101 protein-coding genes, 3 tRNA genes and 1 pseudogene (1 of these 105 only partly in view) are annotated in these 113,241 nt (G+C 63.2%); 51 read left to right on the top strand and 54 right to left on the bottom strand.

The annotated features are described in order from the left end of the window. From LPA36_RS17470 to LPA36_RS17405, 14 genes are all read right to left on the bottom strand, one after another. A protein-coding gene (locus LPA36_RS17470; RefSeq protein WP_228879184.1) for a hypothetical protein crosses the window boundary here: on the bottom strand, positions 1 to 241 show its 5' portion. 122 nt of this gene lie to the left of the window's left edge; only the first 241 of its 363 coding nucleotides appear in the window; the start codon lies at positions 239 to 241; its stop codon lies off the left edge, out of view. 33 nt (positions 242 to 274) lie between these two features. Beyond that, entirely contained in the window at positions 275 to 1,333 is a 1,059-nt protein-coding gene (locus LPA36_RS17465) for a phage major capsid protein (protein ID WP_228879182.1), read from the bottom strand. A 128-nt stretch (positions 1,334 to 1,461) separates the two neighbouring features. Continuing rightward, positions 1,462 to 1,734: a hypothetical protein gene (locus LPA36_RS17460; protein ID WP_228879179.1), complete on the bottom strand. Its 273-nt coding sequence runs from the start codon at positions 1,732 to 1,734 to the stop codon at positions 1,462 to 1,464. Between the two features lie 15 nt (positions 1,735 to 1,749). Next, a complete protein-coding gene (locus tag LPA36_RS17455; protein WP_228879176.1) occupies positions 1,750 to 2,667 on the bottom strand; it encodes a hypothetical protein in 918 nt (305 codons plus the stop codon). Further along, positions 2,660 to 2,962 carry a hypothetical protein gene (locus LPA36_RS17450; RefSeq protein ID WP_228879173.1) on the bottom strand — a complete coding sequence of 101 codons (303 nt, stop codon included), beginning with the start codon at positions 2,960 to 2,962 and terminating at the stop codon, positions 2,660 to 2,662. Before LPA36_RS17450 ends, LPA36_RS17455 begins: the two co-directional genes overlap by 8 nt. A 22-nt stretch (positions 2,963 to 2,984) precedes the next feature. Then, positions 2,985 to 3,476, bottom strand: a complete 492-nt coding sequence (locus LPA36_RS17445) for a hypothetical protein (RefSeq protein WP_228879172.1) — start codon at positions 3,474 to 3,476, stop codon at positions 2,985 to 2,987. A 248-nt stretch (positions 3,477 to 3,724) separates the two neighbouring features. Beyond that, complete coding sequence (locus LPA36_RS17440) at positions 3,725 to 5,056, bottom strand: AAA family ATPase (protein WP_228879170.1); 1,332 nt, start codon at positions 5,054 to 5,056, stop codon at positions 3,725 to 3,727. 147 nt (positions 5,057 to 5,203) lie between these two features. Then, on the bottom strand, positions 5,204 to 5,503 hold the full coding sequence (locus LPA36_RS17435) for a hypothetical protein (RefSeq protein WP_228879167.1): 300 nt from the start codon (positions 5,501 to 5,503) through the stop codon (positions 5,204 to 5,206). Positions 5,504 to 5,622: 119 nt separating this feature from the next. Continuing rightward, the gene (locus tag LPA36_RS17430; RefSeq protein ID WP_228879166.1) at positions 5,623 to 6,159 is read right to left on the bottom strand and encodes a hypothetical protein; all 537 of its coding nucleotides are present in this window, start codon (positions 6,157 to 6,159) and stop codon (positions 5,623 to 5,625) included. Continuing rightward, the gene (locus LPA36_RS17425) at positions 6,141 to 7,037 is read right to left on the bottom strand and encodes a tyrosine-type recombinase/integrase (protein ID WP_228879164.1); all 897 of its coding nucleotides are present in this window, start codon (positions 7,035 to 7,037) and stop codon (positions 6,141 to 6,143) included. Before LPA36_RS17425 ends, LPA36_RS17430 begins: the two co-directional genes overlap by 19 nt. 95 nt (positions 7,038 to 7,132) lie before the next feature. Continuing rightward, a tRNA-Val gene (locus tag LPA36_RS17420) sits at positions 7,133 to 7,207 on the bottom strand. Positions 7,208 to 7,255: 48 nt separating this feature from the next. After that, complete coding sequence (gene dnaQ / locus LPA36_RS17415; protein ID WP_228879161.1) at positions 7,256 to 8,002, bottom strand: DNA polymerase III subunit epsilon; 747 nt, start codon at positions 8,000 to 8,002, stop codon at positions 7,256 to 7,258. 49 nt (positions 8,003 to 8,051) lie between these two features. Continuing rightward, complete coding sequence (gene rnhA / locus LPA36_RS17410) at positions 8,052 to 8,498, bottom strand: ribonuclease HI (protein WP_228879158.1); 447 nt, start codon at positions 8,496 to 8,498, stop codon at positions 8,052 to 8,054. Beyond that, positions 8,495 to 9,322 carry a class I SAM-dependent methyltransferase gene (locus LPA36_RS17405; protein ID WP_228879155.1) on the bottom strand — a complete coding sequence of 276 codons (828 nt, stop codon included), beginning with the start codon at positions 9,320 to 9,322 and terminating at the stop codon, positions 8,495 to 8,497. Before LPA36_RS17405 ends, rnhA begins: the two co-directional genes overlap by 4 nt. Before the next feature lie 19 nt (positions 9,323 to 9,341). Between LPA36_RS17405 and gloB the strand changes: the two genes are divergently transcribed. The 7 genes from gloB (at position 9,342) to LPA36_RS17370 (ending at position 19,585) form a co-directional block, all read left to right on the top strand. Continuing rightward, positions 9,342 to 10,139, top strand: a complete 798-nt coding sequence (gene gloB, locus LPA36_RS17400) for a hydroxyacylglutathione hydrolase (RefSeq protein WP_228879152.1) — start codon at positions 9,342 to 9,344, stop codon at positions 10,137 to 10,139. 154 nt (positions 10,140 to 10,293) lie between these two features. After that, positions 10,294 to 11,991, top strand: coding sequence for a transglycosylase SLT domain-containing protein (locus LPA36_RS17395; protein ID WP_228879149.1), 1,698 nt, complete (start codon positions 10,294 to 10,296; stop codon positions 11,989 to 11,991). A gap of 212 nt (positions 11,992 to 12,203) precedes the next feature. After that, entirely contained in the window at positions 12,204 to 13,445 is a 1,242-nt protein-coding gene (locus LPA36_RS17390) for an MFS transporter (RefSeq protein WP_228879147.1), read from the top strand. A 411-nt stretch (positions 13,446 to 13,856) separates the two neighbouring features. Further along, positions 13,857 to 15,020: a glutamine-hydrolyzing carbamoyl-phosphate synthase small subunit gene (carA, locus tag LPA36_RS17385; RefSeq protein ID WP_228879144.1), complete on the top strand. Its 1,164-nt coding sequence runs from the start codon at positions 13,857 to 13,859 to the stop codon at positions 15,018 to 15,020. Positions 15,021 to 15,176: 156 nt separating this feature from the next. Next, a complete protein-coding gene (gene carB, locus LPA36_RS17380; RefSeq protein WP_228879142.1) occupies positions 15,177 to 18,431 on the top strand; it encodes a carbamoyl-phosphate synthase large subunit in 3,255 nt (1,084 codons plus the stop codon). Between the two features lie 142 nt (positions 18,432 to 18,573). Beyond that, entirely contained in the window at positions 18,574 to 19,050 is a 477-nt protein-coding gene (gene greA, locus LPA36_RS17375; RefSeq protein ID WP_228879139.1) for a transcription elongation factor GreA, read from the top strand. Positions 19,051 to 19,072: 22 nt separating this feature from the next. Further along, entirely contained in the window at positions 19,073 to 19,585 is a 513-nt protein-coding gene (locus LPA36_RS17370) for a DUF4149 domain-containing protein (protein ID WP_228879733.1), read from the top strand. A 72-nt stretch (positions 19,586 to 19,657) separates the two neighbouring features. On the opposite strand, the gene LPA36_RS17365 is transcribed toward LPA36_RS17370, so the two are convergent. Next, the gene (locus LPA36_RS17365) at positions 19,658 to 20,188 is read right to left on the bottom strand and encodes a YhbY family RNA-binding protein (protein WP_228879137.1); all 531 of its coding nucleotides are present in this window, start codon (positions 20,186 to 20,188) and stop codon (positions 19,658 to 19,660) included. Positions 20,189 to 20,371: 183 nt separating this feature from the next. Here LPA36_RS17365 and LPA36_RS17360 point away from each other — a divergent pair, with 183 nt between their 5' ends. From LPA36_RS17360 to phoR, 11 genes are all read left to right on the top strand, one after another. After that, positions 20,372 to 21,034 carry an RlmE family RNA methyltransferase gene (locus LPA36_RS17360; protein ID WP_228879134.1) on the top strand — a complete coding sequence of 221 codons (663 nt, stop codon included), beginning with the start codon at positions 20,372 to 20,374 and terminating at the stop codon, positions 21,032 to 21,034. A gap of 190 nt (positions 21,035 to 21,224) precedes the next feature. After that, positions 21,225 to 23,108: an ATP-dependent zinc metalloprotease FtsH gene (gene ftsH / locus LPA36_RS17355; RefSeq protein ID WP_228879131.1), complete on the top strand. Its 1,884-nt coding sequence runs from the start codon at positions 21,225 to 21,227 to the stop codon at positions 23,106 to 23,108. A 106-nt stretch (positions 23,109 to 23,214) separates the two neighbouring features. Then, complete coding sequence (gene folP, locus LPA36_RS17350) at positions 23,215 to 24,081, top strand: dihydropteroate synthase (protein WP_407674298.1); 867 nt, start codon at positions 23,215 to 23,217, stop codon at positions 24,079 to 24,081. Positions 24,082 to 24,118: 37 nt separating this feature from the next. Further along, positions 24,119 to 25,477 carry a phosphoglucosamine mutase gene (glmM, locus tag LPA36_RS17345; protein WP_228879127.1) on the top strand — a complete coding sequence of 453 codons (1,359 nt, stop codon included), beginning with the start codon at positions 24,119 to 24,121 and terminating at the stop codon, positions 25,475 to 25,477. Between the two features lie 279 nt (positions 25,478 to 25,756). Next, positions 25,757 to 26,788, top strand: coding sequence for a phosphate ABC transporter substrate-binding protein PstS (gene pstS, locus LPA36_RS17340; RefSeq protein ID WP_228879124.1), 1,032 nt, complete (start codon positions 25,757 to 25,759; stop codon positions 26,786 to 26,788). 118 nt (positions 26,789 to 26,906) lie between these two features. Next, complete coding sequence (pstC, locus tag LPA36_RS17335; RefSeq protein WP_228879121.1) at positions 26,907 to 27,920, top strand: phosphate ABC transporter permease PstC; 1,014 nt, start codon at positions 26,907 to 26,909, stop codon at positions 27,918 to 27,920. Further along, positions 27,917 to 28,810, top strand: a complete 894-nt coding sequence (gene pstA, locus LPA36_RS17330; RefSeq protein WP_228879119.1) for a phosphate ABC transporter permease PstA — start codon at positions 27,917 to 27,919, stop codon at positions 28,808 to 28,810. Before pstC ends, pstA begins: the two co-directional genes overlap by 4 nt. A gap of 22 nt (positions 28,811 to 28,832) precedes the next feature. Further along, the gene (gene pstB / locus LPA36_RS17325; RefSeq protein WP_228879117.1) at positions 28,833 to 29,681 is read left to right on the top strand and encodes a phosphate ABC transporter ATP-binding protein PstB; all 849 of its coding nucleotides are present in this window, start codon (positions 28,833 to 28,835) and stop codon (positions 29,679 to 29,681) included. A gap of 68 nt (positions 29,682 to 29,749) precedes the next feature. Further along, positions 29,750 to 30,454, top strand: a complete 705-nt coding sequence (gene phoU / locus LPA36_RS17320) for a phosphate signaling complex protein PhoU (RefSeq protein ID WP_228879114.1) — start codon at positions 29,750 to 29,752, stop codon at positions 30,452 to 30,454. 27 nt (positions 30,455 to 30,481) lie between these two features. Further along, positions 30,482 to 31,183, top strand: a complete 702-nt coding sequence (gene phoB / locus LPA36_RS17315) for a phosphate regulon transcriptional regulator PhoB (RefSeq protein WP_228879101.1) — start codon at positions 30,482 to 30,484, stop codon at positions 31,181 to 31,183. Positions 31,184 to 31,286: 103 nt separating this feature from the next. Beyond that, positions 31,287 to 32,600, top strand: a complete 1,314-nt coding sequence (phoR, locus tag LPA36_RS17310) for a phosphate regulon sensor histidine kinase PhoR (protein ID WP_228879100.1) — start codon at positions 31,287 to 31,289, stop codon at positions 32,598 to 32,600. Between the two features lie 42 nt (positions 32,601 to 32,642). Here phoR and ppk1 read toward each other — a convergent pair whose 3' ends face one another. Continuing rightward, a complete protein-coding gene (gene ppk1, locus LPA36_RS17305) occupies positions 32,643 to 34,706 on the bottom strand; it encodes a polyphosphate kinase 1 (RefSeq protein WP_228879097.1) in 2,064 nt (687 codons plus the stop codon). A gap of 203 nt (positions 34,707 to 34,909) precedes the next feature. Here ppk1 and ppx point away from each other — a divergent pair, with 203 nt between their 5' ends. Then, complete coding sequence (gene ppx / locus LPA36_RS17300) at positions 34,910 to 36,490, top strand: exopolyphosphatase (RefSeq protein ID WP_228879094.1); 1,581 nt, start codon at positions 34,910 to 34,912, stop codon at positions 36,488 to 36,490. A 124-nt stretch (positions 36,491 to 36,614) separates the two neighbouring features. Here the strand turns inward: ppx and LPA36_RS17295 are convergent, their stop codons facing one another. Both LPA36_RS17295 and sixA read right to left on the bottom strand, forming a co-directional pair. Continuing rightward, positions 36,615 to 37,433, bottom strand: coding sequence for a GNAT family N-acetyltransferase (locus LPA36_RS17295; RefSeq protein ID WP_228879093.1), 819 nt, complete (start codon positions 37,431 to 37,433; stop codon positions 36,615 to 36,617). Between the two features lie 130 nt (positions 37,434 to 37,563). Beyond that, entirely contained in the window at positions 37,564 to 38,022 is a 459-nt protein-coding gene (gene sixA / locus LPA36_RS17290) for a phosphohistidine phosphatase SixA (protein ID WP_228879091.1), read from the bottom strand. Positions 38,023 to 38,231: 209 nt separating this feature from the next. Between sixA and LPA36_RS17285 the strand changes: the two genes are divergently transcribed. Beyond that, positions 38,232 to 38,308: transfer RNA gene (locus tag LPA36_RS17285), tRNA-Pro, on the top strand. A gap of 102 nt (positions 38,309 to 38,410) precedes the next feature. On the opposite strand, the gene LPA36_RS17280 is transcribed toward LPA36_RS17285, so the two are convergent. Beyond that, on the bottom strand, positions 38,411 to 38,569 hold the full coding sequence (locus tag LPA36_RS17280) for a DUF3309 family protein (RefSeq protein WP_228879088.1): 159 nt from the start codon (positions 38,567 to 38,569) through the stop codon (positions 38,411 to 38,413). A 529-nt stretch (positions 38,570 to 39,098) separates the two neighbouring features. Beyond that, positions 39,099 to 39,272 carry a hypothetical protein gene (locus LPA36_RS17275; RefSeq protein WP_228879086.1) on the bottom strand — a complete coding sequence of 58 codons (174 nt, stop codon included), beginning with the start codon at positions 39,270 to 39,272 and terminating at the stop codon, positions 39,099 to 39,101. A 179-nt stretch (positions 39,273 to 39,451) separates the two neighbouring features. Between LPA36_RS17275 and LPA36_RS17270 the strand changes: the two genes are divergently transcribed. Then, the gene (locus tag LPA36_RS17270; RefSeq protein WP_228879081.1) at positions 39,452 to 39,637 is read left to right on the top strand and encodes a hypothetical protein; all 186 of its coding nucleotides are present in this window, start codon (positions 39,452 to 39,454) and stop codon (positions 39,635 to 39,637) included. Between the two features lie 44 nt (positions 39,638 to 39,681). Here LPA36_RS17270 and LPA36_RS17265 read toward each other — a convergent pair whose 3' ends face one another. Together LPA36_RS17265 and LPA36_RS17260 are read right to left on the bottom strand one after the other, a co-directional pair. Continuing rightward, positions 39,682 to 41,049 (bottom strand): MATE family efflux transporter, encoded by a 1,368-nt coding sequence (locus tag LPA36_RS17265; RefSeq protein ID WP_407674303.1) that lies wholly within the window; start codon positions 41,047 to 41,049, stop codon positions 39,682 to 39,684. Between the two features lie 71 nt (positions 41,050 to 41,120). Continuing rightward, positions 41,121 to 41,429 (bottom strand): DUF2288 domain-containing protein, encoded by a 309-nt coding sequence (locus LPA36_RS17260; protein WP_228879076.1) that lies wholly within the window; start codon positions 41,427 to 41,429, stop codon positions 41,121 to 41,123. A gap of 194 nt (positions 41,430 to 41,623) precedes the next feature. On the opposite strand from LPA36_RS17260, the gene LPA36_RS17255 reads away from it, so the two are divergent. Beyond that, complete coding sequence (locus tag LPA36_RS17255) at positions 41,624 to 41,869, top strand: hypothetical protein (protein ID WP_228879073.1); 246 nt, start codon at positions 41,624 to 41,626, stop codon at positions 41,867 to 41,869. 210 nt (positions 41,870 to 42,079) lie between these two features. Here LPA36_RS17255 and LPA36_RS17250 read toward each other — a convergent pair whose 3' ends face one another. The 3 genes from LPA36_RS17250 to LPA36_RS17240 form a co-directional block, all read right to left on the bottom strand. Further along, positions 42,080 to 42,391, bottom strand: coding sequence for a hypothetical protein (locus tag LPA36_RS17250; RefSeq protein ID WP_228879071.1), 312 nt, complete (start codon positions 42,389 to 42,391; stop codon positions 42,080 to 42,082). Positions 42,392 to 42,602: 211 nt separating this feature from the next. Beyond that, entirely contained in the window at positions 42,603 to 43,277 is a 675-nt protein-coding gene (locus LPA36_RS17245; RefSeq protein WP_228879724.1) for a peptidoglycan DD-metalloendopeptidase family protein, read from the bottom strand. A gap of 158 nt (positions 43,278 to 43,435) precedes the next feature. Continuing rightward, positions 43,436 to 44,344: an aldose epimerase family protein gene (locus LPA36_RS17240; protein WP_228879722.1), complete on the bottom strand. Its 909-nt coding sequence runs from the start codon at positions 44,342 to 44,344 to the stop codon at positions 43,436 to 43,438. 544 nt (positions 44,345 to 44,888) lie between these two features. Between LPA36_RS17240 and LPA36_RS17235 the strand changes: the two genes are divergently transcribed. Both LPA36_RS17235 and LPA36_RS17230 read left to right on the top strand, forming a co-directional pair. Continuing rightward, positions 44,889 to 45,719 (top strand): undecaprenyl-diphosphate phosphatase, encoded by an 831-nt coding sequence (locus tag LPA36_RS17235; RefSeq protein WP_228879069.1) that lies wholly within the window; start codon positions 44,889 to 44,891, stop codon positions 45,717 to 45,719. A 131-nt stretch (positions 45,720 to 45,850) separates the two neighbouring features. Continuing rightward, positions 45,851 to 45,925: transfer RNA gene (locus LPA36_RS17230), tRNA-Arg, on the top strand. 343 nt (positions 45,926 to 46,268) lie between these two features. Here LPA36_RS17230 and LPA36_RS17225 read toward each other — a convergent pair. After that, positions 46,269 to 46,499 carry a hypothetical protein gene (locus tag LPA36_RS17225; protein ID WP_228879066.1) on the bottom strand — a complete coding sequence of 77 codons (231 nt, stop codon included), beginning with the start codon at positions 46,497 to 46,499 and terminating at the stop codon, positions 46,269 to 46,271. Between the two features lie 260 nt (positions 46,500 to 46,759). Here LPA36_RS17225 and LPA36_RS17220 point away from each other — a divergent pair, with 260 nt between their 5' ends. Both LPA36_RS17220 and LPA36_RS17215 read left to right on the top strand, forming a co-directional pair. Then, a complete protein-coding gene (locus LPA36_RS17220) occupies positions 46,760 to 47,146 on the top strand; it encodes a hypothetical protein (protein ID WP_228879063.1) in 387 nt (128 codons plus the stop codon). An 88-nt stretch (positions 47,147 to 47,234) separates the two neighbouring features. Next, positions 47,235 to 47,684, top strand: a complete 450-nt coding sequence (locus LPA36_RS17215) for an NUDIX hydrolase (protein ID WP_228879060.1) — start codon at positions 47,235 to 47,237, stop codon at positions 47,682 to 47,684. 27 nt (positions 47,685 to 47,711) lie between these two features. On the opposite strand, the gene LPA36_RS17210 is transcribed toward LPA36_RS17215, so the two are convergent. Together LPA36_RS17210 and LPA36_RS17205 are read right to left on the bottom strand one after the other, a co-directional pair. Then, complete coding sequence (locus LPA36_RS17210) at positions 47,712 to 48,611, bottom strand: transporter substrate-binding domain-containing protein (RefSeq protein ID WP_228879056.1); 900 nt, start codon at positions 48,609 to 48,611, stop codon at positions 47,712 to 47,714. Positions 48,612 to 48,760: 149 nt separating this feature from the next. Continuing rightward, entirely contained in the window at positions 48,761 to 50,470 is a 1,710-nt protein-coding gene (locus LPA36_RS17205) for a glutamine--tRNA ligase/YqeY domain fusion protein (RefSeq protein ID WP_228879054.1), read from the bottom strand. A gap of 228 nt (positions 50,471 to 50,698) precedes the next feature. Between LPA36_RS17205 and LPA36_RS17200 the strand changes: the two are divergent. The 3 genes and pseudogenes from LPA36_RS17200 to LPA36_RS17190 all read left to right on the top strand — a co-directional run bounded on the left by LPA36_RS17200 (position 50,699) and on the right by LPA36_RS17190 (position 53,579). After that, positions 50,699 to 50,919: pseudogene (locus LPA36_RS17200) on the top strand (ornithine carbamoyltransferase). A gap of 242 nt (positions 50,920 to 51,161) precedes the next feature. Continuing rightward, positions 51,162 to 52,922: a gamma-glutamyltransferase gene (gene ggt / locus LPA36_RS17195; RefSeq protein ID WP_228879051.1), complete on the top strand. Its 1,761-nt coding sequence runs from the start codon at positions 51,162 to 51,164 to the stop codon at positions 52,920 to 52,922. A gap of 33 nt (positions 52,923 to 52,955) precedes the next feature. Further along, positions 52,956 to 53,579, top strand: a complete 624-nt coding sequence (locus LPA36_RS17190) for an RBBP9/YdeN family alpha/beta hydrolase (RefSeq protein WP_228879050.1) — start codon at positions 52,956 to 52,958, stop codon at positions 53,577 to 53,579. Between the two features lie 79 nt (positions 53,580 to 53,658). Here LPA36_RS17190 and LPA36_RS17185 read toward each other — a convergent pair whose 3' ends face one another. Beyond that, positions 53,659 to 54,879 carry a CaiB/BaiF CoA transferase family protein gene (locus LPA36_RS17185; protein ID WP_228879048.1) on the bottom strand — a complete coding sequence of 407 codons (1,221 nt, stop codon included), beginning with the start codon at positions 54,877 to 54,879 and terminating at the stop codon, positions 53,659 to 53,661. A gap of 318 nt (positions 54,880 to 55,197) precedes the next feature. On the opposite strand from LPA36_RS17185, the gene alaS reads away from it, so the two are divergent. After that, on the top strand, positions 55,198 to 57,822 hold the full coding sequence (gene alaS / locus LPA36_RS17180; protein WP_228879046.1) for an alanine--tRNA ligase: 2,625 nt from the start codon (positions 55,198 to 55,200) through the stop codon (positions 57,820 to 57,822). A gap of 137 nt (positions 57,823 to 57,959) precedes the next feature. On the opposite strand, the gene LPA36_RS17175 is transcribed toward alaS, so the two are convergent. Next, positions 57,960 to 58,880 carry a LysR family transcriptional regulator gene (locus LPA36_RS17175; RefSeq protein WP_228879043.1) on the bottom strand — a complete coding sequence of 307 codons (921 nt, stop codon included), beginning with the start codon at positions 58,878 to 58,880 and terminating at the stop codon, positions 57,960 to 57,962. Positions 58,881 to 59,006: 126 nt separating this feature from the next. Between LPA36_RS17175 and LPA36_RS17170 the strand changes: the two genes are divergently transcribed. From LPA36_RS17170 to LPA36_RS17135, 8 genes are all read left to right on the top strand, one after another. Then, positions 59,007 to 60,335, top strand: a complete 1,329-nt coding sequence (locus tag LPA36_RS17170; RefSeq protein ID WP_407674297.1) for a YbfB/YjiJ family MFS transporter — start codon at positions 59,007 to 59,009, stop codon at positions 60,333 to 60,335. Positions 60,336 to 60,475: 140 nt separating this feature from the next. Beyond that, entirely contained in the window at positions 60,476 to 61,507 is a 1,032-nt protein-coding gene (locus LPA36_RS17165; RefSeq protein ID WP_228879038.1) for a threonine aldolase family protein, read from the top strand. 96 nt (positions 61,508 to 61,603) lie between these two features. Beyond that, positions 61,604 to 62,134 (top strand): NUDIX domain-containing protein, encoded by a 531-nt coding sequence (locus tag LPA36_RS17160; RefSeq protein ID WP_228879034.1) that lies wholly within the window; start codon positions 61,604 to 61,606, stop codon positions 62,132 to 62,134. Between the two features lie 204 nt (positions 62,135 to 62,338). Then, positions 62,339 to 63,487 (top strand): iron-containing alcohol dehydrogenase, encoded by a 1,149-nt coding sequence (locus LPA36_RS17155; protein ID WP_228879029.1) that lies wholly within the window; start codon positions 62,339 to 62,341, stop codon positions 63,485 to 63,487. A gap of 55 nt (positions 63,488 to 63,542) precedes the next feature. Then, the gene (locus LPA36_RS17150) at positions 63,543 to 63,986 is read left to right on the top strand and encodes an acyl-CoA thioesterase (RefSeq protein WP_228879025.1); all 444 of its coding nucleotides are present in this window, start codon (positions 63,543 to 63,545) and stop codon (positions 63,984 to 63,986) included. A gap of 3 nt (positions 63,987 to 63,989) precedes the next feature. Then, complete coding sequence (locus LPA36_RS17145) at positions 63,990 to 64,928, top strand: branched-chain amino acid ABC transporter permease (RefSeq protein ID WP_228879022.1); 939 nt, start codon at positions 63,990 to 63,992, stop codon at positions 64,926 to 64,928. Next, complete coding sequence (locus LPA36_RS17140; RefSeq protein WP_228879019.1) at positions 64,918 to 67,047, top strand: branched-chain amino acid ABC transporter ATP-binding protein/permease; 2,130 nt, start codon at positions 64,918 to 64,920, stop codon at positions 67,045 to 67,047. The genes LPA36_RS17145 and LPA36_RS17140 overlap by 11 nt, the downstream gene beginning before the upstream one ends. Further along, a complete protein-coding gene (locus tag LPA36_RS17135; protein ID WP_228879016.1) occupies positions 67,044 to 67,760 on the top strand; it encodes an ABC transporter ATP-binding protein in 717 nt (238 codons plus the stop codon). Before LPA36_RS17140 ends, LPA36_RS17135 begins: the two co-directional genes overlap by 4 nt. A gap of 143 nt (positions 67,761 to 67,903) precedes the next feature. Here LPA36_RS17135 and iolB read toward each other — a convergent pair whose 3' ends face one another. The 7 genes from iolB to LPA36_RS17100 form a co-directional block, all read right to left on the bottom strand. Further along, positions 67,904 to 68,710: a 5-deoxy-glucuronate isomerase gene (gene iolB / locus LPA36_RS17130; protein WP_228879012.1), complete on the bottom strand. Its 807-nt coding sequence runs from the start codon at positions 68,708 to 68,710 to the stop codon at positions 67,904 to 67,906. Then, positions 68,707 to 69,621 carry a myo-inosose-2 dehydratase gene (gene iolE / locus LPA36_RS17125; RefSeq protein ID WP_228879000.1) on the bottom strand — a complete coding sequence of 305 codons (915 nt, stop codon included), beginning with the start codon at positions 69,619 to 69,621 and terminating at the stop codon, positions 68,707 to 68,709. The genes iolB and iolE overlap by 4 nt, the downstream gene beginning before the upstream one ends. Positions 69,622 to 69,631: 10 nt before the next feature. Next, on the bottom strand, positions 69,632 to 71,590 hold the full coding sequence (gene iolD / locus LPA36_RS17120) for a 3D-(3,5/4)-trihydroxycyclohexane-1,2-dione acylhydrolase (decyclizing) (RefSeq protein ID WP_228878997.1): 1,959 nt from the start codon (positions 71,588 to 71,590) through the stop codon (positions 69,632 to 69,634). Beyond that, a complete protein-coding gene (locus LPA36_RS17115) occupies positions 71,587 to 73,614 on the bottom strand; it encodes a bifunctional 5-dehydro-2-deoxygluconokinase/5-dehydro-2-deoxyphosphogluconate aldolase (RefSeq protein ID WP_228878996.1) in 2,028 nt (675 codons plus the stop codon). The genes iolD and LPA36_RS17115 overlap by 4 nt, the downstream gene beginning before the upstream one ends. Before the next feature lie 47 nt (positions 73,615 to 73,661). Continuing rightward, positions 73,662 to 74,480 (bottom strand): ATP-binding cassette domain-containing protein, encoded by an 819-nt coding sequence (locus LPA36_RS17110; RefSeq protein ID WP_228878992.1) that lies wholly within the window; start codon positions 74,478 to 74,480, stop codon positions 73,662 to 73,664. Positions 74,481 to 74,492: 12 nt separating this feature from the next. Next, a complete protein-coding gene (locus LPA36_RS17105; protein ID WP_228878989.1) occupies positions 74,493 to 75,662 on the bottom strand; it encodes an ABC transporter permease in 1,170 nt (389 codons plus the stop codon). 219 nt (positions 75,663 to 75,881) lie between these two features. Further along, complete coding sequence (locus LPA36_RS17100) at positions 75,882 to 76,928, bottom strand: sugar ABC transporter substrate-binding protein (protein WP_228878988.1); 1,047 nt, start codon at positions 76,926 to 76,928, stop codon at positions 75,882 to 75,884. Positions 76,929 to 77,182: 254 nt separating this feature from the next. Between LPA36_RS17100 and LPA36_RS17095 the strand changes: the two genes are divergently transcribed. The 4 genes from LPA36_RS17095 to LPA36_RS17080 all read left to right on the top strand — a co-directional run bounded on the left by LPA36_RS17095 (position 77,183) and on the right by LPA36_RS17080 (position 80,516). Next, the gene (locus LPA36_RS17095; protein ID WP_228878985.1) at positions 77,183 to 78,064 is read left to right on the top strand and encodes a MurR/RpiR family transcriptional regulator; all 882 of its coding nucleotides are present in this window, start codon (positions 77,183 to 77,185) and stop codon (positions 78,062 to 78,064) included. Further along, positions 78,057 to 79,067, top strand: coding sequence for an inositol 2-dehydrogenase (gene iolG / locus LPA36_RS17090; RefSeq protein ID WP_228878983.1), 1,011 nt, complete (start codon positions 78,057 to 78,059; stop codon positions 79,065 to 79,067). The genes LPA36_RS17095 and iolG overlap by 8 nt, the downstream gene beginning before the upstream one ends. Before the next feature lie 57 nt (positions 79,068 to 79,124). Beyond that, the gene (locus LPA36_RS17085) at positions 79,125 to 80,153 is read left to right on the top strand and encodes a Gfo/Idh/MocA family oxidoreductase (protein WP_228878980.1); all 1,029 of its coding nucleotides are present in this window, start codon (positions 79,125 to 79,127) and stop codon (positions 80,151 to 80,153) included. Positions 80,154 to 80,288: 135 nt separating this feature from the next. Next, positions 80,289 to 80,516 carry a sulfurtransferase TusA family protein gene (locus LPA36_RS17080; protein WP_228879720.1) on the top strand — a complete coding sequence of 76 codons (228 nt, stop codon included), beginning with the start codon at positions 80,289 to 80,291 and terminating at the stop codon, positions 80,514 to 80,516. A 148-nt stretch (positions 80,517 to 80,664) separates the two neighbouring features. Here the strand turns inward: LPA36_RS17080 and galU are convergent, their stop codons facing one another. Together galU and LPA36_RS17070 are read right to left on the bottom strand one after the other, a co-directional pair. After that, positions 80,665 to 81,546 (bottom strand): UTP--glucose-1-phosphate uridylyltransferase GalU, encoded by an 882-nt coding sequence (gene galU, locus LPA36_RS17075; RefSeq protein WP_228878978.1) that lies wholly within the window; start codon positions 81,544 to 81,546, stop codon positions 80,665 to 80,667. Positions 81,547 to 81,683: 137 nt separating this feature from the next. Continuing rightward, positions 81,684 to 84,551, bottom strand: coding sequence for a valine--tRNA ligase (locus LPA36_RS17070; RefSeq protein WP_228878976.1), 2,868 nt, complete (start codon positions 84,549 to 84,551; stop codon positions 81,684 to 81,686). A 249-nt stretch (positions 84,552 to 84,800) separates the two neighbouring features. On the opposite strand from LPA36_RS17070, the gene LPA36_RS17065 reads away from it, so the two are divergent. Together LPA36_RS17065 and LPA36_RS17060 are read left to right on the top strand one after the other, a co-directional pair. Beyond that, positions 84,801 to 87,164: a UvrD-helicase domain-containing protein gene (locus LPA36_RS17065; RefSeq protein WP_228878975.1), complete on the top strand. Its 2,364-nt coding sequence runs from the start codon at positions 84,801 to 84,803 to the stop codon at positions 87,162 to 87,164. Beyond that, a complete protein-coding gene (locus LPA36_RS17060; RefSeq protein WP_228878974.1) occupies positions 87,161 to 87,949 on the top strand; it encodes a 5'-methylthioadenosine/adenosylhomocysteine nucleosidase in 789 nt (262 codons plus the stop codon). The genes LPA36_RS17065 and LPA36_RS17060 overlap by 4 nt, the downstream gene beginning before the upstream one ends. 40 nt (positions 87,950 to 87,989) lie before the next feature. Here the strand turns inward: LPA36_RS17060 and LPA36_RS17055 are convergent, their stop codons facing one another. Beyond that, a complete protein-coding gene (locus LPA36_RS17055; protein WP_228878967.1) occupies positions 87,990 to 89,891 on the bottom strand; it encodes a propionate--CoA ligase in 1,902 nt (633 codons plus the stop codon). Positions 89,892 to 90,150: 259 nt separating this feature from the next. Further along, entirely contained in the window at positions 90,151 to 91,383 is a 1,233-nt protein-coding gene (locus tag LPA36_RS17050) for an MFS transporter (protein ID WP_228878964.1), read from the bottom strand. Positions 91,384 to 91,815: 432 nt separating this feature from the next. Between LPA36_RS17050 and LPA36_RS17045 the strand changes: the two genes are divergently transcribed. After that, positions 91,816 to 93,483, top strand: coding sequence for a methyl-accepting chemotaxis protein (locus tag LPA36_RS17045; protein ID WP_228878961.1), 1,668 nt, complete (start codon positions 91,816 to 91,818; stop codon positions 93,481 to 93,483). Between the two features lie 823 nt (positions 93,484 to 94,306). Here LPA36_RS17045 and LPA36_RS17040 read toward each other — a convergent pair. The 4 genes from LPA36_RS17040 to LPA36_RS17025 are packed head-to-tail and all read right to left on the bottom strand — an operon-like array spanning position 94,307 to position 99,186. Further along, positions 94,307 to 95,167: an efflux RND transporter periplasmic adaptor subunit gene (locus tag LPA36_RS17040; protein WP_228879717.1), complete on the bottom strand. Its 861-nt coding sequence runs from the start codon at positions 95,165 to 95,167 to the stop codon at positions 94,307 to 94,309. 13 nt (positions 95,168 to 95,180) lie between these two features. After that, the gene (locus tag LPA36_RS17035) at positions 95,181 to 95,381 is read right to left on the bottom strand and encodes a DUF1656 domain-containing protein (RefSeq protein ID WP_228878952.1); all 201 of its coding nucleotides are present in this window, start codon (positions 95,379 to 95,381) and stop codon (positions 95,181 to 95,183) included. Continuing rightward, positions 95,371 to 97,578, bottom strand: coding sequence for an FUSC family protein (locus tag LPA36_RS17030; protein ID WP_228878950.1), 2,208 nt, complete (start codon positions 97,576 to 97,578; stop codon positions 95,371 to 95,373). Before LPA36_RS17030 ends, LPA36_RS17035 begins: the two co-directional genes overlap by 11 nt. Before the next feature lie 12 nt (positions 97,579 to 97,590). Further along, positions 97,591 to 99,186, bottom strand: coding sequence for an efflux transporter outer membrane subunit (locus tag LPA36_RS17025; RefSeq protein ID WP_228878948.1), 1,596 nt, complete (start codon positions 99,184 to 99,186; stop codon positions 97,591 to 97,593). Between the two features lie 154 nt (positions 99,187 to 99,340). On the opposite strand from LPA36_RS17025, the gene LPA36_RS17020 reads away from it, so the two are divergent. Beyond that, positions 99,341 to 100,279 carry a LysR family transcriptional regulator gene (locus LPA36_RS17020; protein WP_228878946.1) on the top strand — a complete coding sequence of 313 codons (939 nt, stop codon included), beginning with the start codon at positions 99,341 to 99,343 and terminating at the stop codon, positions 100,277 to 100,279. A 189-nt stretch (positions 100,280 to 100,468) separates the two neighbouring features. Next, positions 100,469 to 100,642: a hypothetical protein gene (locus LPA36_RS17015; RefSeq protein ID WP_228878944.1), complete on the top strand. Its 174-nt coding sequence runs from the start codon at positions 100,469 to 100,471 to the stop codon at positions 100,640 to 100,642. Between the two features lie 28 nt (positions 100,643 to 100,670). Here LPA36_RS17015 and LPA36_RS17010 read toward each other — a convergent pair whose 3' ends face one another. The 5 genes from LPA36_RS17010 to wrbA all read right to left on the bottom strand — a co-directional run bounded on the left by LPA36_RS17010 (position 100,671) and on the right by wrbA (position 104,885). After that, a complete protein-coding gene (locus tag LPA36_RS17010; RefSeq protein WP_228878942.1) occupies positions 100,671 to 101,393 on the bottom strand; it encodes an SOS response-associated peptidase in 723 nt (240 codons plus the stop codon). Between the two features lie 24 nt (positions 101,394 to 101,417). Continuing rightward, positions 101,418 to 102,254 (bottom strand): metallophosphoesterase, encoded by an 837-nt coding sequence (locus LPA36_RS17005; RefSeq protein ID WP_228878940.1) that lies wholly within the window; start codon positions 102,252 to 102,254, stop codon positions 101,418 to 101,420. Positions 102,255 to 102,291: 37 nt separating this feature from the next. Further along, entirely contained in the window at positions 102,292 to 103,731 is a 1,440-nt protein-coding gene (locus tag LPA36_RS17000) for an FAD-binding oxidoreductase (RefSeq protein ID WP_228878930.1), read from the bottom strand. Between the two features lie 123 nt (positions 103,732 to 103,854). Beyond that, a complete protein-coding gene (locus tag LPA36_RS16995) occupies positions 103,855 to 104,286 on the bottom strand; it encodes a DUF2069 domain-containing protein (RefSeq protein WP_228878928.1) in 432 nt (143 codons plus the stop codon). Continuing rightward, a complete protein-coding gene (wrbA, locus tag LPA36_RS16990; protein WP_228878925.1) occupies positions 104,283 to 104,885 on the bottom strand; it encodes an NAD(P)H:quinone oxidoreductase in 603 nt (200 codons plus the stop codon). Before wrbA ends, LPA36_RS16995 begins: the two co-directional genes overlap by 4 nt. A 99-nt stretch (positions 104,886 to 104,984) precedes the next feature. Here wrbA and LPA36_RS16985 point away from each other — a divergent pair, with 99 nt between their 5' ends. Next, positions 104,985 to 106,286 (top strand): YihY family inner membrane protein, encoded by a 1,302-nt coding sequence (locus LPA36_RS16985; RefSeq protein WP_228879715.1) that lies wholly within the window; start codon positions 104,985 to 104,987, stop codon positions 106,284 to 106,286. 54 nt (positions 106,287 to 106,340) lie between these two features. Here the strand turns inward: LPA36_RS16985 and LPA36_RS16980 are convergent, their stop codons facing one another. From LPA36_RS16980 to LPA36_RS16970, 3 genes are all read right to left on the bottom strand, one after another. Continuing rightward, positions 106,341 to 106,661: a DUF962 domain-containing protein gene (locus tag LPA36_RS16980; protein ID WP_228878923.1), complete on the bottom strand. Its 321-nt coding sequence runs from the start codon at positions 106,659 to 106,661 to the stop codon at positions 106,341 to 106,343. Positions 106,662 to 106,830: 169 nt separating this feature from the next. Next, positions 106,831 to 107,661, bottom strand: a complete 831-nt coding sequence (locus LPA36_RS16975) for an alpha/beta fold hydrolase (protein WP_228878919.1) — start codon at positions 107,659 to 107,661, stop codon at positions 106,831 to 106,833. Further along, positions 107,658 to 109,028 (bottom strand): O-acetylhomoserine aminocarboxypropyltransferase, encoded by a 1,371-nt coding sequence (locus LPA36_RS16970; RefSeq protein ID WP_228879712.1) that lies wholly within the window; start codon positions 109,026 to 109,028, stop codon positions 107,658 to 107,660. The genes LPA36_RS16975 and LPA36_RS16970 overlap by 4 nt, the downstream gene beginning before the upstream one ends. Positions 109,029 to 109,192: 164 nt before the next feature. Between LPA36_RS16970 and LPA36_RS16965 the strand changes: the two genes are divergently transcribed. From LPA36_RS16965 to aroC, 3 genes are all read left to right on the top strand, one after another. Further along, a complete protein-coding gene (locus LPA36_RS16965; protein ID WP_228878916.1) occupies positions 109,193 to 109,648 on the top strand; it encodes a CBS domain-containing protein in 456 nt (151 codons plus the stop codon). A 188-nt stretch (positions 109,649 to 109,836) separates the two neighbouring features. Beyond that, positions 109,837 to 111,774, top strand: a complete 1,938-nt coding sequence (locus LPA36_RS16960) for an MFS transporter (protein WP_228878910.1) — start codon at positions 109,837 to 109,839, stop codon at positions 111,772 to 111,774. A gap of 156 nt (positions 111,775 to 111,930) precedes the next feature. Further along, positions 111,931 to 113,031 carry a chorismate synthase gene (aroC, locus tag LPA36_RS16955; protein ID WP_228878907.1) on the top strand — a complete coding sequence of 367 codons (1,101 nt, stop codon included), beginning with the start codon at positions 111,931 to 111,933 and terminating at the stop codon, positions 113,029 to 113,031. 105 nt (positions 113,032 to 113,136) lie between these two features. Here aroC and LPA36_RS16950 read toward each other — a convergent pair. Beyond that, the coding region (locus LPA36_RS16950) for a 4Fe-4S dicluster domain-containing protein (RefSeq protein WP_141667388.1) at positions 113,137 to 113,241 on the bottom strand (105 nt) is incomplete at its 5' end.

The following is a 113,241-nucleotide window of genomic DNA, read 5'->3' as shown; positions in this document are numbered from 1 at the left end:
CGTCCGTGTTCAGACCGCGATTTGTCTCGGGCAGATTGAGCACGGCCGATGCAATCGCCGCGATATCAGGTGGCATGGCGGGCATATGACCGGATCGCACGGCGGCCAGTACGCTCGCCTCCATTGCGGACATGCGCCGGTAATACGAGCGCACCGAATACTCGGCGGCGATCCTCGCGTCGGCCTGCGTATCCGGGTCGCGTTCGCTGATATCGGCAAACGTTGCTTCGATCGTGCTCATGGTGATCTCCCGTTGCGTGCTGTAGCTCGTGCGTTATGTCGTGCCGCCGTCGCTGTCGGGCCATGCCATGCCGGTGAGCGCGACCACGCGACCTGGTGCGGCTTGCCAGTTGATCGAGCGGACGAACTTCGTCGCGTAAAGGTTTTCTTGCCACAAAGAATGGGTTTCGAGCACGGTGCCGTCGTCGTCGGTGACTGAAACTGTTCCTTCGGTTGCCACGTCGAAAACGGCCGGGTCGGACACGAGCACGACGCCTGACGGATCGACAAGGGTGATCGTTGACGGATCGACTCCGCGATTGACCACGACCGGCAGGCCGAGCCATGCGCCGCCGGCGATCGAGAGGTCAGCCGAGCCGATCGCGTTGCCGAGCATGGCGAGCCGCACGCACGTTTGCGGATTCATGACCCACGCGGACGCGCCCAGATTGCCGCTGAACTGTCCGAGCATGCTTCCCACGTCCGCCTGAATGCTTGCGGCGTCGGTGCCGGTGCTCGCAATCTGTGGTGCGCCATAGGTGAGGCTCTGCGGGGTCACGCCGTCGCTGCCGTCGCCGTCTGGATTGGTCAGGGCGTAGCTTTCGGCCGCGCCGATCGAGTCGGCAATTGAAGCCGATAGCGCACGCACGTTTTCATTGCCGAGAATGCGAACGGATTCGACCGTAAAAAGCAGGATTCCGCCAAGCGAGCGGATACCGATGCGGGCAATTTTGAATGAGGCGTTAGACACGACGATCAAACCGCCTTCGGGACGCCATTGCGCGTCAGGCGGAACGTCCGATATCAGAACCGGCTCGTTGGGGTTGGCCGTAACAAACGGACTGATTTTCTGTATTTGATCGAGCACGCCGGGAGACTTCGCGCTGTCGATCATCGCGTTATAGGCCGTGACCCATTGCGTCGCGTCGGCGTCGCCTGTCGAGATGCCGATGCTTGTCGACGAAATAAGCGCGTCTTTCAGGATGCGCGCCGCGCTGCCGGGTGTCTCGTCGCCCCACGTTGCGCGGGCGAGTGAGAGAGCAGCCGTTAAGTCACCTCGTGATCTCGCTACGCATGCAAGCGCTCGTGCCGCTTCGAGTCTTTCCGTCCGCATTGCCGTCTCCCGTAGAAGGTCGGCGGGCGCGATATGCGCCGCCGTTCTCTACAGATTCGGCAATGCGGACGGAAAACGCTTCACGACTTTTCTGGAATCGCGAGCGGTTTTGCGATTTATTTCCGGTCTCACGACGGGCCGAGCATATGGCGGGCGATATCGAACAGCGAAAACCAGCGATGTTTGTCGCCGTCGCGATGACAGGGTAGGCGCAATTTGCCGAGCAGTTCGCGCCGTGCCAGCGTGCCGGGTTTGCGGCCGAGCAGTTTCGCCGCGTCGCCCTCGCGGATCATCCAGTCGGCTCGCACGAACGAATGAAACTCGTGTTGAACGCGGGTGCGCAGCGCGATCACGAGCGCGATCACGGCTTGCTGATAGTTGAATTCGTAGGGCGCGGCCATGCTGTTCTCCGTTAGCTATTCGTCGTCGGTGTCGAGATCGTCGAACTGTTCGAGCAGCGCCGCACGTTGCGCCGCTTCGTCGTCGAGCACGTCGAGATAGACCTGCATGTTGAAGTGTGATTCGACGCCTTGGCGTAAAAGATCAGCGAGCACGTCAGGCGGCAGGCTTTCGGCCTGCACAGTTTGCCCTTCAAAGCGGCGGCGGTCGCTCGGTTTCGGCGGTGCGGTGACAAGTCCGAACTGAGGGATATGTCCGGGTAGCACGGCGAGCCGGTCGAATTCGACGCGCCCGCCGTAGCGCTTGCAAAACGCGCCAATATCTTCGGCCAGTGACATAAAAAGATGGATGCCGGACGGGTCGTGATCGCCGATGTGCAGCACGCGCACGGGCACGTCATACCCAGCAAACTCGCGGGCGATCGTGTGCTTGACCGATACCGAATCAAAGCCGCCAGAACTGAATACCGGCACGCCATACCGGTCCGCCACGCGTTCAAGCTGCGGGACCATGCCGGACGTTTCGCACCACACGACAAGCCGCTCACGCTGTCCGTCCTGACGATCGAGCCTGAAGTGCTTTTCAGCGGTATAGCGGCATGCCTTCATAAAATCGCCCGCGTCGCTGTAGGTGTCGCTACTGGCCCGCGTGAATCCGTCGTCACGAATCGCGTCCCACGGGATCACACCAGCGCGTCGGCCAGAAACGAGCATTTCGCAAAGCCGCTTGTAATCGCGGTTCGTCTTATCGAACCCGTGCGCGGCCACGAGCCGGTAGAAAATCTGTCGTGCGGTGAGCGGCAGGTGCTCGCGGTATTCAGCGAGCACAGCTTGCACATGCGCCACCAGAGCGAGCGTTTTTGCCTGCGGGTTCCAGGCGTCGAGAAAGCCACGGGCGCGGCCATGCTTGGCGCGGCAGTTGTCGAATTCAGCCATAGCGCGCTTTCTTCGCGTTCGCGGCATGGTGTGCGGCGTCGTATGCAAGGTGACACCGTTGACACCACGCCCTCAGATTGGACGGCTCACAGTTCGGCAGGGTGTGATCGAGGTGTGCCACGGTGAGCACGACAGGCGAGCCTGTAACCGGGTGCGGACGGCCGTTCTCGGCGCGGCAGTCAGGCCAGCGCGGCGAGCCTTCGCAGCGGTTGCCAGCGCGCGCCAGAATGGCGGGCCGCACTTCGCTTTTCCAGTTCGCCGGATAGAGCTTGCGGTTTTCACGTTTGATCGGCATGTCGTTCGCTCCGGTTGGCGGTCTAGTTCAACGTGCGCTTCGGAAATTCGGCGCGGCTGTCGCGGCCAAGCGCGCGGCGTGTGACGCCAAGCGCGACAGACACGAACGCCTCGGGATAGGTCAGCCCTTGCGCCATGCGCGGCCGGATATCGTCAAACTCCGGGCCGAATTTCGGATACAGCGCCTCGATGCCGTCGAGGTGTTCGAGCTTCGCGGCACGGCACAACAAAATCACCGTGCCAGGCAATTCGAAAATCTTGCCGGTGACGTACTTCGCGATCAGCCTCTCGCCTGCCTCGCGTTCGCGTGCGTCCATTGATTCGAGTTCGGCGCGGTAGTTAATCCCCTCGTCAGGTAATGGCGGGCGCGGCTTCCATGCGGCGATTTTCTTCGCCTCGCGTTTCAGTTTGCGCACGGTTTCGGCGTGAGTGAGTTCGGCGACCGGTTCCGTCCAGTGTTCATCGCAAAACCGCTTGCTTTCGGCGCATAACGCTTGCAGGTCAAATTCGATCATGTCGTTTTCTCCGTCAGGGTTGGTCGATCACTTCATGCGGTACAGCGGAAACACGCTAACGAGGTTTACGAGCTATACATGGCTAACACGGTTAACAAAGATAACGAGCCATACAAAGCTGTAAGACCCGTTAAGCTTGTTAAGTAGATAAAGCTTGTTAACCGTGTAAAGCATGTAAAGCATGTAAAGCGCTGCGGCGCATAAAAAGACTAAAGAAAGAGAGAAGACTCTCTCTCTTCTCTCTCTCTTTATCTCTCTGTTTCCTTCTTTTTATACGGACCGTCCGCCGTTGCTTCGACCATCTGACGGCCAAGCTGGGTAAGGCTCGGGATTCCGCCAGGCTTCGCGATATAGCCGTTTTCCTGCAAGCGCTTGAGCATTTGCCATACGGCCGGACGCGAAAGACCAAGCGTCTCTTCGAGTTCGCGCGGCAGGCGGTTGCCGCGATGGATTTCGCGCAGGTAGGTCATCTGTTCATCGCTTGCCATGTTGTCGCCCTCGCACACGTAGCTGAATCGCAGATCATCGCCAAGGCGCAATACGTGGCACGCGTCACCGCTATCGCGACTACGCTGATAGAGCTTTGTCAAATTGCCTTCGCGGCGCAGCAGGAACAGCGCGTCGGCGTTGCCCGTGACAGCCGGTGAACCCGATATCGCGCTGAACGGGTCGCCGTCGAGTGGCGGTGCTTTGACCGTATGCAGAACCAGCACGATCGAGATACGGCGTTCGTTCGCCTCATGGGCGAGCCATTGCAGTTCTTCGGTTTCGTAGTCGTATTGATCCATTCCGCGCGGTTGCGGCGCACAGAACTTTTTCCAGATATCCACGATCACCATTTGCAGGGTCGGGCGGGCGTCGAGTAGCTCGATGAAGGCCGCGCGGTTGCCGCGTCGCCATTCGAGAATCCAGCCCATATCCGGCGCGGTCGTGGCGTTCGGCCGCAATTTCAGGTAGCGGTCATAAATCCGGCGTCGCGAGTTTTCCAGGTCGATGTACAGCACGCCACCAGGCGTTACCTCGCGGCCCCATACGTCACTACCTGACGCCTTCGAGAGCGCCCAGTCGGCCACGAGCAGAGATTTGCCGCCCTTTGGCTTGCCCGCTATCACGATCAGTCCAGGTGGCAGGAATCCGGGCACGATGTAGCGGATCGGCTCGGGCGGCGCTGCGATCAGATCGGCGGCACTAATCACTTTGGGCGTCCATATCTCGATTTCCTTCGGCTTCGGTGCCCGTTTCCCGTTCGCCGCTTTCACGAGCGGCACGCGCTCGGTCCATCCGGCTACGGCTGCGGCAATCTGGTCGGCGTCGTCGGTGCGCGGATCACCTTGTCGTGCCCGCAACTCGATCCGCTGTACCTTCAGGTCCTCGAAACGCTCATCAATTTTCGAATGGACAAGAGCTTTATCTGCGGCGATTTCTTCGGGCGTGGGCATGGGTGTGCCGTTCGGCAGTAGCACGCGCGCCGGTTCGCTATCGCCGTGTCCGTTATGCCCGTTCGTCAGTGCGATAGAATTCTCGTCATCTGTCATGTTTTTCGGGCCGCCTTCCGTGCGGCCCTTTTCTTTGGCAGTCATGCCCGCTCCAGTTCGAATGCGAACGCTCGCCATGCGCAGCGAGTGCGCACGTCGAAAGTCTGGTTTTCGGTATCTGTCTGGTTCCCTGGCGCGGGAGGGCGGTCGATTTGCTATAGCCCGGTTGACCGCAGGGCTTGTAATGCGGGACTACGCGGCGGCGGCGGTCGTGGTTTCTGCGGGCAGTGCTCCGGTCGTCAACAAGGCGAACGCAACAACCTCAAAGCGGTCCGTATCGGCGATCATGCCGCGACGCGGGCCGCCCGGTTGACGGATCACGTCGATCTCCATCAGGCGTTGCCCGTAGCGGCGTTGGAAATGAACCCATGAATTGGCCGAGCCGGAATAGCCCAGTTCGGGGTGAGCCTGGGCGAACGCGCGCCACACTTCGGACGCGTATTTCCAGTTGGTGATAGTGGGGGTGATGGTGTGTGGGACGATTGCCTGCATGTTTGATTGACTCCTGTGTTTACCGGCTTCGGGGCAGGTGTAGGTGGTCAATCTAAACGCGGCAGTCAGGGAAGGGAACGGGCGCAGTTCTCACGAGCCGGTTCGTGAGAACGATTCTTTTACTTTTCGTCGTCGCCCTTCCACGGTTCGCCAGCTTCCCGGCTTTGCTGCCGGTATCGGCAAACGGTGCTGTATCCGACGTTGAATTTTTCCGTAACGCCGATATCACAGGCTTTTGTGTCGTTTCTTTCGGCGTGCAGTTGCTCCCACAACGTCCGGCACTCGGCCCGTTTGCGAGCCTCCTTTTTCCTGCGTACCTCGGCGCTTATCTTTGCGCCACGCACGCCCAATGCCCGCGAATGTGCCTGCACGACGCGCTCAACAGTTGCGCAGGCGTCCCTGATAGATTCGCTACACCCGTCCACCTTGACCAGTTCGGCAACGGCGGCCAGCGTCGGCCCTTTCGATTGGGCCAATGCCTGGCCGGTGCCGTCTTTCATGTGCGAAACCACACGGCACAGGTCCGAATTTCCGCTATTCGGTGCCGCACGTATGCCGAGCCGGGGCGCAAAGTACAGTTGCTCCGTTACCAGGGCATAGGCCAGATGCAGGCCGATTTCGTCATCGTCTGCGTCACTCATGCCGCGCTTTTCCATGAAGCCTCGGTCGCTTCGCGCAGAGTCTTGCTTTCCAGATGACCGTATCGGCGCGCCAAAATCAACGACGAATGCCCTAAAACTTGAGCAGCTACCCCAAGCGTGACGCCCGAGCGCAGCAGTTCGGCGGCGCGGTGGTGGCGAAGGTCGTGTTGGTGAAGGTCAGGGCGTCCGATAGCCTTCGTCAGCTTCGCCCACGACGCACGGTAGTTCACGGGTTGACCGGGAACCTTGCCCGCGAACAGCAGGGCGTCGGCGTCGCGCTTCGGCCATACGCGGCGCATGAGTGCGGCGGTTTCTTCGCTGAAAAAAATCTGACGGGGCTTGTCGGTCTTCGTCTCCATGACCGTAATCACGCGGGCGTCAAGGTCAACGTCCTTCCAGCGGCGTTCGCGCACTTCGCCGCGACGCCCGCCGCTTTCGAGCAGCAACCGGACATAGACGGCAAAGCGACGGTCAGGGAAGGCGTGCGCGCCCTTGAGCAGCGCGCGGATTTCGCGCTCGGCGATTTCGACGCGGCGGATTGCTTCCTCGAAACGCATCAGGCCAAGGGTCGGGGAGACAAAGCCAGCGGGCGCAAGGTGTCGGCGGATCGCCCACTTGAAAAGCGTGCCGATTTGCGAGGTGTCGCGATTGATGGTGCTCGCCTTGTAGATGCCGCTCTGAAGCATGGCTTCGGCGGCAAGGCTGATTTCACGGGTGGTGAGGGACCAGGCGGACAAAGCGCCAAAAGCCTCAGTCCACTTCCGTAGCCTGAGGTCCGCGCCGTCGAATTGAACCGCGCAGTAAGCGTCAGCCAGTTCCCTAAAGGTCATGTCGGCGGCTTGACGCTCGCCAAGCTGGCCCATAGCGGCCAGTAAATTGATTTTTGGTTTCACGAACAAAGGTTCCAGTGCACTGTGCAAAAAGAACCTGCCCGAAGCCGTGACCCAATCCTCAAAAGCCTTACTGGGTAAGGCTCTCCGGATAATTCTGGTGGGTGGTACAGGGATTGAACCTGTGACCCCTGCCGTGTGAAGGCAGTGCTCTACCGCTGAGCTAACCACCCGAAGAGAGCCGAATTATGTCAGACGGCTGAGAAGTCGTAAAGCACTTTTTAAGCAGACTGCGTATCGGCTGCTGCACCGGCTTCGGATGCCGGTTCCAGACGCCAGACGCTCGTGCCCTTGACCGCTTTGTCGAGACCATCCAGCACGGCCTGATGTTCGGCGAGCTCGTCGCTGCTCGCCGCCAGCACGACCAGTTCGAGTGCATCGAGCTTCACGCGGGGCGCATGTGCATCGCCGCCACCGGACGCTTCGCCCATCATGTCGATGACGAGGCTTTCCTGGCCGCGCGTCATCGCGAGGAAAACTTCCGCGAGCAGTTCCGAGTCGAGCAACGCGCCGTGCAGCGTGCGGTGCGCGTTGCTGATACCGAAACGGTCGCACAGCGCGTCTAGCGAGTTGCGCTTGCCCGGGAAAATCGACTTCGCCCGAACCAGCGTGTCGATCACCTCGCCGCATTGCTGACTGAACGGGGGCAGTCCAAGCAGCGCGAACTCCGCATCGAGAAAGCCGATGTCGAACGGCGCGTTATGAATGATCAGCTCCGCGTCCTGTACGAAATCGCGCAACGCATCGGCGATTTCGGCGAACTTCGGCTTGTCGCTCAGGAATTCAGTGGTCAGGCCGTGAACGGCGAGCGCGCCCGGATCGCTGTCGCGCCCCGGATTTACATAAAAGTGCAGGTTGTTGCCTGTCAGCCGACGGTTGACCAGTTCGACACAGCCGATTTCGATGATGCGATCGCCGGTGCGCGCATTAAGGCCTGTGGTTTCGGTGTCGAGAACAATTTGACGCATATCGGATCAGCTCGCGTTGAAAGTGGCGATAAAAAGCGGGGGCGGGAACTCAGGTTCCAGCGAGCGAGGCAACGCCGCGATTCGCAAGGGCATCGGCGCGTTCGTTTTCCGGGTGGCCGGCGTGGCCTTTCACCCAGCGCCATTCGATCTCATGCTGCTGAACCAGCGTGTCGAGCCGTTTCCAGAGATCGGCGTTTTTCACCGGCGTTTTCGCTGCCGTCATCCAGCCTTTCTTTTTCCAGCCGTGAATCCATTCGCTGATGCCTTTCTGTACATATTGCGAATCGGTGTGCACAACGGCCTTGCACGGGCGTTTCAGCGCTTCGAGCGCCGCGATTACGCCCATCAGTTCCATGCGGTTGTTGGTGGTGAGCGCTTCGCCGCCAAACAGCTCCTTTTCCTGCGCGCCAAAGCGCATGAGCGCGCCCCAGCCGCCAGGGCCTGGATTACCTTTACAGGCGCCGTCGGTGAAAATTTCGATGATGTCTTGAGTCATTTGCTGTGGTTACGGGTATTCGGGGTGGCGGCGGGCGCAAGCCCGGCGGCAAGAACGGGCTTTTTCACCTTCAACGGGCCGACGAGACGCATGCCGCGCACGCGCTTGATCGCCGTCACCATGTAGGACGCGCCGAAGATGGGCCACCAGCGGTCGCCGGCGGCTTCCATGAAGGCATAGCGCGCGAGCCACTGATCGCTGACGAGGGGCGGACGATAGCAGCCGAAGCGTCCGCGTTCAAGGTCGAAGCCTAACAGCTTGATCCAGTCCTTCAGGCGCGTGAACGCGATCAGGTCGTGCTGGGCGGGCACGAACGGCCGACCGGTGACCTTGCCGAGCGATTGTCGCGCACCCCACAGTGACAGCGAATTGAAGCCCAGAATGATCAGCTGGCCTTCCGGCATCAGTACGCGCTCGGCCTCGCGCAGCAGGCGGTGTGGATCGCTCGTGAATTCGAGCGTGTGCGGCATCACGATCAGATCGACGCTCTGCGCCTCGAACGGCAGATCGAGCAGGTCGCACCAGACAGTGCTGCGTCCCGCAGGCGCGTGACGTTCCGGAAGACTGTGGACAGGGCCAGGCATGGGCCCGCGCGGGAGCGAGTAGGGCGCGCTGCTGCCGCTGGCGGCGTCCAGCACAAGGCCGCGGCAGGGCATGCGGTTCTCGCGCAGTGTGTCGAGCTGAGGCAGGCCGAGCTGAAGCGCGTGATAGCCAAATACATCGGACACCACGCGGTCGAGCTGCGCCTGTTCCCATTCGAGCACGTATCGACCGGGCGGCGAATCGGTCCAGGCGGGCCAGTCTATAATCGATCGGTCAGACATGTCAGAGAATGCGTCGCCCATGAATTCGCTTGAACTTGAATACGTCCCGGTCCCCGCGTTTGAAGACAATTACATCTGGCTCGTGTCGGACGGCCGCCACGCAGTGGTTGTCGATCCGGGCGAGGCCGAACCCGTTCGCGCATATCTGGCAAAACGGGGCTGGCAACTGAGCGCTATTTTACTCACGCACCATCACCGCGACCACGTCGGCGGAGTGGCCGATCTGCTGAACGGCCAGGCCGTGCCCGTCTACGGCCCGGCCGGCGAAGCGATCGAGCATCTCACATTTCGGCTGAAACACGGTGATCGTGTCACGCTCGCCAAACCGGCGCTCGAATTCACCGTGCTCGACGTCCCGGGCCATACGAGCGGCCATATTGCCTATTTCCAGGCCGCCGACCCGCGCGGCACGCCGCACGTCCTCTGCGGCGACACGCTGTTTGCGTGCGGCTGCGGGCGGCTCTTCGAAGGCACGCCGGCGCAGATGCTCGATTCGCTCGATTCGCTCGCCGCGCTCCCCGGTACAACCGAAGTCCACTGCGCGCACGAATATACGCTCTCGAACATCCGGTTCGCGCTCGCCTGCGACCCGGACAACCGTGCGCTGCAGGACTGGCGCGACGAAGCGACGGCGTTGCGCGCTCGCAAGGTGCCGACGCTGCCCACGACGATCGCGCACGAAAGGGCGGTCAATCCGTTCCTGCGGGCCGACGATCAGGCCATCCAGACGACCCTCGCCGAACAGTTGCATGAATCGGTGCCCGACCGGCTGGCCGCGTTCACATTGATGCGCGAATGGAAAAACCGCTTCCGTTAACCCGGATCCAAGCACGGTTTTGCTCATCTCAAAAATAGAAAAAATTCGCCAAGTCTAGGATTTGCCAAGGTTTTCTTATATTTCTGATTGACGAAAACTGTGCGGTTTCGTACTATCGGCTCCAAATTCCAGTCCTATGGAAGCCGAGATCTACATGCGATTCATCCTAAGTGCGCTGTTGGTCCTGACGCTCGCCGCATGTGCGAGCTCGGGGCCGACAGCGAATAATCCGACCTCCGCAACGAACCCCGCCACGCAGCAGGCAGTAGCCGACGCCCTCCGCAAGACCGCCTCCGCCAAGGAAACAATCAACGTCGATCAAGGTTCCGTCAACCAGCTGACGAGTGCCGACGCCGATCTGTGGGGCCGTATCCGCCGTGGTTACCAGATGCCGGACCTGCAGACCGACCTCGTCGACATGCAGGTCAACTGGTACGCGCAGCGTCCCGACTACGTCCAGCGCATGACGGTCCGGTCGCAAAAATACCTGTATCACATCGTTGAAGAGCTCGAGGCGCGTCACATGCCGACCGAGCTTGCACTGCTGCCGTTCATCGAATCCGCGTACAGCCCGCAGGCGCTGTCGGTCGCGAAGGCTGCGGGCATGTGGCAGTTCATGCCCGGCACGGGCCGCACGTACAACCTGAAGCAGAACATGTGGCAGGACGAGCGCCGCGACGTGCTCGCCTCGACAAGTGCCGCGCTCGACTATCTGTCGCGCCTGCATGACATGTTCGGTGACTGGTATCTCGCGCTCGCCGCGTACAACTGGGGCGAGGGCAACGTGCAACGCGCGATCGCGCGCAACGAGGCGGCCGGGCTGCCCACGGATTACCAGAGCCTGCGCATGCCGAACGAGACGCGTAATTACGTGCCGAAGCTGCAGGCGGTGAAGAACATCGTCGCGAATCCGCAGATGTATGGCCTGACGTTGCCGAGCATTCCGAACCACCCGTACTTCGTGACCGTCACGACGTCGCATGATATCGACGTCGACACGGCGGCGAAGCTCGCGAACATGTCGACGGACGAATTCCGCTCGCTGAATCCGTCGTTCAGAAAGCCGGTGATTCTCGGCGCGACGCAACCGCAGATCCTGCTGCCGTTTGACAATGCAAGCGCATTCGAAACGAACCTGAAGTCATATAGCGGCTCGCTGTCATCGTGGACCACCTACACGGTCACCGAGCGCGCGGGTCCGGCTGCAATTGCGCAAAAGATCGGCGTCGACGCGGACACGCTGATGGAAGTGAACAAGATTCCGGCGGGCATGCGTCTGAAACCGGGCTCGACGATCGTCGTGCCGCGCGGCGACGATGACGACGAAGACATCAGCGCCGACGTCGCCGAAAGCGCCGTGCTTGCCATGGAGCCGGACGTTCCGGACACGCGCAAGATGCTGATTCGCGTGCGTCGCACGCAGTCGATGGCATCGCTTGCCGATCGTTACGGCGTTTCTGTCGGACAACTGAAGGCATGGAACCGTACACATCGCAATCAGGTCTCGCCGGGTCAGGTCATCGTGCTGCACGTGCCTGTGGGCAAGGCATTGCCGGCTGAACCGGGCCCCGTGCTGCGCGCGAGCGCATCGTCGGACGAGAGCGGCGGCGTCGAGAAGATCGGCACCCGGGTCGCAGACACGAAGCCCGATTCGCGCTACGATAAGAAGAAGGGTCGTAGCCAGGGCAAGATCGTCAAGGCTTCGGAACCGGTGAGCAAGGCCAGCGCATCGACAGGAGCCAGCAAGAGCAAAACGTCGAAGGTCGCGGTTTCATCGGGTACACCCAGCAAGGCGTCGAAGGCTGCGGGTAGCCGCCCGAAGACCACAGCCAACGCGCAGAAGGTCAAGTAAACAATAGCGGCACCTGCAGAGGTGACAACATGCGTTGCGGGGGCAGCGCATGATTTACGCTCCGATCACCTTTCGCCTTTAAAACGCCGTCGCGTGTCGCGATGGCGTTTTCATTTCTGCAGACCTTTCAGCGCGCGTGGGCTGTTTGCCGTATCGTTCAGGTTTCCTGCTTTCGCGGCCTGATCTCCCGTCCGATACTTATCCTGCGCGCCATGTCGTCGACCCAGTTTCGTGTTTTCCTGCTGTTCTCGCTCGGCTACTTCATTTCCTATCTGTTTCGTGGGGTCAATCTGGGCTTTGCGCCGCTGATCACGCACGAACTCGGACTGTCCGCTGCCGATCTCGGACTTCTGACGAGCCTTTATTTCCTCGGCTTCGCGGGCGCGCAGATTCCGGCCGGCGTGCTCCTCGATCATTTCGGTCCGCGACGCGTGACAGCCGGGCTGCTGCTGTTCGCGGCGGCGGGGATCTGGGTCTTTGGCGCGGCGCACAGCGTCGGCATGATGATGCTTGGACGGCTGCTGATCGGCGTCGGCGTTTCGGCATGTCTCGGCGCGGCGTTCAAGGCGCTCGCGCAACATTTCGTCGTGACGCGCCTGCCGCTGGTCAACGGGCTGGTGATGGCGGTCGGCGGGCTCGGCGGCGTTGCCGTGGGTTCGCCACTCACGTGGGTGCTGGGCTTCACGGGATGGCGCCTCGTATGTGTTGTGCTCGGGCTACTGACGATTGCCGTCTCGGCCGCGATCTGGACGATGGCCCCCGACGCGCGCGATACCCATCATCAGGCCGGTCTTGTCAGCCAGTTCAAGGGCACAGGGCACATCTTGAAGAGCCCCGCGTTCTGGAAGGTCGCATCGTTTTCGGTCATGACGCAGGGCGTCTTCTACGCGATGCAGTCGCTCTGGGTGGGCGCGTGGCTGCGCGACGTCGCCGGTCTGGCGGCGGGGCCCGCGGCGGCACTCGTGTCGCTGCTTGGTGTCGCGATGATGGCGGGCAGTGTGGGCTTCGGCGCGGCGGCGCGTTCGCTCGAAAAGCGTGGCGTGTCGCTGTACGCGTTCAGCGGTATCGGCATGGGGCTTTTTGTCATCGCGCAGGTCCTGATCATGCTGCGCGTGCCGCTGCCGGCCGGCCTTCTGTGGGGCGCATACGGCATTTTCGGCGGCACGGGCATCCTCAGTTACGCCGTGCTGGCGCGACATTTTCCGCCGCACATGACGGGCCGTTGCAACACGACGCTCACGCTGATCATCTTCCTGCTGATTTTCGGCTTCCAGATTGGCGTCGGCGCGGTGCTGTCGCGCTGGCCCGCAACCGATGGCCGCTATCCGCCCGCCGCGCACCTCACTGCATGGGGCATCCTCGTTGCGCTGGAGATTGCGAGCGCCATCTGGTACGTGTTCCCCGGGCGGGTTTTGACAAAGCCCGCGCATCTGCACGCGGAACACCAGTCGTAGCCGGCGGCGCGCTTTCCGTCCCGATTTTTGGTTCGCGACATCACGGTGAAAAGCCGCAAAGCCTTGTCCCACAAGGCTCGCACCGCGACTCGCACGCCCCCGGCCGGGGTTCCGGCCTATCCTGGATTTGAAGGAAAGGGTACTTTCGGGCTATAATTGCAAGGTTTGAGCTTATCAACCCGCACCCTAGCGCCTACCTCTCCCACACCGTTCATCCGCCGCGCGCCGCGAGCGTCCCGCATCCAGCCGATCCGTCCACACAATGGACCCATCGCGCCCGACGCGACGCGACGTGACGTCAGCCGCGATACGCGAGCGGGCCTGCGCGTGCATCCCGTCGATGCGCCTCGCCGCGGCCCGCACGGTCGGATAGACAGGTCGGCAACAGGGTGTTCCCCAAGGAGTCTCCCCGTGTTGCCGTCATTTTCTCCTGCTTTGCTCGCACTCGCCGACGGCACGGTCTTTCGTGGATACTCGATCGGCGCCGCCGGTCATACGACTGGTGAAGTTGTCTTCAATACGGCTATCACGGGCTATCAGGAAATCCTGACTGACCCGAGCTACGCCCGCCAGATCGTCACGCTGACGTATCCGCACATCGGCAATGTCGGCGTCAACGCCGAAGACGTCGAAGCCACGAAAGTCCATGCCGCCGGCCTGATCATCCGCGATCTGCCTGTTCTCGCGTCGAATTTCCGCATGGAGCGCACGCTCCCGCAATACCTGCAGGACGAGGGCGTCGTCGCTATCGCCGGCATCGATACGCGCAAGCTGACGCGCATTCTGCGCGACAAGGGCGCGCAGAACGGCGCGATCGTCGCCGGTTCCGACGACGAAGCGAAGGCCATTGAACTCGCGCGCTCGTTTCCGGGGCTCGCCGGCATGGACCTCGCGAAGGTCGTGTCGACGAAAGAGCCGTTCGAGTGGACGCAGCGCGAATGGTGTCTCGGTAGCGGCTACGGCACGCAGGATGCGCCGAAGTACCGCGTCGTCGCGTTCGATTACGGCGTGAAGTACAACATTCTGCGTATGCTGGCCGAGCGTGGCTGTCACGTCACCGTGCTGCCGGCGCAGGCCACTGCCGCGGAGGCGCTGGCGCTCAATCCGGACGGCGTGTTCCTGTCGAACGGCCCGGGCGACCCGGAACCGTGCGACTACGCGATTCGCGCCACGAAGGAATTCATCGAGCGCGGCATTCCGACGTTCGGCATCTGTCTGGGTCACCAGATCATGGGTCTCGCCGTCGGCGCGAAGACGATGAAGATGAAGACGGGCCACCACGGCGCGAATCACCCGGTGAAGGATCTCGACGATGGCCGCGTGATCATCACGTCGCAGAATCACGGCTTTGCTGTCGACGCGGCCACGCTGCCGTCGAACGCGAAGGTCACGCACGTGTCGCTCTTCGACGGCACGCTGCAAGGTTTCGCACTCACCGACAAGCCCGCGTTCTGCTTCCAGGGTCACCCGGAAGCGTCGCCTGGCCCGCACGACATCGCTTATCTGTTCGACCGTTTCACGGCATTGATGGACAAGCGCAAGGCGGCCAGCACGGCAGCAGCCGCGCTCGCGTAAGCGGGTCGCGCGTAAGTCGAAAGGGTACAGAGCGCGCGCGAGGCAAAGCAGCGAGTGAAAAGCGCGGGCGGCAACAACCCGCGCGGAGTAGCCGGACGCGAACGCCAGCACGCAGCGCGCCACGGCAAGAACACAGGAATATTTAGCGAGAGCGTTATGCCCAAGCGGACAGACATCAAGAGCATCCTCATCATCGGCGCGGGTCCGATCATCATCGGCCAGGCGTGCGAGTTCGATTACTCGGGCGCGCAGGCGTGCAAGGCGCTGCGTGAGGAAGGCTACAAGGTCATTCTCGTCAACAGCAATCCGGCGACGATCATGACCGACCCGAACACGGCCGACGTCACGTACATCGAGCCGATCACGTGGGAAGTGGTGGAGCGCATCATCGAGAAGGAGCGCCCCGACGCGATCCTGCCGACGATGGGCGGCCAGACCGCGCTCAACTGCGCGCTCGACCTGCATCACCACGGCGTGCTGGCGAAGTACAACGTCGAGCTGATCGGCGCGTCGCCGGAAGCGATCGACAAGGCGGAAGACCGCCAGAAGTTCAAGGACGCGATGACGAAGATCGGCCTCGGTTCGGCCAAGTCGGGCGTCGCGCATTCGATGGAAGAAGCGCTCACCGTACAGGCGCTGATCGCGTCGGAAACGGGTAGCGGCGGCTATCCGGTCGTGATCCGCCCGTCGTTCACGCTGGGCGGATCGGGCGGCGGCATCGCTTACAACCGTGACGAATTCGAAGAGATCTGCAAGCGCGGTCTCGATCTGTCGCCCACGCGCGAACTGCTGATCGAAGAGTCCCTGCTCGGCTGGAAAGAGTACGAGATGGAAGTGGTCCGCGACACGAAGGACAACTGCATCATCGTGTGCTCGATCGAAAACCTGGATCCGATGGGCATCCATACCGGCGACTCGATCACGGTCGCGCCGGCGCAGACACTCACCGACAAGGAATACCAGATCCTGCGTAACGCATCGCTCGCCGTGCTGCGCGAGATCGGCGTCGACACGGGCGGCTCGAACGTGCAGTTCTCGATCAATCCGAAAGATGGCCGGATGATCGTGATCGAAATGAATCCGCGCGTGTCGCGTTCGTCGGCACTGGCCTCGAAGGCCACGGGCTTCCCGATCGCCAAGGTCGCGGCGAAGCTCGCATGCGGCTACACGCTCGATGAACTGAAGAACGAAATCACCGGCGGCCAGACGCCGGCATCGTTCGAGCCGACGATCGACTACGTCGTCACGAAGATCCCGCGTTTCGCGTTCGAGAAATTCCGCGAAGCCGATCCGCGCCTGACCACGCAGATGAAGTCGGTCGGCGAAGTGATGGCGATCGGCCGCACGTTCCAGGAGTCGTTCCAGAAGGCGCTGCGCGGTCTCGAAGTGGGTGTCGACGGACTCGACGAAAAGACCACCAGCCGTGACGAAATCATCCGCGAGATCGGCGAAGCCGGTCCGGATCGTATCTGGTACGTCGGCGACGCGTTCCGTGTCGGCATGACGCAGCAGGAAATTTTCGACGAAACGTCGATCGACCCGTGGTTCCTCGCGCAGATCGAACAGATCATCCTGAAGGAAAAGGCGCTGGCCGGTCGTACGCTCGCGAGCCTCTCGAAGGAAGAGCTCAAGTATCTGAAGCAGAGCGGCTTTTCGGATCGTCGTCTCGCGAAGCTCCTCGGCGCAACGCAAACCGACGTGCGCCGTCGCCGTATCGAGTTGAACGTACGCCCGGTGTACAAGCGCGTCGACACGTGCGCGGCCGAGTTCGCGACGAAAACCGCGTACATGTACTCGACGTACGAAGAAGAGTGCGAAGCGAACCCGACGAACAACAAGAAGATCATGGTGCTGGGTGGCGGCCCGAACCGGATCGGCCAGGGCATCGAGTTCGACTACTGCTGCGTCCATGCCGCGCTCGCCATGCGCGAAGACGGCTACGAAACGATCATGGTCAACTGCAACCCTGAAACCGTCTCGACCGACTACGACACGTCCGATCGTCTGTACTTCGAATCGCTGACGCTCGAAGACGTGCTCGAAATCGTCGACAAGGAAAAGCCGGTCGGCGTGATCGTGCAATACGGCGGCCAGACGCCGCTGAAGCTCGCGCTCGACCTCGAAGCGAACGGCGTGCCGATCGTCGGCACGTCGCCGGACATGATCGACGCGGCCGAAGACCGCGAGCGTTTCCAGAAGCTGCTGCAGGACCTGGGCTTGCGCCAGCCGCCGAACCGCACCGCACGCGCCGAAGACGAAGCGCTCAAGCTCGCCGACGAAATCGGTTATCCGCTCGTCGTGCGCCCGTCGTACGTGCTGGGCGGCCGCGCGATGGAAATCGTCCACGAGCCGCGCGACCTCGAGCGCTACATGCGCGAGGCCGTGAAGGTGTCGCACGATTCGCCGGTGCTGCTCGACCGCTTCCTGAACGACGCGATCGAATGCGACGTGGATTGCATTTCCGATGGCGAGGCCGTGTTCATCGGCGGCGTGATGGAGCACATCGAACAGGCCGGCGTGCACTCGGGCGATTCGGCGTGCTCACTGCCACCGTACTCGCTGTCGAAGGAAACGATCGCTGAGCTGAAGCGCCAGACCGGCGCGATGGCGAAGGCGCTGAATGTGATCGGCCTGATGAACGTGCAGTTCGCGATCCAGCAGGTACCGCAGGCAGACGGTTCGAAAGAGGACGTGATCTACGTGCTCGAAGTGAATCCGCGTGCATCGCGCACGGTGCCGTACGTCTCGAAGGCGACGAGCCTGCCGCTCGCGAAGATCGCCGCGCGCGCGATGGTCGGCCAGACGTTGGCGCAGCAGGGCGTCACGAAGGAAGTCGATCCGCCGTATTTCAGCGTGAAGGAAGCGGTGTTCCCGTTCGTCAAGTTCCCGACCGTTGACCCGGTTCTCGGACCCGAAATGCGTTCGACCGGCGAAGTGATGGGCGTGGGCCAGACGTTCGGCGAAGCGCTCTTCAAGTCGCAACTGGCAGCGGGTTCGCGTCTGCCGGAAAGCGGCACGGTGCTGTTGACCGTGATGGACGCCGACAAGCCGAAGGCCGTCGAAGTGGCGCGCATGCTGCACGAACTCGGCTATCCGATCGTCGCGACGAAGGGCACGGCGGCTGCAATCCAGGCGGCCGGCGTGCCGGTCAAGGTGGTGAACAAGGTGAAGGACGGCCGTCCGCACATCGTCGACATGATCAAGAACGGCGAGATCGCACTCGTCTTCACGACGGTCGACGAAACGCGCGCCGCGATCGCCGATTCGCGCTCGATCCGCATGAGCGCGCAGGCCAACAAGGTCACGTACTACACGACGATGTCGGGTGCGCGTGCCGCGGTTGAAGGTTTGCGCTATCTCCGGGATCTGGAAGTCTATGATTTACAAGGACTCCACGCTCGCCTAAACTAAGGCTTCGATTTCGAGTCAAAGATGTAAGTGCCGCGGTTAAGCGGCGTCCCATAAGGCACTGGCCCCAGTTCCGGCCAGGTTCCTCCGGGATGCACTTAACCGCGGTGATTTTTTTACGGCTGTTTTTTGCATAGAGTTGTTTATGAGCACTGTTCCATTGACGAAGCGCGGCGCGGAAATGTTGCGCGATGAATTGCAGCGCCTGAAATCGGTTGAGCGTCCGGCGGTCATTAATTCGATCGCGGAAGCCCGTGCCCAGGGCGATCTGTCGGAAAACGCCGAGTACGACGCTGCAAAAGAAAAGCAGGGTTTTATCGAAGGCCGCATCGCGGAGATCGAGTCGAAACTCGCGGGCGCACAGGTGATCGATCCGGCTGCGGTCGAGGCGGAAGGGCGCGTGGTGTTTGGCGCCACCGTCGAACTCGAAGATCTGGATTCGGGCGCTGCCGTCACGTATCAGATCGTCGGTGACGACGAGGCTGACATCGACCATGGCCTCATCTCGATCAGCTCGCCTATCGCACGCGCGTTGATCGGCAAGTCGGAAGGCGACGTTGCATCGGTGCAGGCGCCGAGCGGCGTGCGCGAGTACGAAATCATCGTGGTTCGCTACGTTTGAAGAAGGGCGCGCCGTGTCGCTGATGCCTCATCGTGTGTTCCGGCTGCTGACTGTCGTATGGGTCGGCAGTCTGTTCACGATCGGCTACGCCGTTGCGCCTGTGCTGTTTGCATCACTCCCGCGTGTAACGGCTGGTGCGGTTGCGGCGCAGTTATTCCGCATCGAGGCGGTGTTGGGCGCGGTGTGCGGCGTGCTGCTGCTCGCGCTCGGCAACGTGCTCGTGCGACGCGGTGAGAACGCGTACCGTCGGCTTCGCTGGCTGACGGCCGCGATGCTGCTGTGCGTGCTGGTGGGTTATTTCGCGCTGCAGCCGTTCATGGACGCGTTGCGTATGGCCGCGTTGAATGCCGGCACGGATGTCGGTCATTCCGCATATGCGGCGCGCTTTGGCGTGCTGCACGGCGTGTCGAGCCTGTTCTATCTGGTCGAGAGCCTGCTGGGTGTTGCGCTTGTGTGGACGTTGCCGGTGAGCGCCGGTGTGCCCGCATCGCAGGCCGTGCGCCGCGATGCATCTGCGGGCAAGGTCGCGGGCTGAACTTCACGCCTCTTCCTGTGCGCCGTTCTTCCCGGCAATCGCTCGCCGTATGCGGCGAGCGAACCCGCCCGGTTACTTCGACGTCTGGTGTTGACGCTTCGCGCTGGTCTGGCGTTTCTTCGCGCGCTTGATATTGCCGCCTTGCGTGACGCGTTCGTTACCGCGCACTACAACCGCCTTCGCCTTCGGCTTGCGCATCGGGATTTCGGAAGGCTTCACGACTTTCACGACGCGCGGCGCGCGACCTTTGCCGGGTTTGGCCTCTTCAGCAGCAGCTTCGCGGGCACTCGGCAGCGCACCGCGTTTCGTCTTCGCGGCCGGCTGGGTCGATTCCGGCTTCCAGATCACCAGCAGCTTGCCGATGTGCTGGATGGGCGCGGCGTTCAGCTGGTCACAGATCTGTTCGTAGATTGCGAGCCGTTCTTCGCGTTCGTCGCCGAATACCCGGATCTTGATCAGCTGGTGCGCCTTCAGGTGAACCTTGATCTCGGTCAGGACAGCGTCGGTCAGCCCTTCGGCGCCGACGAGCACGACCGGTTTGAGCGCGTGAGCCTGGGAGCGCAGTTCGGCGCGTTGGTCGGAGGAGACTTTGAGGGCGGGCATGTGAAGTGGAAGACTCGACTAAAATGACGGCGCCCGCAGCTTGGATGCTTCGGCTTTTGCGCAGGCCGCGTCGTCAGGACAACATGGAAGCGCGGAACACTGCTCATTGAGCGGCAGCCGCGCGAATTAAACGCGTATTATCCGCTAAAAGCGCGGCATCACGCAGCAAGAGATCATCGATTAATGGCAAAAAACAAGTTCAACACGTCGTGGCTGCACGATCACATCAACGATCCGTACGTGAAAATGGCGCAGCGGGAGGGTTATCGCGCCCGCGCGGCCTACAAGCTGAAGGAAATCGACGAGCAGGACAAGCTGATCCGGCCGGGGCAGGTCATCGTCGATCTCGGCTCGGCGCCGGGCAGCTGGAGCCAGTACGCGCGTAACAAGCTCGCAAAGGGCGCAAAGCGCGACGACGAGCGGCAGGGCGGTATCGACGGCACGATCATCGCGCTCGACCTGCTGCCGATGGAGCCAGTGGCCGATGTCCACTTCATCCAGGGCGACTTTCGCGAGGACAGCGTGCTCGCCCAACTTGAGGAAATGGTGGGTGCGCGCCAGGTCGACCTTGTAATTTCGGATATGGCGCCCAACCTGTCGGGGGTGGCGCTGGCGGACGCCGCGCGGATCGAGCATGTGTGCGACCTCGCGCTGGAATTCTCCCAGAACCATCTGAAGCCGGATGGCGCCCTTTTAGTCAAGTGCTTTCACGGCAGTGGTTACAGTCAGATTGTTGAAAAGTTCAAGCAGCAGTTTAAAACTGTGGCTGCCCGCAAACCGAAGGCATCCCGTGATAAATCGTCCGAAACGTTTATTTTGGGCAAGCATCTGAAGCGTCCGAACTGACTGCCGGAAGGGGAGTAAAACGCGAAAGCGCAATATCTTCCGATCGCCGGAACCCGCCGCCAGCGTAGCGCGATGCGCTATTTTCGCGGTAGTGAATGGTTATGGCAGGGGTCTGCGGACTGGATTAGAATGCCTTAGTGGTGCCGCAAGGCAAATGTAGGCGCCCGTCTATGAGTGAAGGAGTGGTGCTTTGAACAACAATATGTTTTCGAAGGCAGCAGTGTGGCTGGTTATCGCACTGGTGCTGTTTACGGTGTTCAAGCAGTTCGACAAGCCCCGTGTCCAGGAAGGCGTTTCCTATTCGCAGTTCATGGACGACGCGAAGAACGGCAAGGTCAAGAACGTCATTGTCCAGGGGCGGAACCTCACGGTCACTCCAGCAGACGGCCAGAAATACCAGATCGTGTCGCCAGGCGACATCTGGATGGTCGGCGATCTGATGAAGTACGGCGTTCAGGTCAGCGGCAAGGCTGATGAAGAACCGAACGCGCTTGTCTCGGCGCTGTATTACCTCGGGCCCACGATTCTCATCATCGGGTTCTGGTTCTACATGATGCGACAGATGCAGGGGGGCGGGAAAGGCGGTGCGTTCTCGTTCGGCAAGTCCCGCGCGCGTCTGATCGACGAGAACAACAACGCCATCAATTTCACCGACGTCGCCGGTTGCGACGAAGCCAAGGAAGAAGTCTCCGAACTCGTCGATTTCCTGCGCGATCCGCAGAAATTCCAGAAGCTGGGCGGTCGCATTCCGCGCGGCGTGCTGCTTGTCGGCCCTCCGGGCACGGGTAAGACGCTGCTGGCGCGCGCCATTGCTGGCGAGGCGAAAGTGCCGTTCTTCAGTATTTCGGGTTCCGACTTCGTCGAAATGTTCGTCGGCGTGGGCGCGGCCCGCGTGCGCGACATGTTCGAGCAGGCGAAGAAGCACGCACCGTGCATCGTGTTCATCGACGAAATCGACGCAGTCGGTCGCCATCGTGGCGCCGGCATGGGCGGCGGCAACGACGAACGCGAGCAGACGCTGAACCAGATGCTCGTCGAGATGGACGGCTTCGAAGCGAACTCCGGCGTGATCGTGATCGCTGCAACGAACCGTTCGGACGTGCTCGACAAGGCGCTGCTGCGTCCGGGCCGTTTCGACCGTCAGGTGTATGTGGGTCTGCCGGACATTCGCGGTCGCGAGCACATCATGAAGGTTCACCTGCGCAAGGTGCCGATCTCGAACGACGTCGACGCAGCGGTTATCGCGCGCGGCACGCCGGGCTTCTCGGGTGCCGATCTCGCGAACCTCGTGAACGAAGCGGCGCTCTTTGCCGCGCGTCGCGGCAAGCGCATCGTCGAAATGAACGACTTCGAAGACGCGAAGGACAAGATCTTCATGGGCCCGGAGCGCAAGTCGGCCGTGATTCGCGAAGATGCGAAGCGCGCCACGGCGTACCACGAGTCGGGTCACGCGGTGATCGCCAAGCTGTTGCCGAAGGCCGATCCGGTGCACAAGGTCACGATCATCCCGCGCGGTCGCGCGCTGGGCGTTACGTGGCAATTGCCCGAGCACGACAACGAAACGTACTCGAAGGATTACCTGCTTGACCGTCTCGCGATCCTGTTCGGCGGCCGTGTTGCCGAGGAACTGTTCCTGAACCTGATCAGCACGGGCGCATCGGACGACTTCAACAAGGCAACCGCCACCGCGCGCGCCATGGTCGCCCGTTTCGGTATGACGGACGCGCTGGGGCCGATGGTCTATGTCGACGACGAAAACGACGCTTCACCGTTTGGTCGTGGTTTCACGCGCACCATTTCGGAAGCGACGCAGCAGAAGGTCGATGCTGAAATTCGCCGCGTGCTCGACGAGCAGTACAACCTCGCGAAGCGCCTGCTCGACGAAAACCGCGACAAGGTCGAAGCCATGACCGCCGCCCTGATGGAGTGGGAAACGATCGACGCCGATCAGATCAACGACATCATGGCCGGCCGTCCGCCGCGCTCGCCGAAGAGCTCGCCGCCCCCGGCAAGCGACGCGTCGGGTGGCAGCACCGGCACCGAAGTCAAGCCAGGCGCAACCGCACCGGCGTGATCGGAGCCGCAACACGCTACGGGCCGGTGTGATCTCACACCGGCCCGTTTTGCATTTTCTTCTCCTTCTTGAGCCGTTTCCTGCAGTGTCGAACGCTGATCTTCTGATGCATGCCGTACCCGAGCCGATGCAATGCGGCCGGTTCACGCTGTCCTTCGAACGCCCGCTTGTTATGGGCATTCTGAACGTCACGCCGGATTCATTTTCCGACGGCGGGCTCTTTGCCGCGCAGGCGGACGCGTTGCGCCAGGCAGAGCGGATGCTGCTCGACGGTGCGGACATCATCGATATCGGCGGCGAATCGACGCGACCGGGCGCGCCGCCCGTGCCGCTCGACGAGGAACTCGAACGGGTGATTCCGCTGATCGAGCAGCTGCGCGGCGCAAACGTGCCGCTGTCGGTCGACACGTACAAGCCGGAAGTCATGCGGCACGCATTGGCGGCCGGTGCGGACCTGATCAACGACATCTGGGGCTTTCGCATGCCGGGCGCAATCGACGCCGTCCGCGACAGCCAGTGCGGCCTGTGCGTGATGCACATGCTCGGCGAGCCGCAGACCATGCAGACCGGCGAGCCTGCCTACGACGACGTAGTGCGTGAGGTACGTGAGTTTCTCGAAGAGCGCGTCGGCGCGCTGACCGCAGCGGGCGTCGCGAAAGCGCGGATCAGCGTCGATCCTGGCTTTGGCTTCGGGAAAGCCGTGATCGAACACAACTACGCGCTGCTGGCGGCTTTGCGCGATACGGCGCCACGCAGTGACACGCCGTATCCCATACTCGCTGGCATGTCGCGCAAGTCGATGCTTGGCGCCGTCACCGGGCGCCCCGCGCCCGAGCGTGTCGCGGCGAGTGTCGCGGCGGCCGTCTGCGCGGCGGAGCGGGGCGCAGCGATCATCCGCGTGCACGACGTTGCCCAGACCGTTGACGCGCTGAAGGTCTGGTCGGCACTGCGCGACGCCGCACGTCGCAACTAACAACGCAACACATTTGTATTAAAGAGGGCATCAGGCAATGGCACGTCGCTTTTTTGGGACTGACGGAATTCGAGGCAAGGTCGGCGAAGCGCCGATCACGCCGGACTTTGTATTGCGCCTCGGCTATGCGGCCGGCAAGGTGCTGGCCGGCGCGGATCGCTGGGCAAAAACGGGCACGCGTCCCACCGTGCTGATCGGCAAGGACACACGCGTTTCGGGCTACATGCTCGAGGCCGCGCTGGAAGCGGGTTTTTCGGCGGCGGGTGTTGATGTGATGCTGGCCGGCCCGATGCCGACGCCCGGCATCGCGTATCTGACGCGGGCGCTGCGTCTGGCGGCGGGCGTCGTGATCAGCGCGTCGCACAATCCGTACTACGACAACGGCATCAAGTTTTTCTCCGCCGACGGCAACAAGCTGCCCGACGAAGTCGAATCGCAGATCGAAGAGCAACTCGACCAGCCGCTCGACTGCGCGGCGTCGGAGCGGCTCGGCAAGGCGCGCCGGCTCGATGACGCGGCGGGCCGCTACATCGAGTTCTGCAAGAGCACGTTCCCGGCGGCGTACGACCTGCGGGGCATGAAGCTCGTCATCGATTGCGCGCACGGCGCGGCCTATGACGTCGCGCCCCACGTTTTCCACGAACTCGGCGCGGACGTGATTCCGATCGGCGTCGCGCCGAACGGCTTCAACATCAACGACGGCGTCGGCGCGACCGCGCCTGACGCACTCGTGCGCGCGGTGCGGGCGAATCGCGCGGATCTCGGGATCGCGCTCGATGGCGACGCGGACCGCCTGCAGATCGTCGATTCGTCGGGCCGCCTCTACAACGGCGATGAGCTGCTGTACGTGCTCGTGCAGGACCGGATCGCGACCGACGGCAAGGTCGAAGGTGCAGTCGGAACGCTGATGACCAATCTGGCCGTCGAGGTCGCGCTCAAACAGACGGGCGTCAAGTTCGTGCGCGCGGCGGTCGGAGACCGTTATGTGCTTGAGCAGTTGCGCGAGCACGGCTGGCAGCTTGGCGCGGAAGGTTCAGGTCACATCCTCTCGCTGGACCGTCATTCGACCGGCGACGGCATCGTCTCGGCGCTGCTCGTGCTGGCCGCGATGCAACGCAGCGGCAAGTCGCTCGCCGAACTGCTCCACGGCGTGACGCTCTTCCCGCAGAAGCTGATCAACGTCCGGATGAAGCCCGACGCGGACTGGAAGAGCAATACAGCGATCCAGCAGGCCATCCAGGCGGCCGAAGGCGCGCTGGAGGGCAGTGGCCGCGTGCTGATCCGCGCCTCCGGCACGGAGCCGGTTCTACGCGTAATGGTCGAGGCACGACACGAGCGTGACGCGGTGCAACATGCTGAAGCGATCGCGGACGTCGTCAAGCAGGCCGCAACGTAAAACGTTCTCGTCAGGCCAGACAAAATCCGGCAAGGGGCCGCCCCCTTGCCGGACAGATTTTCAGTGATTCAACCCGGCTTCAACAGCCGGCCGCTGCGGATTCAGCATCACATCCGTGGCCCAAGCGCCGCCACGAACCCCCGCCACAGCCGCTGCCAGCCTTGCTTTCATCCCCGTAATCCCACTGTCACGTACGTTTCACGTAAAGTCACGTTACTGTCACAGAGAGACCCTATCCTTCGCGGTGTCGTGTAATCCGCTCACACCCTGGAGGTCTCAATGAAATTGATGCACACCGCGTTTGCTGGCATGGCTGGCGCGCTCTTCGCGATCGCAGCGCACGCCACCGATATCACCGGCGCGGGCAGCACGTTCGCAGCACCGATCTACACGAAGTGGGCTGACGCCTACGCGAAGACGGGCGGCGGCAAGGTCAATTATCAAGGTATCGGTTCGTCGGGTGGCGTGAAGCAGATCGTCGCGAAGACGGTCGATTTCGCCGGCTCGGACGCGCCGCTGAAGGACGACGAACTCGCGAAAGAAGGCCTGTTCCAGTTTCCGACGGTAGTCGGCGGTGTGGTGCCGGTTGTGAACATCCCGGGCGTGAAGCCGGCTGAACTGACGCTGTCGGGCGAAGTGCTCGGCGACATCTACCTCGGCAAGATCAAGAAGTGGAACGACCCGGCGATCGCTGCGCTGAACCCGAAGGCGAAGCTGCCGGATACCGACATCGCCGTGGTTCGCCGCGCCGATGGTTCGGGCACGAGCTTCATCTGGACGAACTACCTGTCGAAGGTCAACGCAGACTGGAAGGCGAAGGTCGGCGAAGGTTCGACGGTCAACTGGCCGACGGGTACGGGCGGCAAGGGCAACGACGGCGTCGCAGCCTTCGTGCAACGTCTGCCGGGCGCAATCGGCTACGTGGAATGGGCGTATGCGAAGCAAAACCACATGACGTACGTCGGCCTGAAGAACTCCGCTGGCACGGTGGTCGAGCCGCAAACGGAGACGTTCAAGGCCGCAGCGGCTGGCGCGGACTGGTCGAAGTCGTTCTACCAGATCCTGACGAACGAGCCGGGCAAGAATGCATGGCCGATCGTCGGCGCAACGTTCGTGCTGTTGCACACGACGCAGGACAAGGGGCCGCAAGGCACCGAAACGCTGAAGTTCTTCGACTGGGCGTTCAAGAACGGCTCGCAGGCTGCGAACGATCTGGACTACATCTCGCTGCCGGAATCGGTTGTGTCGGAAATCCGCACGCAGTGGAAGTCGAAGGTGAAGGACGCTTCGGGCAAGACGCTCGCGGAGTAAGCTGTATCGTCTGACGATGTGCCCGCCCGGCCTCGTGTGAGGCCGGGCGGTTTTGCAGTGATGGCTGTGGCGGCATCGTGCCGCGCAGCTTCAGGAATCACAGGCTCCCAAGGCTGACATGTCCGACCTTCCTCTCGCATCTGGCACGCCTCAGGCCAGCGCGCCCCGTTCGAATCCGCCTGGCAGCACAGCGCAGAAAGCGCCCAGTCGCGCCGGCGATGTCATTTTTGGCGGCCTCACCCGTGCCGCCGCTATCGTCACGTTATTGCTGCTCGGTGGCATTATCGTGTCGCTGATCGTGGCTTCGATGCCCACGATCCAGAAATTCGGCCTGAGCTTCCTCTGGACCTCCGACTGGGATCCACCCAGCGAGAAGTTCGGCGCGCTCGTTCCGATTTACGGCACGATCGCCACGTCGATCATTGCCCTGATCATCGCGGTGCCGGTGAGCTTTGGTATCGCACTGTTCCTGACTGAACTCTCGCCCGCATGGCTGCGCCGGCCGCTCGGCATCGCGATCGAACTGCTCGCCGCGATTCCGTCGATTGTGTACGGCATGTGGGGTCTGCTGATTTTCTCGCCGATCTTTGCCGAATACTTCGAAAAGCCGCTCGGCCATCTGCTAGGCGGTATTCCGTACGTCGGCGCGCTCTTCAGCGGCCCGCCGATCGGCATCGGCATCCTGTGTGCCGGCGTGATTCTCGCGATCATGATCATTCCGTACATCGCATCGGTGATGCGCGACGTGTTCGAAGTCACGCCCGTGCTGCTGAAGGAATCGGCGTACGGCATCGGCTGCACCACGTGGGAAGTGATGTGGAAGATCGTCCTGCCGTTCACGAAGAGCGGTGTGATCGGCGGCGTGATGCTCGGTCTCGGTCGCGCGCTCGGTGAAACGATGGCCGTCACGTTCGTGATCGGCAACACCAATCTGCTCGATAACGTGTCGCTCTTTTCGCCGGGCAACAGCATTACGTCCGCGCTTGCCAACGAGTTCGCCGAAGCGAGCCCGGGGCTGCATACGGCCGCGTTGATGGAACTCGGCCTGATTCTGTTCGTGATCACGTTTATCGTGCTGGCGATCTCGAAGCTCATGCTGCTTCGCCTCGAAAAAGCGGAGGGCGCGAAATGAGCCAGCCCCTGAATATGCCGGGTTCGACCGATGACGTCGCGCTCGAAGCGATGCGCAATCGCCTGCAGCGCCGCCGCCGCGGGACCAATGCGGTCGCGCTGACGCTCTCGCTGGGTGCAATGGCGTTCGGCCTGCTGTGGCTCATCTGGATTCTGTACACGACGCTGCGTCTCGGCATCGGCGGCCTGTCGGTGGAACTCTTCACGCAGTCGACACCGCCCCCGAATACCGATGGCGGCGGTCTCGCGAACGCGATCGTCGGCAGCCTGATGCTGGTGCTGCTCGCCACCTTCATCGGCACGCCGATCGGCATTCTGGCTGGCGTCTATCTCGCGGAATACGGTCAGAAGGGCTGGCTTGCGGGCATCACGCGCTTCATCAACGACATCCTGCTGTCGGCGCCTTCGATTGTTGTCGGCCTCTTCGTGTACGCGCTGATGGTCGCGAAACTCGGGCATTTCAGCGGCTGGGCCGGTGTGGTTGCGCTCGCGCTGCTGCAGATTCCGATCGTGATCCGCACAACCGAAAACATGCTGAAGCTGGTGCCGAACGCGTTGCGCGAAGCCGCCTTCGCACTCGGCACGCCGAAGTGGAAGATGGTGATGTCGATCACGCTGAAGGCGTCGATCGCGGGCATCGTGACGGGCGTGTTGCTGGGCGTCGCGCGGATTGCCGGTGAAACAGCGCCGCTGCTCTTCACAGCGCTGTCGAACCAGTTCTTTACGTGGAACATGAACCAGCCGGTTGCCAACCTGCCCGTCACGATCTTCAAGTTCGCGATGAGCCCGTTTGCGCAATGGCAATCGCTCGCATGGGCGGGTGTGTTCCTGATCACGCTCGGGGTGCTCGGTCTGAACATCCTCGCGCGTACGGTCTTCTCGAACAAGTAATGAGTTACGGCGGAGTCATCCGATGAATATGGCAGAAAGTCACATCAACACCGCCGCGCGTGCCGCGGCACCCGCCGGCTCCGGTCCCGTAGAGGGCGACGGTGCGCTCGCGCCGGCCGCGCCGAAGATCGAGGTCAACGACCTGAACTTCTTCTACGGCAAGTACCACGCGCTGAAGAACATCAACCTGCGCATTCCAGAAGGCAAGGTGACCGCGTTCATCGGCCCGTCGGGTTGCGGCAAGTCCACGCTGCTGCGCACGTTCAACAAGATGTATGCGCTGTATCCGGAGCAGCGCGCGGAAGGCGAAATCCTGATGGACGGCGAAAACCTGCTGACGTCAAAACGCGATATCTCGCTGCTGCGCGCACGTATCGGCATGGTGTTCCAGAAGCCGACGCCGTTCCCGATGTCGATCTACGACAACATCGCGTTTGGCGTGAAGATGTTCGAATCGCTGTCGCGTTCGGAAATGGACGACCGCGTGGAATGGGCGCTGACGAAAGCGGCGCTGTGGAACGAAGTGAAGGACAAGCTGGGCCAGAGCGGCTACGGTCTGTCGGGAGGCCAGCAGCAGCGTCTGTGTATCGCGCGCGGCATTGCGATCCGTCCGGAAGTGCTGCTGCTCGACGAGCCGTGCTCGGCGCTTGACCCGATCTCGACGGGCCGTATCGAAGAACTGATCGCGGAACTGAAGAGCGACTACACGGTGGTGATCGTCACCCACAACATGCAGCAGGCTGCGCGTTGTTCGGACTACACTGCCTATATGTACCTTGGCGAACTGATCGAATTCGGCGACACCGAAAAGATCTTCATCAAGCCGGTCCGCAAGGAAACGGAAGACTACATTACCGGTCGCTTCGGCTGATCCCGTAGCGTACGCCGCAGTCAAAGCGCAGCACAAGAGCGCGACGCAACGCGCACCAGGAGCAAGACATGTCCGACAAACACCTTTCCAGCCAGTTCGACGCCGATCTGAACCTCGTTTCATCGAAGGTGCTCGAAATGGGCGGCCTTGTTGAATCGCAGATCGTGAAGGCGATGGAAGCGCTGAACAACTTCGACCTCGATATCGCCGAGCAGGTGATCGCGGCCGAGGAGCGCCTGAACAAGATGGAAGTCGATATCGACGAAGAGTGCAGCAACATCATCGCGCGCCGTCAGCCGGCAGCACGTGACCTGCGTCTTCTGATCGCGATTTCGAAGACCATCACGAATCTCGAACGCGCCGGCGACGAAGCCGAAAAGATCGCGAAGCGCACGAAGCGTCTGATGGAAGACGGCGCATCGCGCACGATCAACATCGCCGAAATAAAGCTGTCGGGCGAAATGGCCGTCACCATCCTGCGCCGCGCGCTCGATGCGTTCGCGCGCCTCGACACGGTGGCCGCCGCGCAGATCGTGCGCGACGACAAGGCGATCGACGAGGAATTCCGCGCGTTCGTACGCAAGCTGATTTCATACATGACGGAAGATCCGCGCTCGATTTCGGTCGGCCTCGATTTTCTGTTCATCGCGAAGGCGATCGAGCGGATCGGCGACCACGCGAAGAACATCGCCGAATTCATCATTTACATCGTGAAGGGTACGGACGTGCGACACAAGTCGCGCGACGCGCTCGAACGCGAAGCGCTTAGCTAACCCCGTCACAAGGATACCGAGGTGCCGATGCCCAGCAGCATTCTCGTCATTGAAGACGAGCCCGCTATTTCCGAACTGATTTCGGTGAATCTCCAGCACGCGGGACATTGCCCGATCCGCGCTTACAACGCAGAGCAGGCGGCGAATCTGATCAGCGATGTGCTGCCCGATCTCGTCCTGCTCGACTGGATGTTGCCGGGCAAGTCGGGCATCGCCTTCGCACGCGACCTGCGCAACAACGAGCGCACGAAGCACATTCCGATCATCATGCTGACCGCCCGCGGCGATGAGCAGGACAAGGTGCTCGGCCTCGAAATCGGCGCCGACGACTACGTCACCAAGCCGTTCTCGCCGAAGGAACTGATGGCGCGGATCAAGGCCGTGCTGCGCCGTCGCGCGCCGCAGCTCACCGAAGATCTCGTCGCGATCAACGGTCTCAAGCTCGATCCGGCGACGCATCGCGTAGCCGCGCATGCCGAAGGCAGCGAGATCAAGCTTGACCTCGGTCCGACCGAATTCCGTCTGCTGCATTTCTTCATGACACATCCGGAGCGCGTGCATAGCCGTACGCAACTGCTCGATCAGGTGTGGGGCGATCATGTGTTCGTCGAAGAACGCACAGTCGATGTGCACATCAAGCGCCTGCGCGCGGCACTCAAGCCGGCAGGGTGCGATGCTATGATTGAAACGGTGCGCGGCAGCGGTTACCGGCTTGCGAAAAGCGCCTGACAGTCGCGCGTGACGGGTAGAATCCCGGGCACGCCGGCAGTCACGTGCAGCGCTGCGAGGGTTCCTTCGCGGCGCGCCTGAACCTCTCTTCGATCGGTAGAACATGAACGTCATCTGGGCGCGCTCCATCGTGTCGCTGGTGCTGCTCGCGATCGCATGTGCAGGCGTTGGCATGCTCGTGAACGTGAACGCGGCACTGATCCTCGCGGTTATCGTGCTTGGCGCGCAAACGTGCTTCAGCACGTTCCACAAGCAGCGTCTGTGGCGTCTGCTCGACGCGCCCGTATATGGCGAGGTGCCGAGCGCACCGGGCGTCTGGGGCGAAATCTATTACCGGCTGCACAAGCTCGCCAAGCGCTGGCATGCGCAGGTGCGTCAGGTCGAGCAGCAGCATTCGCGTTTTATCCAGGCCATTCAGGCGTCGCCAAACGGCGTCGCGATGCTCGACGATCACGATCAGATCGAGTGGTGCAACGCAATTTCCGAACTCCATTTCGGTCTCGACGCGAAGCGCGATCTGCGCCAGCACATCACACACCTCGTGCGTCAGCCGGAGTTCGTCAAATACCTGAACTCGCATCTCTATGACGAGATGCTGATCATGCGCGGCATGGGCGAGAAGCGGCAGAACGTGCTTTCCGTGCAGGTGTTTCCGTACGGCGAGAACCGCAAGCTCGTACTCTCACAGGACATTACCGAACTCGAACGGACCGACGCAATGCGGCGCGATTTCGTTGCGAACGTGTCGCACGAACTGAAAACGCCGCTTACCGTGCTCTCGGGCTTTCTCGAGACAATGCGCGAGTTGCCGCTCTCCGAGGCCGAGCGTTCGCGCTATCTGGAACTGATGGAGCAGCAGGCCTTGCGCATGCGGCATATCGTGAGCGACCTGCTGGTGCTCGCCACGCTTGAAGGCGATAACAAGCCGCCCAGCGAGCAGATGGTCGACATGCGTGCGGTGATCCGTCACATACAGGACGACGCGGAAAACCTGTCGGGCGATCGGCACATCATCACGTTCAATGTGGACGAAGGGCTCACAGTCACGGGCGTCGAAACGGAAATCCTGAGCGCGCTCGGCAATCTCGTGACGAACGCGATCCGCTACACGCCGGACGGCGGCAAGATTCACGTCGACTGGCGGCCGATGGGCGGCACTGCGGTGTTTTCCGTCACCGATAGCGGCCTGGGCATTCCCGCATCCGATATTCCGCGCCTGACGGAGCGGTTCTATCGTGTCGATCGCAGCCGCTCGCGCGATACGGGAGGCACGGGCCTTGGCCTTGCCATCGTCAAGCACGTGCTGCAACGGCACGATGCGCAACTGGAAGTGAAAAGCGAAGTGGGGCGCGGCAGTACGTTCACGGTGCGCTTTCCGGTGTCGCGCACGGCGCGGCGGCAGCCCGCGCCGGCCTGAAACGAAGGCAGCGTTGTCGCTCAGGCGCTGCCTTCACACATGCTACGAGCAGAAGCGCGTCAGCAGGCTCATCTGTGCATTGCGCGACGATTTCCCCGGCCGGCGCCGACGATAGTGACCGTCGCTTTGCATCAGCCATGCGGTCTGGTTATCGCCGAGAAACGCCGACAGACCTTCTGCAATCACACGCCGCTTCAGACGCCGGTTGTTGACCGGAAACGCCACTTCAACCCGACGGAAGAAGTTGCGATCCATCCAGTCGGCGCTCGACAGATAGACCTGTTCCTCGCCATTCGCATAGAAGTAGTAAATGCGATGATGTTCGAGGAACCGCCCGACAATCGAGCGCACCGTGATGTTCTCCGACAGCCCGGGCACGCCCGGCTGCAACGAACATACGCCGCGCACGATCAGATCGATTTTCACGCCCGCGCGCGACGCTTCGTACAGTTCCGCGATGACGGTCGGTTCCAGCAGCGCGTTCATCTTCGCGACGATGCGCGCCTTGCGGCCCGCGCGCGCGTGATCGGCTTCGGTGCGGATTGCTTCCACGAGCTTCGGATGCAGCGTGAACGGCGATTGCCATAGTTCATGCAGTTTCAGTTCGCCGCCGATACCTGTCAGTTGCTGGAAGACATGATGCACGTCTTCGCAGATTTTCTGGTCGGCGGTCATCAGGCCGAAGTCGGTATAAAGACGCGCCGTGCGCGGATGATAGTTGCCCGTGCCGAGGTGGGCATAGCGCTTGAGCGTCGACTTGCCGTTCATCGAGACGCGCCGCACGATCAGCATCATCTTCGCGTGACACTTGTGGCCGACCACGCCATACACGACGTGCGCGCCCACGGCTTCGAGCTGCGACGCCCAGTTGATGTTCGTCTCTTCGTCGAAGCGCGCGAGCAGTTCGACGACCACGGTCACTTCCTTGCCGTTGCGCGCGGCCTGCATGAGCGCGTCCATCAGCGGCGAATCGGTGCCGGTGCGATAGATCGTCTGCTTGATCGCGACCACGTTCGGGTCTTTCGCCGCCTGCAGCAGCAGTTCGAGCACCGGCTGGAAGCTCTCGTACGGATGATGCAGCAGCACGTCGCCCTGATCGATTACGTCGAAAAGGGTGGCACTGCTGGCAATCTGCTTCGGCGTGGCCGGAATATGCGGGACGAACTTGAGATCGGGACGGTCGACCATCTCGGGCAACTGCATCAGCCGCACAAGATTGACCGGGCCGTCGACGAAATAGCAGTCTTTCTCGGAGAGGTCGCTTTCGTCGAGCAGACGGCGCGCGATATGCGGCGGCGTTTCCGCTGACACTTCGAGTCGCACCGCATTGCCGAGATGCCGCGCGGGCAGTTCACCCTGCAGCGCGACACGCAAGTTGGTGATTTCGTCTTCGTCGACGAAGAGTTCGCTGTTGCGCGTGATGCGAAACTGATTGCAACTGCGCACGATGAGGTTCGGGAACAGTTCGTTCACGAAGCGTTGCAGGAGCGAGCTGAGCAGCACGAAGCCGTGCGGATAGCCGGACAGTTCCTGCGGCATGCGCACGAGCCGCGGCAGCGCACGCGGCGCCTGTACGATGCCCATCATCGCCTGGCGGCCGAACGCGTCCTTGCCTTCCAGCTCGACGACGAAGTTCAGGCTCTTGTTCAGCACGCGCGGGAACGGATGTGCGGGATCGAGGCCGATTGGCGTCAGCACCGGCAGCAGTTCGTCGAAGAAGTAGTTGCGCGCCCATTCGGTCTGCGCCTCGTTCCACGCTTCGGTGCCGTGGAAATAGATGCCTTCTTCCTCAAGGGCGGTGAGCACGGTGTCGTGCAGCATCGTGTACTGGCGGTGCACGAGCTTCTGCGCGCGCTCGACCACGAGGTCGTACACGTGCTGCAGCGACATGCCATCGGGCGAGGGCGCGCCTGGGTTGTCGCGCATCTGCTCGTGCAGACCGGCCATCCGGACCTCGAAAAATTCATCGAGGTTGCTACTGGTGATACAGATAAAGCGCAGGCGTTCCAGCAACGGCACGGCGGGGTCCGCGGCTTGCGCCAGAACTCGCTCGTTGAAACCTAGAATGCCCAGTTCGCGATTCAGAAGAGGGTAGCGGATGGACATCGGCAGCGAGAATGGATTGTCGGTTGGTGACTCGAAAGGACGCTCGGAAATTCTCACAGTATGATGACGTTCTTATGACATTCACGAATGTCATAAATTCTACGCCGTATCGGGTCTCTGTCGTGAATTCGACCCAGTGTATATGGGACCATAGCGCACCCACAACCGCGAAGGGTGACACCGTGAGGACCAGTACGCTTAAAATGGCGTCTTTGAACAGCGCCGCAGCCAGCAAGGCCGCTGCGCTTGCGCGCATGGAGTCTGCTCAATCGATGGTCAATACGCCGCAACTCCTCGCCGCCGTGGACATGGGCTCGAACAGCTTCCGTCTGATCGTGGGTCGCGTGGAAGAAACCGAAGCCGGTAGCCAGATCTATCAGGTCGACGCGTTGCGTGAAGCCGTGCGCCTCGCGGCCGGACTGTCGCGCGACAAGATGCTCGACCGCGCCTCGCAGGTGCGCGGCTGGGACGCGCTGAAGCGTTTCGGCGAACGCCTGCGCGATTTTCATCCTGACCACGTTCGTGCCGTCGCCACCAACACGCTTCGCATCGCGAAGAATGCGGGTGAATTTCTGGGCGAGGCCGAAGCCGCACTCGGGTTTCCCATCGAAGTGATCGCGGGGCGTGAGGAAGCGCGTCTCATCTATGCGGGCGCAGCACACTCCGTGCCAGCGAGCGCCGGGCAACGGCTCGTGGTGGACATCGGCGGTGGCTCGACGGAATTCATCATCGGCTCGCACTACACGCCGATCCGCATGGAAAGCCTGTATATCGGTTGCGTGAGCCATAGCCGCGCGTTTTTTCCCGCAGGCAATGTCGACGATTACACGATGCGTCAGGCCGAACTCGCCGCGCGCCGCGAAATCCAGATCATTTCGAGCGACTACAAGCAGACCGGCTGGGACCAGGCGATCGGTTCGTCGGGCACGGCCCGCGCGCTGGCCGAACTCGTCGAAGCCAACAATTTCAACGATCCGGGCGTCACGCATGGCATTTCGCGCGGCGGCCTCGAAAAGCTCAAACGTGCGCTGATCAAGGCGGAGAACGTCAACCGGCTGAAGCTCGTCGCGCTGAAGGCCGACCGTGTTCCGGTGCTGGCGGGCGGTCTGTCGATCATGATCGCCGTGTTCGACGAGCTCGGCATCGACTACGTCGATACGACCGACGGCGCATTGCGTCTCGGCGTGCTGTACGACCTGCTGGGGCGCTCGCAGCACGAAGACATGCGTACGGTCACGGCGGAAGGCTTCATGCGCCGCTATGGCGTCGATCGTGCGCAGGCGGGGCGGATTGGCGAGCTGGCGGTGCGTTTCTACGACCAGCTTCAGGAAGACGATGACGAGCGCCGTGCGGAAAACCGCATGTTCCTCGGCTGGGCTGCTTCGCTGCATGAAATCGGGCTATCGATTTCACATAGCGCGTATCACAAGCATTCCGCGTATATCGCGAGCAACGCGGACATGCCCGGCTTTTCGCGCACAGACCAGGCGCGGCTCGCCGCGCTCGTGCTGGGTCACGCCGGCAAACTCGGCAAGCTCTCGCAGACGCGCGAAGTGGAGTGGCCGTTGCTGTTCTGCCTGCGGCTTGCGTCGCTGCTGTGCCGCCGCCGCGCCGACGTCGGTTTGCCTGGCATTCTGGTCGCGCAGGCGAACGGCGGCTATGAGGTGCGTCTGCCGAGCGAGTGGGTCGCGAACAATCCGCTCACCGACTACAGCCTGATTCAGGAAGCCGCGGAGTGGGAAAAGGTTGGGATTCCGTATCGCGTCGTTTATACGGACGATTGATTCAGGTAACACGTGTTTTATCGCGCAGGCGCGTGCGAAGCTTCAATTGCGATTGCAAAAATGGCAGACCATCACCGGTCTGCCATTTTTTTTGCGTGCTTTGCCTGGCGCGTGACCGACGCGCTCAGCGCGACAGCATATCGCCGAGGAAGTGCTTCGCGTAACGCGCGTTGATGTCCGACAGACGGAAGAGTGTGAGGAAGTCGGCCGTGTTGAAGTCAGGATCCCATGCCGGCGCGCCGCAGATTTTCGCGCCGAGGCGCAGATACCCTTTGACGAGCGGCGGCGGTGCGACGTCGACGCCGGTCTGGAGTTCGTCGACCGGCAGCGGCGTATGCGGGAACGCGCGATACTCCGGCGCGGTGAGCGCGTTCTCGCGCAGCGTGACGTACAGATTCGACGCGTAGCGTCCGCCGTCCGTCATCGAAACGCTTGCGCAGCCGAGCATCGTCTCGTAGCCGTTCTGCATCATGTAGGCGGCGAGCCCACCCCACAGCGACATGATGACCGAGCCGCTGCGGTAGTCGGGATGCACGCACGAGCGGCCCACTTCAACCATCTTCGAGCGCAGATGCGTGAGGCGCGACACATCGAATTCGCTTTCCGCGTAGAGGCGACCGATGCGCGCTGCCTGGTGCGGCGGCAGCACGCGATAGGTGCCGACAACTTTCAGCGTGTCGAGGTCGCGGACGAGCAGATGGTCGCAATATGAATCGAACGCGTCGACGTCGAGGCCGGCGGGGCCACGCAGATGCGCGCCCATTTCGTCGGCGAATACGCGGTAGCGCAAACGCTGAGCCTCGCGCAGTTCTTCGTCGGTCCAGGCCCAGGTGACGCGCAGACGATGCTGTGCGGTGACTGTTTCTTCCGCGCGCGGCAGACGGCGGCGCGGTTCGGACAGGATCGAAGCGAAAGGCAGGGTAGGCGTCGGCAGTTCTCGCATGGGGCGTTCCTGGTGAAAAAAGGAGGAGTCCGTTTTTTCGCCAATGTAGTAACGCCCGGTGACGCTCGCATGGCAAAGCGATGACGATTCGATGACGCGTCGTAAGCGCGTCGCGTGGAGTTTGTAGGGATCAGAGCAGATCCGGGCTCATCACGGCCCGCAGGACGACCTGTTCGTCGCCGGCGCGTTCGCGGTTTGTGAGCCACCACAGGCCGGCTTTTTTCACCGGCCAGCTCGTTGCATTGCCGGATAACAACAGTGCTGCGACCTGGCCGAGCGTCGGTTGATGACCGACGATCACGACAGTCGGCGCGATGCCTTCGGGCCAGCCGGCAGCGGCAAGCACATCGTTCGCGCGCCCGCCAGGCGCGAGTTCGCGCACGACGCGGTACTGGTCCGTCAGCGGCTCGACGGTTTGCACCGTGCGCACGGCGGGGCTGACGAGAATGACCGCGTCGTCGTCGAGGCGCGTGCGCAGCCATTTCGCGATGCCTTGCGCCTGCTTGCGGCCGCGGACGGTGAGTTGCCGCGCGAGATCGCTCGAGGCGGCGTCTTCGGCTTCGGCGTGTCGCCAGAGAATGAGATTCATCGTCGTCTCCTGTCGCATGCAGCGTGTTGCAGTCTTGAAGTAATCCGGCTGCGTCTCACGTGTTGCATATGCACGCGCCGTTACGTCTTGTTGTGACCTGTCGCGACTGTCGCACGTTCGCGCTGCGTGCGGCAAGCCGAACCTTCCCTGCGTCCGGCTGGATTAAAGATTGACGGGGTGTCGGGACCCCTATATAGTCTCGGATTCGTCGGAGCGTAGCGCAGCCTGGTAGCGCATCTGATTTGGGATCAGAGGGTCGAAGGTTCGAATCCTTTCGCTCCGACCAACGAATAGCAGCAACATGCATCACAAGAAAACCCGCGTGGCCGTCAGGCTTCGCGGGTTTTAGCTTTTTGTGGTGTGGGCCTGATGGTCTGTTGAACCTCTCTCAGAGTCTCCCCATCAACAGCAACACGATTACCACGATCAGAACGATGCCAAGCAACCCGGTTGGCCGATAGCCCCATTCGCGGCTGTGCGGCCATGTGGGAAGTGCGCCGATCAGCAGCAGGATCAGCACGATCAGCAGGATGGTTCCGATGGTCATTTCACGTCTCCTTGATACTGGCCGGGGAACATCGCGCCGCCGCAGATCCCGTGCCCCAGGGCACGGTGGCGAGGCGATCGAATGGCGTTGCGGATGGCCGGGAAGCCACTCCATGCTCCAGCTAGCAATCGATGTGCCAAACATGTGAATGGCGTGCCAGAGCCGCAGCAATGGGCTGCGGGCGTGCTCATTCCCCATCGACGACCTGTCGGTGAATCGGAGCATCGGTGTCTGCAGATTGTCAGGCGACGGCACTTCCTGCATGAGCCGGGTAACAAGGATGCGCGCGTTAACCCTCATTGATCGGCGTGCGCGCCTGAAGACGGAGAAGGGGCGAAACAATACCGGCTAGCAGGAGCCAGACGAAGAAAGTCGGGCGCACAGGCCGGCAAGGGCTGACGGGAAGAGACGAACGCCACGCAGGCCGCGCAGCAGCAAACCCGCGCCAGACAATGATGCACGCGCGAAGCGGGTCAGAAGATAGAACCGGTGCGCGCGGAAGAGAGCCTTCCGCGCGATGAGCCGACGCTCAACGTCTGCGGTGCAGACGGTCCAGCACGTGATGTCCAGCGAGCCAGTGATGCAGCATGCCTTCACCGCTGTGTTCGCGCCGATAGGTTCGCGATTCGAAGACCGATAGCGCAACCAGCACGAGCAAGCCGATAGCGAGGCCAATCAGCCCCGCGATTGATTCAGCGTCCATGGCAGCCTCCTTTGACGATTGCAGCCATGCGTACATAGTAGTCCAGCCATCGCGAAGCGGGGAGCCATTGTGCACTGCACGCATTCCGTCGGCGAAAACACGTTACAGGTAGACTGTCGGACCGTTCAACGATGTGCCGTATCGGCGCGTCTCACGTTTTCCGCTGCTTCCGAGAGTCCATGAATCGCACGATCCTGATTGCCCTGCTGTTGTCCGCCCTGACCGGGTGCGCAAGCGCCACCAACGACCATCACAAGACACCGCCCAAGGATCCGCAGGATTACCACGGCGTGCCGACCGACGACCGTCCACCTTCAATGCTCGATACGCCGGCGCCGTCCAGCGCGCCCGCCGTACCGAAGTAGGCGCGCGTAACTGTTTTCGTTGAACGCGGCCCGCTGGAGCCGGGTTAAACGGCGCCAGCGGGTGCGATGCCTGCCGCCACGCGCGGCAGGTAGCGCAGCAAGGTCGCGCCGCGCGCGAACATGAAAATGAGCAGGGCGATCCACAGGCCGTGATTGCCGAGCGGGCCCATCAGCGCCCACGATGCGAGCACGAACACGGTCAGCGACACGGCCATCGCCTTCATCAGTTCATGCGTGCGCGTCGCGCCGATGAACACGCCATCGAGCAGGAAGCCCCAGACCGAAATCACCGGCGACAGTGCAGCCCACGGCAGATACGTTTCCGCCGCGAGGCGCACGGCTGGCTGATCGGTCAGGCGCTCGACGATCCACGCACCGCCCGTCCAGTACGCGACCGAAAAACCGAGTGCGCCGAGCGTCGACCACAGCATCGTCACCTTGACGGACTGGCGGAACGCGCTGCGCTCGCGCGCCCCGATTGCCGCGCCGACGAGCGCTTCGGCCGCGTGCGCGAAGCCGTCGAGCCCGTACGCCATGAACGTCTGGAAATTGAGCAGCAGTGCGTTGGCGGCGAGCGTCGCGTCGCCCTGGCGCGCGCCGAGGTGCGCGAACCAGCCGAACGCGCCAAGCAGACACAGCGTGCGTACGAAGATGTCGCGGTTGATCGCGACGAGCCGTTTGAGCGCCGCCGCGTCGAGGAGCGCCGCGCGATCGGGTGCGGGCAACCCGCGTGGCCGCAGATGCCACATGAGCGCCGCGCCGAGCACGAAGCCGAGCGCATCGGCGGCGGCCGTCGCCGCGCCGATCCCGGCGATACCCCAGCCGAATCCGTAGACAAAGAGCAGTACGGCGACGATGTTCACCGCGTTGATAAAGACCTGTGTGACGAGTGCGAGGCGCACGCGCTGCGTGCCGAGCAGCCAGCCGAGCACGACGTAGTTCGCGAGTGCAAAGGGCGCCGCCCAGATGCGCGCATGGCAATAGACGCGGGCATGCAGCTGCACCGCGTCGCTGCCGCCAATCGCGCGCAACGCGTAGCCGATGAGCGGCACCTGCAGTGCCAGCACCGTGGCGCCGATCAAGAACGCCAGCATGAGCGCGCGGATGATGTTCATCCTCAGGCCCGCTGCATCGTTCGCACCGAACGACTGCGCGACGAGCCCGGTCGTCCCCATCCGCAGGAAGCCGAAACCCCAGAACACGAAGCTGAAAAAGAGGCCGCCGAGCGCAACGCCGCCAAGATATGACGCACTCTCCAGATGACCGGCGACGGCCGTATCGACCGCGCCGAGAATCGGCTGCGTCAGATTCGCAAGGACGATAGGAAAAGCGAGCGTGAGAACGCGGCGATGCCAGCGCACGGGGACGGCTTCAGCCGGCGCGCCGGGTGCAATGGCGTCAGCGCCAGCGATTGTCTCCGGTGCCGTTGCCGCAACGACACCGGGCTGCGCCGGCGCCGCATCGTGCGTGTCGTCCCTGGTGCTCAACCGCGTTCCTGCACGCAGACCCACGGCGAGACGACGACCGCCCACAGGTCCGGGTCGCGGGCTGCGAAGTCAGCGGCGGTGTCGGCCTGCACGCGTTCCACGAGACCCGCTGAGAGCCACTGCGTGACCTGCGCGGTGTCGTCGCTGGCGATGGCTTCGGCGACGCTCACGAGGTCGAGGTCGCGCACTACACGCAGCAGAATACCGCGTGCAAAGAAACGTTCGAGTTCGGGCCAGCCGATCTTCGCGGTTTCGGCGAGGAGTTTCAGATAGAGCGGGCTGTGGGTTGCGTCAGGGGAAGTCATGGGATATCGGGAAACAGGACTGGCGGCCGACACTATAAACCATCGTCACGACGCCGCTTTCGCACCGTCGTCGGGCGCCGCGTTGCGAGCCCGATAATTAACGTCGTTCTTTTATCTGCCATTTAAACAAATGCGATGCCGCCGACATTTAATCTGATCAATACAAAATGCACGGAAAACCGTAGAGTGCGCGATTGCATTTAGCCATTAAATTGATCAAAGAGTGCGTTGGCGCACCAAGGTTCAAACAGGCAGGTTATCGCAAAATAAATGACCTGCGACGCTTTTTGCAGTTGATTTCACCGGCCGTTTCGCGTCTGCCGCTGGACGGCGTAGAAGCAAGCCTGGTGCGGCCGTCGAGGCATATTGGCATGGTCATGGAAGAGGGTGAAAACCCCGCTGCGACGCAGCATTGCGGATGCTTCGGCTTGCTAAATTGAACGTGCCATGTTTGGCCCGGCGTCACTCAGTGCGCCGAGTAACACTATTCGCATAATTAATCGATTGCGTCGGTATAGGCGCGTTGCTAGATTTCGTTTCGGCGCATGGTGAACCGGTCCTTTGCCGATATGCGCCGAACCCCCGTTAGCCCGGCCTCGTGCCGGGCTCTTTTTTATTGCGCGATCCGGTAACGATCACGCGTGCGGGCATCACTGCTTGCAACGGATGACCATCGAGCGGTTCTTCACGTTCGCGCCGAAAATGCCTCCGAGCGAGCCGCCCGAGGTGGCGCCGTTGTCGACGTCTTTCGAGATCACGTCGTAGCCGTATGCGCCGCATGCTTCGCCGGCCTTCTTGTAGCATTCGCCCCAGCTTTCGCTGGCATCGCTGCCGCTGCAGTTGATCGCGAAGCCGGTTTCGCCGCTCGGCAGATAGGTGAGCGTCGATGAGGTGGAGCAGCCCGCGAGGCCCGCGAGTGTCAGGACGGCCAGTCCGGCCGCCATGGCGAGTGCGCTTTTCATCGCAGATTTTCCTGTTATCGGACGCAGCCGGTTGCCGCGTCCCTTGAGAATGGATCGTTCAGATACGCGCGGGGTTCCCCGCACACATCGCGGAGCCAGTGCAAGGCCGTTCAGGCTGACCTTTCATACATCTTTCATCGGGCGCGGCGAACGGGTCGCTGCGATGCACCTGACGACGCCCATCGCAGCAAACCCGATGCCTGTGCCGGGGTCAACGCGGGGGCAGCGAGCGGGCCGGGTCGATCGAACGGCTCTGGTAGCGCAGTTCGAAATGCAGCATCACGTGATCGCTGTCCGTGTCGCCCATTTCGGCGATCTTCTGGCCTTGCGAAACCGACTGGCCTTCCTTCACGACGAGCGCGCGGTTATGCGCGTAGGCGGTCAGATAATCGCTGTTGTGCTTGATGATGACGAGGTTGCCATAACCGCGCAGACCGTCGCCCGCATACACCACGGAGCCGGCGGCCGCCGCGACGACCGGTGTGCCGGACGCGTTGACGATGTCGATGCCCTTCGAGTTCGCGCCGTCGAAGCGACGCGTGACGTTGCCCTGCGCCGGCCACACGAGTGCGATCGTCGAAGCGGGCGTCGCCGTCGGCGCGGGTGCAAGCGCGGTCGTGCCGCGCGACGCCGTCGTGCCGGACGAAGCCTGCGCGCTACCCGAGCCTGCAGCCGTGCCGGCAGTCGCGGAATTGGCGGGCGGCACCACGCGCAGCACCTGGCCGGTTTCGATGGCGTCGGGATTGGTCAATCCGTTCCACCGCACGATGTTCTGTACGGACGTCCGGTTGCTGCGCGCAATGCCGGACAGCGTGTCACCCCGCTCGACACGATAGAACCCTGGCCCCACCGGAGCCGCCCCACATGCAGCGAGCACCGCGATCATCGAAACGCAGGCGAGCCGTCTGATTTTTGTATGCAACCTGGACCTCACAAAACGCTGTCGCGCGCCGATCCCCGATCACGCGCGCCAGTGGCAAAACGTCCGATTCTAACGGTTTTGCATTGCAGCACCCCGAAACGCTGCGAACCGTTCCATCGCGCTCAGCGGATCGCGGCGACGCTGATCCGCAGCGCGGCGCTCTCCGTCGCGCCTGGCGCGAGCCAGCGCAGGCCGAAGCCGTTATGGATGGCGTCGGGCAGTCCAAGCCACGGTTCCACGCAGTAGAAGTCGGATTCCGGCGCGAGCGTCCACGTCGTCACGGCGTACCAGGGAATCGAGCCGGGCCGCGTCAGGTCGATCGTGATGGTGCGGTTCAGCCCGGGCGCGACGATGCGCACCGGCCGCTCCGGCGTGCCGTCGAGCAGATGGAAGCGGTCGATAATGCGTGCGTCGTCGAGCGTGTACTGCGCAGCGCCTGGCTCCGCCGCGCTGATCGACGCGTCGGCCTGCTGGCGGCGGCGCTGTGTCGGCGGCAGTTCGAGCGTGGTTTCGCCGCGCTGTGTGTGCGGCAGCGCGAAGTAGAAGTGGTGGCCGGCGTACCAGGGCAGCGCGGTGTCGCCGGTGTTGGTGGTGGTGAGGATCACGTCGAGCGTGCCGGCGTCGGCGAGCCGGTAGATTGCCTCGAAGCGAAAACCGAACGGATACGCGGTGCGCGTGGCGTCGCTGTCGGTGAGCGTCATTGTGACGCCTTTGCCGTTCGCATCCAGTTGCGCGGCGAACGGCAGGTCGCGCGCGAAACCGTGCATCGGCAGGTCGCGCACGACGCCGCTGGCGTCGCGCCACCGCCCGATCTTGCCGTCGACGTAATGACGCGCGAGGAACGGAAACAGCAACGGGTTGCCGCCACGCACGCGGGCCGGGTCGTTCCAGTCGGCGTCGTCCGGCCACAGGATCACCTGTTTGCCGTCGATCTCCCACGACAGCAGGCGTCCGCCCGCCTGCGGCGCGATGCGAAGGAGGGACGTGCCCTGCGTGATTTCGAGGATGTCCTGATTCTGGAATTTGGCCATGGTCGACTTGAAGACGCGATAGGTTGAGTGAACAGGAGGGCGGCGCGCGCGCAGCCGGTGGACGATTTTGCGCTGCTTTGCGCTACGGGGAAACCCTTTCTCGGGAAATTGCGGGCGTGACCGCACGGACAGGCTTAAAGATAATCTGTTACGCGCGCCGGCCGACAGTCCGGCGGACTCACAGTTCTGGACGGAGGACGCATGGATCTCGCGATGGCAATGGGCGTAGCACTGATCGGCATGTTCGCCGGCAGCACGATCTACTTTTTCTACAAGGTGGAGCGCTAGCACGCGCCATTCGCCGGCCGGAGCGACACCTGCGTCGCAGCCGGAACCCGGCATGAATTCCCCCGGGGCCCGCTTTTGCGGGCCTTTTTCTTTCATCGGCTTTACAGATGTTTCGGGTTGTGACGCAGTGCGGCAAAAAACACGGGTATGTACGGTAAACCCTTGGCGGTGGCCGGGTCGCCAGGCATAATCGGGCGGCTTCCCTGCGCGGCAGATGCCATTCCGCGCAATGCTTACCCCTTGAGAGGATCGCCGCGTGAACTTGTGGTTTCTGATTTTTCTGAGCGTGTTGCAGGGCGTCACGGAGCTGTTTCCGGTCAGCAGTCTCGGTCATACGCTCCTCGTCCCCGCGCTGTTCGGCATGCACATCGACAAGCATGCGCCGCAGCTGCTTCCGTTCCTCGTCGCGCTTCACCTCGGAACGGCCTTCGCGCTCCTCTGGTACTTTCGCAGGCAATGGGTTGCGCTCGTCAGCGGCTTCGTGGGCTCGCTGCGCGGCCGGCGTAATGACGACGGCCACATGATGTGGGCGCTCATCATCGGGACGATTCCCGCGGGCCTCGTGGGTCTCCTTCTCGAAAAGCCGCTCGAGCGCGTGTTTCATGACCTGCGTATCGTTGCGTTCGCGCTGGTTGTGAATGGCGTGCTGCTGTGGTTCGGCGACCGGCTGCAGCGCACCCGCGTGCACCATGCGCCGGAAAAGCTCACGTTCCGCCAGGCATTCCTCGTCGGTCTCGCGCAGATCGGCGCGCTGATTCCGGGTTTCTCGCGCAGCGGCCTGACGATGATCGCGGGCGGCGCGGCCGGGCTCACGGCGGAAAAAGCCGCGGAGTTCTCGTTCCTGCTCGGCACGCCGATTATTTTCGCGGCGGGCCTGCTCGAACTGCCGAAGCTCTTCCATGCACCCGACCAGCTCGCCGATGCCCTGCTTGGCGGCGTGCTCACAGCAATCGCGGCGTATCTCAGCGTTCGCTTCCTGATGCGCTACTTTGAAGGGCGCGGCCGGCTGGCATCGTTCGGCGTGTATTGCGTCATCGCGGGGGCGCTGTGTCTCGGGTGGTTCCTGGTGCACGCGCAACCGGCCTGAAGGCGTAACGGCCCGCGTCGCCCGTGGTTCGCGTTTCGTGCATGCGGGCGCGACGGGCGGCTGTCACCGATGCGGTATAATTTGAGGCTTGGTCGAAGTCCGTGACCAGGTGTGGCCCACGCGGTCATTGCCTCCCCATAGTTCAACGGATAGAACACGGGTCTTCTAAACCTGAAATCGAGGTTCGATTCCTCGTGGGGGGGCCACCCGAATTCCAGACGCCTCCAGCGTCTGCCAGACAAACCCCGCAAGCGCTCGCGCTGCGGGGTTTTTGTTTTTCGCGATGACATGCGTTCGCGCTTTTGCAGTGCCGTGACCGTCTCGTTCGACGCCGTGTTGTTCCGCCGTTGCGTGCAACGGGATATTGACCAGGACGAGTGATATCCGGCTGCAAAAGGGAAGAGTATGAAAGTTCGGCGAGCTGCCGATTGACCGCAAGCCGGTCGGTCGATGCGCAGGCGCGCAACGAAGTGGAGATGAGGGATGTGGCCGCGTTCCCGCTGGCGTTTGTGGACGGCTACGGGTCCGCAGCGACTTGAATGCGCGAGCTTACGATTGAAGCATGAACGCGCAAAACATCAGGAGCAACACGAACGACGCCAGCATGCAGAGAAAGCCTGCGCGCGTGAGGATGCCGGGCCATTGCGGACGCGGCAGCACCTGAATGCCGAGCATGCCGCTCGCGGGCGCCGGGTCGCGCCGCATGACGATGGGCACGAGGGCGATGCTGATGAGCGTGAGAATGATGACGAAAAAGCGAAGTGCGATTGAGTAGTCCATGGCGGCAGGGGCTCGAAGATGCGCGTGCGGACCGGTGAGAGATGTGAATCGCATGCGCGTGGCGGATTCTTCGATGCTATTGATTGGCCCGAACAGGGCCAATCGGACGCGTCCGAAATAGCCGGCGCGAACGCGTAAGCGCCGCACATTGGTGCCGGTTCTGACGCAGCGGCGGCACATCGCCTCGTGCTATGCTTTTGAGGGTCAGCTCACGCGCCAGATGCGCGAGCGTTCCAGTCAGCCTTCAAGGAGAACACTCAATGTCGATGCGAAACCGAGCCCTGTTGTGCTGGGCGGCTGGTGGGTTGCTGCTCGCGGCTGCGGGCGGCGCACAGGCAGCGAATCTGGGCTTCCTGAACGACACGCCGATCAGCTATATGAAGCCGCGCGACAACGAATCGATCAAGAAGGCCGTCTTTCAGGCGCTCAACGACACGCAGGACGGCCAGACCGCGAACTGGAACAACGAGGGCACCGGTAACAGCGTCAAGATCGACGCGACGATGACCCCCGACCGGACCACGAAGGAAGGCGATCGCACGTGCCGCGCAATGGCAGTCGTACTGTCGGCCAAAGGGCAATCGATGAATCTGCATCCGCTCTTTTGCCGGCAGGGCAGCGGTGCATGGCAACTGCAGAAGCGTTGAGCGCGTCGATTGAACGCAGCGCCGGCGCTATTGGCCCTGTCGCGATGGCTTCAAGTGTGATGGCGCCATTGCGCTGCGCAGTGGCGCAATGACCGCGCGCGTCATTTCCTGCGGCGTCGTGCTGCTCGACGCCGCGGGCCGCGTACTGCTCGCGCATGCCACCGAAACCTCGCACTGGGACATCCCGAAAGGGCACGGCGAAGCGGGTGAGGCACCGCATGTCACCGCGTTACGGGAAATGGTCGAGGAGACGGGCATCGCACTCGCGCCCGAGCGGCTGAAAGACCTCGGACTTTTCGTCTACCGGCGCGACAAGGATCTGCATCTGTTCGCCGCGCGCGTGCGCGACGGGGAAGTCGACATTGAAAAGTGCACGTGCACATCGATGTTCCCGCGTCGCTCGGATGGCACGATGATTCCCGAAATGGACGCGTATCGCTGGACCGAACCCGATGAAGTCGACCGCTATGCGAGTCGCAGCCTGACACGGCTTTTCCAGACCACGCTTTCGCTCGCCGAACTGCACCGCACGCTCTGAACGTGCGCGTGTCCGGGTGGCGATGGTCTAGTCGAGCGCCTTGTCGTTCGGGTGCGCGAAGAGCTCCCGCATTTCCGCCGAGAGCGGGAAATTCAGGTTCGTCCCGTGCGGCGGAATCGGCTGCGTGAACCAGACGTTGTAGAGGCGTTCAGCGTCGCCCGAAGTCTGCATCCGCGAAATCACACCGTTGACGACATCGCGCATCGGCAGGTCGCCCTTGCGGAACATGCAGGCGTACGCCTCGTAGCCGAGGGGTGTGCCGGTGATCACGTAGTCTTCAGGGTGCGCTTCCGCCGCTTTCAGGCCATGTAGCAGCGGCTCGTCCATCACGAACGCAACCGCGCGGTCGGAGCGCACGGCGGCGAACGCCTCGGGATGATCGCGGGTCGCCGTGATGCGCATGTTGAGCTGCTTCTCGCTGTTCAGCTGACGCAGCAGCCGCTCGTCCGACGTGCCCGCCGTCGTCACCACCGATTTGCCCGCCAGATCCGCGAAATCGGAGATGCCGGACTTCCTGCGCGCGATCATACGCACCGCGTACTGGAAGAAGCTGTCCGAAAACGCCACCTGCGATTCGCGCTCGACAGTGTGCGTCGTCGAGCCGCATTCGAGGTCAATCTGGTTGTTGAGCAGCATCGGAATGCGGTTCGCCGGGGTGACGACGATCTCCCGCACTTTCAGGTCACGCACGCCCAAGGCTTTCCTGATTTCATCGACGATGCGCAGCGCGATGGTGTACGAATAGCCGACCGTGTGGCCTCCATCGGAGTAGGCGAACGGAATCGACGCTTCGCGCACGCCGAGCGTGATGACGCCGTCGTCGTGAATCTTCTTCAGCGTACCGGTCAGTTCATCGGCATGGACGGCGCACGCGAACGTAGCCGCCGCGGCGCATGCGATCAGCCGGAAACGGGCTGCGAACTTCATTGCTCCTCCGGGAGGGCGCGCGCCTTTTTGAAAGCGCGCGGCGCCGCAACGTCCTGTCGATGTTATGGGACGCACCGGTGCACGTTTGCGGTGGAAATCCGTGCATCGGGTCCCGGGTTCACGCACCCGGCGCTCAGTGGGCGCCAGGGTTACGCTGGCTTGCCCCAGCTGTCCCGCAAAGTCACGATACGGTTGAAGACCGGCTTTTCCGGTTTCGAATCGTAGCGGTCGGCAACAAAATAACCGTGCCGTTCGAACTGGAAACGCTGCTCCGGCTGCACGTTCTCCAGACCCGGCTCGAGGTACGCGTTGACGACGCGCTTCGAATCCGGATTCAGCGCTTCGAGGAAATCGCGGCCGCCGGCATCGGGCTGCGGTTCACGAAACAGACGGTCGTAAATGCGAACTTCAGCCGGCAGCGCGTGCGCGGCGCTGACCCAGTGGATGTTGCCCTTCACCTTGTATGTGTTCGCGCCTTCCGTGCCCGACTTGCTGTCCGGGAAGTAATTGCAATGCACGGCGATAATGTTGCCGTCGGCATCTTTCTCAGCGCCCGTGCATTCCACGACGTAGCCGTAGCGCAGCCGCACCCTGTTACCCGGGAACAGGCGGAAGTAGCCCTTCGGCGGCGTTTCGACGAAGTCGTCACGCTCGATCCACAGCTCGCGCGAAATCGGGAACGTGCGCGTGCCCATTTCCGGATGATGCGGATGGACAGGCGCGCTGCATGCTTCGGTCGTGCCTTCCGGGAAGTTATCGATGATCAGCTTCAGCGGGTCGAGCACGGCGGCGGTACGCGGCGCCTTGTCGTCGAGATCGTCGCGCAGCGCGCCTTCGAACACGCTCATGTCGATCCACGAATCGACCTTCGTGATGCCGATGCGCTCACAGAACAGCTTGATCGCGCCCGGCGTGAAACCGCGCCGGCGTACGCCCACGATGGTCGGCATGCGCGGGTCGTCCCAGCCCTCGACGTGGCCTTCGGTCACGAGTTGCAGCAGCTTGCGCTTGCTGGTGATCGCGTACGTGAGGTTCAGGCGCGAGAACTCGATCTGTTGCGGCAACGGGCGCGTGAACACGCCGGCGTCCGCGAGTTCGTTCAGGATCCAGTCGTAGAGCGGACGATGATCTTCGAATTCGAGCGTGCACAGCGAATGCGTGATGTTTTCCAGTGCGTCCGAAATGCAGTGCGTGTAGTCGTACATCGGATACACGCACCATGTGTCGCCCGTGCGGTAGTGATGCGCGAAGCGGATGCGGTAGATGACCGGATCGCGCATGTTGAAGTTCGGCGATGCCATGTCGATCTTCGCGCGCAGCACGTGCTCGCCCTCCTTGAATTCGCCGGCTTTCATGCGGCGGAAGAGGTCGAGGTTTTCCTGCGTCGTGCGCTCGCGGAATGGCGACGGCGTGCCCGGCTCGGTGGCCGAGCCGCGGTTCGCGCGCATTTCTTCCGCCGACTGGCTGTCCACATAGGCCTTGCCGCGCTCGATCAGCAGTTCGGCGAACGCGTACAGCTTGTCGTAGTAATCGCTCGCGTAATAGAGCTGCTCTTTTTCGTCCTTCGTCCATTCGAAGCCGAGCCACGTGACGGCGTCGATAATTGAATCGACGTACTCGACGCTTTCCTTTTCCGGATTCGTATCGTCAAAACGCAGATGGCAGACACCGCCGTAGCTGCTCGCGATGCCGAAATTCAGGCAGATGCTCTTCGCGTGGCCGATGTGCAGATAGCCGTTCGGTTCGGGCGGGAAGCGTGTTTCCACGCGCTGGCCCCACTTTCCGGTGCGGTTGTCGTCATCGATGATGTTGCGGATGAAATTGGATGCCGCGGGCGCTTCGTTGCGTTCGGTATTCATGCGTGATGGTGAAAGTCGTTCGAGGACGCGCAATGCGCCCGCTTATCTGTCAATTCTACCTGACGAGGCAGGCAGAGGCAGGCTTCATGCGGCACGCGGCCCGGATGAAGAGTTCGCCCGGACGCTGTTACAGCGTGCAACAGGAGGTAAAACGCGTTGTCCGCACGAATGCCGCCCGGCCAGAATGCGACCGTCGCGGCACAGGCCGCCTCGCAGGACATACCCTATATGAAGACCATAACGACCGATTTCACGAGAAATGTACTGAAAATTGCTGCCATCGTCGGGATTGTCGCAGGCCTTGGCGCATGCAGTTCGATGTCGCGCGCCCAAAAGCACGCCGCGATCGGAGCGGGCGCGGCGGCGCGATCGGGTACGTGCTGACCGGCGGCCCGGTTGGGACAATCGTCGGGGCTGCGGCGGGTGGGTTGATCGGCGCCGGGCATTGAGCATGTTTCTCGCGCACCGGTGGGTGGCCCTGGTATTGTGAACCGGTTTGCGCACCATTCTGATGCTAAAAAAAACGGCCTGTCGATTCCTTTCGAAGGACCCGCAGCAACGACTTTCGCCCGTTGACGCGGTGATTTCACTTTTTCACGCAGATGGCGCGTCTGGCGTCGCCTGCTCTGCCGTCTTGCCCGAAGCCGCGCCGTTCGGCAACATGGCGCCTTCAGTTCCTGGAGTTTCACGGATGTCCGACCCCATGCAGGATGCGCGTTGCGCGCCTTTCGTCACGCTGCCCGTTACCCTGACCCGACGGCTGGGCGCGGCGATGCTGCTCGTCGCCCTCGCTGGCAGTTTCGTGCCCGTGGCCCCGGCGCTCGCCAAAACGGCCGCGCCGAAAGCGGTGCTCGATGCGTCGGCCGTGGCCGTGCCCGATCATTACAGCGCGGACACGGCGCAGCAGATTTTTGCGGCGGGCGGCAATGCGGTGGACGCGGCGGTCGCAATCGCGTTCACGCTCGCGGTGACCTACCCGGACGCGGGCAATATCGGTGGCGGCGGGTTCATGACGCTCTATGTCGACGGCAAGCCGTACTTCCTCGACTATCGGGAACGCGCGCCGCAGCAGGCGACCCGCGACATGTATCTGGACGACAAGGGCAATCCGGTGCCGGGCATGAGCCTCGTCGGGTTCCGGGCCGTGGCTGTGCCCGGCACTGTCGACGGCATGTGGGAAGCGCAGCGCCGCTTCGGCAAGCTGAAGTGGAAGCAGGTGCTCGCCCCGGCGATCAGGTACGCCACCGACGGCTTCGTCGTCGAGCCGTGGCTGCAGAAGCGCGCCGAATATGCGGCGAAGAATTTCGCGGGCAAGACCAATTTCAGCGTCTATTTCGCCGGGCTGAAGGCGGGCGCGACGTTCCGCCAGCCTGAACTGGCGCAGACGCTCTCGCGTATCGCGAGCGACGGCGGCCGCGAATTCTACGAAGGCAAAACTGCCGATCTGATCAGTTCGCAAATGTACGGGCACGGCATTCTGTCGAAGACGGATCTCGTGCAATACAAGGCCGTATGGCGCCAGCCGGCGACGGCCCAATGGAACGGCTACCAGATCGTCACCGCGCCGCCGCCGAGCTCGGGCGGCGTGGGGCTCATCCAGCTGCTGAAGATGAAGGCCGACCTGAAGCCGGCATTTACCGGGCTCGATTTGAACTCGCCGGGGTACATTCATCTCGTCGCGCAGATCGAGGACCGCGTGTTTGCTGACCGGCAGCAGTACATGGGCGACCCGGATTCGTTTCGCGTGCCCGTCGACAAGCTGATCGACGACGCCTACCTGGCACAGCGCGCCGGCGAAGTCTCGCCCGACGAAGTGCCGGGCGCCGCGCCGGTCAAGCCGGGCCTTGGCGACTCGATGCCGGAGCGCGCCGAGACGACGCATTTTTCGGTCGTCGACAAATGGGGCAATGCGGTGTCGAACACCTACACGCTGAACGGGCCGTTCGGATCAGGCGTCGTGGTGGACAATGCAGGCTTCGCGCTGAACGACGAAATGGACGACTTCGTCACAAAGGCCGGCACGCCGAACCAGTTCGGCGTCACGGGCGGCGACGTCAATACGATCGCGCCGGGCCGCCGACCACTTTCATCGATGACGCCGACGATTCTGCTGAAAGACGGCAAGGTCGCGCTCGTGATCGGCACGCCTGGCGGCTCGCGCATCTTCACATCGATCTTCCAGGTGATGACGAATCTTTACGATTTCAACATGCCGCCCGCCGACGCGCTGGCCGCGATGCGCTTTCATCATCAACTGCTGCCGCCGAAGACGATTTACTGGGAGCCTTATCATCCAGTGACGGGTGAACTGGCCGACCAGTTGAAGGGCCTCGGCTACACGCTGGAAGGGCAGGTGTTCAATGGCGACGTCCAGTTGATCCGCGTGGACGGCACGACGCCGGAGCCCGCCGCCGATCCGCGTGGCGCGGGCGTCGGACGGGTAATTCACTGAAAACGACAACAAACTGCAAATCGGGGATTCGCGATGACGAAGCACAAGGTTCTGGTTTTGCCGGGCTATCAGAATTCCGGCGAGGGTCACTGGCAGACGCGCTGGGAAGCGGCACATCCTGAATTTGCGCGCGTGCAGATGCCTGATTGGGATTATCCGGTGCGCGACGCGTGGTGCCGGACGCTGGACGCGGTGGTAGCCGCCGCCGATGCGCCAGTGGTATTCGCCGCGCACAGCCTCGGTTGCCTGACCGTTGCGGCCTGGGCCACGCAGTACGCGAACGCTGCACAGGTTGCGAAGGTGGCGGGCGCGTTGCTGGTCGCGGTGCCCGATCCGTCGGAGCCGCAATTTCCGGCGGATGCGTCCGGATTTGCGCCCGTGCCGATGCTCGCATTGCCGTTCCCGACGATCGTGGTGGCCAGCACCGACGATCCATACGGCAGCGTTGTGTATTCACGAGCTTGTGCGAAAGCGTGGCAAAGCACCTGGTTCGACATCGGTCCGCGCGGCCATATCAACGCTGAGAGCGGACTCGGCGACTGGCACGAGGGCATGTGCTGGCTGGAGTCGCTCGCCGGGGCGGTCCAGGCGGTTTCAGGGGGCGGTTTCACGGCGCTATCAGGGGCGATGATCAGGGGCGATGATCAGGGACGATGATCAGGGGCGATGATCAGGGGCGATGATCAGGGGCGATGATCAGGGGCGATTCAGGGCGGTTTCGAACCGCCATTTCCCGTCAGATAACCGAGCGCGACTTCAACTCCGCGATGCGGGCATCGTCGAGCCCGAGCACGGCGCGCAAAATCTCGTCCGTATGCTCGCCGAGTGTCGGCGGATGAGCGGCCGCTTCAGGCGGCGTCGCGCTCATGAGCACGGGATTGCGCACCAGCTTCACGGTGCCGCCGGACGGATGCGGCAGGTCGACCTGCATTCCGCGCGCGATCACCTGCTCGTTATCGAATACCTCGCCAAGATCGTTGATCGGCCCGCACGGCACACCTGACGCCTCCAGCTCAGCGATCCATTCCTGCTTGCTACGCTGGCGGACCATATCGGCGAGCAGCGGCACGAGCGTTTCGCGATTGCGTACCCGCGCCGGGTTAGTCGAGAAACGCTCGTCGTCGGCGAGTTCCGGCCGGTTGCCCGCTTCGACGAACTTGCGAAACTGCCCGTCATTGCCCACGGCGACGATGATCCAGCTGTCGCGCGTCTGGAACGTCTGATAGGGCACGATGTTCGGGTGCGCATTGCCCCAGCGAACCGGCGGGTTACCGCTTGCGAGGAAGTTGGAGTTCATGTTGGCGAGCATCGCCACCTGAACGTCCAGCAACGCCATGTCGATGTACTGGCCTTCGCCCGTGCGGTCGCGATGCGCGAGCGCCGTCAGCACGGCGATGGTCGAGTACATGCCGGTCATCAGGTCGGCGATGGCGACGCCCGCCTTTTGCGGACCGCCGCCCGGCAGCGCGTCGCGCTCGCCGGTAATGCTCATGAATCCGCCAATGCCCTGGATGATGAAATCGTAGCCCGCCCGCTGCGCGTAGGGGCCGGTCTGGCCGAAACCCGTGACGGAGCAGTAGACGATGTCCGGCTTCACCGCCTTCAGCGATACATAGTCGAGGCCGTATTTCTTCAGCTGGCCGACCTTGTAGTTCTCCAGCACGACGTCGCTCTGCGCGGCGAGATCGCGGATGATCTGCTGCCCTTCCGGCGTAGCGATGTCGACGGTCACCGAGCGCTTGTTGCGGTTCGCCGCAAGGTAATAGGCGGCCTCGCGTGTGTCTTCGCCGTCCGGTGTTTTCAGGTACGGAGGGCCCCAGTGGCGGGTATCGTCGCCCACTTCGGGGCGTTCGATCTTGATGACGTCAGCGCCGAAATCGGCAAGGGTCTGTGCGCACCAGGGACCGGCGAGCACGCGTGTGAGATCCAGCACGCGGATATGACTGAGGGCGCCCATATTCTGTTCGTGTCTCCTTGAAGCGTGGCTGCACGGCATGTGCGCGGTGGGTGCGCGACGCCGTAACGATGTCCAGAATCTTAAGCGATTCCCGTCAGCCGACCCATCGGCCGTATGGCATAGGACGGATCTGAGGCCGCGAAGCCCCGTCCCACGTGGCCGGACGGGAAAAACACGGCCAACTGGCTAACGTTGTGTCCGCGCCGCCTCAAGCCGCTCTCCGCGCTCGCCGATCCCGTATAATCAGCGGCTCAGGAAACAATCAGTTGGCGCATCTCCGGATGCAGCCGAAACAGTCAGGACCGTCCCCCGCACGCCATGAAAGCCTCCGAAATCCGCGAGAAGTTCCTCAAGTTCTTCGAATCGAAGGGCCATACGATTGTCCGCTCGTCGAGCCTCGTGCCCGGCAACGACCCGACACTGCTCTTCACCAATTCGGGCATGGTGCAGTTCAAGGACGTGTTCCTCGGCGCCGAATCGCGTCCGTACTCGCGTGCCACGACTGCGCAGCGCAGCGTGCGCGCGGGCGGCAAGCACAACGATCTGGAAAACGTCGGCTATACCGCGCGCCATCACACGTTTTTCGAAATGCTCGGCAATTTCTCGTTCGGCGACTATTTCAAGCGCGACGCGATCCACTACGCGTGGGAACTGCTGACGGGCGTCTACGGGCTGCCGAAAGACAAGCTGTGGGTCACCGTCTATCACGAAGACGACGAAGCGCACGACATCTGGGCGAAGGAAGTCGGCGTGCCGGTCGAGCGCATCATTCGCATTGGCGACAACAAGGGCGCGCGTTACGCGTCGGACAACTTCTGGCAGATGGCCGATACCGGCCCGTGCGGCCCGTGTTCGGAAATCTTCTACGACCACGGCCCGGACATCTGGGGCGGCCCGCCGGGATCGCCTGAAGAAGACGGCGACCGCTACATCGAGATCTGGAATCTCGTGTTCATGCAGTTCAATCGCGACGCGCAGGGCAACATGACGCCGCTGCCCAAGCAGTGCGTCGATACCGGCATGGGCCTTGAGCGTATCGCCGCCGTGCTCCAGCACGTGCACAGCAACTACGAGATCGACCTGTTCCAGGCGCTGATCACGGCAGCGGGCCGCGAAACCGGTGTTACCGATCTCACGAACAATTCGCTGAAGGTGATCGCCGATCACATCCGCGCGTGCTCGTTCCTGATCGTCGACGGCGTGATCCCCGGCAACGAAGGCCGCGGCTACGTGCTGCGCCGGATCGTGCGCCGCGCGATCCGTCACGGTTACAAGCTGGGCCGCAAGGGTTCGTTCTTCCACCGTCTGGTCGCGGATCTCGTCGCGCAGATGGGCGGCGCGTATCCGGAACTGAAGGAAGCGGAACAGCGCGTGACCGACGTTCTGCGCCAGGAAGAGGAACGTTTCTTCGAAACGATCGAGCATGGCATGTCGATCCTCGAAAGTGCGCTGGCCGATCTCGATACGAAGGGTGGCAAGACGCTCGATGGCGAGCTCGCATTCAAGCTGCATGACACGTACGGCTTTCCGCTGGATCTGACGGCGGACGTCTGCCGCGAGCGCGAAGTCACGGTCGACGAATCCGCGTTCGACGAGGCGATGGCCCGTCAACGCGAACAGGCGCGTGCGGCCGGCAAGTTCAAGATGGCACAGGGTCTCGAGTATTCGGGTGCGAAGACCACGTTCCACGGCTACGAAGAAATCGTCTTTGACGACGCGAAGGTGATTGCGCTGTACGTCGATGGCGCGTCCGTCAAGGAAGTGGCGAAGGGCCAGCAGGCTGTTGTCGTGCTCGACCACACCCCGTTCTATGCGGAATCGGGCGGCCAGGTCGGCGACCAGGGTCTGCTTGCCAACGCAAGCGTGCGTTTTGCCGTTGCGGATACGCTGAAGGTACAGGCCGACGTGGTCGGTCATCACGGTACGCTCGAACAGGGCACGCTGAAGGTGGGCGACGTGGTGAAGGCGGAGATCGATGCCGTGCGTCGTGCACGCACTGAGCGTAATCACTCGGCTACTCACCTGATGCACAAGGCGCTGCGCGAAGTGCTGGGCTCGCACGTGCAGCAGAAAGGCTCGCTCGTCGATGCTGAGAAAACCCGTTTCGACTTCGCGCACAACGCGCCGATGACCGACGAACAGATTCGCCGGGTCGAAGCCATTGTGAACGCCGAAGTACTGGCGAACGCGCCGGGTATCGTGCGCGTGATGCCGTTCGACGAAGCGGTGAAGGGCGGCGCAATGGCGCTCTTCGGCGAAAAGTACGGCGACGAAGTGCGTGTGCTCGATCTCGGCTTCTCGCGCGAACTGTGCGGCGGCACGCATGTGCGTCGGACCGGCGACATCGGCTTCTTCAAGATCGTGATGGAAGGCGGCGTGGCTGCGGGTATCCGTCGTGTGGAAGCCATTACCGGCGACAATGCGGTGCGTTTCGTTCAGGAACTCGACGCGCGTATCAACGCGGCCGCGGCCGCCTTGAAGGCGCAGCCGGCGGAACTCACGCAGCGTATCGCGCAGGTTCAGGATCAGGTCAAATCGCTGGAGAAGGAACTCGGCGCGCTGAAGTCGAAGCTTGCTTCGAGCCAGGGCGATGAGCTTGCCGGTCAGGCGATCGAAGTGGCGGGTGTGCACGTGCTGGCCGCCACGCTCGAAGGCGCGGATGTCAAGACGCTGCGCGAAACCGTCGACAAGCTGAAGGACAAGCTGAAGAGCGCTGCCATCGTGCTGGCTTCAGTCGAAGGCAGCAAGGTGAGTCTGATCGCAGGCGTGACGGCTGAAGCGAGCCGGAAGGTCAAGGCGGGCGAGCTCGTCAACTTCGTCGCGCAGCAGGTGGGTGGCAAGGGCGGCGGTCGTCCCGATATGGCTCAGGCCGGCGGCACCGAACCGGCGAACCTGCAGGCCGCGCTGGACGGCGTAAAGGGTTGGGTCGAAGCGCAGCTGTAGGCAGGGGCGCCCGGTGGGCGATACCGGTTTCGCTTGTCGAAAGGGTTGAGCCGGTCGCATCGCTTCAGGTCCAGCAGAAGGCATGAAAGCAAAAGCCGCGAGCTTCAAACTCGCGGCTTTTGTGTTTGGGTGTGGCTTTATGCCGTCGGCTGCATTGCACTGTCCGGCTGCGCGGAATGCGCGGTCAGATTGCTCTCGTCCAGCAACTGGTCGCGCAATGCGTTCAGCGCTGCCGAAAAGTGACCACGCCTCCAGACCAGCAGCGTGTCGATCGCAGCGAGTCCGCTGAGCGGATGGACGGCGATGTCGTCGACGTTCTGCTGCAATCCCAGCACCGAGCGCGGGGCGATCGCAACGCCTGCGCCGGCCGCGACGCACGCGACCATCGCGTGATACGAACCGAGTTCCAGCACGCGCGCGGGCCGCAGGTCGTACGCCTGATACCACTTCTCGATATAACTCCGATACGCGCATCCTCGCTCGAACGCGACGAGGGTCGACAGCGCCACGTCACGCGCGTTGCGGATCGGCGGGTGGCCGCGCGGCGTCAGCATCACGAGTTCTTCGCGGAACACCGGGACGAAATCGAAAACGTCGCGCAAGACGGCTGGGTCGCGCGGTGTCGCGACGAGTGCGGCGTCGACTTCGAAATCGCGTAGCCGCTCGATCAGGCGTGCCGTCGTGCCGGTTTCGAGTTCCAGCGCAACGTCGGGCCAACGCTGGTGATAGCGGGCGAGGAGCGCCGGCAGCCGGCTCGCCGCGACGCTTTCCATGGTGCCCAGTCGCAGGCGTCCGTTCGGGAGATTCTCGCGTACCGCGTGGCGTGCTTCATCGGCGAGCGCGAGCAGACGTTCGGCGTACGGCAGCAACGTCTCGCCAGCGGGCGTCAGCACGAGCCGGCGTCCATCGCGGATAAAAAGGTCGGTTCCCAGCTGCTCTTCAAGCTGTTTGATGCGCGTCGTCACGTTCGACTGCACCCGGTTCAGCTTCGCAGCGGCGCGGGTCACGCCGTTCTCGCGTACCACGGCGCGAAAAATGTTCAAGGCGGCCAGATCCATCGTTCTCGCTCAGAGATTGTTTGGATCATTATAATTCATTTTTTATGATGTGTTTCGCGGGCTAGTATCTGAAAGTGCGATGGCCGGCGTACGAGTGGCCGGTTTCCAGAATCCGTGAAGGCCCCCATGACACACCTCGCCACTTCCACCGTTGTTCCTTCCGTCCGCCCCCACGATGCAAGACGCGTCGCGCTTGGATGCATGGTGGCGTTAGCCGTGGCGCTGGGAGTGGGGCGCTTTGCGTTTACGCCGCTGCTGCCGTTGATGTTGCAAAACGGCTCGATCGATATTCGCCACGGTGGCTGGCTCGCATCGTTCAACTACGCGGGGTATTTCATCGGTGCGATCACCTGTGCGGCGCTGCGGATCGACCATGCCCGGATGGTGCGAGTCGGGCTGGCCGTCACGGTCGTGCTGACGCTCGTCATGGGCGTGACCAACTCGTTCTGGATATGGGCGCTGGTGCGCCTCGTGGGCGGATCGATCAGCGCATGGACTTTCGTGTTCGCGTCACAGTGGGGGCTGCGACGGCTCGCCGAACTCCGCGCGCACAACTGGAGCGGCGTGATCTACACGGGGCCGGGTGTTGGGATCGTCGGAACAGGGTTGCTCGTGAGCGCTGCGGGTGGCTTTGGCGCCAACGTGGGCTGGATCGGGTTCGGGCTCATCTCGGCCGTACTGGCGCTGCTCGTGTGGCGCGTATTCGAACCCACGCCGCATCGCATCGAACCGGTTTCGCCGGTAACGGGAGCCACACGAGGCGCGGCGCGCGCCGCCGCTGGCGCCCCCGTGCACGATCAAGCAGGCAGTCAGGTCGAGACATCCGCTCACGTCGTGCCACCGGCACACGCTTCCTCATCACGCCCTCTCGCACGTCCTGAGCAAACCACGCACCGCGCCGACGCGATCTGGCTCGTCGTGCTCTACGGCGTGCCCGGGTTTGGCTACATCATCACAGCGACATTCCTGCCAGTGATCGCGCGTGCCGCATTACCCGGCTCAGCCTGGCCTGACCTCTTCTGGCCGATGTTCGGCGTGGCCCTCATGATCGGCGCCTTGCTCGGCGCACGGCTGCCCCTTCACTGGGACAATCGCACGCTGCTCGCCGGCGCTTACGTGCTACAGGCAGCAGGGATCGCATCTGGCATCATCTGGCCGAACGCAGCCGGCTTTTCGATCGGCAGCATACTGATCGGGCTGCCGTTCACGGCAATCACGCTATTCGCCATGCGCGAAGCCCGTCGACTGCATGGCGAACATGCCGCTGGCCTGATGGGTTACGCCACGGCCGCCTATGGCATCGGACAGATTGCCGGACCGCTGGTGGCCGCGCCGGTCGCCGCCCACACGGGCTCGTTTTCGCCCGCGCTGTGGCTGGCCGCATTCGCGCTGATGCTCGGTGCCGTTGGCCTCGTTATCGTTACCCGCGCCTCGAAGAGACGCGCGCGCCGATAGTCGCCGTGTCCACCTCGGTACTTCCAACCCTACGATTACCCTCCAGCAAATTCGAACGACCGGACAATAATGAGACGGCGCACTAAAATGTCCGCTTCTTCTTACTTTCGCGCGCCCGCCGCCGGGTTGCGCCGCCCGCCATGCAACACTTTGCGTCGGACAATTACGCCGGCATCTGCCCCGAGGCGCTCGCCGCGCTTGTCGAAGCCAACAATAGCGGCCACGAGCCGGCTTACGGCGACGATTCCTGGACCGAGCGTGTATGCGACCGCCTGCGCGACCTGTTTCAGACCGACTGCGAAGCGTTCTTCGTCTTTAACGGCACGGCGGCGAACTCGCTGGCGCTGGCATCGCTGTGTCAGTCGTATCACTCGGTCATCTGTCACGACCTCGCGCACATCGAGACTGACGAATGCGGCGGCCCCGAATTTTTCTCCGGCGGCTCGAAGCTTCTGACCGCGCCCGGTGCCAACGGCAAGCTCACGCCCGATGCCATCGAAGCCGTCGTAACCCGCCGCGCCGACATCCACTATCCGAAGCCGAAGGTGGTGACGCTCACGCAGTCGACGGAAATCGGCAGTGTCTACACCGTCGAAGAAGTGCGCGCGATCGCCGCGATTGCCAAACGGCGTCATCTGAAGGTCCACATGGACGGCGCCCGCTTTGCCAATGCGGTCGCGACGCTGGGCGTGCATCCGTCGGAGATCACGTGGCGCGCAGGTGTCGACGTGCTGTGTTTTGGCGGCACGAAGAACGGCCTGCCGGTGGGCGAGGTAGTGGTGTTCTTCGATCGCGCGCTGGCCGACGATTTCGCCTATCGCCTCAAACAGGCGGGGCAGCTTGCCTCGAAGATGCGTTTCATCTCTGCGCCGTGGCTGGGTCTGCTCGACAATGACGTATGGCTGCGCAACGCGCGTCACGCGAATGCGATGGCGCAACTGATGAAGACACGTCTCGAAGCGATTCCCGGCGTGAGCATCATGTTTCCTGTCGAATCGAACGCCGTGTTCGCGCAATTGCCGGCGCACGTGGCGAAAGCGATGCGGGCGAAAGGCTGGAAGTTTTACGAGTTCATCGGCGCGGGCGGTTGTCGTCTGATGTGCGCGTGGGACACGCAGCCCGATACCGTCGAGCGATTTGCCGCCGAAGTGCGCGAACTGTGCGGGGCGTGAAGGCGCACACCGCCCGTGCGTATCGCGTTTCGCGGCGCGCAACCTGAAACGGTCCGTTGTTTTTCCCGACATTCATTCACCTCAATTCCAACGAGCATGTCCGACTACCAATACTGCCCCCGCTGCGCGACGCCGCTCACCGAACGCAGCGACGCCGCTCACGAAGGCGGCCGCGTGCGCCAGGTATGTCCCGATCCAGACTGCGGCTACGTGCACTGGAACAATCCGCTGCCGGTCGTCGCGGCCATCGTCGAATACGAAGGCAAGATCCTGCTCGCGCGCAACGCGGCGTGGCCCGAGGGCATGTTCGCGCTGATCACCGGCTTTCTCGAGAACGGCGAAACTCCTGAAGAAGGCATCGCGCGCGAAGTGTTCGAGGAAACCTCGCTGCATGCGGAATCGGTCGAACTGGTCGGCGTCTACGAATTTATCCGCAAGAACGAGCTGATCATCGCGTATCACGTGAAGGCGCACGGCACGATCACGCTTTCGCCCGAACTGCTCGAATACCGGCTGGTCGAACCGCCGAACCTGCGGCCGTGGCGGGCGGGCACCGGACAGGCGCTCGGCGAATGGATGCGCCGGCGCGGCCTTCCGTTCGAATTCGTCGAGCGGCCGGGACAATAAGCAACGTACTCGCGAGCATTCTCCAGAAGTCATTCGACCATGTTTTGAACGGGCCGGACACCTGGCCATCCGGCCGATAGTCAGCACATCGCGGGGTTGTTAAAGTGGTTGCATGACCCCGACACACGGCAGTAACGCATATGAGCGCGGGCGCACAGCAGCCCGCGCCACACTTGTCCAGCACAATCAGGAGACGGAATCGCCATGGCCTACATCTTCTATCTGACGCACATCCATCTGGGTTACGATGCGCTCGCGCAGCTGCCTGCCGAATGCGCGCGGGTCGGCATCAAGCGGCCGCTCGTCATCACCGACAAGGGCGTTGTCGCAGCGGGCGTTGCCCAGCGCGCGATCGACGCACTGAAGTTCGCGGACGCACCGGTATTCGACGACACGCCGTCCAATCCGACAGAAGCCATGGTGCTCGCCGCCGCGGCGCGTTATCGCGACGAAGGGTGCGACGGGCTGGTCGCGGTAGGCGGCGGATCGTCGATCGATCTGGCAAAGGGCGTGGCGATCGCGGCGACGCATCCAGGCGCACTGACCCAGTACGCAACGATCGAAGGCGGAAGCGGCAGGATCACAGAGGCCGCCGCGCCTCTTATCGCCATTCCCACTACCTCGGGCACCGGCAGCGAAGTCGCGCGCGGTGCGATCGTGATCCTGAACGACGGCCGCAAGCTCGGCTTCCATTCGTGGCATCTGCTACCGAAGTCGGCGATCTGCGATCCGGGTCTGACGCTCGGCCTGCCGGCAGGCCTGACGGCCGCGACGGGCATGGATGCGGTTGCCCACTGCATCGAAACGTTCCTTGCGCCTGCGTTCAATCCGCCGGCCGACGGCATTGCGCTCGACGGGCTCGAGCGCGCGTGGGCCAATATCGAACGCGCGACGCACGACGGCAGTGACCGCGATGCGCGTCTGAACATGATGAGCGCCTCGATGCAGGGCGCGATGGCGTTCCAGAAGGGCCTCGGTTGTGTGCACTCGCTGTCGCATCCGCTGGGTGGCATCGCGGTGAACGGTCGCACGTCGCTGCATCACGGCACGCTGAACGCCGTCGTGCTGCCTGCCGTGCTTCGCTTTAACGCGTCCGCTGAAACGGTGATGGCGAACAACCGCTATGCGCGCATGCGTCGGGTGATGAACCTGCCGGAAAACGCGGATCTGGCTCACGCACTTTTCGACATGACGGCGCGACTTGGGCTACCGACGGGACTGAAACAGATGGGCGTCGACGAAACCGTATTCGACAAGGTCATCAAAGGCGCGCAGGCCGATCACTGTCACAAGACAAATCCGCGTGAAGCCTCGGCCGAGGACTATCGCCGCATGCTGACCGAATCGCTCTGATTTCGCCGCCGCATAGCGACCTTCAAAGCGACCTTTAACGAAGCGAAAAAAAGCGATGAGCAAACCGACTCCGACGTCGCGCGAAACCTACCGCCACTTTCTGCCGATCTCGACGCGCTGGATGGACAATGACGTCTACGGCCACGTCAACAACACGGTCTATTACAGCTACTTCGACACGGTCGTGAACGAGTACCTGATCCGCGCCGGTGCGCTCGATTTCGAACGCGGCGCGACGATCGGGCTGGTTGTGGAAACGCACTGTAACTACTTCGAGCCGTTTGTGTTTCCGGAGCGGGTAGAAGCGGGTTTGCGGGTTGCGCGCCTCGGCTCGACAAGCGTGCGCTACGAAGTCGGTCTTTTCAGGGAAGGCGGCACGCATGCGGCGGCGCAGGGGCACTTCGTGCACGTGTACGTCGACCGTGTGACGCGTCGGCCGGTCACGTTGCCCGATGCCCTGCACGCGGCGCTCGCACCGCTTGTCGTGGCGGCGGACTAGCGCGTGCAGTCGCTCGTTATCAATCTGCTCAACGGCGTCAGCTATGGCTTGCTGCTGTTCCTGCTGTCGGCAGGGCTCACGCTGATTTTCAGCATGCTCGGCGTGCTGAACTTCGCGCACGCGAGTTTTTACATGCTGGGTGCGTACGTCGGCCTTGCGGTCGCGGCGCGGGCCGGGTTCTGGAGTGCGCTGGTGATTGCACCCGTGCTCGTCGGACTCATCGGCGCCGCGCTGGAGCGCTGGTTGCTGCGGCGTGTGCGGCCACATGGTCACCTTGCTGAACTGTTGCTCACGTTCGGTACGGCGTATCTGATCGGCGAAGCGGTCAAGCTCGTGTGGGGCCTGTCGGCGCTGTCGGCGCCGGTGCCGCACGCGCTCGACGGCACGCTCTTCACTGTATCTGGCGCGGGATTTTCGCGTTATCGCGCGTTCATGATGGCGGTTTCGGTCGCGATGCTCGCGGCGTTGTATCTGTTGCTGAGAACGTCGAAGACCGGTCTGATCGTACGCGCCGCGTTGACCCATGCAAGGGCCGTCGAGGCGCTCGGACACAACGTGCCACGCGTGTTCACGCTCGTGTTTGGAGCGGGCACGGCGCTCGCGGCGCTCGCCGGCGTGATCGGCGCGCCGCTCTTCGTGGTCGAGCCGGCAATGGCCGATTCCATTGGCTCGATCGTGTTCGTGGTTGTCGTGACGGGCGGCCTCGGGTCGCTCGGCGGCGCGCTCGTCGCATCGCTGGTAGTGGGGTGCGCGCAGACGTTCGCTGTTGCAAGCGAGATGTCGCTGGGCTCGCTCGCCGCTTTCGCGGGGCAGTCGTTGCCGGCTGAATGGGCGTCGCTCAGCGTCGCGCAGGTCGCGCCGATCGTGCCGTATCTGCTGCTTGTCGCGATGCTCGCGCTACGGCCGCGTGGTCTTTTCGGGCAGCGTGACGATGAGGCCTGACCTGCATCACGCGCGTTCCACGTTCGACAGCGCCGGTGCCGGATTGCACGCGTATCCGTCGGCGTGGCGAACCGGGTCGTCGTGGCTTGCACTGATCGCGTTGCTGGTCGTGCCGCCGTGCCTGTCGTCGCAAAGCTGGTTGCTCGCGTATCTGGCGCAAACCGCGTCGATGATCGTCTTCGCGCTTTCGTGGAACCTGCTGCTTGGCGAGACGGGGCTGCTCTCGTTCGGTCACGCCGCGTTTGCGGGACTCGGTGCGCTCGTCGCCGCATATCTCTTCAACCGTCATGGCATTGCGTTGCCGTGGCTGCCGTTTGCGGGCGGCATCGGCGGCGCGCTTGCGGGCGCAATAGCGGGTCTCGTCGCAACGCGTCGCGCAGGTACTGCGTTTGCGATGATCACGCTTGGCATCGGCGAGCTTGTCGCTGCAGCTGCGTGGTCGCTGCCCGACTGGTTCGGCGGCGAAGCGGGCGTAGCGATCGATCGCGCGAGCGGTCCGGCGTGGGGAACGTTCACGTTTGGCCCGGCGCGCGAAGCGTATGCGGTGATCGTTTGCTGGTGTCTGCTCGCTACGTTTGCGATGTGGACGCTCTCTCGCACACCGTTCGTGCGGCTCGCGAATGCGGTGCGCGACAATCCGGTGCGCGCGGCGTCGACGGGCTGCGATCCACGGCGCGTGCGTTATCGGATGTTCGTGCTGTCATCGTTCTTTGCGGGTGTCGCGGGCACGCTGGGGCTTGTCAATGTCGAACTGGTGTCCACCGAAAGCGTTGGCATGTTGCGCTCGGGCTCGGTGCTGATCGCAACAGTGATGGGGGGCAGTGGTGCGTTTTTTGGGCCGGTCGTGGGTGCGGTCGTCCTGGTGTTCTTCAGCGCCGCAATCGCGAGCGTGACGCATGCGTGGCTGTTTTACCTTGGACTGCTGTTCATTGTCATCGTCGTACGATCGCCGGATGGCATCGCCGGACTAGTGGCGCTTGTAGCTGCGCATTTGCGTCGCTATGGATGGCGTGCCTCGTCGCGAGGTGTGGTGTTCGATATATGTGCCGGTATGACATGGACGTTCGCCATTGTGCTCGCGGTGCAGTACGCGTATGCGTTGCAGTCGGCGGATGAAACGGGCGGACGCGTCTTGATGGCTGGCGCGCCTGCAATCGACACGACAGCACGGATTGCCACGACCTGTGTTGTCATCGTTGCGCTGGCACTCACCGGTTGGTGGATGAGTCGTCGCGCGCAACGTGAATGGGCGCATCTCGAAGCGCATCGCGGCGCTACCGCCGCCGCAAAAGCCGTAGCCGGCGCGAATATCAATTCTGAACCGCGCACGACGCCCATTGCCAGCATTACCTCGGGGATGAAAGCGGGCGCGCCGGCGATTGTCCTGCGAGGTGTCGAGAAAAGCGTCGACGGGACTGCGATCCTTCGTGGCGTCGACCTGACTATCGCGGCCGGCGAGCGGCATGCATTGATCGGCCCGAATGGCGCCGGCAAATCGACGCTCTTCAACCTGATCGCAGGCGCGGGCCGGGCGAGTGCAGGGCGCATCGAGATCAATGGCATCGATACAACGCGCTCGACACCATCCGCGATCAGCCGTGGCGGCGTCGCGCGCAGCTTCCAGACGACGAGTGTATTCGGCCGCCTGACGGTGTTCGACAACCTGCGCTGCGCCGTACTCGCGGCGAACGGCGAAGGCGTGCGCTGGTGGCATCGGTGGCTTCCTGCGCGCGCGGTCGACGTACGCGTGGAGCGCGTGCTCGAGGCAGTGGGTCTAGCGTCGCGCCGGCATGTCTTCGCGGGCACGCTCAGCTATGCGGAGCAGCGCGCGCTCGACCTTGGCATCGCGCTCGCGGGCGGCGCGCCCACGCTTCTCCTCGACGAGCCGACAGCCGGCATGAACCGCGCCGAAGCCGCGCGGGCCATCGAGCTGATCCGTGAAGCAACCCGTGGCCGTACGCTGCTCATGATCGAACACGATATGGACGCGGTCTTCGGCCTGGCTGACCGCGTCTCGGTGATCGTGCAGGGGTGCGTGATCGCTACAGGCACGCCGGAAGCCATTCGCGCCGACAGGAACGTCCGCGCGGCCTACCTCGGTGAGGATCCCGCGCGATGACCGCGTTGCTCGACATCGATGGGCTGTGTGCGTGGTACGGCGCGAGTCAGGCGCTGTTTGGCGTCGATCTGCGCATCGAGTCGGGTGAGGTTGTCGCGCTCGCGGGGCGCAACGGTTCGGGTCGCTCGACGCTCGCAAAAGCGGTGATGGGCCTCGTGCGCGCGGAGGGGCGCATGCAGTTTGCCGGCCAGTCGCTCGCGGGGCGGCGCACCTTCGAGATTGCGCGGTTCGGTATCGGTTACGTCCCGGAACATCGCGATGTGTTTCCCGCATTGACGGTGCATGAAAACCTCGAACTCGGCCTCGCACCGCGTCGGACGAAAGGCGCACAACCGCGCTTCACGTTCGACGACGCTTACGCACTCTTTCCGGTTCTGCACCAGCGACGGACGACGCGCGCCGGTGCACTTTCTGGCGGTGAGCAGCAGATGCTGTCGCTCGCACGCGCGCTGCTTGGGGCACCTGACCTGCTCATCATCGATGAGCCCGCAGAAGGTCTCGCCCCTCAGCTTGTCGCGCAGGTCAGCGGCTGTCTTGCGCAGCTTCGTGATCAAGGCATGGCGATGCTGCTGATCGAGCAGCGGCTCGTCATCGCGCACGATATCGCGAGCCGGATCGCCGTCATGGGCCACGGTGAGATCGTCTTTGACGGTACGTTCGATGCATTTCGCGAGCAGGATCACGTGATGCACGAATGGCTCGGCGTCGGGTAGAAGCGAAGCGCGTGCTCGCGTCGTGAGAATGGAGGAAGATGGAACCCTGACGGTGGATCTCGCCCACCGGCCACAGTGCGTGCGGCGCCCGCCGCGCATGCAGCGGCGGCCGGCCTCACACGCAACACATCCGTTGCCGCAGTTCAGGCCTTTGCGTCACGCTCCACGATCCATTCATGCGCCGGATCATTCTTGAAGTGCCATACGCGCTGTTTGCCGGCCATCACGTTCAGATAATACGAGTCGTAGCCATAAGGAACGACGACCGGGTGATAGCCGCGCGGCACCATGACGACGTCGTGATTCTCGACGGCGAGCGATTCGTCGATATCGCGCGAATCGGTGTACACGCGCTGGAACGCAAAGCCTTGCGGCGGATTCAGGCGGTGGTAGTACGTCTCTTCGAGCGAGCTTTCCTGCGGCACGTTGTCCGTGTCGTGCTTGTGCGGCGGATAGCTCGACGCATGGCCGCCCGGTGTGCGGACCTCGACCACCAGCAGCGACTCCGCGGGTTCGGTCTGCGGAAGAATGTCGCAGACGTAGCGCGTATTCTGGCCTTTGCCGCGCGTCGAGCGCTTCATCTGCGAAGGCTCGATCAGGCGCATCGGCAAGGTGCCGGTGGCCGGCGCGCTGGCGACGCCGATCTCCGCGTGTCGCGTCGCGCGAATCGTCGTGCGCACGCCAGGCGGAACGTAGACGGCGTACGGCGCGGCATCTTCGAAGACGCTATCGCGCGAGCCGAGACTCGTCCATTTCGTGTCGGCGGTTTCGATGTCGACCGCGCCCGTCAGCACGACGATGCACGATTCGCGCGCGGCTTCATGCACGTAGACGATTTCGTCCGCTTCCATCCGGTAGGCGACGAATCCGACGTAGCGCCATGCAGCGGACTGTGGTGTCACGCGCGCGATTGTCTGGCCTTCGCGCTGTGCCTTGACGAGCAGACTCATGCTGCCTCCCTGCTTGGGACGAGCGGTGCGTCGACGAGCGAGCGCAACGTCTGGTAACCCTTCTGTGCGTACTGGTACGAAGCCGCGATCACCGGATCCTGTTCGGCTTCGACGACCAGCCACCCGCGATATCCGTGCTGCTTCAGACAGCCGATGATCGACGCGAAATCGACCGTGCCGTCGCCGGGCACGGTGAACGCGCCGTTGACGACCGCGTCGAGAAAGCTCCAGTTGCGGTTGCGCGCGAGCTTGATGACGGCAGGCCGCACGTCCTTGCAATGAACGTGGCACACGCGCGCGATATGTTTGTCGAGCATCGCGACCGGATCGCCGCCCGCGAACGTGATGTGCCCGGCGTCGAACAGCAGGCCAACGGCATCGCTCGTGAGCGACATGAGCCGATCGACGTCCGCCGGCGTTTCGACGTATGCGCCCATGTGATGGTGGTACGCGACGCGCACACCGCGGCTTAGCGTATAGCGCGCGAATTCGTCGAGACGTGCGGCGTACTCTTCCCACTGCGCGTCGGAAAAAAAGCGTGGCCGTTGATAGAGCGGTTGCGGCGCGCCCTGGATCGAATCGGCGACTTCGCCATACACCATGACGGTCGCACCGTTCTTCGCCAGTAGCTCGAGATGCGGGCCCACGGATTCGATTTCTTCCGCGACACTGCGTTTCGCCAGACGTCCCGAATACCAGCCGGAAACGAGCGCGAGATCGTACTGTGCAAGCAGTGTCTTCAGTGCCTGCGGCTCGCGGGGAAACTTGTTGCCGAGTTCGAACCCGTCATAGCCGATCTCACGGCCTTCGGTCAGTGCGAGCTCAAGCGGCGTCTCGCCGCCAAGCGAGGGCAGGTCGTCGTTCATCCACGAGAGCGGGTTGATACCGATACGCACTTCAAAGTCAGTCATACGGATATCCTCAATCGTTGCTGTCGCCAGCGTCACGCAGGTCGCCACGTTCGCGTGCGGCCATCTGCGCCTCGTATTTCGCACGGGCTTCACGCACGGCAGGGCGGCTCGATACTTCGGGCACGGCCACTTCCCACCACCAGCCGCCGTCGTCGGTGGTGCGGGCCGCGTCGGTGTCGATGCTGATCACGTAGGTGCGGTCCGCCGCGCGGGCACGTTGCAGCGCGGCTTCGAGGTCGCCCACATTCGCGACGTGTTCCGCAAGCGCGCCGAGCGCGCGCGCATGCGCGGCGAAATCCACGTTCGGCGCGCCGAGCGGGCCTTGTGCGCAGTCGTCGAACATGTTGTTGAACGGCTCGCCGCCGCACGCCTGCTGCAGTCGGTTGATACAGCCGTAGCCGCGATTGTCGAGCACGACGACGATCAGTTTCGCACCCAGCATGACCGACGTCGCGATCTCGCTGTTGAGCATCAGATAGCTGCCGTCGCCGACCATCACGATCACGTCACGGTCGGGCCGCGCGAGCTTCGCGCCGAGACCGCCTGCGATCTCGTAGCCCATGCACGAGTAGCCATATTCGACGTGATAGCCACCCGGCCGGCCGGTGCGCCACAGTTTGTGCAGCTCCGCCGGCAGCGTGCCTGCCGCGCAGACGACGATGTCGTCGGTCGTCGAGCGCGCGCTGGAGCGCTGCACGGCGCCGATCACGTCGGCGTCGTAGGGCAGCACACCTTCGCGTTGCGGTGCATGTGTGAGCTTGCCGAGCGTTTCGCGCCACTGGCCGGCGAGCCGGTGTGCCCGTTCGGTCCAGACCGCATCCGCATGCCACGCGCCAAGACGTTCGGTGAGCGCTTCCAGTGCGAGACGCGCGTCCGCCTCGACCACCACGCCGCGATGCTTCATGCCGTCGAACGCGTTCGCATTGATGCCGATGACGTCGGCCTGCGCGAAGAGCGTGTTCGAGCCGGTCGTAAAGTCCTGCAGCCGCGTGCCGACAGCCAGCACGCAATCGGCGTGATGCGCGAGCTCGTTCGCGGCGGGCGAACCCGTCACACCGAGCGCGCCCGTGTTGAGCGGATTGTCCCACGCGAGCGAGCCCTTGCCGGCCTGCGTTTCCGCGACGGGAATGCCGTGCTGCGCGGCGAATGCCTTGAGCGCATCGGTTGCATGGCCGTACAGCACGCCGCCGCCCGCGACGATCATCGGATGTTTCGCATTGCGCAGGCGTTCGAGCGCCGCCTCGAGTTCATGCGCGACCGGAGCAGGCGAATGAAACTGCACGACGCGCGGTGCGAAGAAGTCCGCCGGGAAGTCAAACGCCGCGGCCTGCACGTCCTGCGGGAGGGCCAGCGTGACCGGGCCGCACAACGCGGCGTCGGTCAGCACGCGGATCGCGCGCGGCAACGCGTTGAGCAATTGCGCGGGATGCACGATACGGTCGAAATATCGCGAAACAGGCTTGAACGCGTCGTTCGCCGAAATGCCGCCGTCCTGGAAATCCTCGACCTGCTGCAACACCGGATCGGGCGCCCGCGAAATGAAGATGTCGCCGGGCAGCAGCAGGACCGGCAGACGGTTCACGTGCGCGAGCGCCGCCGCTGTCAGCAGGTTCGTCGCGCCCGGACCGATCGAGGTCGTGACGGCCATCATGCGCCGGCGGAAATGCGCTTTCGCGAAGGCGATCGCGCTGTGCGCCATCGCCTGCTCGTTGTGTGCGCGCAGTGTCGGCAGTTCGTGGCGATGCTGGTACAGCGCCTCGCCGAGGCCTGCGACATTGCCATGTCCAAAGATGGCGAACACGCCGCCAAAGAGCGGCTCGGTGCCGCTGCCGTCTTCGGTGACGACACGCTGCGCGGCCAGATAGCGCACGATCGCCTGCGCGCCGGTCAGGCGGATCGTGCCGCCTGCCTGCACCTGCGTCGCCTCGTTGGCCGGCGCCGTATCGTGATGCAACACACGCTGGTTCATGCCGCCTGCTCCTGGTGGACGTTGCGCGCGCCGCCTGTGGGCGACGCGGTTTCGCTGCGGGCCGCGCGCCACGACGCGATCAGCGTTTCGAACACGTTCCGCACGCGCGTGATGACTTCGGCGTCGTCGATCTGTCCGGCGAGCCATGCCTGGCTCGGCTCATGAAAGATCGTACGCCCGACCGTGAAACCGCGACACGTCGCCGAAGCGGCGGCGGCGCGGAAGCCTTCGTTCAGCTGCTCGACGCCCGCCGACAGACCCAGCAGCACGACGCCACGGCAATACGGATCGCGCTCCGCGATCAGCGCATCGATGGCCTGCCACTGGCTAGCTTCCATCGGTTCGAGCTTCCACCATTCCGGATAGATGCCGATGTTGTAGAGACGCTTGAGCGCGCGATACACGGTGTCGGATGCCATCGGCAGATTCGCGTTCTTCGGCGGAATCACTTCGAGCAGCAGTTCGTGACCGCTCGCCTGCGTCGCGTCGTAGAGCGCCTTCAGTTGCGCTTCCTGTTCGAGCCGCTGTTCGATCGGCTCATCAGGATGAAACTGTACGAGGCATTTCGCCACGTGATCGCGCGGCCAGTTCGTGAGCGTCGTGCCAATCGAGCGGCCGTGATCGAACACAAGTGGCACCGAACCGGGCAGTTCCACCGGACGGCCGATCCACCAGCCGCGTCCGGTGGCGGCGTTCAGCGCGTCCTGGCCATAGCGGTCGTCGATCAGCACGCCGATGCGGCCTTGCAACCCGAGCGCGGCTTCCGTCTGCGCGACTGCTTCGACGAATAGTCCCTTCAGTGTGTGTATGCGCGATTCGTCGGCGCCGGTTTGCTGCGCGAGGTCGAAGAACTGGTTGCGATGGTCGAACGCGAACCCGAGCACTTCGTTGCGTGCGGTGCGCGCGGGCGTGACACGATGCAGCCTCGCGAGCGTCGCGTCGCGATCCGGGCGGCGCATCCGCTGCGGGTCGGCTTTCGCTTCGCGCAGGAAATAGTCGAGCTCGGCCGGCGTCGGCATTGCCGGTGCGCAGCCGTGTCGCGATACCACGAGCGCGCCGCTCGCGTTCGCGGCGCGCGCGCACGCTTCGAGCGGCGCGTCGCGCAGCCAGCCCGAGAGGAAGCCGGACGCGAACGCGTCGCCAGCGCCCAGCACGTTCAGCACTTCGACCTGGACGCCGCCCTGTACGGGCACGTCGTCGAGCGAAGCGGGGACCGCGCCGTCGATGATCTGGCAACCCATCGGACCGCGTTTCACGACGAGCGTCGCGGGCGTGAGCGCGCGCACGGCGGCGAGCGCCTTGACGAGATCGGTGTCGCCGCCGGCGATGCTGAACTCCTCTTCAGTGCCGATGATGAGGTCAAAGAGCGGCAGGAAGCGCTGCAGATGGGCCGTCACGCCTTCGCTGGCGATAAAGCGTGTCTCGCCATCGGCCTTGCCCGTCAAACCCCAAAGCACTGGCCGGTAGTCGATATCGAGCACCGTGCGCACCTGGTTGCGGCGCGCGTAGTCGAGCGCGCGGCGGCTCGTGCGGTTCACCTGTTCGGTCGACAGGTGCGTGCCGGTAATCAGCAGCGCTTTCGACGATGCGATAAACGCCTCGTCGAAGTCGTTCTCGTCGACGGCCATATCCGCGCAGTTCTCGCGATAGAAGACGAGCGGGAACGTGTCGCGATCCTTCAGGCCGAGCAGCACGAGGGCCGTCAGACGCTCCTGATCGATACGCACGTGGCTCACGTCGCAGCCTTCGTTCGCGAGCGTCTCGGTGAGAAAGCGCCCCATGTGATCGTTGCCGACGCGCGCGAGCATCGCCGATTCAAGGCCGAGCCGCGCGCAGCCGAACGCGATGTTCGCCGACGAGCCGCCTAGATACTTCGCGAACGTCGACACGTCTTCGAGCCGCGCGCCGACCTGCTGTGCGTACAGATCGACCGCGAGGCGACCGAGGCAGATCACGTCGCGGCTGCGGCCGGGTGCGAAGCGGCTGGTTGCAGCCGCCGCGCCTGATTTACTGGATATAGCCATGAGAATTCCTGATTGTCGAAGCACGGGATGCGCGCGGGGCCGGTCGTTCAGATCGTCGCGCCTTCGAGTTCGCCGATCATCTTCTGCATCTCGGCGCCGCCGGCCATCATGTCCAGCACTTCATCCTTGCTGATCGTTTCCTTGGTGTACGTGCCAAGCGACTTGCCGCGGTTGAGCAGCGTGAACGAGTCGCCGATCGGATAGGCGTGGTGCACGTTGTGCGTGATGAAGATCACCGAAATGCCTTTTGCGCGGGCGGTGTGAATCAGGCGCAGCACGTTGAAACTCTGCTTTACGCCGAGCGCGGCGGTCGGCTCGTCGAGAATCAGCACGCGCGCGCCGAAGTGGATCGCGCGGGCGATCGCCAGGCACTGCTTTTCGCCGCCGGACATCGTGCCGATCGGCTGATGCGGGTCGCGCACGTTGATGCCCATTTCCGCGAGCTTGCCGCGCGCAGTCGTCGCGCTCGTTTCGAGGTCCATCACGTTGAAGAGGCCGAAGAGCTTCTTCTGCGGCTCGCGTCCCATGAAGAAGTTGCGCGCCACCGAAAGTAGCGGCACGAGCGCGAGATCCTGATACACGGTGGCGATACCGAGATCGAGCGCGTCTTTCGGCGACTCGAACTGCACGGGCTTGCCATCCACCAGATACTGGCCGGAGGAGGGCGTATGCACGCCGGCGAGCGTCTTGATGAGCGTCGACTTGCCGGCGCCGTTGTCGCCGAGCAGGCAATGCACTTCGCCGCGTTTCAGCCGCAGGGTTACGCCGGAGAGCGCGATGACCTTGCCGAAGTATTTGCTGACGTTTTCGAGGGCGAGGATGATGTCGCCGTCGTTTGCCTGGGTTTGGGTGTTGGGATCGGACATGGTGTTCTCCGTTCAGCCCTGCGATACGCGGCGGCGCACGTAGTGATTAAAGAGCACGGCGATCAGCAGCATCACGCCGAGGAACACGCGGAACCAGTCGGAACTCACGTTGGTATAGGTAATGCCGATCTGCACGACGCCGAAGATCAGCGCGCCGAAGCAGGCGCCGACCACCGAGCCATAACCGCCCGTGAGCAGCGTGCCGCCGATCACCGCGGCAATGATCGCCTCGAATTCCTTTTGCAGGCCACGGTCGGCCGCGGCGGAACCGATGTCGCACACCTGCAGCACGGCGAAGAGGCACGAGCAGAACGCGGTCAGCACGAAGAGCGAGATCTTCACACGGCGCACGGGCACACCCACGTTCTTGGCTGCGTTCGCGTCGCCGCCCACGGCAAGAATCCAGTTGCCGTAGCGCGTCTTGGCGAGGACGAATGCGCCGACCGCGGCAAGCGCGAACCACCAGAGAATGACCTTCGGAATGCCGGGCACGAGCGGTTCGCCGTTATCGAGCAGCTTGCCGATGCCCATATGCGCGAGGTTCGTGAAGAAACCGTGCAGCGCCACGCCATGAAACAGCGTGTTCGCGATCCAGTCGTTCTGCGCCAGGTCGCCGACGCCGGAAATGATCGTGCGGTCCGCGACCATGATCGACAGCGCGAGCGTGAGGCCGCGCAGGATGAACAGGAACGCGAGCGTGACGATGAACGAAGGCAGCCGCGTGCGCATCACGAGATAGCCGTTCAGCGCGCCGAGCGCCATTGAGCCTGCGAACGCGAACAGGATCGAGAGCGAAAGCGGCCAGTGAAAATACACAGAGGGAATCGCGACCATCATGCCCGCGAAACCGATCATCGAGCCGATCGACAGATCGAACTCGCCGGCGATCATCAGCAGGCACGCGCCGACCGCGAGCAGCCCGAGATACGCGGACACCTGCGACCAGTTCATCACGCCATCGAGCGCGAACATGCCGGAGCCGCCCGCGGCGAACGCGAACACGGCGAAGACGAGGACCGCGCCGGAGATCGCGGCGAACTCCGGACGGTTCAGCAGATGCCCGAACCGGGACTCCTTGCGCACACGCTCATCGGACGGCGGCGAAAGCGGCGCCACAGCATCGGACTCCTCCTCGGGAGCCTTCTGCACATGCGAGGGAAAATGCTTGCCTGCTACGCCCATGATGTCTCCTTGATGCCCGGCAGCCGGGATACGCACGGGGTTGCGTATCGGGAATTGCCGGTAAAAGTTGCGGCACTTAAGGGCAAAGAACGGACGAAGCCGGTCAGCGACAGGCGGACTGGTGTCCGCCATCGCCTTCCAGGTTCGTTATCCTTGTTATGCCGCGTGTGACTGACTGGCTAACTGCAAACCACGCTCACTACGCGAAACGGAACGGCATCAGCGGTACTGACCTGCGTACTTGATGACCTTGTCGATGTTGTCCTTCGTGATGAAGCCCGGACCCGAACGGATGTTCTTCGGTCCATACGAAGGCTGCAGGCCATACGTTGCAAGACGCGCCTTGAACTTCGGATTCGCCTCGAGAATCTGGCGGATCTTTGTCGTATCGGTGGTGTGTTCCTTCTTCACGATAGCAAGCACGGCCACCGGGATATAGCCCTGCAGATACGGCTGCTGATCGATCGCGAACTGGATCGTGCCCGCCTGGATTCCCTTCGCGATGTCGTCCGAGAAGTCGAACGTGCAGAAGTAGATCTTGCCCGCGAGGCCCATCTGCGTGACCGCTTTCAGCGTGGCCGAGGCCGGTGTCGGTCCGAGCGTCAGGATTGCGTCGGTCTTCGGATGGTTGCGCAGATACGCGCTCACCTTCGACTGGATTTCCGTCGGATCCTGGCCGGAATCGATCGTCGACGTCTTGTAATCGACGCCGATTGCTTCAGCAAAGCCGCGGCAGCGGTCGAACGAAACGGTGTTCGTCGCGATGTGGTTCACGCACAGGAACGACTTCACACCCGCGGCCTTGGCCTTTTCGCCAGCGGCCTTGCCCGCGACGTATTCCGGCTGGCCGACGTGCATGATCGCGCCGAGCTGCGCGCTCTGTTCTTCAGTACCCGAGTTGATCGTGACGAGCGGAATCTTCTTCGCCGTCACCTTGTTGATGGAGCTCTTGAGCACGTCGAAGTCGGCGATGGTCACGATCACGCCGTCGTAGTTGCGCGCGGCAGCCTGTTCGACGAGGCGCGCCATGTCGGCGATGTCGCCGTTCGGCGGATTGCGGTAGTCGGTCTCGACGTTGAAGTCCTCGTCGGCCTGCTTGATCGCGTTCTTGATGGTGTTCCACCACGAGTCGGAATCCGGCGCGTGGCTGATCAGCACGAAGTGCGCGTCCGCAGCCTGCGCGGACGACGCAGCCCCGAACCCTGCGGCGAACGTGAGTGCCGCAGCCAGAATCCTGAGCGAAGCCTTGCCCTTGCAAAGTCTCATTGTCTCCACCTTTCTCGGTCTGTCGTTATTAAGGGGAGCGCCTGCTGGACCGCAATTCGCCACCGGTCACACCAGCGCTCAGGACCAAGATTAGGCCAACTTCTTTCGTCATGCAATGAAAATTTCATTGAAAACTAAATTGGAAAATGTGTTCCATTTATGACTTTGCGTGCCTATAATCCGGACCGTCAGAGCGCGTTGTTTGAGGTAGTCAAGTCATTGATGCAGCGCGGAAAATGCACCGGGGAAGGCCCATGGCGGAAGAGAGCACAGAAGAGCTGCGTAGCGTCGAGGAATTGATGCAGCGCATCGCGGAAAACTACGAATCGCTGCCGCGCCAGCTCAAGAGCGTCGCGACCTACATCGAACAGCACAAGTCGAGCGTGATGGTGGATCGCACGAGCGATATCGCGACGAGTTGCGGCGTGCACCCTTCTGCGGTGGTGCGGTTTGCACAGCGTTTTGGCTTTACCGGATTTTCCGACCTGCAGGCGGTGTTCCGCCAGGCTTACACGGGTCAGGGAACGTCCTCGCCGAGTTATCAGCAGCGCATCCGCAAGCTGATCGACGACAAGCCCGGTGCGTTGTCCGGCGGCGCGGTGGCGCGGGAGTTCGTCGCGGCGTGCCGTGGCGGGCTCGACGAACTCGAGGAGAGTCTCGACGACACGCAGTTCGAAGCCGCCGTGAAGATGCTCCAGCAGGCAGAGAACATCTACGTGATCGGCGTGCGCCGGTCGTTTCCGGTGGCGAGCTACATCGTCTACGCGTTGCAGCACACGCCGAAGCGCGTGCACCTCGTGTCCGGATTCGGCGGCATGTATCGCGAACAGATTCGCAGTGTGAAGAAGGGCGATGTGGTGATCGCGATCAGCTTCGCGCCGTACGGCAAGGAAACGCAGTACTGCCTGCGCATTGCGCACCACCACCAGGCAAAAACGCTGGTGATAACCGACAGCCAGCTTTCACCGCTCTTGCGTTATGCGAGCGCGCAACTCTATGTGAAGGAAGGGAGCGCGTTCGCGTTCCGTTCGCTCACGAGCACCATCTGTCTGTGCCAGGCGCTCTTTATCGCGCTTGCGTACCGGCTCGAACTGAACGTCGAAGAATCGAAGGATATTGGAGGCTACGATGACTGAAGCGGTAAAGACGATTGATGTGGCAGTGTTCGGCGCGGGTCGCATCGGCCGGATTCACGCGGCGAATCTGGCGCGGCAACCGGGCGTGCGGTTGAAGTACGTCGTCGATGTGAACCGCGAGGCCGCGGCGGCGCTCGCTGAACAGCACGGCGCGCAGGTCGCGGATATCGACGGCGCGATGGGCGACGCGTCGGTGGACGCAACGGTGATCTGTTCCAGCACGGATACGCATGCGGACCTCATCCTCAAGTCGGCCGCGCAGAAGAAACATGTGTTTTGCGAAAAGCCCGTCGATCTGACACTGGAGCGCGCCCGCGCGTGTGCTTCGGCCGTTGAAAAGGCTGGTGTGGTCTGCATGATCGGTTTTCAGCGCCGCTTCGATCCGACGTTTTCGGCGCTGAAGGCGCGCATCGATGCAGGCGAGATCGGCACGCCGGAAATGCTCGTCGTGACGAGCCGCGATCCGGGCGCGCCGCCCGTCGAATACATCAAGCATTCGGGCGGCATCTTCAAGGACATGCTGATTCACGACTTCGACATCTTCCGCTGGATTCTCGACGACGAAGCCGAGACGCTCCACGCGACCGGCAGCTGTCTCTCCGATCCGGCGATCGCCGAGGCGGGCGACATCGATTCGACTGCCGTCACGATCCGCACGAAGCGCGGGCGTCTGTGCCAGATCAATACCGCGCGCCGCGCCGCTTACGGTTATGACCAGCGTTTCGAAGTGCTGGGTAGCGATGGCATGTTGCAGGCGGGCAATGTACGTCCGACCGAAGTGACCGCGTATTCGAAGACAGCGGTATCGAGCGACGTGCCCGAAGCGTTTTTCCTCGAACGTTACCGAGCGGCGTATGCGCTTGAAATCGCGCATTTCTTCGATGCGGTGACGCACGGCAAGCCGGTTCGCACGACGGTCGCCGACGGCATGAAGGCGCTTGAGCTTGCCGAAGCCGCGACGCGCTCGTGGCGCGAAGGCAAGGCGGTACGGCTCGGCGAGTAGGCGTTCCGCGCGGCGAACGCGCGCAGTGCGGTATGAACCCATGTGGGAGACAGTTCGATGAGCTCAGCAGTATCGGGTGTGCGGGTCGGCGTAGTGGGGCTGGGGCGTCTCGGCAGACGGCATGCGCAGAATCTGGCGTTTCGCGTGCCGGGCGCTTCGCTTGGCGCGGCGTGCAGCCCCGTGGAAGAAGAGCTTGAATGGGCGCGCGATTCGCTCCCGGCGACGCGTCTCTACCGCGATTACGCGTCGCTGCTCGCCGATCGCGACGTCGATGCGGTGTGGCTCGTCACGCCTTCGTCGCTGCACGCGCAGCAGATTCTCGATGCGTTGCGCGCGGGCAAGCATGTGTTCTGCGAAAAGCCGCTCTCGCTCGACGTCGCCGAGTGCGAGCGCGTGATTGCGGAAGCGGCGCAGTATCCGCACCTTCGCGTGACAATTGGTTTCATGCGGCGTTTCGATCCGAGCTATCGCAATGCGTTCGACCGTATCGAGGCGGGTTCGATTGGCCGTCCGTTCATGGTGCGCTCGCAGACGTGCGACCAGAACGATCCCGACGGCTTTTTCGTGCGGTTTGCGCCGACCTCGGGCGGTATTTTTCTCGACTGCAGCGTGCATGACATCGACGTCGCACGCTGGCTGCTGGGCAATCCGCGTGCGACGCGCGTATTCGCGAGCGGCACGATCGCGCTGCACGAAGGGCTGCGCGAATTCGGCGATGTCGACAATGGCGTGGCAATCTGCGAATTCGAAGGTGGCCGCCTCGCGATGTTCTACGCTTCGCGCACGATGGCGCACGGCAACGATACCGGCAGCGAAATAATCGGCACGGCGGGTTCGATGACGATTGGACGCGTTCCGCGCGCGAATCGCGTCGAGATTGCCGATGCATACGGCGTGCGCAGCGAATGCACGCCGACGTTCTTCGAGCGCTTCGAGGACGCTTTCCTGTGCGAGGCGCAGGCGTTCGTGTCGGCGGTGAAGGGTGGTGCGCAGGCCGGCGCGAGTCTCGCGGATGCGCTGGAGGCGACACGCATCGGCTGTGCGATGCGCGAGTCGCTCACGAGTGGGCAGCCGGTTGTACTGTGATTCCTGGGGCGGTGTTTCGTTGACGCTCGTCGTGGTGGCGTTGACGTGGAGCGCAGGTCCGGAGGGTGCGGTAGAATTTGACGCTCTGATGGCGTCCTTCTGGCGCCTCCTCCCGAAGGTCGATCCCCGATGCAGATCCAGATTCACAAGGAAGTCGATGCGCGCGGGCTGAACTGCCCGCTGCCCATCCTGCGCGCCAAAAAGGCGCTTGCCGACATGGAAAGCGGCCAGATTCTCAAGGTGCTCGCCACCGATCCCGGCTCCCAACGCGATTTCGCCGCGTTCGCCAGACAGACCGGCAATGAACTCGTCGAAGTTTCATCGCAGGACAAGGTTTTCACGTTTCTGATGCGGCGGCGGTAAACCACGCCGGGTGTCGTGTTTCGTCTGTCGTGTCGGTGCCCATTCGCCACCGTCGCCCATGAAAAAAGCGCTGTGCCCCCGATAAACGGAAGCACAGCGCCTTTTTGAACCCATCACTGCCGCGAAGCGGCTGTGTGATCCAGACAGCTTATCCTTCGAGCACCGGCGAACGCGTGCGCAGATATTCCTCGAAATCCGCGGCCACTTCCGGGTGACGCAGCGCGAATTCCACCGTCGCCTTCAGATATCCGAGCTTGCTGCCGCAGTCGAAACGCGTGCCGTGATACTTGTACGCTAGCACCTGTTCATCGGCGAGCAGCGATTGAATCGCGTCCGTCAGCTGTATTTCGCCGCCAGCGCCTGCCTTGATCGAACGGATGTGATGGAAGATGCGCGGCTTCAGCACATAGCGGCCGACGACGCCGAGGTTCGACGGCGCAACTTCCGGCGCCGGTTTTTCGATGATCCCCGACAGCTTGATGATCGAATCTTCCCATTCCTTGCCGTCGACGATACCGTAGGACTTCGTCTCTTCATGCGGGATTTCTTCGACGCCAAGCACCGAGCTGTGGTAATGATCGAAGACCTCGATCATCTGCTGCATGACGGGCGGCTTGCCGTACAGCAAGTCGTCCGCGAGGATGACGGCGAACGGATTGTCACCCACCAGCTTTTCGGCGCACAGCACGGCGTGGCCAAGACCCAGCGCTTCCGGCTGACGCACGTAGAAGCAGTCGACGTGACTCGGCTTGATGCTGCGCACGAGTTCGAGCAGCTTCTGCTTGCCGCGTGCTTCGAGTTCGGCTTCGATCTCATACGACTTGTCGAAGTGATCTTCGATCGCGCGTTTGCTGCGACCGGTGACGAAGATCATTTCCGTAATGCCCGCCGCCATCGCTTCTTCAACCGCATACTGAATCAGCGGCTTGTCGACGATAGGCAGCATTTCCTTGGGGCTCGCCTTGGTGGCAGGGAGGAACCGGGTGCCAAGACCAGCTACCGGAAAGACTGCTTTTGTAACTTTTAGCATGTGATTACCCTGGATCCTCTGGTTACAGTGCGTGCGAGATATCGGCTGTTAAAAACGCGCGTTCTGGTTCGATAATGGCGCCGTTACGGCTCCGCTAAAGTCCCGTTACGGTCCATACCGCGCAACAGGTTCGACCTTCAGGCCGGCAGACGTGCGAGTTGCGCGGTCAGCTTGCCAATGGTGGTCTGATATTCTGCCAGCCTTTTCTGCTCCTGCTCAACGACTACAGGCGGCGCCTTTGCAACAAAGCTCTCATTCTGAAGCTTGGCGTTACATTTCGAAACCTCTGCAGTCAGCCTTGCAATTTCCTTCGACAGGCGCTCGCGTTCCGCCCCGACATCGATCTCGACTTTCAGCACGAGCTTGTCATTGCCTACGATAGCAATCGGCGCGCCAGCGGCCTGCGCGTCGAGCGTTGCCTCATCGGCGATAATCTGCACCTCCGACAGACGGGCCAGCGCCTGTGCATACGGCGCGAACGTCTTCAGGCGCTCCGCATTGCCGGTAGCCAGAAGCGGTACCTTCACGGCGGGCGAAAGGCTCATCTCGCCGCGCAGGTTACGCGCCGCGTCGATGACCGCCTTCAGGTCAGAGACCCACTGCTCGGCCGCTTCGTCGATCTTCTTCGGCTCGGCTACCGGATAACGCTGCACCATGATCGATGCTTCACCTTCCGCCATGCCTTCCGGGTAGCTGGCCGCGAGCGGGGCTACCTTTTGCCAGAGCGCTTCGGTGATGAACGGGATCACCGGATGCGCGAGACGCAGCACGGTTTCGAGCACGCGAAGCAGTGTGCGGCGCGTTGCGCGCTGCTGCTCAGGCGTGCCGGTCTGGATCTGCACCTTTGCCAGTTCGAGATACCAGTCACAGTATTCGTCCCACACGAACTTGTATATGGCGTTTGCCACATTATCAAAACGATAGTCGGCGAAACCCTTCGCGACTTCCGCTTCGACGCGTTGAAGCAGCGACACGATCCAGCGGTCCGCCTGCGAAAAATCGGTGTAGCCGCCCGGGCCGCAATCGCCCGGCTGGCAGTCGCCCGGCTTGCTGAAACCGCAGTCGTGACCTTCGCAGTTCATCAACACGAAGCGTGTGGCGTTCCACAGCTTGTTGCAGAAGTTGCGATAACCCTCGGCGCGCGCGAGATCGAAATTGACGTTGCGGCCGAGCGTTGCCATCGACGCCATCGTGAAGCGCAACGCATCGGTGCCGAACGCCGGAATACCGTCCGGGAATTCCTTGCGCGTCTTCTTTTCGATTGACGCGGCCTGCTTCGGATTCATGAGGCCGGTGGTGCGCTTCGCGACGAGCGCATCGAGTTCGATGCCATCGACGATATCGATCGGGTCGAGCGTGTTGCCCTTGCTCTTCGACATCTTCTGGCCTTCGGCGTCGCGCACGAGACCATGCACATAGACGGTATCGAACGGCACGTTGCCGGTGAAGTGCGTGGTCATCATGACCATGCGCGCAACCCAGAAGAAAATGATGTCGAAGCCCGTGACGAGCACCGACGAAGGCAGGAAGTGCTTCAGTTCCTGCGTCTCGTTTGGCCAGCCAAGCGACGAGAAGGGCACGAGCGCCGACGAGAACCACGTGTCGAGCACGTCTTCGTCACGGCGCAACGCACCGGTGTAGCCTTTGGCGAGCGCCTGTGCCTTTGCTTCTTCTTCAGTCTTCGCGACAAAAATTTCGCCGTTTTCGCCGTACCACGCCGGAATCTGGTGGCCCCACCAGAGCTGGCGCGAAATACACCAGTCCTGGATGTTTTCGAGCCACTGGTAGTACGTGGTGGTCCAGTTCTCCGGCACGAATTTGATCTCCCCGTTGCGCACGACGTCGAGCGCCGTTTCCGCGATCGACTTGCCCGGATTGAACGTGCCTTCCGGCGCCGGCTTGCTCATGGCGACGAACCACTGGTCCGTCAGCATCGGCTCGATTGCGACGCCCGTGCGGTCGCCGCGCGGCACCATCAGCTTGTGCGGCTTGACCGATTCGAGAAGGCCGATGGCTTCCAGATCGGCCACAACCAGCTTGCGCGCGTCGAGACGATCGAGGCCGCGATATTTTTCCGGCGCGTTGTCATTGATCTTCGCGTCGAGCGTGAAGATCTCGATCTGCGGCAGCTTGTGGCGCAGGCCCACCTGGTAGTCGTTGAAATCGTGCGCGGGCGTAACCTTCACGACGCCCGTGCCGAATTCGCGATCGACGTAGTCGTCGGCGATGATCGGGATTTCGCGGCCGGTCAGCGGCAGTTTGACCATCTTGCCGATCAGATGCGCATAGCGCTCGTCTTCCGGATGCACCATGGCGGCGACGTCGCCGAGCATCGTTTCCGGGCGCGTGGTGGCGACCGTCAGATGACCGGAGCCGTCCGAAAGCGGATACTGGATGTGCCAGAGGTGGCCGTTTTCTTCCTCGCTCACCACTTCGAGATCGGAGACTGCCGTAAGCAGCACCGGGTCCCAGTTGACGAGGCGCTTGCCGCGGTAGATCAGGCCCTGTTCGTACAGACGGACGAACACGTCGCGCACGGCGGCGGACATCCTGTCGTCCATCGTGAAGTATTCGCGCGACCAGTCGATCGACGCGCCGAGGCGCCGCACCTGGTTTGTGATGGTCGAGCCGGATTCCTGCTTCCACGCCCACACCCGCTCGACGAATTTCTCGCGGCCCAGATCGTGACGCGACACCTTTTGGGCGTCGAGCTGACGTTCGACGACGATCTGCGTGGCGATACCGGCGTGGTCGGTGCCGGGGACCCACAGCGTATTCTCGCCAAGCATGCGGTGATAACGCGCGAGGCCATCCATGATGGTCTGGTTGAACGCGTGACCCATGTGCAGCGTGCCCGTGACGTTCGGCGGCGGCAGTTGAATCGAGAAATCCTTGCGGTCCGCATCCATCGTTGCGGCGCTGTAACCGCGTTTTTCCCATTCGGGACCCCATTGGGCCTCGATTGTCTGGGGTTCGAAACTCTTGGCAAGCGTGCTGTCGCTCATTATTGGAAGTCTGCCGAAAAATGCGTGAAAAGAAGCGGGGAATGCCCAATTATAAAGGCTCGCGCGGCCGGGAACGCGCGGGCACGCCTGAACTGGCCATCCGGACAGGGCAAGAGCCCGAAACAACGTACTGAAGTCCTGGCCGCCTGGCCAGTCCGGAAGGCTCGCCAGGGCATGAAGGGCGCCGGGACTTATAATGTCCGACGACCTGCCCCAATGTTGCTTCACCCCGCCGTCTACCCATCTCACATGCCCGATCTGCTAGCGAATCTGAACCCCGAACAACACGCCGCCGTCACGTTGCCGAACGAACCGGCACTCATTCTGGCTGGCGCCGGCAGCGGCAAGACGCGCGTGCTGATCACGCGGATCGCGTGGCTGATCCAGAACGGCTTTGCTTCGCCCGCCACGGTGCTCGCCGTCACGTTCACGAACAAGGCTGCCCGCGAAATGATGTCGCGTCTGCAGGCGCTCCTGCCGATCGACACACGCGGCATGTGGATCGGCACCTTCCACGGCCTGTGCAACCGCATGCTGCGCGCGCATCATCGCGACGCGGCGCTGCCGGCCACGTTCCAGATTCTCGATACGGCGGATCAGCTTTCCGCCATCAAGCGTCTGATGAAGGGTCTTAACATCGACGACGAGAAATATCCGGCGAAGAACCTGCAGTACTTCATCAACAACGCGAAAGAGCAGGGCCTGCGCCCGAAAGACGTCGACGCAACGGACAATTTCAACCGCAAGTTCGTCGAACTTTACGAAGCGTACGACCAGCAGTGCCAGCGCGAAGGCGTGGTCGATTTTCCGGAATTGCTGCTGCGCTGTTTCGAGCTGCTCGCGCACAATCCGCCGCTGCGCGCGCACTATCAGGCGCGTTTCCGGCACATTCTCGTCGACGAGTTTCAGGACACGAACAAGCTTCAGTACGCGTGGCTCAAGCTGCTCGCGGGCCAGACGAATTCAATTTTCGCGGTTGGCGACGACGACCAGTCGATCTATGCATTTCGCGGCGCGAATGTCGGCAACATGCGCGATTTCGAGCAGGAATTCAACGTACGGCATCTGATCAAGCTGGAGCAGAACTACCGTTCGCACGGTCACATTCTCGATGCCGCGAACCAGTTGATCGCGAACAATTCACGCCGTCTCGGCAAGAATCTGCGCACGGACGCGGGTCACGGCGAACCGGTGCGCGTGTACGAAGCCGCAACCGACACGCAGGAGGCCGGCTGGATCGTCGAGGAAATCAGGGCGCTCATCAATACCGGCACGTCCCGCAGTGAAATCGCGGTGCTGTATCGCAGTAACGCGCAGTCGCGCACGATCGAACATACGCTCGTGAATGTCGGCATTCCGTATCGCGTGTATGGTGGCTTGCGCTTTTTCGAGCGTCAGGAAGTGAAGCACGCGCTCGCGTATCTGCGCCTGATCGACAATCCGAACGACGACACCGCGTTCGCGCGCGTCGTCAATTTCCCGACGCGTGGCATTGGCGCGCGTTCGATCGAACAGCTGGCCGATGCCGCGCGTCTCTATAACGTTTCGATGGCAGCGGCGATTCCATATGTGACCGGCAAGGCGGGGTCGAGCCTCGGCACGTTTGCAACGCTGATCGCGAGGATGCGCGCGGAAACTCAGCAGATGAGTCTGCCAGAAACGGTTGAATACGTCGTGCGCACGAGTGGCCTTTCCGACTTCTACCAGAACGAGCGGGAAGGCCAGGACCGGCTGGAGAACCTGCAGGAACTGGTCAACGCGGCGGCCGCCTTTGTCAGCGAAGAGGGCTACGGCCTCGACACCCCGGCCCGCTCGATTCCGCTGCGCCCGGGTGCAACGACCGCGCCCGAACTCGTTACCGCGACTGACGACCCCAACACGGTCGTGCTCGACGCCGCCGCGCCGACCGACCCGGCGCAAAACCCCGACACGATGACGCCGCTCGCCGGCTTCCTGTCGCACGCGTCGCTCGAAGCGGGCGACAACCAGGCGCAAGCCGGCCAGGAAGCCGTGCAGCTGATGACCGTGCACGCGGCGAAGGGCCTCGAATTCACGGCGGTGTTCATCACCGGTCTCGAAGAAGGCCTGTTCCCGCACGAAAACAGCGCGATGGAATCGGACGGTCTCGAGGAAGAACGCCGTCTCGCGTATGTCGCGATCACGCGTGCGAAGGAACGGCTGTATCTGTCGTTCGCGCAAAGCCGGATGCTGCACGGCCAGACGCGTTACAACATCCGCTCGCGTTTCTTCGACGAATTGCCGCAGGAAACGCTGAAATGGCTCACCCCGAAAGTCGAAGCGGGCGCGCGCTGGGGTGGCCGCTCGGACAACGCCGGTTATGGACGCGACTGGTTTGCGCGTCCAGACCGCCAGCAGGGTTATACGGGTCCTGCGTCGTCGACTTCGGCGCCGCTGCCGGCGTTTGCCAACGAGCAGCGGGCTGCGGAAACGGGCTTTCGCGTCGGTCAGCAGGTGTTCCATACGAAGTTCGGCGAAGGCACGATCACGGCGCTCGAAGGCGGCGGCGCGGATGCGAAGGCGCAGGTCAAGTTCAAGCGGCACGGTGAGAAGTGGCTCGCGCTTGCCGTCGCCAAACTGCAGGCGGTGGAATGAGCACGACGTCGGCGCCCGATCGGGAAGCCGCGCGCCGTCCGCTCGGGGTGCTGGCGGCGCTGCCGCAGGAACTCGGCGATCTGCTGGGTGCGATGCGTGCTGAATCCGGCGTGCGTACCGTCACGCACGGCCAGCGCGACTATTACGTCGGAACGGTGCAGGGCACGCCCTGCGTTGTGACGCTGGCGCGGGTCGGCAAGGTGGCGGCTGCAGCCACGGTCAGCGCGCTGATTCACGTATTCGACGTCGAAGCAGTCGTGTTTGCGGGTGTCGCGGGCGGTGTTGGGAAAGACGTGCGGATTGGCGACATCGTGATCGCCGATACGCTGATGCAGCACGATCTCGACGCGTCGCCGCTTTTTCCGCGCTTCGAAGTGCCGTTGCTGGGCATTTCACGCTTTACCGCGGACAGCACGCTGTCGGCGCAACTCAACGCGGCCTGCGAGCGGTTCGTCGCGGAAGAGGGCAGCGCGCTGGCAACGCGCTTCGCTACGCTCGGGCCGCGCGTTCATCGCGGGCTGATTGTCAGTGGCGACCAGTTTGTCGCGAGCGCTGCGGCGGTTCAGGCGCTACGTGACGCATTGCCGGACGCGCTCGCCGTCGAGATGGAAGGCGCGGCGATCGCGCAGGTGTGCTTCGAGTACGGTGTGCCGTGCGCGATCGTGCGCACCATCTCGGATACGGCTGATGCGCACGCGCCGGCTTCGTTTGCCACGTTCCTCGTGGAGATTGCCGGCGCGTATTCAACCGGCATTCTCACGCGCTTCTTTCACGCGCGGGCGTGAGCGGCGGCGTCGGCCTTTACCGCCGCTTCGAGCCGCAGCGTCAGCCCACCACCCCATCCAGCGCTGCGCGAATCTGCGCGAGCGCGGCCGGATCTTCGATCGTCGGGAGGTCGCCCGGATCGCGGCCTTCGGCCAGCGCGGCAATCGCGCGGCGCAGCAGCTTGCCGGAGCGCGTCTTCGGCAGCATCGTCACCACATGGACGCGCGCCGGCCGCGCGATTGCGCCGAGATGCCGGTCGACGGTGAGCGCCAGACCGGTTTCCAGCGCAGTGCGGGACGCGGGGTCCGCGTAACGGTCCGGCTCGCGCAGCACGACGAACGCCAGCGCCACCTGTCCCTTCAGCTTGTCCGCGACGCCGACGACCGCCACCTCCGCGACCGCCGCGTGACCCGCCAACGCTTCCTCGATTTCGCGCGTGCCCAGCCGATGTCCGGCAACGTTGATCACGTCGTCCGTGCGGCCGAGGATCGTCACGTAACCGTCGTCGTCCTGGACGCCCCAGTCGAACGTCGAATAGAGCTGCTGGCCCGGCACACTCGACCAGTAGGTGTCCACGAAGCGTTGGTCGTCGCCCCAGACGGTCGTCATGCAGCCTGGCGGCAGCGGATAGCCGAGCGTGATCACGCCCTTTTCGCCGGGCGTGCACGGCTCGCCCGTGAATTCGTTGCGCACCGACAGGTTGTAGCCATATGCCGGCACGCCCGGTGATCCGAGCTTCGGCGGCAACGCTTCGACACCGCGCTGGATCGCGAGAATCGGCCAGCCGGTTTCGGTCTGCCAGTAGTTGTCGACGACGGGTTTGCCGAGCGCGTCGGTGATCCATGAAGCGGTCGGCTCATCGAGCGGCTCGCCAGCGAGAAACAGCGTGCGCAGGCTCGACAGGTCAGCGCGCTTCATGAACTTCGGATCCTGCTTCTTCAGCACGCGCAGCGCGGTCGGCGCGGTGAACATCAGGTTGATCCGGTACTGCTCGACGAGGCGCCACCAGATGCCTCCGTCAGGGCGGATCGGCGTGCCTTCGTACATGACCGTCGTGAGTCCCGCGATCAGCGGTGCATAGATGATGTAGCTGTGTCCGACCACCCAGCCGATGTCCGACGCAGTGAACATCGTGTCGCCCGCGCGGCCTTCGAAGATGTATTCCATCGACGCCGCGAGCGCCACCGCATAGCCGCCGACGTCGCGCTGCACGCCTTTCGGCCGGCCGGTCGTGCCCGATGTGTAGAGCACGTAGGAGGGCTCGCTCGATTCGAGCCATTCGCACGGCACATGCGCGTCGAAAAACTGCTCGCGCAGCGGTTCGTAGGCGACGAGGTAGCTCGCGTTGAGGCGTTCCGGCGCGAGTTGCCGGTCGATCAGCAGTACGTGCGGCGGCTTGTGCTGCGCCCGCGCCAGCGCCTCGTCGACGAGCGGCGTGTAATCGATCACCTTGCCGCCACGCGCGCCGGCATCGGCGGTGACGATCAGGGCGGGTTTGGCGTCGTCGATGCGGGCCGCGAGGTTGGGCGCCGCGAAGCCGCCGAACACCACCGAGTGAATCGCACCGAGCCGCGCGCACGCGAGCATCGCGAACACGGCTTCCGGAATCATTGGGAGATAGAGCAGTACGCGGTCGCCGCGTTTCACACCGAGTGAGCGCATGACGGCCGCCATGCGATTGATTTCGGCGTGCAGTTCGGCATACGTATAGCGGCGTTCGATGCCGGTTTCGGTCGAAACGTAGACGAGCGCGTTCTGCTGCGCGCGCGCGACGAGATGCCGGTCCACCGCGTTATGGCACAGGTTCGTGCGGCCGCCGGTGAACCACCGCGCGAACGGCGGATTCGAGCGGTCCAGCACGCTGTCGAACGGCGTCTCCCAGTGAATGCGTTGCGCTTCGGTGCCCCAGAACGTTTCCGGGTCATCGATCGAGCGGCGGTGGAAATCGCGATAACGGCTCATCTGCGGCGATCCTTCTGTGAATCGTTGAGCGGGACAGCGACCGGCCTGCACGTGCCCGCGCGTTCCGGCCACGCGGGTGGCTCGCGGGCAGTGCGTGCGCACAGCATAGAGCAGCGTAGCACCGTCGAACAACGCGGGTTCACCATGACTTGCCTGCATCTTGTGCCGCGACTGCGGGTGCGACCGGCGGTCCGCAAAAGAAAAGGGCGCCGCAGATGCGGCGCCCCGGAAGACAGCAGGCGAATCGGGCGCAATGCGCTCAGGCCTTGACCTTCCTGCGTTCAAGGTCGGGCAGGAACACCGTCAGCACGCCGATGAGCGGCAGGAACGAGCAGACCTTGTAGACGTACGCGATGCTCGTCGCGTCGGCCAGTTGGCCGAGCACGGCCGCGCCGACGCCACCGAGGCCGAACGCGAGACCGAAGAAGAGCCCCGCGACCATGCCGACCTTGCCTGGAATCAGTTCCTGCGCATACACGAGGATCGCCGAGAACGCCGACGCAAGCACCACACCGATCACGACGGTCAGCACGCCGGTCCAGAAGAGGTTTGCGTACGGCAGCAGCAGCGTGAACGGCGTCACGCCGAGAATCGACACCCAGATCACGTACTTGCGTCCGATGCGATCGCCGATCGGGCCGCCAATCATCGTGCCGGCAGCGACAGCCGCGAGGAACACGAACAGGTGGATCTGCGCGGCCTGGATGGGCAGATGGAAGCGATCGATCAGGTAGAACGTGAAATAGCTGTTGATACTCGCGAGATAGAAGTACTTCGAGAACACGAGCAGCACGAGTACGCCCATTGCGACGAGCACCTTGCTGCGCGAGAGCGTCGGATGGCCAACCTGCGCGCCGCGCGCCTTCTTCGTGGCCGGATGGTGTTTGTACCAGCGGCCGATCTGCGTCAGCACGACGATCGCGACGAGCGCGGCCACCGAGAACCACGCGATGCTGCGCTGTCCGTGCGGAATCACGATGAGCGCGGCGAGCAGCGGCCCGAGCGACGAACCGGCATTTCCGCCGACCTGAAACAGCGACTGCGCCATGCCATGTTTGCCGCCAGAAGCCATGCGCGCAACCCGCGACGACTCCGGGTGAAACACCGACGACCCGCAGCCGACCAGCGCCGCCGCCACCAGCAGTACGCCGAAGTTCGGCGCGACCGACATCAGGAGCAGGCCCGACAGCGTGAAGCCCATGCCGACCGGCAGCGAGTACGGCTTCGGATGCTTGTCCGTATAGCTGCCGACAAGCGGCTGCAGCAGCGAAGCGGTGATCTGGTAGACGAGCGTGATAAGCCCGATCTGCCCGAACGACAGCGAGAAGTTGTCCTTCAGCATCGGGTAGATGGCGAGGATCAACGACTGGATCATGTCGTTGAGCATGTGCGTGAAGCTGATTGCGCCGAGCACGGAGTAAACCGTGCGCTGCGGGCTGGCGGCAGCGGGCGGCGCGGCGCCCAGGGTGCGTTTGTCGAGGCTCGTTTCCATAAATATCGAAAAGGGGCTGAAAAAAATTGTCGTGCGGCCGGCGATGCATTGCGCCGCGACATCAGGACGCAGCCATCAGCATTTATTTGCCGGTTTTTATCTGTTAGTCCGCACAGTGTAGTTTGGCTTGTAAGAATTGTCCGGCCAACTTTTGTCGCGAATCGGACAGTGGTGAAGCGAAAAATCGCTCCAAAGCGGTGCAAAAGTGTCCCGGATAGTGGGCTTTTCCCTCGGTAAATGCTTCCGGCGGACTTATTGGCCGTGTATAAACCTGTGCAGACGCGCGGCTCAAAAGGCGGCGCGGCGAGGGGCGGCGCGCCGCGAGCGACGTTAAAGATCGCAGCGGATGTTGCCGTAGACCCGGATAGATAAGCAGGAATGCCGGAACTGACCTTTTCAGCAGCCAGGATTCGGAAGCGGGGGAAAGAAAGAATGAAAGCAATTTCGCTGGGCAAGCAACCGGGCGTGCAGGGAGATCCGAAGTCGGGCGCAGGTTTCAAGGCGAACAGCGGCCGGCGCGCGGGCCGTCTCTCCGGGCTTTCGGTGAAAGCCACGCTTCGGCTGGCGTTTGCGCTGTTGCTGGTTGGCACGATGGCGATCGGCGTGTTTTCGCTGGCGCAGATCAGCCGTCTGAATGGCTCGACGCGTTCGATCTACGATCAGGGCCACGTCGCGAGCCGGGCCGCCGAGGAAGCGCGCGGTTACGTGCTGCGTGCAAGCCGCGCGCAAAAAATGTTGCTGACCGCGACTACCGGCAAGGAGCGCGACGAACTCGGCAACGACATCGAGACGGGTCTTGCGTCGCTCACCACCGAACTGAATACGCTGCAGCAGTACGTCGATCCGTCTGACAGCGCGGCGGTTGAGCAGCAGAAGCAGTTTGCCGCTGCCGTGACAACCTGGAGCGGCAACCTGCGTGCGTTCGTGACGCTCGTGAAGGCGCAGCCGCTCGATCTTTCGCAGATGAACTGGCAGGTGGGCACGCAGGACGTGTCGCTACTGGTCGAGACCGGCAAGCTCGAAAAGCGCGTCGACGAACTCGTGGCCCAGCGCGGCACCGCGGCGAAGGCGACCATCGACGCATCTGCATTCATTTACCGCTCGTCGTTCGTGATGATGGCCGTGATGACGATTGCGCTGATGGTGCTCGCTTTCTTCGTGAGCGAATGGGTGGTGCGGCGGCTTGCGCGCCAGCTCGGGGGCGAGCCGGTTTATGCCAAGGAAATCGCGAGCCGCATTGCGGCGGGCGATCTGTCGAACCATATCGAGCTGGGTCGCAAGGACACATCGAGCATGCTGTCCGCGCTGCGCGACATGCAGACCGGGTTGTCGGCGACGGTGGCCGACATTGCGGCGAGCGCTGAGGCGATCGCATCGGCGTCGGGTGAGATTTCGATGGGCAATCTCGACCTGTCGCGTCGCACCGAGCAGCAGGCTGTGGCGCTGGAGCGCACGGCGAGCAGCATGGAGCAGTTGACGTCGACGGTTCGTCAGAACGCGGACAACGCGAAGCAGGCGAGTGCGCTCGCGAACAACGCGTCGGAAATTGCGGAGAAGGGTGGCGAGGTGGTGGGGCGCGTCGTTGCGACGATGAATGCGATCAACGACAGCGCGCGCAGCATTGCCGACATCATTGGCGTGATCGAGGGCATTGCGTTCCAGACGAACATTCTGGCGCTGAACGCCGCGGTCGAGGCGGCGCGGGCGGGTGAGGACGGGCGTGGGTTTTCGGTTGTTGCGGGCGAGGTGCGGAATCTGGCGGGGCGTTCCGCTGCGGCTGCGAAGGAGATCAAGACGCTGATCAATGCTTCGGTCGAGCGCGTCGGGAACGGGTCGACGCTTGCGCAGGATGCAGGCCAGACGATGGACGAAGTGGTGAAGGCCGTGAAGCGCGTGACGGACATCATGGGGGAGATTTCGGCTGCGTCGGCTGAACAGAGTTCTGGCATTGAAGAGATCAATGATGCTGTGACGCAGATGGATTCGGGGACCCAGCAGAATGCTGCTCTGGTCGAGCAGGCTACTGCTGCTGCCAGGTCGCTTGATGATCAGGCCAGGGCGCTGAAAGGTATGGTTGGGAAGTTCCGGCTGGCGGTCTGAATTTCTTTTGTTGGGGTTTGCTTTGGTCTTTCCTTGAATTCGCATCGGTCTATTGGTGTTGCCCCTTTTGCGGGGCGGCATTTGCTTTCTTCGTGCCGATAGGGGCTCTTGCTTTGGCCTTTCCTTGAATTCGTATTGGTCTATTGGGGTCGCCCCTGTGCGGGGCGGCACTTACTTTTCTTTGTCTTCCAAAGAAAAGTAAGCAAAAGAAAGGCGCTTCGAAAACTCATCTTTTCCTGGTGTGTCACTCGCGGTGAATGGCAACCCATGAAGTGTCGCCCCCACACTTCAGACCGTATCGGTCCCCGCGCGATCCCAGCCCGCGCGCATTCCACCCCCGTGACAAGGCCGTCATCCACCCGACTCCGCGCTACGCGCGTCGCCGACCGGCATAATCCCGCCGCCAGCTCTCGCTCACCCACAACGCACTTGCTTTGCACCCGGACCCGTCGCTGCGATCGCAATGATCCGCGGCCCTGCGCATGCTGCTCCGAGCGGCCGCGCCGCGACGCACGAAGTGCGAAGCGGGATGAATGAGCCCTGTGTCACGGGCGATGCTGTGTGGGGGATCAGATCGTGCGCGGACCCGCGCGGGGTGACGCGCGAGGGCGGCACCTCACGGATTGCCATTCCCCGAAAATGACACACCTCGAAGAAGTGAGTTTTCGAAGCGCCTTTCTTTTGCCTACTTTTCTTTGGAAGACAAAGAAAAGTAGGTGCCGCCCCGCACAGGGGCAACGCTAATAGACCGACGTGACTTCAAGGAAAGGCCAAAGCAAAGGCCAAAGCAAAGAACCACCTTCGGCACGAAGAACCCAACCCCTTAACCAGGCGTAACAACAACAGTACAAGTAATCCCGGCAGAAAGCACAACCCCCTCCGGCACCTGATCAATCCGGATCCTCACAGGCACGCGCTGTGCCAGCCGCACCCAGTTGAAAGTCGGATTCACATCGGCAAGCAACTCCCGGCTCTGCGGATTGTCACGATCATAAATCCCGCGGGAAATGCTTTCGACGTGCCCCTGCAACACTCCACCACTCATCAAACGAATTTCAGCCTTGTCGCCGATCCGAACCCTCGGCAGCTTCGTCTCTTCGAAATACCCATACACCCAGAACGAATGACTATCGACAATCGCAAGCTTCGCCACGCCCGCCGTCGCGTAGTCACCGCGATACACCGACAGGTTCGTCACATACCCATCCACCGGCGCCACAACCCGCGTGCGCGCCAGGTTCAACTTCGCCGCATCCAGCGCGGCAATCGCCTGCTGATACTGCGCCTCGGCAGCCTGCGCGGAATGTGACGCGTTTTCGCGGCTCTCCTTCGATACCACGAGACTGTCTATGTCCGCCCGCCGCTGCGCGTCGTCGCGGCGTGCCTGCAATTCCGCCTTGCGCGCGGCCACCGCTGCCTGCGCCTGCTCGACCGCGATCTGGTAATGCGACGGATCGATCTGCATCAGCAGGTCGCCCTTTTTCACGAGCTCGTTGTCGTGCACAGGCAGTTCCACCACCGCGCCCGATACGTCCGGCGCGATGTTGATCACTTCGGCGCGCACGCGGCCGTCGCGGGTCCATGGTTCGTCCATGTAGTGAACCCACAGCGCGCGGCCAATAAAGATCGCGATTGCAAAGATCGCAAGCGTCGCGATAAAGCCAATGATTTTCCGGATGGTCATGTTTCGACTCTGATCAACGATAAACGGCGAGGCCAAGCACCCCGCACACACAGACGAGCAGGCTCGCCCTGAATAAGGACGGATGCCAGACGATCCTGTACAAGCCCGTCCAGGCAATCACGCGATCCAGCACCCACGTGAGCGCAGCACCGGCAATGAACAGCAGCACGATGGCCGGCATGTAGGCGTCAAGGACGGCAATCTCACGTGGCATGGCGTTCTCCCTCAAGCTCCTCGCCGCGGCCGCCGACCAGTGCCTCAAGCGGCGATTGCGGATCGAGCAGCGCGGTACGGATGAAATGCAGGTGGCTCAGAATCCGCTGCAACTGGTGGCGCTCTTCGCGGGGCGGCGTAAATGTCGCGAGTACCTGTTGCGTCGCTGCGATGGCATCGGCGGTGGCGAGGAGCGCCTCGTCCATCCGGCCGGCGCGTGGCCTGTCGAAAAGCGCCGCGAGCGTTTCGCGCATCGTGCGGATTGCGACGCGCCATGGTGTCGATCCGGCGTAACGCGGATCGGCGGGCAGCGTCGCGAGTTCGTTGCGTACGTCGATGACCGCGTTGCCCACTTCCAGCACCGCGAAGAGCCAGCGCAACGTATTCAGCTTCAGTTCCGGCTCGCCTTCGGCCAGCGCGTTGATCTGGAACATCAGGTCCCGCGCGCCGCTTTCGAAGCGCGAGCGCAGCCGCGCGAGCCGTCCGTGACAGCTCAGCACGACCTGGCGGCGCAGGTCGTGAAAAAGCCGGTTGCGCAGCCACGGCGTCGAAGGCGGGAGCAGCACCGCGAACGCAATCGCCGACACCAGCATCGACATTACGAGCGCAAGCGCATCGTTCATGAAGCTCGTCGGGTCGTAGTGGACGAGGTTGTCCGGCCCCGCCAGAAAACAGAAGAAGATGCAGTAGCCGATGCCATACCCGGCCAGTTTCGGCCGCGTCGTCATGAACACGCCCAGTAGCAGGAACGGCGTGAGCGCGAGCGCGAGGAGGGGAAATCCGTCGATGTGCGGATAGATGCCGAACGTCACGATCATGCCCATCAGCGACGAGAGCACGGTGCCCCCCGCCATCTGGAACGCGGTACGCGTCGGATACGGCGACGACGAAGCGAGCGCACAGATCGCCGCTGCGTTCAGCACGAGCGTCGTGCCGCTCGGCCACGCGGTTGCGATCCAGAACGCGCCCAGCACCAGCATGACGACGACGGCGCGCAGGCCGGCCACACCCGCCGCGATCGGGTTCGTCTTCGGCTCGTAGCGCTCGATCCACCGTTCGCGTTCATGCGTGTCGACGGCCAGCGATGCGTACGTGGCCGCGTACGCATGCAGATCGTCGACGAAGCGATACAGCAGTTCGCTCGCGGTATCGAAGTCGAGTAGCGGACACGCGGGATTCGTCTCGAGTTCCGCGCGCGTCGCGCGAACGCGCCTCGGCAACGCGGCCTTGTACGCTTCGAGTTGCGCGGCGGCCGAAGCGGCGTCGGCTGCGGTCAGCACCGGCTCGCCCGTGCTCGATTTCGCGAGCAGCGGCGCGATTTCCTTGAAGTACGGTTCGAGCGCCGCGATGGTTTCGGCGGCAGCCGTCTTGTGCAGACGGTTCATCAACTGATGCAGCGCGTGAAAACGCGTCGACGCGGTCATGAACTCGCTGTTCAGCCGCGACAGACGTCCGCTTTTCATGCGCGATTCCGGGCTTTCGAATACGGCGACACTCCGCGTCGCCTCGAAGCCGACGATATCGGCGACGAAGCGCGCGTTCGTCGCCTCGATCTGCTCGCGCGGCACGCGGCCGGACAGCGAACCGGACACGTATTCGACAAAGGAGCTAAAGCGTGCGCGTACGGTGGTGCGCATCTGTTCGCCTGCGTGCTGCGGAAACACGAGCGCGCTGACGGCGCCCGAGCACAGGATGCCAAGCGAGACTTCGGCCACCCGCGTGAGCGCCGAAAGGAACGCGCCGTCCGGATGCTGTGAAGCCGGAATGCCGATCAGCGCGGCCGTATAGCCCGCAAGCACGAAACCATACGAGCGGAAATTGCGGTTGCGCGCGGCACCGGCCGTGCAGATGCCGACCCAGATCGCAGTCGTGATGATGAAGAGCTCCGGCTGCTGCGCAAAAAGCCCGAGCAGCGCGAGCATCACGATCAACCCGACGAGCGTGCCGCAGATCCGGTAGAAGCTCTTCGCGAGCACCATCCCGCTTTGCGGCTGCATCACGACGAACACGGTCGTCATCGCGGTGCGCGGCTGGGGCAGGTCGAGCTTCATCGCAATGCCGAGCGCGAGCAGCGCTGCGGCGATCGCCTTGAACATGTAGATCCAGGTGCGGCCGTCGGTGCGGGCCCAGTCGGCAGCGGCCGCGTAGAACGTGGTGAGCGGTGACGGCGGCGGGGCGGAGGAAAGAGGCGTGGACATGTCGGGCCGCGCTTACTTCGATGAAGTCGTGCTGACAGGCCGCATCGCAGCGGCGGTCGCGCCGGGCGTCGTCGAGGCCACCGGCGTAGCGGGTGCCGGCGCGGGTGCCGGCGCCTTCTTGCCGCGTCCGTGGGCGGGCAGCGTCTCGGCGGTATCGGGGCCGTCTTCCGGTTCGATGACGCCGCCGCCGAGCGCCGTCACGAGCGAAGCCTGCACGCCGATCCGTTCGGCCTGCACGCGCGCGACGCCTTCCTGTGCGCGCAGCAGTTGCGTCTGCGCGATGAGCACGTTCAGGTAGTCGGTCAGGCCGCGCCGGTACCCTTCCGCCGACAGCTGGTAGTTGCGGCGCGCTGCATCGACGGAGCGCTGTGCGTCCTTCGACTGCGTCTCGAGCGACTTCATGCGCACGATCTGGTCGGCGATATCCTTGAGCGCGCTCACGATCGTCTGGTTGTACTGGTCGACCGCGACGTCATAGCCGGCGGACGCCGCACCGAGTTGCGCGCGCAGCCGGCCACCCTCGAAGATCGGCAGCGAGAGCGCGGGGCCGGCCGTCCATCCGCCGTTGGCGGCATGCAGGAACTGGAACATCGGGCCCGCCGCCGCAAAGCCGCCGACCGAAGCGAGCAGGTTGATGTTCGGATAGAAATCGGACTTCGCGACGTCGATGCCGCGTGCCTGTGCCGCCACCGTCCAGCGGGCGGCGACGACGTCCGGCCGGTGACCGATGAGTTCGGCCGGCAGCGTCGACGGCAGCCCGATCGGCGCGGCAAGCCCGATGGTCGGGCGCGTGATCGACCCGCCCGCACCCGGGCCCTTGCCCGCGAGCGCGGCGAGCTGGTTGCGCCCGAGTGCGATAGCTTCCTCGTAGGCGTCGATCTGGCGTTCGTATTCCGGCAGCGGTGTTTCCGCCTGGCTGACTTCGAGCTGCGTGCCGAGGCCGCCTTTCAGGCGCTTTGTCGCGAGATCCAGGATGCGGTGCTGCTGGTCGACTGTCGATTTCGCGATGTCGAGCAGCGCGTAGTTCATCGACATCTGCACGTACGTGCGCACGACGTTCGCTTCGAGTTCGAGCTGGGCGGCGCGGGCGTCGGCAGCCGACGCGTGCGCCATGTCCAGCGCGCGCTCCGCGTTGTTGCGGTTGTGGCCCCACAGGTCGAGGTTGTACGAGAGGCTGATCGTGCCGGTGTTGTTCCAGGTGTTCTGGTCGGCGAGCGGGCCGGGACCGTAGTAGACGTTGTCCGGCCAGTGCTGGCGCTGGATCGACAGTTCGCCCTTCACCTGCGGCGAGAGCGCCGAGGCGACCACGCCCGCGAGCGAGCGGGCCTGGCGCACCCGCGCCGCGGCGACGGCGAGCGTCGGATTGCCTTCCTGTGCGGCGGCGATCCAGGCATTCAGCTGCGGATCGTTATAGGCGCGCCACCACCCGGCGTCGGGCCATTTCGCATCTGCGTTGGCCGCGCGGATCGCCGCGCCGGCGTCGAGCGTGGATGAATCGAGGCCCTGCGCCTGCGGCGCGATGCCTCCGGTATTGGCACAGCCGGTGATTATTAATGAGATCGTAAGAACGCCGAACGCAACGATCCATTTCGATACCGGAGACTGCACGATTTGCTCCTTAAATGGCTATAGAACAGTGTGCGTCATTATATTTTTTCAGCGATTACTGAATAACCCGTAAAAATGGAAGGGATCTTTACGCGAATTGAGATAATCGTTCTTGCGATTCATGTAACAATCGGCCGGGTCAAAGGAAGGATATATGGATACGCTTCAAAACATGCGCGTATTTGTCCGGGTCGTGGAAGCAGGCAGCTTCACGGGCGCCGCGCAGCACCTCAATACCACGACCGCCTACTGTTCCCGTGCGGTGTCCGATCTGGAAGCGCACCTGCGCACGCGGCTGCTCAATCGCACGACGCGGCGCATCGCGCTGACCGAAGCCGGCGAGCGTTACCTGCAGCGCTGCGAAGAGATTCTCGCGTACGTCGACCAGGCGGAAGCGGAGGCGAGCGACGCGCACGCGCGCCCGTCCGGCAAGCTGAAAATACACGCGATGACGAGCTTCGGCCAGCACTACGTCGTGCCTGCCGTGGGCCGCTATCAGAAGCGATATCCGGAGGTGCACGTCGAGCTGACGCTCGCCCAGCGCATGCCGGATCTGCTCGACGAAGGCTACGACGTGTCGCTCACGCTCGCCACCGGTCTGCCGGATTCCGGCCTCGTTTCACAGCGCCTCGGCAGCGCGTTCAGCATTGCATGCGCATCGCCGGCATATCTGGAGCGCAACGGCATTCCGCAGGCGCCGGCCGATCTCGCGCGGCACAGCTGTCTGCAGATGGTGACGCCGGTTTTTCCGTCCGACGAATGGATCTTCGATGGTCCGAACGGGCAGGAATCCGTGTTCCTCGGTCCGGCGACGTTTCAGGTGAACGTCGCCGAGGCGATGGCGGTCGCGGTGCGCGAAGGGATGGGCGTCGGTTTGATTCCAATCTACTCGGCCATCAGTGGCCTCCGCAGTGGCGACCTCGTGTGGATCCTGCCGGAATACACGTCTCAGGAAATGAATGTGTACGCGCTGTACGCTTCACGCCAGTATCTCGACGCGAAAATCCGTACGTGGGTCGAATTCATGCGTGACGAACTCCCTGCGACGCTTGCCACCGATCAGGCCGAACTGCGCCGTTTCGCGCGGACGTGATCGCCTGATCCGACGTGACCGTGCGCGTGGCTGTGTTGCGTGCTGTTACACCCGTGGCGCATCGCAACATTTCCTTACTTCCTCTGGCGAGTGGATTTGCTACCGTGTGTCAGGTGCGCTGACCGACTGGACGTGTACGCGCAGCACGTGAATTGACCGCCTCACCTGAACCAGACGAAGAGGGACTCCATGGATATGCATCTGCTCGTCGGCGTTGCCGTCATGCTCGGACTGATCGGCATCGCCGCATGGCGCGATCTGCAGCGCACGCTGCGCCCGCAACCGGAACTCGTGCCAGTCAGGGTGTCCCGTCCTGTTCGTTCGGGGCGCTCAGTTCGCTCCGGCAGTCCGGATATCCGCTGAGCGGTTGACCGGCGTGCGTGACGTCCAGTCACGCCAGCGCTTCGATCAGGCCGGGTTCGTCGGCGAGCAGACGGTTGACGTCGCCGCCCACGCGATACCACGCGAATTCGCTCGCCGGCACGCAGTCCTTTCGCGCCAGCAGTTCGAGCTCCCGCAACGGCAGCGACGGATCGAGCCAGCGACGCGCCGCCTGCGGCGCGAGCACCAGCGGGCGGCGGTCGTGAACGTCGATGAGACCCGCGTCGGCGGTAGCCGTCACGAGCACCATCCCCATACCTTCTGTTTGACGCCCCGTTTCGCCCACGCTCGACAGTGCCGCGATATACATCGGCTCGTCGCGCTTCAGCCGGACGTACCAGGGCTGACGTTCCTTGATGTCGCGCGAAGCGGGTGACGTGTCCGGCGCGCCGGTTTCCGTCGCGGCTTCGACGCGCCATTCGAACCAGCCGTCGGCCGGCACCAGCACCCGGCCGGTACGCCAGAGCGTGCGGAAATAGCGGGCGGTCGCGGCCGTTTCGGCGCGCGCGTTGATGGTCTGCGGCAGATTTTCTGCGACGGCCCACGGCGGCCGGTAGCCCCAGTGAATCGCGCGGATGCTCTCGTCCGGATAGATCGCGAGCGGATGCATGCCGGGCCCGACGTTGTAGCCCAGCCGCCGGTCGGCGGCATCGAAAAGCATGACCGGATTCGCGAGGCCGAGATGCCCTGCGTAACGAAGCGGCTGGCTGTACTGGCTGATCCGGTTACACATGAGGCCTCCGAAGGGACAGCGGCTCTAGATTTCCACCACCTTGTCCCACGCGAAATCGGGGTTTTCGAGCTTGCGGGTGCGGCGGTCGATGTAGCCACGCGGATTGCACACCACGCGCGTGCCGTTCACGGTGTAGTCGAACGCGGTGTGCGTGTGGCCGTGGATCCACAGCGCGGCGGGCGTCCGCACGAGTTCCGGCAGGTCGTTGACGAAGCCCGCCGACACGAGGTCGTCCGCGTAACGGGCGGAAAGACTGAGACGGTGCGGCGCGTGGTGGGTGACGACGATCGTCTTGCCCGCGAACGGCTTCGCCAGTTCCGCTTCGAGCCAGGCGCGCGCGCTCTTATGCAGCGCGAGGGAATCCGCAGGCGTGAAGTCGCGCGGACCTTCGGCGACGCTGCTTTCCTCGTCGCGGCCGGCTTCTGCCGCGTGCGGCCAGGTGAGCTGGATCAGTCCACGGAAGTCGAGCATCACGCGCTCAGCCGCAGCAATCGAGGTGGCGCGCGCTTCGTCGCTCGCGCCGTAGAGCGTGAAGTCGGTCCACAACGTGGTGCCGAGCACGCGCCAGCGTCCCTCGGGGTCGACCAGCGTCGCGTTGTTCAGGAAGTGGACGTTGTCGAGCGCGTGCGCTGCGTCCTGCATCGCCGACTCCAGCGCACCGAATTCACCGTCGTAGTACTCGTGATTGCCCGGCACATAGACGACGGGCACCGCGCCATCGAACGTTTCCGCCGCCCAGCGCAGGCCAAGCGCGTGATTGTGGATGTCGCCGGCAAGCACCACGAGATCCGCGTTCGCATGCGGGATCACTTCGGGCTCGTCGCTTTCGAGATGCAGATCGGACAGAACACGGATCTTCACGGCCACCACTCCTTCTTCGAGATCGATACGCCGGACCTCAGCGTATCACCTTGCCGGCATTCATCAGATTGAGCGGATCGAGCGCGGCCTTCAGGGTGCGCATCAACTGCACCTCGACGGGCTGCTTGTAATGCATCGCCTCGTCGATTTTCAGCTGCCCGAGGCCGTGTTCCGCGCTGATGCTGCCGCGATGACGGTGCACGCTGTCATAGACGATCTGGTTGATCGATGACTGATACTGCTTCAGAAACGCCTTCGCGTCGACGCCTTCGGGCGCCTGTACGTTGTAGTGCAGATTGCCATCGCCGAGATGGCCGAACGTCACCATGCGTGCGCCCGGCGCGTGCTGCGCGATGGCGGCGTCGGTTTCGTCGATGAAATGGCCGATGCGTGAAATCGGCACGGCGATATCGTGCTTGATGTTCAGACCTTCCTCGGCCTGGGCAAGCGGAATGTGTTCGCGCAGGTTCCAGAACGCCCGCGACTGCGCGATGTTTTCCGCGACGACTGCATCCTCGACGAGACCTTCGTCGAGTGCATGTTCCATCAGCCGCTCGAAGAGAGCACGTGCGTGCTCCTCGCTCTCGCTGTCGGACAATTCGAGCAGCACGGCCTGCGCGTGCGATTCAGCGAACGGATAGCGCATCTGCGGAAAATGCGTGCCGACGAGCTTCAGACAGAAATCCGACATCAGTTCGAAGCCGGTCAGGAGCGGCCCCGCAAAGCGCTGCGCAAGTGCGAGAAAATCGAGCGCGGCGTGGGGCGACGCCAGCGCCGCGAGCGCCGTGACGCGCGCGGCGGGTTGCGGATGCAGCTTCATGACGGCGGCCGTGATGATGCCGAGCGTGCCTTCGGCACCGATAAACAGGTCGCGCAGGTCGTAGCCGGTGTTGTCCTTGCGCAGGCCGCGCAGGCCATCCCACAGTTCGCCTTGCGCCGTGACGACTTCGAGACCGAGACATAGCTCGCGCGTATTGCCGTAACGCAGGACGCCGGTGCCGCCCGCGTTCGTCGCGAGATTGCCGCCGATCGTGCAGCTGCCTTCGGCCGCGAGGCTGAGCGGAAAGAGCCGCCCGGCTTCCTGCGCGCGCGCCTGGACGTCGGCGAGCACGACACCCGCTTCGACTGTGATTGTATTGTTGTGCGGATCGACATCACGCACGCGGTTCAGGCGCTTCAGGCTCAGCACGGCCTGCTCGCCGCTGCCGTCGGGCGTGGCGCCACCGGCGAGCCCGGTGTTGCCGCCCTGCGGGACGATCACGACGCGGTGTTCGACGGCGAGCCTCACGAGCGCCGCCACTTCCTGTGCCGACGACGGGCAGAGCACCGCGAGCGTGGCGCCGTTGTAGCGGCGACGCCAGTCGGTGGTGAACGGCGCGGTGTCGCGCGGGTCCGTCAGGACGTAGGTTGCGCCAATGGCCGTGCGGCATGCGTCGACGAACGCGTGATGGCGGGAAGCTTCAGCTGGATGGCTCATGATGGTCGGTCAGGGTGTATTGCGGGCTTCGATGCGTGGCGTTTCTGTCGTGCTTGCGGGGTACATGCGCCGGGCGCGCGCGTCTTTCTCAGCCGGGGTGTTTTGCGTGCGTTCTGTCGCCGTTCAGGCGGCGGCTTTCTTCGCACGTTTGGCTGCGCGTTTGTACGGCGCGACGTAGCCGAGCGCGCAGACGAAGAAAACACCCGCGAGCGCCGTTTCGAGCCAGCCAAGACGTGCGCTCAGGCCAGCATCGGTCATGCCTCGCACGATGCCTTCCGCGAGATACAGCAACACCAGCATCGATGCCCATTGCAACGTGTACACGCGATGGCGCAGCACGCCGCCGAGCGCGAAACACAGCGGCACGGCCTTCAGCACGAGCGCCGAGCCGCCGGGACGCAGCGGCGCGAGCCACCATTCCCACGCGATCGATAACGCGATCAGCGCAACCAGCGCCACGGAGGCGCCATACGCGAAGCCACGCGGCGCGGTAACGGGCGCTGCCGGGGCCGTTGCATGGGTAGGGCTGGCGGGTGGCACATGCGGTGTGTTCATGGCCGGCCGCTCATCATCGAAGCCGCGCGTGCGACGCGCACGCCGAGCGCGATCGCGAGCGTTTTTTCGTCGGCCGAAATGCCCTGTTCGGCTGAGCCCGCGCGCGCGAAATGCGATGCGCCATAGGGCGTGCCGCCGGTCTGCGTCGTGGTGAGTGTGCTCTCGGTGTAGGGAATGCCGAGGATCATCATGCCGTGATGGAGCAGCGGCAACATCATGGAAAGCAGTGTGGTTTCCTGTCCGCCATGCAGGCTGCCCGTCGACGTGAACACGCAGGCCGGCTTGCCCGCGAGCGCGCCGGAAAGCCACTGCGGCGTCGTGCCATCGAGGAAATATTTGAGCGAAGCGGCCATGTTGCCAAAGCGCGTGGGCGAACCGAGCGCGAGGCCGGCGCATTCCTCAAGATCGCGCAGTTCGACGTAGGGTGGCCCTTCGGCGGGAATATCGGGCTGTGTCGCCTCGCAGACAGTCGAAACCGGCGGGACGGTACGCACGCGTGCCTGCATGCCCGGCACGCCGTCGATGCCGTGCGCGATCGCCAGCGCGAGCTCGCGCGTGGCGCCGTGACGGCTGTAATAGAGCACAAGAATGTCTTTCATAGGCCTCGTCAGTGAACGGGTATTATAGGGGTTGGGTCCGCGCGCACGTTGCGCAGCGGGCGGTTTCACGCGGCGAAGGAGGTGCTTTTGTTGTCCAGAATGCGTGTCGATCTCGACGTGATCCGGCGTCTTGCGCAGTTTGCGGCGCAACGCAGCAGCGAAGACCGTATTGCGCAGGTGGCCGGCAGCCTCACGTTCACGACGATGCTCGCGATTGTCCCGCTCGCGACGGTCGCGTTCGCGCTCTTCACCGCATTTCCGATTTTTTCGTCGTTCCAGATGTCGCTGCAGGATTTCCTCGCCGACCATCTGATGCCCGCGCAGATCAATAACCAGATTTTCAACTGGTTGAACGAATTCGCGTCGAAGGCAAAAGGCCTGACGACAATGGGGATGATCGTCCTGTTCCTCACGTCGGTCATGACGATGATGACGATCGAATCCGCATTCAATGTGATCTGGCGCGTGCGCAAACCGCGACCTTTCGCACAGCGTGTGCTGGTGTACTGGGCGATTCTCACGCTGAGTCCGCTGCTGATCGGCTTCAGCCTGTCGATTTCCTCCTATCTCTTCACGCAATCCATGGCGTTCACGGGCGCGCAGCACGTACCGGGCGTGATCGAATGGGCACTGGCGGGCGCCGCGCTGCCGCTCACCGGGCTCGCATTCACGATGCTGTACGTCTATCTGCCGAACTGCCGGGTCGAATGGCGCGACGCGGTGGTCGGCGGCCTGTGCGCCGCGCTCGCGTTCGAGCTCGCCAAACGCGGCTTCGGTTATTACATCCGGCGCATTCCGACTTACACGGCCGTCTACGGCGCGTTCGCCGCGCTACCGATGTTTCTGCTCTGGATGTATCTCAGCTGGTTCATCACGCTCGCGGGCGCAATGATCGCCTCGGCGTTGCCGGCTATCCGCACCGGCCAGTTTCACCGGCCGCAGTTTCCGGGCAGCGACCTGTTCGACGGGCTCGAACTGCTGGCGCGGCTTTCAGAGGCCCGTGAAGCCGGCAAGCCGGGTTACACGATCCAGCAACTGGCGCGGCTGCTGCGTCGCGATATGGATACGACGATCCGTATCACCCGCGAACTCGAAAACTGCGAGTGGGTTGCGCACCTCGAGGAAAACGGTGCCCAGCCGCATTTCCTGCTTCTCGCAAACCCGAACCAGATCACCGTCGCGCAGCTGTTTGCGATGTTCGTGATTGACCGTCCGGAACTGGAATACCAGCTGAATCTCGCTTCCACGCGCGTGGACGGCGCATTGCTGCTTGCCGCGCTCGATAACGACAAGCTCGATATTTCGCTGGCTTCGCTGTTGCTGGCGCGGGCCGCCGCACGCGCCGCCGATGGCGCCGAGGCCGACGGTCAGCGCTCAGCCATGCCGCATCAGACGGCGTAGTCTAATACCTCTGCCGCCTCACCCGGTTCACCGCCCGCGTGTTGCACCAAACCGCTAGATCGAGATTTTCCCGGTGCAGATGTCCCTGAACATCACCCAGTCGCCCATCAGGCTGTAAACCGGATGCCGGAAAGTGGCGGGGCGATTTTTTTCGAAGAAATAATGTCCGGTCCATGCGCAACCGTAACCGCAGACGAGCGCGGCGGGCAGCCATAGCCACTCACCGGTGGCGAGTGCCATCGCAAGAAAGCCGATCACACCCAGCGACCCCACGAAATGCAACCGGCGCGACACCGGGTTGCGATGCTCTTCGAGATAAAACGGATAGAACTCCGCAAAACTCGCGAAGTGATCGGTATGAGTGGTATGCGCCATCGTCGCCTCCGTTTCTTCCATAGCCGGCCGGGACACGCCGCGAGCGCCTTGCAGGTGCTGCCGGGTAACTGAATTCATTGTCCTGCTATCGGATCAGGGGCGCAACCTGGCCATCCGGCCGATGGTGCGCGCCGGTGCGATTCGCTATCGTGATGGCTGTCGGCCGGTGTCAGGCGTTCGTCGTGGGGCGGGACGCGAACGTGAACAGGGCGTCGAGCGTCGCATCGGGTTGCTCGGTCATCAGCGCATGCCCTGCGTCCAGCGTCACGGTGTCGATGGCGACGCCGGCGCGCGCAAATGCGTCGGCGAGCGGCCGCGCGGCGCGTGGTGGCGTCATGGCGTCACGCTGGCCGACGATCAGCCGTACGGGGCACCGCACCTGCGCGGCCCGCGCGATGCCTTCCGTCCAGGCATTGCAGGCGCTGAAGTCCGTGTGAAAGAGGCGCGGCTCGCCCGTGGCGGCAACGCGCTCCATCAGCCGCTGGTTCATGCCGTGCAGCCAGAAACCCGGGCCGGGGCAGGAGGGCTTGGCGGCGAAGGTCGAGTGCGACCACTGGTTGACCATCGCGATGGCTTCGGGCTCGCGGTTCGCCGCCGCATCGAGCAGGGCGTCAGAGACGGTCATCGGCGCGGCGGTGGCGAGCAGTGCAAGATGGGTCGCGCGCTCGGGGTAGCGCGCGGCGAAATCGAGCGCGATGAGTGAGCCCATGCTGTGGCCGGCGCAGAACGCACGCGCGACGCCCGCCGCGTCGAGGAGCGCAGCCAGCCAGTCGGCCATGGCGCCGATGTCGCGTAACGCGGGCCCGCGGCTTCGGTGATGGCCCGGCAGGTCGACCGCAAGCACGCCGAATCCGTGGTGCGCGAAGTATCGGGTCTGCAGCGCCCAGACACTGTGATCGTGTTCGGCGCCGTGAATGAACACGGCGGTCGGCAGCGCCGGATCGAACGGCTTGCCGCCGGTGTAGGCGTACGCGGGGCGGCCGTGAACATCGAGAATCATGCGGACTCCTTGCGCGGGCCACCGTCTTTTGCCGTGGTAGTCGCCGCAGGGCCGGCAGCGACTTTCGCGGCGCCTGCACCGCCGGATTTCTGCGATGCCTTCAGGGCGCGCTTGAGGTCGTCGATCAGGTCGTCGGGATCCTCTAGGCCGATCGACAGGCGGATCGTGCCTTCGGCGATGCCGGCTGCGGCAAGCGCGGTGGCGTCCATGCGGAAATGCGTCGTCGAAGCCGGATGGATCACGAGCGAGCGCGCATCGCCGACGTTCGCGAGGTGCGAGAACAGGGAGAGGGCTTCGATGAAACGGCGTCCGGCGGCGCGGTCGCCATGCAGGTTGAAGCTGAATACCGCGCCTGCGCCGCGCGGCAACAGACGCTTCGCGAGCGCGTAGTCCGCGTGCGTTTCCAGCTCTGGATAGGCAACGGATTCGACCGCGGCATGGCCCGCCAGAAACGCGACCACCTTGCGCGTGTTCGCGACATGGCGCTCCATGCGCAGCGGCAGCGTCTCGATGCCCTGGAGCAGCTGCCAGGCAGCCTGCGGATGCAGGCACGCGCCGAAGTCGCGCAAGCCCTCGCGGCGCGCCCGCAACAGGAACGGCGCGACGGTGCTCTCTTCGGCGAACACCATGCCGTGAAAGCCTTCGTACGGCTCGGTAAATTCGGGGAAGCGCCCGGACGCCTCGAAGTCGAACGTGCCGCCATCGACCAGCACGCCGCCGATCGTCGTGCCGTGTCCGCCAAGAAACTTGGTCGCCGAGTGGTAGACGAGGTCGGCGCCGAGCTCGAACGGCTTCATGAGGTATGGCGTCGTGAACGTCGAATCGACGAGCAGGGGCACGCGGTGCGTATGCGCGATGTCAGCAACCGCGGCGATATTCAGCACGTCGAGGCCGGGATTGCCGAGCGTTTCGCCGAACAGCAGCCGCGTATTGGGGCGCAGCGCCGCGCGCCAGGCATCGAGGTCGCCCGGTTTGACGAACGTCGTCTCGATGCCGAAACGCCGCAGCGTGTAGTTCAGCAGATTGTGCGACCCGCCGTATAGCGCACTGGAGGCCACGATATGGGATCCCGCGCCCATCAGCGTGGCGATCGCAAGGTGCAGGGCGGCCTGGCCGCTGGCCGTCCCGATCGCGCCGGCGCCGTTTTCCAGCGCGGCGACGCGCTCTTCGAAAACGGCGACGGTCGGATTCGAGATCCGCGAATACACGTGGCCCGCGCGCTCCATGTTGAAGAGCGATGCGGCGTGGTCGGTATCGCGGAACGAAAACGAGGTGGTCTGGTAGATCGGCGTGGCGCGGGCGCCGGTCGTCGGGTCGGGAGCAGCACCGGCGTGCAGCGCAAGCGTGTCGAAACGGTTGGCGGACATCGTGAGCGGCGGAGCCATGAAAGGCCCGGCGAAGGATGAAAGTGGGGGCCATCGTATCACCGGGGGCGGGGCGCGTCCGCATGCGGTTTGCCCGCTTTCCTTTTGCACCCCTTTCCGCTAGGATCGAAAGTCAGTCAGGCTTTAAGGCATTACAGGAGACAATCATGCGAGTCAGCGACATCCTCAAGGTCAAGGGCAATACGCTTTTCACCGTCACGCCCGATACCGCGCTGAGCGAAGCAGTCAACGCCATGGCCGAGCACGATATTGGCTCGCTTGTCGTCATGGAATACGGCGATCTCGTCGGCATGCTCACATTCCGCGAAATCATTCTGACGCTGAGCGAGAACGGCGGGAGTGTCGGCACGTCGACGATCCGCAAGGTCATGGACGACCATCCGCTCACCTGCACGCCGGAAACGGATGTGAACGAAGTCCGTCGCATGATGCTCGAACATCACGTTCGCTATCTGCCGGTAATGGAAAGCCGCACGCTGATGGGTGTGATCTCGTTCTATGACGTCGCCAAGGCGGTTGTCGAAGAGCAGGGTTTCGAAAACCGCATGCTGAAGGCGTATATCCGCGACTGGCCCGAGCAGGAACAGGAACAGACGCGTTGAGTGTTCGCCGGAGCGGGCGGTACAGATCTGCGCCCGCGTCCAATGTGTCGCTGCCTTAACGGCGTAATCCGGGCGATGTAACCTGAGCAGAAAGCGCGCGCGAAAGCGTGCGCTTTTTTTGTGTCCGCGCGGCCGCCAGTTGCCCGCGTTTAAAGCCTTCGCTTCTTCACGTCTCCACTACCGTTTTCATGAACGATCGCCCGTTACCCGGAGTCCGTCGCGCCAGTCGTCCCGGCGGCGAGCACGAATCGCAGTTTTGCCTGTTGCGGCAGCGCCGCTTTGCGCCGTTTTTCTGGACGCAGTTTCTTGGGGCGATGAACGACAACGTCTTCAAGATCGGCTTCTCGTCGCTGGTGACGTTTCAGACCGCGCGCTTCTCCGGCGTCGACGCGAAGACGGCAGCGTTCCTGATTTCGGCCGTGTTTATCCTGCCATTTGTCCTGTTTTCGGCCACCTCCGGGCAGATCGCCGACAAGTACGACAAGGCCATGCTCACGCGCTTCGTGAAGACATTCGAGATCGGCGTGATGCTGATCGGCGGGGCCGGGTTCGTGTTTCACAGCGCGGCGCTGCTGTACGTTTGCACGTTTCTGATGGGCGTCCACTCCACATTGTTCGGCCCGGTGAAATACGCGTATCTGCCGCAACATCTGTCGAAAGCGGAACTGGTTGGCGGCAACGGAATGGTCGAGATGGGGACGTTCGTCGCGATCCTGGCCGGAACGATTATCGGCGGCGCGGCCGCGGGTTTTGTCGAACACGGCGCGGTGGTGCTGGCGTGCGGATGCGTGGCGATTGCGCTCGTCGGACGGCTCATATCGGCGGCCGTGCCGGAGTCGGCCGCGCCGCATCCGGAGTTGCGCATCAACTGGAATCCGGTCAGCGAAACGTGGCGCAATCTGAAACTTGCCCGCGAAGATCGTACCGTGTTCTTAAGTCTGCTTGGCATTTCATGGTTGTGGTTCGTCGGCGCGACGTTCCTGTCGTCGTTTTTCAGCTTCGCGAAAGACGTCCTCTCCGCGAACCCGGATGTCGTCACGGTGTTGCTCGGTACGTTCTCGATCGGTATCGGCGTCGGTTCGTTACTGTGCGAGCGGCTGTCGAAACGCCGCATCGAGATCGGCCTCGTGCCGCTTGGCTCGATCGGCATGAGCGTGTTTGCCATCGACCTCTATTTTGCGAGCCATGCGATCCCGCCCGCCGCGCATCTTCTGACTGTCGGCGAGTTTGTCTCGGTGCTGCCGCACTGGCGCATTCTCGCGGACCTGTTTCTGCTCGCGATGTTCGGTGGCTTTTACAGCGTGCCGCTTTATGCATTGATCCAGAGCCGCAGCCAGCCCGGACATCGCGCGCGCATCATCGCAGCAAACAACATCCTGAATTCGCTGTTCATGATCGTGTCGTCGCTGATGGCGGTGGCGCTGAGCGCGGCGGGCGTCAGCATTCCTGGCATCTTCCTCGTGACGGCGATACTCAACATCGTCGTCGCCACGTATATCTATTCGCTGGTGCCGGAGTTTCTGCTGCGTTTCGCCGCGTGGCTGCTGGTGCATACGTTTTACCGGATCCGCCTCGTGCACGCCGGGCGCATTCCGGACGAGGGCGGCGCGGTGCTCGTGTGCAATCACGTAAGTTATGTGGACGCGGTCGTCATCATGGCCGAAAGCCCGCGGCCGATCCGTTTCGTGATGGACTACCGGATTTTCCGCTCGCCGCTTGCCGGCTGGCTTTTCCGTCAAGCGAAGGCCATCCCGATCGCACCTGCACACGAGAACCCGGCGATGCTCACGCGCGCCTACGATGCCTGCGCAAAGGCGCTCGCCGAAGGCGATCTGGTGTGTATTTTTCCGGAAGGCAAGCTGACGCGCACGGGCGACGTGAATCCGTTCCGGCACGGCGTGAGCGAGATCATCCATCGCACGCCGGTTCCGGTCATCCCGATGGCGTTGCGCGGGCTATGGGGCAGCGTGTTTTCGCGGCACGAGGCGGGACTGATGCCGCGGCCAGTCAGGAAAGGCGTGATGAGCCGTCTGACGCTCGCAGTCGGTGAACCGCTCGATCCGGCAACCGTTACGCCGGAAGGTTTGCAGCAGATCGTGACGGCATTGCGCGGCGCGCGGAAATAGCCAGCGTGCGGCGGCCTCGTGGTGATTGTCGATCATCCTGTTTTTGCGCGAGGCGCTCACGCGTTGGCATGCCGCCCGCGCCACACGCCAGAGGGCGCGTCCGCGCGGCCGGGCTGGCATAATAGCGGCTTCCCCGCCTTTCTTTGGACGACGCTCATGTCCGGCAATACCCTTGGTACGCTTTTCACCGTCACGACCTTTGGCGAATCGCACGGTCCTGCAATCGGCTGTGTCATCGATGGCTGTCCGCCGGGGATGGCGCTGACCGAAGCCGACATCCAGTTCGAACTCGATCGCCGCAAGCCGGGTACGTCGCGTCACGTCACGCAGCGCCAGGAAGAGGACAAGGTCGAGATCCTGTCGGGTGTCTTCGAGGGCGTGACAACCGGCGCACCGATCGCGCTCCTGATCCGCAACACAGACCAGCGCAGCAAGGATTACGGCAACATCGTCGACACGTTCCGTCCAGGGCACGCCGATTACACGTACTGGCAGAAATACGGCATCCGCGACTATCGTGGTGGCGGCCGTTCGTCGGCGCGTCTGACCGCGCCGACGGTCGCGGCGGGTGCGGTCGCGAAGAAATGGCTGCGCGAGAAGTTTGGTACCGAAATTCGCGGCTACATGAGCGCGCTGGGCGAGATCGACGTGCCGTTCGTCGACTGGTCGCATGTGCGGGAGAACCCGTTCTTCGCGCCGAACGCCGACATCGTCCCGCAGCTCGAAGAATATATGGACGCGCTGCGCAAGGATGGCGACTCGATCGGCGCGCGCATCAACGTGGTGGCATCGGGCGTGCCGGTGGGTCTTGGCGAGCCGCTCTTCGACCGTTTCGACGCCGACATTGCACACGCGATGATGGGCATCAACGCGGTGAAGGGCGTGGAGATCGGCGCGGGTTTCGCGAGCGTCGCACAACGCGGCTCGGTGCACGGCGACGAACTGACGCCGGACGGCTTCGTCGGCAATAACGCGGGCGGCGTGCTCGGCGGTATTTCGACCGGCCAGGATGTGACGGTTTCGATCGCGATCAAGCCGACATCGAGTATTCGCACACCGCGTCGCTCGATTGACAAGGCACGGCAACCGGCCATCGTCGAAACGTTCGGACGCCACGATCCGTGCGTCGGCATCCGCGCAACGCCGATCGCCGAAGCGATGCTCGCGCTGGTGATGATCGATCACGCGCTGCGGCATCGCGGGCAATGCGGCGATGTCGTCGTCGCCACGCCGAAGATCGCAGCGAGCGCGCCTTGATGCGCTGAGGTCAGCTGCCCGAATCTGGCGCTTTCGTAAAGCGAACGGCGCAGACAAAAAAAGCCCCGCACGCTGCGGGGCTTTCTGCATGACGGCGAAGCCGGATCACATGTTCGGATAGTTCGGCCCACCGCCGCCTTCCGGCGTGACCCAGACGATGTTCTGCGTCGGGTCCTTGATGTCGCACGTCTTGCAATGCACGCAGTTCTG

This window comes from Paraburkholderia saeva (assembly GCF_907164555.1).
Classification (GTDB): domain Bacteria; phylum Pseudomonadota; class Gammaproteobacteria; order Burkholderiales; family Burkholderiaceae; genus Paraburkholderia; species Paraburkholderia saeva.
Note: the sequence above shows the minus strand (reverse complement) of the source record. Positions and strands in the feature narration are given on the sequence as shown.

What these genes read in the sequence shown, in the direction of transcription:
- LPA36_RS17035 (WP_228878952.1), bottom strand. Translation starts at nt 95,381, where the DNA reads ATGCCACGTGAGATTGCCGTCCTTGACGCCTACATGCCGGCCATCGTG.
- LPA36_RS17445 (WP_228879172.1), bottom strand. Translation starts at nt 3,476, where the DNA reads ATGATCGAATTTGACCTGCAAGCGTTATGCGCCGAAAGCAAGCGGTTT.
- LPA36_RS17070 (WP_228878976.1), bottom strand. Translation starts at nt 84,551, where the DNA reads ATGAGCGACAGCACGCTTGCCAAGAGTTTCGAACCCCAGACAATCGAG.
- glmM (WP_228879127.1), top strand. Translation starts at nt 24,119, where the DNA reads ATGGCACGTCGCTTTTTTGGGACTGACGGAATTCGAGGCAAGGTCGGC.
- LPA36_RS17245 (WP_228879724.1), bottom strand. Translation starts at nt 43,277, where the DNA reads ATGATCGCGGTGCTCGCTGCATGTGGGGCGGCTCCGGTGGGGCCAGGG.
- LPA36_RS17225 (WP_228879066.1), bottom strand. Translation starts at nt 46,499, where the DNA reads ATGGACTACTCAATCGCACTTCGCTTTTTCGTCATCATTCTCACGCTC.
- LPA36_RS17185 (WP_228879048.1), bottom strand. Translation starts at nt 54,879, where the DNA reads ATGGGCGCCCTCAGTCATATCCGCGTGCTGGATCTCACACGCGTGCTC.
- LPA36_RS17205 (WP_228879054.1), bottom strand. Translation starts at nt 50,470, where the DNA reads ATGAATACCGAACGCAACGAAGCGCCCGCGGCATCCAATTTCATCCGC.
- LPA36_RS17405 (WP_228879155.1), bottom strand. Translation starts at nt 9,322, where the DNA reads ATGTCTGACCGATCGATTATAGACTGGCCCGCCTGGACCGATTCGCCG.
- phoU (WP_228879114.1), top strand. Translation starts at nt 29,750, where the DNA reads ATGTCCGACAAACACCTTTCCAGCCAGTTCGACGCCGATCTGAACCTC.
- phoB (WP_228879101.1), top strand. Translation starts at nt 30,482, where the DNA reads ATGCCCAGCAGCATTCTCGTCATTGAAGACGAGCCCGCTATTTCCGAA.
- LPA36_RS16965 (WP_228878916.1), top strand. Translation starts at nt 109,193, where the DNA reads ATGCGAGTCAGCGACATCCTCAAGGTCAAGGGCAATACGCTTTTCACC.
- LPA36_RS17095 (WP_228878985.1), top strand. Translation starts at nt 77,183, where the DNA reads ATGGCGGAAGAGAGCACAGAAGAGCTGCGTAGCGTCGAGGAATTGATG.
- LPA36_RS17010 (WP_228878942.1), bottom strand. Translation starts at nt 101,393, where the DNA reads ATGTGTAACCGGATCAGCCAGTACAGCCAGCCGCTTCGTTACGCAGGG.
- alaS (WP_228879046.1), top strand. Translation starts at nt 55,198, where the DNA reads ATGAAAGCCTCCGAAATCCGCGAGAAGTTCCTCAAGTTCTTCGAATCG.
- greA (WP_228879139.1), top strand. Translation starts at nt 18,574, where the DNA reads ATGAGCACTGTTCCATTGACGAAGCGCGGCGCGGAAATGTTGCGCGAT.
- LPA36_RS17015 (WP_228878944.1), top strand. Translation starts at nt 100,469, where the DNA reads ATGGATATGCATCTGCTCGTCGGCGTTGCCGTCATGCTCGGACTGATC.
- galU (WP_228878978.1), bottom strand. Translation starts at nt 81,546, where the DNA reads ATGCTAAAAGTTACAAAAGCAGTCTTTCCGGTAGCTGGTCTTGGCACC.
- pstS (WP_228879124.1), top strand. Translation starts at nt 25,757, where the DNA reads ATGAAATTGATGCACACCGCGTTTGCTGGCATGGCTGGCGCGCTCTTC.
- LPA36_RS17000 (WP_228878930.1), bottom strand. Translation starts at nt 103,731, where the DNA reads ATGAGCCATCCAGCTGAAGCTTCCCGCCATCACGCGTTCGTCGACGCA.
- LPA36_RS17360 (WP_228879134.1), top strand. Translation starts at nt 20,372, where the DNA reads ATGGCAAAAAACAAGTTCAACACGTCGTGGCTGCACGATCACATCAAC.
- LPA36_RS16970 (WP_228879712.1), bottom strand. Translation starts at nt 109,028, where the DNA reads ATGTCCGCCAACCGTTTCGACACGCTTGCGCTGCACGCCGGTGCTGCT.
- LPA36_RS17115 (WP_228878996.1), bottom strand. Translation starts at nt 73,614, where the DNA reads ATGGCTATATCCAGTAAATCAGGCGCGGCGGCTGCAACCAGCCGCTTC.
- LPA36_RS17275 (WP_228879086.1), bottom strand. Translation starts at nt 39,272, where the DNA reads ATGGACGCTGAATCAATCGCGGGGCTGATTGGCCTCGCTATCGGCTTG.
- LPA36_RS17045 (WP_228878961.1), top strand. Translation starts at nt 91,816, where the DNA reads ATGAAAGCAATTTCGCTGGGCAAGCAACCGGGCGTGCAGGGAGATCCG.
- folP (WP_407674298.1), top strand. Translation starts at nt 23,215, where the DNA reads ATGCATGCCGTACCCGAGCCGATGCAATGCGGCCGGTTCACGCTGTCC.
- LPA36_RS17455 (WP_228879176.1), bottom strand. Translation starts at nt 2,667, where the DNA reads ATGGCTGAATTCGACAACTGCCGCGCCAAGCATGGCCGCGCCCGTGGC.
- ppk1 (WP_228879097.1), bottom strand. Translation starts at nt 34,706, where the DNA reads ATGTCCATCCGCTACCCTCTTCTGAATCGCGAACTGGGCATTCTAGGT.
- LPA36_RS17365 (WP_228879137.1), bottom strand. Translation starts at nt 20,188, where the DNA reads ATGCCCGCCCTCAAAGTCTCCTCCGACCAACGCGCCGAACTGCGCTCC.
- LPA36_RS17020 (WP_228878946.1), top strand. Translation starts at nt 99,341, where the DNA reads ATGGATACGCTTCAAAACATGCGCGTATTTGTCCGGGTCGTGGAAGCA.
- gloB (WP_228879152.1), top strand. Translation starts at nt 9,342, where the DNA reads ATGAATTCGCTTGAACTTGAATACGTCCCGGTCCCCGCGTTTGAAGAC.
- LPA36_RS17030 (WP_228878950.1), bottom strand. Translation starts at nt 97,578, where the DNA reads ATGTCCACGCCTCTTTCCTCCGCCCCGCCGCCGTCACCGCTCACCACG.
- LPA36_RS17430 (WP_228879166.1), bottom strand. Translation starts at nt 6,159, where the DNA reads ATGGAAAAGCGCGGCATGAGTGACGCAGACGATGACGAAATCGGCCTG.
- aroC (WP_228878907.1), top strand. Translation starts at nt 111,931, where the DNA reads ATGTCCGGCAATACCCTTGGTACGCTTTTCACCGTCACGACCTTTGGC.
- LPA36_RS17435 (WP_228879167.1), bottom strand. Translation starts at nt 5,503, where the DNA reads ATGCAGGCAATCGTCCCACACACCATCACCCCCACTATCACCAACTGG.
- LPA36_RS17280 (WP_228879088.1), bottom strand. Translation starts at nt 38,569, where the DNA reads ATGACCATCGGAACCATCCTGCTGATCGTGCTGATCCTGCTGCTGATC.
- LPA36_RS17370 (WP_228879733.1), top strand. Translation starts at nt 19,073, where the DNA reads ATGCCTCATCGTGTGTTCCGGCTGCTGACTGTCGTATGGGTCGGCAGT.
- pstB (WP_228879117.1), top strand. Translation starts at nt 28,833, where the DNA reads ATGAATATGGCAGAAAGTCACATCAACACCGCCGCGCGTGCCGCGGCA.
- iolE (WP_228879000.1), bottom strand. Translation starts at nt 69,621, where the DNA reads ATGACTGACTTTGAAGTGCGTATCGGTATCAACCCGCTCTCGTGGATG.
- pstA (WP_228879119.1), top strand. Translation starts at nt 27,917, where the DNA reads ATGAGCCAGCCCCTGAATATGCCGGGTTCGACCGATGACGTCGCGCTC.
- pstC (WP_228879121.1), top strand. Translation starts at nt 26,907, where the DNA reads ATGTCCGACCTTCCTCTCGCATCTGGCACGCCTCAGGCCAGCGCGCCC.
- LPA36_RS17085 (WP_228878980.1), top strand. Translation starts at nt 79,125, where the DNA reads ATGAGCTCAGCAGTATCGGGTGTGCGGGTCGGCGTAGTGGGGCTGGGG.
- LPA36_RS17040 (WP_228879717.1), bottom strand. Translation starts at nt 95,167, where the DNA reads ATGACCATCCGGAAAATCATTGGCTTTATCGCGACGCTTGCGATCTTT.
- LPA36_RS16980 (WP_228878923.1), bottom strand. Translation starts at nt 106,661, where the DNA reads ATGGCGCATACCACTCATACCGATCACTTCGCGAGTTTTGCGGAGTTC.
- LPA36_RS17260 (WP_228879076.1), bottom strand. Translation starts at nt 41,429, where the DNA reads ATGACTTCCCCTGACGCAACCCACAGCCCGCTCTATCTGAAACTCCTC.
- LPA36_RS17135 (WP_228879016.1), top strand. Translation starts at nt 67,044, where the DNA reads ATGACCGCGTTGCTCGACATCGATGGGCTGTGTGCGTGGTACGGCGCG.
- LPA36_RS17110 (WP_228878992.1), bottom strand. Translation starts at nt 74,480, where the DNA reads ATGTCCGATCCCAACACCCAAACCCAGGCAAACGACGGCGACATCATC.
- LPA36_RS16995 (WP_228878928.1), bottom strand. Translation starts at nt 104,286, where the DNA reads ATGAACACACCGCATGTGCCACCCGCCAGCCCTACCCATGCAACGGCC.
- LPA36_RS17160 (WP_228879034.1), top strand. Translation starts at nt 61,604, where the DNA reads ATGTCCGACTACCAATACTGCCCCCGCTGCGCGACGCCGCTCACCGAA.
- carB (WP_228879142.1), top strand. Translation starts at nt 15,177, where the DNA reads ATGCCCAAGCGGACAGACATCAAGAGCATCCTCATCATCGGCGCGGGT.
- LPA36_RS16975 (WP_228878919.1), bottom strand. Translation starts at nt 107,661, where the DNA reads ATGATTCTCGATGTTCACGGCCGCCCCGCGTACGCCTACACCGGCGGC.
- rnhA (WP_228879158.1), bottom strand. Translation starts at nt 8,498, where the DNA reads ATGACTCAAGACATCATCGAAATTTTCACCGACGGCGCCTGTAAAGGT.
- sixA (WP_228879091.1), bottom strand. Translation starts at nt 38,022, where the DNA reads ATGAATCTCATTCTCTGGCGACACGCCGAAGCCGAAGACGCCGCCTCG.
- wrbA (WP_228878925.1), bottom strand. Translation starts at nt 104,885, where the DNA reads ATGAAAGACATTCTTGTGCTCTATTACAGCCGTCACGGCGCCACGCGC.
- LPA36_RS17440 (WP_228879170.1), bottom strand. Translation starts at nt 5,056, where the DNA reads ATGACTGCCAAAGAAAAGGGCCGCACGGAAGGCGGCCCGAAAAACATG.
- LPA36_RS17175 (WP_228879043.1), bottom strand. Translation starts at nt 58,880, where the DNA reads ATGGATCTGGCCGCCTTGAACATTTTTCGCGCCGTGGTACGCGAGAAC.
- ggt (WP_228879051.1), top strand. Translation starts at nt 51,162, where the DNA reads ATGTCCGACCCCATGCAGGATGCGCGTTGCGCGCCTTTCGTCACGCTG.
- LPA36_RS17055 (WP_228878967.1), bottom strand. Translation starts at nt 89,891, where the DNA reads ATGAGCCGTTATCGCGATTTCCACCGCCGCTCGATCGATGACCCGGAA.
- LPA36_RS16960 (WP_228878910.1), top strand. Translation starts at nt 109,837, where the DNA reads ATGAACGATCGCCCGTTACCCGGAGTCCGTCGCGCCAGTCGTCCCGGC.
- iolG (WP_228878983.1), top strand. Translation starts at nt 78,057, where the DNA reads ATGACTGAAGCGGTAAAGACGATTGATGTGGCAGTGTTCGGCGCGGGT.
- LPA36_RS17220 (WP_228879063.1), top strand. Translation starts at nt 46,760, where the DNA reads ATGTCGATGCGAAACCGAGCCCTGTTGTGCTGGGCGGCTGGTGGGTTG.
- LPA36_RS17465 (WP_228879182.1), bottom strand. Translation starts at nt 1,333, where the DNA reads ATGCGGACGGAAAGACTCGAAGCGGCACGAGCGCTTGCATGCGTAGCG.
- LPA36_RS17210 (WP_228879056.1), bottom strand. Translation starts at nt 48,611, where the DNA reads ATGAAGTTCGCAGCCCGTTTCCGGCTGATCGCATGCGCCGCGGCGGCT.
- iolD (WP_228878997.1), bottom strand. Translation starts at nt 71,590, where the DNA reads ATGAACCAGCGTGTGTTGCATCACGATACGGCGCCGGCCAACGAGGCG.
- phoR (WP_228879100.1), top strand. Translation starts at nt 31,287, where the DNA reads ATGAACGTCATCTGGGCGCGCTCCATCGTGTCGCTGGTGCTGCTCGCG.
- LPA36_RS17155 (WP_228879029.1), top strand. Translation starts at nt 62,339, where the DNA reads ATGGCCTACATCTTCTATCTGACGCACATCCATCTGGGTTACGATGCG.
- LPA36_RS17395 (WP_228879149.1), top strand. Translation starts at nt 10,294, where the DNA reads ATGCGATTCATCCTAAGTGCGCTGTTGGTCCTGACGCTCGCCGCATGT.
- LPA36_RS17270 (WP_228879081.1), top strand. Translation starts at nt 39,452, where the DNA reads ATGAATCGCACGATCCTGATTGCCCTGCTGTTGTCCGCCCTGACCGGG.
- LPA36_RS17390 (WP_228879147.1), top strand. Translation starts at nt 12,204, where the DNA reads ATGTCGTCGACCCAGTTTCGTGTTTTCCTGCTGTTCTCGCTCGGCTAC.
- LPA36_RS17105 (WP_228878989.1), bottom strand. Translation starts at nt 75,662, where the DNA reads ATGGGCGTAGCAGGCAAGCATTTTCCCTCGCATGTGCAGAAGGCTCCC.
- LPA36_RS17250 (WP_228879071.1), bottom strand. Translation starts at nt 42,391, where the DNA reads ATGAAAAGCGCACTCGCCATGGCGGCCGGACTGGCCGTCCTGACACTC.
- LPA36_RS17190 (WP_228879050.1), top strand. Translation starts at nt 52,956, where the DNA reads ATGACGAAGCACAAGGTTCTGGTTTTGCCGGGCTATCAGAATTCCGGC.
- dnaQ (WP_228879161.1), bottom strand. Translation starts at nt 8,002, where the DNA reads ATGCGTCAAATTGTTCTCGACACCGAAACCACAGGCCTTAATGCGCGC.
- LPA36_RS17140 (WP_228879019.1), top strand. Translation starts at nt 64,918, where the DNA reads ATGAGGCCTGACCTGCATCACGCGCGTTCCACGTTCGACAGCGCCGGT.
- LPA36_RS17170 (WP_407674297.1), top strand. Translation starts at nt 59,007, where the DNA reads ATGACACACCTCGCCACTTCCACCGTTGTTCCTTCCGTCCGCCCCCAC.
- LPA36_RS17295 (WP_228879093.1), bottom strand. Translation starts at nt 37,433, where the DNA reads ATGCGAGAACTGCCGACGCCTACCCTGCCTTTCGCTTCGATCCTGTCC.
- LPA36_RS17460 (WP_228879179.1), bottom strand. Translation starts at nt 1,734, where the DNA reads ATGGCCGCGCCCTACGAATTCAACTATCAGCAAGCCGTGATCGCGCTC.
- LPA36_RS17240 (WP_228879722.1), bottom strand. Translation starts at nt 44,344, where the DNA reads ATGGCCAAATTCCAGAATCAGGACATCCTCGAAATCACGCAGGGCACG.
- LPA36_RS17450 (WP_228879173.1), bottom strand. Translation starts at nt 2,962, where the DNA reads ATGCCGATCAAACGTGAAAACCGCAAGCTCTATCCGGCGAACTGGAAA.
- LPA36_RS16985 (WP_228879715.1), top strand. Translation starts at nt 104,985, where the DNA reads ATGCGTGTCGATCTCGACGTGATCCGGCGTCTTGCGCAGTTTGCGGCG.
- LPA36_RS17165 (WP_228879038.1), top strand. Translation starts at nt 60,476, where the DNA reads ATGCAACACTTTGCGTCGGACAATTACGCCGGCATCTGCCCCGAGGCG.
- LPA36_RS17215 (WP_228879060.1), top strand. Translation starts at nt 47,235, where the DNA reads ATGACCGCGCGCGTCATTTCCTGCGGCGTCGTGCTGCTCGACGCCGCG.
- LPA36_RS17065 (WP_228878975.1), top strand. Translation starts at nt 84,801, where the DNA reads ATGCCCGATCTGCTAGCGAATCTGAACCCCGAACAACACGCCGCCGTC.
- LPA36_RS17060 (WP_228878974.1), top strand. Translation starts at nt 87,161, where the DNA reads ATGAGCACGACGTCGGCGCCCGATCGGGAAGCCGCGCGCCGTCCGCTC.
- LPA36_RS17150 (WP_228879025.1), top strand. Translation starts at nt 63,543, where the DNA reads ATGAGCAAACCGACTCCGACGTCGCGCGAAACCTACCGCCACTTTCTG.
- ppx (WP_228879094.1), top strand. Translation starts at nt 34,910, where the DNA reads ATGGCGTCTTTGAACAGCGCCGCAGCCAGCAAGGCCGCTGCGCTTGCG.
- LPA36_RS17100 (WP_228878988.1), bottom strand. Translation starts at nt 76,928, where the DNA reads ATGAGACTTTGCAAGGGCAAGGCTTCGCTCAGGATTCTGGCTGCGGCA.
- LPA36_RS17050 (WP_228878964.1), bottom strand. Translation starts at nt 91,383, where the DNA reads ATGGAAACGAGCCTCGACAAACGCACCCTGGGCGCCGCGCCGCCCGCT.
- iolB (WP_228879012.1), bottom strand. Translation starts at nt 68,710, where the DNA reads ATGAGTCTGCTCGTCAAGGCACAGCGCGAAGGCCAGACAATCGCGCGC.